At 55.9% G+C, this 111,627-nt stretch carries 117 protein-coding genes and 1 pseudogene (2 of these 118 only partly in view); 74 read left to right on the top strand and 44 right to left on the bottom strand.

The window, feature by feature from the left end:
• From ABD735_RS09990 to ABD735_RS09945, 10 genes are all read left to right on the top strand, one after another.
• Positions 1–1,179: the 3' portion of a glycosyl hydrolase family 18 protein gene (locus tag ABD735_RS09990; protein WP_344805890.1), read on the top strand. The gene continues 159 nt to the left of window position 1, outside the view; the window shows 1,179 of its 1,338 coding nt (coding positions 160–1,338); the start codon falls outside the window, past its left edge; it ends in the stop codon at positions 1,177–1,179.
• Between the two features lie 225 nt (positions 1,180–1,404).
• Complete coding sequence (locus ABD735_RS09985) at positions 1,405–2,382, top strand: hydrogen peroxide-inducible genes activator (RefSeq protein ID WP_344805888.1); 978 nt, start codon at positions 1,405–1,407, stop codon at positions 2,380–2,382.
• Complete coding sequence (recG, locus tag ABD735_RS09980; protein WP_344805886.1) at positions 2,364–4,562, top strand: ATP-dependent DNA helicase RecG; 2,199 nt, start codon at positions 2,364–2,366, stop codon at positions 4,560–4,562. Before ABD735_RS09985 ends, recG begins: the two co-directional genes overlap by 19 nt.
• Positions 4,563–4,639: 77 nt before the next feature.
• Positions 4,640–6,079, top strand: a complete 1,440-nt coding sequence (locus tag ABD735_RS09975) for an aminoacyl-tRNA deacylase and HDOD domain-containing protein (protein WP_344805884.1) — start codon at positions 4,640–4,642, stop codon at positions 6,077–6,079.
• 477 nt (positions 6,080–6,556) lie between these two features.
• Entirely contained in the window at positions 6,557–7,621 is a 1,065-nt protein-coding gene (locus ABD735_RS09970; protein ID WP_344805882.1) for an SDR family oxidoreductase, read from the top strand.
• Positions 7,622–7,672: 51 nt separating this feature from the next.
• Positions 7,673–8,134 (top strand): CBS domain-containing protein, encoded by a 462-nt coding sequence (locus tag ABD735_RS09965; protein WP_344805880.1) that lies wholly within the window; start codon positions 7,673–7,675, stop codon positions 8,132–8,134.
• A gap of 203 nt (positions 8,135–8,337) precedes the next feature.
• On the top strand, positions 8,338–8,856 hold the full coding sequence (locus ABD735_RS09960; protein WP_344805878.1) for an Imm44 family immunity protein: 519 nt from the start codon (positions 8,338–8,340) through the stop codon (positions 8,854–8,856).
• A gap of 471 nt (positions 8,857–9,327) precedes the next feature.
• Complete coding sequence (locus ABD735_RS09955; RefSeq protein ID WP_344805876.1) at positions 9,328–9,645, top strand: DUF4258 domain-containing protein; 318 nt, start codon at positions 9,328–9,330, stop codon at positions 9,643–9,645.
• Positions 9,642–9,866, top strand: a complete 225-nt coding sequence (locus tag ABD735_RS09950; protein ID WP_344805874.1) for a hypothetical protein — start codon at positions 9,642–9,644, stop codon at positions 9,864–9,866. The genes ABD735_RS09955 and ABD735_RS09950 overlap by 4 nt, the downstream gene beginning before the upstream one ends.
• Before the next feature lie 157 nt (positions 9,867–10,023).
• Complete coding sequence (locus tag ABD735_RS09945; RefSeq protein ID WP_344805872.1) at positions 10,024–10,410, top strand: DUF4279 domain-containing protein; 387 nt, start codon at positions 10,024–10,026, stop codon at positions 10,408–10,410.
• Between the two features lie 101 nt (positions 10,411–10,511).
• On the opposite strand, the gene ABD735_RS09940 is transcribed toward ABD735_RS09945, so the two are convergent.
• Positions 10,512–10,766 (bottom strand): Txe/YoeB family addiction module toxin, encoded by a 255-nt coding sequence (locus tag ABD735_RS09940; RefSeq protein ID WP_344805870.1) that lies wholly within the window; start codon positions 10,764–10,766, stop codon positions 10,512–10,514.
• On the bottom strand, positions 10,763–11,014 hold the full coding sequence (locus ABD735_RS09935) for a type II toxin-antitoxin system Phd/YefM family antitoxin (RefSeq protein WP_344805868.1): 252 nt from the start codon (positions 11,012–11,014) through the stop codon (positions 10,763–10,765). Before ABD735_RS09935 ends, ABD735_RS09940 begins: the two co-directional genes overlap by 4 nt.
• A 415-nt stretch (positions 11,015–11,429) precedes the next feature.
• Here ABD735_RS09935 and ABD735_RS09930 point away from each other — a divergent pair.
• The 4 genes and pseudogenes from ABD735_RS09930 to ABD735_RS09915 all read left to right on the top strand — a co-directional run.
• A pseudogene (locus tag ABD735_RS09930) lies at positions 11,430–12,000 on the top strand (IS3 family transposase); the annotation flags it as partial.
• Positions 12,001–12,259: 259 nt separating this feature from the next.
• On the top strand, positions 12,260–12,778 hold the full coding sequence (locus ABD735_RS09925; RefSeq protein ID WP_344805866.1) for a lipocalin family protein: 519 nt from the start codon (positions 12,260–12,262) through the stop codon (positions 12,776–12,778).
• Between the two features lie 210 nt (positions 12,779–12,988).
• Positions 12,989–13,582 carry a HupE/UreJ family protein gene (locus ABD735_RS09920; RefSeq protein WP_344805864.1) on the top strand — a complete coding sequence of 198 codons (594 nt, stop codon included), beginning with the start codon at positions 12,989–12,991 and terminating at the stop codon, positions 13,580–13,582.
• On the top strand, positions 13,579–14,184 hold the full coding sequence (locus ABD735_RS09915) for a HupE/UreJ family protein (RefSeq protein ID WP_344805862.1): 606 nt from the start codon (positions 13,579–13,581) through the stop codon (positions 14,182–14,184). Before ABD735_RS09920 ends, ABD735_RS09915 begins: the two co-directional genes overlap by 4 nt.
• 83 nt (positions 14,185–14,267) lie before the next feature.
• On the opposite strand, the gene ABD735_RS09910 is transcribed toward ABD735_RS09915, so the two are convergent.
• Positions 14,268–15,530: a S8 family serine peptidase gene (locus ABD735_RS09910; protein WP_344805860.1), complete on the bottom strand. Its 1,263-nt coding sequence runs from the start codon at positions 15,528–15,530 to the stop codon at positions 14,268–14,270.
• A gap of 94 nt (positions 15,531–15,624) precedes the next feature.
• Between ABD735_RS09910 and ABD735_RS20170 the strand changes: the two genes are divergently transcribed.
• The 9 genes from ABD735_RS20170 (at position 15,625) to ABD735_RS09870 (ending at position 21,013) form a co-directional block, all read left to right on the top strand.
• A complete protein-coding gene (locus ABD735_RS20170; protein WP_425548601.1) occupies positions 15,625–15,897 on the top strand; it encodes a DUF167 domain-containing protein in 273 nt (90 codons plus the stop codon).
• Positions 15,898–15,925: 28 nt separating this feature from the next.
• Entirely contained in the window at positions 15,926–16,861 is a 936-nt protein-coding gene (locus ABD735_RS09905) for a M14 family metallopeptidase (RefSeq protein WP_344805858.1), read from the top strand.
• A 92-nt stretch (positions 16,862–16,953) separates the two neighbouring features.
• Entirely contained in the window at positions 16,954–17,403 is a 450-nt protein-coding gene (locus ABD735_RS09900) for a DUF899 family protein (RefSeq protein ID WP_344805856.1), read from the top strand.
• 66 nt (positions 17,404–17,469) lie between these two features.
• On the top strand, positions 17,470–18,324 hold the full coding sequence (locus tag ABD735_RS09895; protein ID WP_344805854.1) for a DMT family transporter: 855 nt from the start codon (positions 17,470–17,472) through the stop codon (positions 18,322–18,324).
• 203 nt (positions 18,325–18,527) lie between these two features.
• Complete coding sequence (locus ABD735_RS09890; protein ID WP_344805852.1) at positions 18,528–18,893, top strand: MmcQ/YjbR family DNA-binding protein; 366 nt, start codon at positions 18,528–18,530, stop codon at positions 18,891–18,893.
• A gap of 35 nt (positions 18,894–18,928) precedes the next feature.
• Positions 18,929–19,486 carry a YdeI/OmpD-associated family protein gene (locus ABD735_RS09885; protein WP_344805850.1) on the top strand — a complete coding sequence of 186 codons (558 nt, stop codon included), beginning with the start codon at positions 18,929–18,931 and terminating at the stop codon, positions 19,484–19,486.
• Positions 19,487–19,599: 113 nt separating this feature from the next.
• Positions 19,600–20,022, top strand: a complete 423-nt coding sequence (locus ABD735_RS09880; RefSeq protein WP_344805849.1) for an MAPEG family protein — start codon at positions 19,600–19,602, stop codon at positions 20,020–20,022.
• Positions 20,023–20,089: 67 nt separating this feature from the next.
• Positions 20,090–20,509, top strand: coding sequence for a GNAT family N-acetyltransferase (locus tag ABD735_RS09875; RefSeq protein ID WP_344805847.1), 420 nt, complete (start codon positions 20,090–20,092; stop codon positions 20,507–20,509).
• A 51-nt stretch (positions 20,510–20,560) separates the two neighbouring features.
• Positions 20,561–21,013, top strand: coding sequence for a hypothetical protein (locus ABD735_RS09870; protein WP_344805845.1), 453 nt, complete (start codon positions 20,561–20,563; stop codon positions 21,011–21,013).
• An 84-nt stretch (positions 21,014–21,097) separates the two neighbouring features.
• Here the strand turns inward: ABD735_RS09870 and ABD735_RS09865 are convergent, their stop codons facing one another.
• The 4 genes from ABD735_RS09865 to ABD735_RS09850 form a co-directional block, all read right to left on the bottom strand.
• A complete protein-coding gene (locus ABD735_RS09865) occupies positions 21,098–21,685 on the bottom strand; it encodes a DUF924 family protein (RefSeq protein ID WP_344805843.1) in 588 nt (195 codons plus the stop codon).
• Positions 21,686–21,758: 73 nt separating this feature from the next.
• A complete protein-coding gene (locus tag ABD735_RS09860; RefSeq protein WP_344805841.1) occupies positions 21,759–23,174 on the bottom strand; it encodes an efflux transporter outer membrane subunit in 1,416 nt (471 codons plus the stop codon).
• Entirely contained in the window at positions 23,171–26,338 is a 3,168-nt protein-coding gene (locus ABD735_RS09855; RefSeq protein WP_344805839.1) for an efflux RND transporter permease subunit, read from the bottom strand. The genes ABD735_RS09860 and ABD735_RS09855 overlap by 4 nt, the downstream gene beginning before the upstream one ends.
• Before the next feature lie 4 nt (positions 26,339–26,342).
• On the bottom strand, positions 26,343–27,545 hold the full coding sequence (locus ABD735_RS09850; protein WP_344805837.1) for an efflux RND transporter periplasmic adaptor subunit: 1,203 nt from the start codon (positions 27,543–27,545) through the stop codon (positions 26,343–26,345).
• A gap of 158 nt (positions 27,546–27,703) precedes the next feature.
• Here ABD735_RS09850 and ABD735_RS09845 point away from each other — a divergent pair, with 158 nt between their 5' ends.
• Positions 27,704–28,330 (top strand): TetR family transcriptional regulator, encoded by a 627-nt coding sequence (locus tag ABD735_RS09845; protein ID WP_344805835.1) that lies wholly within the window; start codon positions 27,704–27,706, stop codon positions 28,328–28,330.
• 44 nt (positions 28,331–28,374) lie between these two features.
• Here the strand turns inward: ABD735_RS09845 and ABD735_RS09840 are convergent, their stop codons facing one another.
• Both ABD735_RS09840 and ABD735_RS09835 read right to left on the bottom strand, forming a co-directional pair.
• Positions 28,375–28,983 (bottom strand): LysE family translocator, encoded by a 609-nt coding sequence (locus tag ABD735_RS09840; protein WP_344805833.1) that lies wholly within the window; start codon positions 28,981–28,983, stop codon positions 28,375–28,377.
• A 4-nt stretch (positions 28,984–28,987) separates the two neighbouring features.
• Entirely contained in the window at positions 28,988–29,158 is a 171-nt protein-coding gene (locus ABD735_RS09835) for a DUF1127 domain-containing protein (protein WP_344805831.1), read from the bottom strand.
• 194 nt (positions 29,159–29,352) lie between these two features.
• On the opposite strand from ABD735_RS09835, the gene ABD735_RS09830 reads away from it, so the two are divergent.
• Positions 29,353–30,795: an aminotransferase-like domain-containing protein gene (locus ABD735_RS09830; RefSeq protein ID WP_344805829.1), complete on the top strand. Its 1,443-nt coding sequence runs from the start codon at positions 29,353–29,355 to the stop codon at positions 30,793–30,795.
• Here ABD735_RS09830 and ABD735_RS09825 read toward each other — a convergent pair.
• Positions 30,755–31,297, bottom strand: a complete 543-nt coding sequence (locus ABD735_RS09825) for a hypothetical protein (protein WP_344805827.1) — start codon at positions 31,295–31,297, stop codon at positions 30,755–30,757. The two genes, ABD735_RS09830 and ABD735_RS09825, sit on opposite strands and share 41 nt — an antisense overlap.
• Before the next feature lie 6 nt (positions 31,298–31,303).
• A complete protein-coding gene (locus tag ABD735_RS09820) occupies positions 31,304–31,855 on the bottom strand; it encodes a YceB family lipoprotein (protein WP_344805825.1) in 552 nt (183 codons plus the stop codon).
• 120 nt (positions 31,856–31,975) lie between these two features.
• Between ABD735_RS09820 and ABD735_RS09815 the strand changes: the two genes are divergently transcribed.
• On the top strand, positions 31,976–32,530 hold the full coding sequence (locus ABD735_RS09815; protein ID WP_344805823.1) for an HNH endonuclease: 555 nt from the start codon (positions 31,976–31,978) through the stop codon (positions 32,528–32,530).
• A gap of 56 nt (positions 32,531–32,586) precedes the next feature.
• Complete coding sequence (locus ABD735_RS09810; protein ID WP_344805821.1) at positions 32,587–33,657, top strand: alpha/beta fold hydrolase; 1,071 nt, start codon at positions 32,587–32,589, stop codon at positions 33,655–33,657.
• Here the strand turns inward: ABD735_RS09810 and ABD735_RS09805 are convergent.
• Positions 33,620–34,780, bottom strand: a complete 1,161-nt coding sequence (locus ABD735_RS09805; protein ID WP_344805819.1) for a GNAT family N-acetyltransferase — start codon at positions 34,778–34,780, stop codon at positions 33,620–33,622. The two genes, ABD735_RS09810 and ABD735_RS09805, sit on opposite strands and share 38 nt — an antisense overlap.
• A 152-nt stretch (positions 34,781–34,932) precedes the next feature.
• On the opposite strand from ABD735_RS09805, the gene ABD735_RS09800 reads away from it, so the two are divergent.
• Positions 34,933–35,388: a low molecular weight protein-tyrosine-phosphatase gene (locus ABD735_RS09800; protein ID WP_344805817.1), complete on the top strand. Its 456-nt coding sequence runs from the start codon at positions 34,933–34,935 to the stop codon at positions 35,386–35,388.
• A gap of 12 nt (positions 35,389–35,400) precedes the next feature.
• On the opposite strand, the gene ABD735_RS09795 is transcribed toward ABD735_RS09800, so the two are convergent.
• The 3 genes from ABD735_RS09795 to ABD735_RS09785 form a co-directional block, all read right to left on the bottom strand.
• A complete protein-coding gene (locus ABD735_RS09795) occupies positions 35,401–36,225 on the bottom strand; it encodes a CpsD/CapB family tyrosine-protein kinase (protein WP_344805815.1) in 825 nt (274 codons plus the stop codon).
• A gap of 3 nt (positions 36,226–36,228) precedes the next feature.
• Positions 36,229–37,782: a GumC family protein gene (locus tag ABD735_RS09790; protein WP_344805813.1), complete on the bottom strand. Its 1,554-nt coding sequence runs from the start codon at positions 37,780–37,782 to the stop codon at positions 36,229–36,231.
• Positions 37,783–37,904: 122 nt separating this feature from the next.
• Complete coding sequence (locus ABD735_RS09785) at positions 37,905–38,432, bottom strand: VPLPA-CTERM sorting domain-containing protein (protein WP_344805810.1); 528 nt, start codon at positions 38,430–38,432, stop codon at positions 37,905–37,907.
• 422 nt (positions 38,433–38,854) lie between these two features.
• Here ABD735_RS09785 and ABD735_RS09780 point away from each other — a divergent pair, with 422 nt between their 5' ends.
• The 7 genes from ABD735_RS09780 to ABD735_RS09750 all read left to right on the top strand — a co-directional run bounded on the left by ABD735_RS09780 (position 38,855) and on the right by ABD735_RS09750 (position 48,061).
• Entirely contained in the window at positions 38,855–40,243 is a 1,389-nt protein-coding gene (locus tag ABD735_RS09780) for a glycosyltransferase (RefSeq protein ID WP_344805808.1), read from the top strand.
• Entirely contained in the window at positions 40,240–40,755 is a 516-nt protein-coding gene (locus ABD735_RS09775) for a glycosyltransferase (RefSeq protein ID WP_344805806.1), read from the top strand. Before ABD735_RS09780 ends, ABD735_RS09775 begins: the two co-directional genes overlap by 4 nt.
• The gene (gene xrtD, locus ABD735_RS09770) at positions 40,752–42,413 is read left to right on the top strand and encodes a VPLPA-CTERM-specific exosortase XrtD (RefSeq protein ID WP_344805804.1); all 1,662 of its coding nucleotides are present in this window, start codon (positions 40,752–40,754) and stop codon (positions 42,411–42,413) included. Before ABD735_RS09775 ends, xrtD begins: the two co-directional genes overlap by 4 nt.
• Positions 42,414–42,527: 114 nt before the next feature.
• Positions 42,528–44,924, top strand: a complete 2,397-nt coding sequence (locus ABD735_RS09765; protein WP_344805802.1) for a tetratricopeptide repeat protein — start codon at positions 42,528–42,530, stop codon at positions 44,922–44,924.
• A gap of 73 nt (positions 44,925–44,997) precedes the next feature.
• A complete protein-coding gene (locus ABD735_RS09760; RefSeq protein WP_344805800.1) occupies positions 44,998–46,449 on the top strand; it encodes an undecaprenyl-phosphate glucose phosphotransferase in 1,452 nt (483 codons plus the stop codon).
• 84 nt (positions 46,450–46,533) lie between these two features.
• Positions 46,534–47,601, top strand: coding sequence for a helix-turn-helix domain-containing protein (locus ABD735_RS09755; protein ID WP_344805798.1), 1,068 nt, complete (start codon positions 46,534–46,536; stop codon positions 47,599–47,601).
• Between the two features lie 43 nt (positions 47,602–47,644).
• A complete protein-coding gene (locus tag ABD735_RS09750) occupies positions 47,645–48,061 on the top strand; it encodes a PIN domain-containing protein (RefSeq protein WP_344805796.1) in 417 nt (138 codons plus the stop codon).
• A 10-nt stretch (positions 48,062–48,071) separates the two neighbouring features.
• Here the strand turns inward: ABD735_RS09750 and ABD735_RS09745 are convergent, their stop codons facing one another.
• The 3 genes from ABD735_RS09745 to ABD735_RS09735 form a co-directional block, all read right to left on the bottom strand.
• Positions 48,072–49,085: a GGDEF domain-containing protein gene (locus tag ABD735_RS09745; protein ID WP_344806349.1), complete on the bottom strand. Its 1,014-nt coding sequence runs from the start codon at positions 49,083–49,085 to the stop codon at positions 48,072–48,074.
• 193 nt (positions 49,086–49,278) lie between these two features.
• A complete protein-coding gene (locus tag ABD735_RS09740; protein WP_344805794.1) occupies positions 49,279–49,932 on the bottom strand; it encodes a hypothetical protein in 654 nt (217 codons plus the stop codon).
• A gap of 134 nt (positions 49,933–50,066) precedes the next feature.
• Positions 50,067–51,044, bottom strand: coding sequence for a VanZ family protein (locus ABD735_RS09735; RefSeq protein WP_344805792.1), 978 nt, complete (start codon positions 51,042–51,044; stop codon positions 50,067–50,069).
• A 97-nt stretch (positions 51,045–51,141) separates the two neighbouring features.
• Here ABD735_RS09735 and rfbB point away from each other — a divergent pair, with 97 nt between their 5' ends.
• The 9 genes from rfbB (at position 51,142) to ABD735_RS09690 (ending at position 61,063) form a co-directional block, all read left to right on the top strand.
• Entirely contained in the window at positions 51,142–52,224 is a 1,083-nt protein-coding gene (rfbB, locus tag ABD735_RS09730; protein WP_344805790.1) for a dTDP-glucose 4,6-dehydratase, read from the top strand.
• A gap of 9 nt (positions 52,225–52,233) precedes the next feature.
• Entirely contained in the window at positions 52,234–53,148 is a 915-nt protein-coding gene (rfbA, locus tag ABD735_RS09725; RefSeq protein ID WP_344805788.1) for a glucose-1-phosphate thymidylyltransferase RfbA, read from the top strand.
• A 13-nt stretch (positions 53,149–53,161) separates the two neighbouring features.
• The gene (rfbC, locus tag ABD735_RS09720; RefSeq protein ID WP_344805786.1) at positions 53,162–53,713 is read left to right on the top strand and encodes a dTDP-4-dehydrorhamnose 3,5-epimerase; all 552 of its coding nucleotides are present in this window, start codon (positions 53,162–53,164) and stop codon (positions 53,711–53,713) included.
• Positions 53,710–54,585, top strand: a complete 876-nt coding sequence (rfbD, locus tag ABD735_RS09715) for a dTDP-4-dehydrorhamnose reductase (RefSeq protein ID WP_344805784.1) — start codon at positions 53,710–53,712, stop codon at positions 54,583–54,585. The genes rfbC and rfbD overlap by 4 nt, the downstream gene beginning before the upstream one ends.
• Before the next feature lie 37 nt (positions 54,586–54,622).
• Positions 54,623–55,453 carry a glycosyltransferase gene (locus ABD735_RS09710; RefSeq protein ID WP_344805782.1) on the top strand — a complete coding sequence of 277 codons (831 nt, stop codon included), beginning with the start codon at positions 54,623–54,625 and terminating at the stop codon, positions 55,451–55,453.
• 304 nt (positions 55,454–55,757) lie between these two features.
• Entirely contained in the window at positions 55,758–56,354 is a 597-nt protein-coding gene (locus ABD735_RS09705; protein WP_344805780.1) for an acyltransferase, read from the top strand.
• A 20-nt stretch (positions 56,355–56,374) separates the two neighbouring features.
• Complete coding sequence (locus tag ABD735_RS09700) at positions 56,375–57,667, top strand: oligosaccharide flippase family protein (protein WP_344805778.1); 1,293 nt, start codon at positions 56,375–56,377, stop codon at positions 57,665–57,667.
• Positions 57,668–57,785: 118 nt separating this feature from the next.
• Positions 57,786–58,952, top strand: coding sequence for an O-antigen ligase family protein (locus tag ABD735_RS09695; protein WP_344805776.1), 1,167 nt, complete (start codon positions 57,786–57,788; stop codon positions 58,950–58,952).
• The gene (locus ABD735_RS09690; protein WP_344805774.1) at positions 58,949–61,063 is read left to right on the top strand and encodes a right-handed parallel beta-helix repeat-containing protein; all 2,115 of its coding nucleotides are present in this window, start codon (positions 58,949–58,951) and stop codon (positions 61,061–61,063) included. Before ABD735_RS09695 ends, ABD735_RS09690 begins: the two co-directional genes overlap by 4 nt.
• Before the next feature lie 169 nt (positions 61,064–61,232).
• Here ABD735_RS09690 and ABD735_RS20165 read toward each other — a convergent pair whose 3' ends face one another.
• Complete coding sequence (locus tag ABD735_RS20165) at positions 61,233–62,147, bottom strand: glycosyltransferase family 2 protein (protein ID WP_425548604.1); 915 nt, start codon at positions 62,145–62,147, stop codon at positions 61,233–61,235.
• Between the two features lie 266 nt (positions 62,148–62,413).
• Complete coding sequence (locus ABD735_RS09685) at positions 62,414–62,689, bottom strand: hypothetical protein (protein WP_344805772.1); 276 nt, start codon at positions 62,687–62,689, stop codon at positions 62,414–62,416.
• A gap of 215 nt (positions 62,690–62,904) precedes the next feature.
• Between ABD735_RS09685 and ABD735_RS09680 the strand changes: the two genes are divergently transcribed.
• Positions 62,905–63,522 (top strand): PEP-CTERM sorting domain-containing protein, encoded by a 618-nt coding sequence (locus tag ABD735_RS09680; RefSeq protein WP_344805770.1) that lies wholly within the window; start codon positions 62,905–62,907, stop codon positions 63,520–63,522.
• Positions 63,523–63,551: 29 nt separating this feature from the next.
• Here the strand turns inward: ABD735_RS09680 and ABD735_RS09675 are convergent, their stop codons facing one another.
• Positions 63,552–64,343 (bottom strand): hypothetical protein, encoded by a 792-nt coding sequence (locus ABD735_RS09675; RefSeq protein WP_344805768.1) that lies wholly within the window; start codon positions 64,341–64,343, stop codon positions 63,552–63,554.
• 182 nt (positions 64,344–64,525) lie between these two features.
• Positions 64,526–64,783, bottom strand: a complete 258-nt coding sequence (locus ABD735_RS09670) for a hypothetical protein (protein ID WP_344805766.1) — start codon at positions 64,781–64,783, stop codon at positions 64,526–64,528.
• Between the two features lie 460 nt (positions 64,784–65,243).
• On the opposite strand from ABD735_RS09670, the gene ABD735_RS09665 reads away from it, so the two are divergent.
• Positions 65,244–65,867, top strand: coding sequence for a DUF6160 family protein (locus tag ABD735_RS09665; protein ID WP_344805764.1), 624 nt, complete (start codon positions 65,244–65,246; stop codon positions 65,865–65,867).
• On the opposite strand, the gene ABD735_RS09660 is transcribed toward ABD735_RS09665, so the two are convergent.
• On the bottom strand, positions 65,864–66,847 hold the full coding sequence (locus tag ABD735_RS09660; RefSeq protein ID WP_344805762.1) for an alpha/beta fold hydrolase: 984 nt from the start codon (positions 66,845–66,847) through the stop codon (positions 65,864–65,866). The genes ABD735_RS09665 and ABD735_RS09660 overlap by 4 nt on opposite strands.
• A 234-nt stretch (positions 66,848–67,081) precedes the next feature.
• On the opposite strand from ABD735_RS09660, the gene ABD735_RS09655 reads away from it, so the two are divergent.
• The 5 genes from ABD735_RS09655 to ABD735_RS09635 are packed head-to-tail and all read left to right on the top strand — an operon-like array spanning position 67,082 to position 71,536.
• Positions 67,082–67,741 carry a sigma-70 family RNA polymerase sigma factor gene (locus ABD735_RS09655; RefSeq protein ID WP_344805760.1) on the top strand — a complete coding sequence of 220 codons (660 nt, stop codon included), beginning with the start codon at positions 67,082–67,084 and terminating at the stop codon, positions 67,739–67,741.
• A 33-nt stretch (positions 67,742–67,774) separates the two neighbouring features.
• A complete protein-coding gene (locus ABD735_RS09650; RefSeq protein ID WP_344805758.1) occupies positions 67,775–68,524 on the top strand; it encodes a cupin domain-containing protein in 750 nt (249 codons plus the stop codon).
• 18 nt (positions 68,525–68,542) lie between these two features.
• Complete coding sequence (locus ABD735_RS09645; RefSeq protein ID WP_344805756.1) at positions 68,543–69,844, top strand: NAD(P)/FAD-dependent oxidoreductase; 1,302 nt, start codon at positions 68,543–68,545, stop codon at positions 69,842–69,844.
• Positions 69,845–69,853: 9 nt separating this feature from the next.
• Positions 69,854–70,492, top strand: a complete 639-nt coding sequence (locus tag ABD735_RS09640; RefSeq protein WP_344805754.1) for a glutathione S-transferase N-terminal domain-containing protein — start codon at positions 69,854–69,856, stop codon at positions 70,490–70,492.
• A 6-nt stretch (positions 70,493–70,498) separates the two neighbouring features.
• Complete coding sequence (locus ABD735_RS09635) at positions 70,499–71,536, top strand: Rpn family recombination-promoting nuclease/putative transposase (protein WP_344806347.1); 1,038 nt, start codon at positions 70,499–70,501, stop codon at positions 71,534–71,536.
• Here ABD735_RS09635 and ABD735_RS09630 read toward each other — a convergent pair whose 3' ends face one another.
• The 5 genes from ABD735_RS09630 to ABD735_RS09610 form a co-directional block, all read right to left on the bottom strand.
• Complete coding sequence (locus tag ABD735_RS09630) at positions 71,537–72,322, bottom strand: SDR family oxidoreductase (RefSeq protein WP_344805752.1); 786 nt, start codon at positions 72,320–72,322, stop codon at positions 71,537–71,539. It lies immediately after the preceding gene.
• Positions 72,323–72,337: 15 nt separating this feature from the next.
• Positions 72,338–73,138: a histidine phosphatase family protein gene (locus tag ABD735_RS09625; RefSeq protein ID WP_344805750.1), complete on the bottom strand. Its 801-nt coding sequence runs from the start codon at positions 73,136–73,138 to the stop codon at positions 72,338–72,340.
• A 1-nt stretch (position 73,139) separates the two neighbouring features.
• Complete coding sequence (locus ABD735_RS09620; RefSeq protein WP_344805748.1) at positions 73,140–74,246, bottom strand: phosphotransferase family protein; 1,107 nt, start codon at positions 74,244–74,246, stop codon at positions 73,140–73,142.
• Between the two features lie 63 nt (positions 74,247–74,309).
• Positions 74,310–75,170: an SDR family oxidoreductase gene (locus ABD735_RS09615; protein ID WP_344805746.1), complete on the bottom strand. Its 861-nt coding sequence runs from the start codon at positions 75,168–75,170 to the stop codon at positions 74,310–74,312.
• A gap of 4 nt (positions 75,171–75,174) precedes the next feature.
• Positions 75,175–76,410 (bottom strand): acyl-CoA dehydrogenase family protein, encoded by a 1,236-nt coding sequence (locus ABD735_RS09610; RefSeq protein WP_344805744.1) that lies wholly within the window; start codon positions 76,408–76,410, stop codon positions 75,175–75,177.
• Positions 76,411–76,501: 91 nt separating this feature from the next.
• On the opposite strand from ABD735_RS09610, the gene ABD735_RS09605 reads away from it, so the two are divergent.
• A complete protein-coding gene (locus ABD735_RS09605; RefSeq protein WP_344805742.1) occupies positions 76,502–77,434 on the top strand; it encodes a LysR family transcriptional regulator in 933 nt (310 codons plus the stop codon).
• A gap of 7 nt (positions 77,435–77,441) precedes the next feature.
• Here the strand turns inward: ABD735_RS09605 and ABD735_RS09600 are convergent, their stop codons facing one another.
• Entirely contained in the window at positions 77,442–77,954 is a 513-nt protein-coding gene (locus ABD735_RS09600; RefSeq protein ID WP_344805740.1) for a 3'-5' exonuclease, read from the bottom strand.
• A 96-nt stretch (positions 77,955–78,050) separates the two neighbouring features.
• Between ABD735_RS09600 and queC the strand changes: the two genes are divergently transcribed.
• Genes queC through ABD735_RS09585 form a run of 3 tightly spaced genes read left to right on the top strand, consistent with a single transcriptional unit; the run spans position 78,051 to position 80,477 of the window.
• On the top strand, positions 78,051–78,842 hold the full coding sequence (gene queC / locus ABD735_RS09595; protein WP_344805738.1) for a 7-cyano-7-deazaguanine synthase QueC: 792 nt from the start codon (positions 78,051–78,053) through the stop codon (positions 78,840–78,842).
• 1 nt (position 78,843) lies between these two features.
• On the top strand, positions 78,844–79,551 hold the full coding sequence (gene queE, locus ABD735_RS09590; protein WP_425548600.1) for a 7-carboxy-7-deazaguanine synthase: 708 nt from the start codon (positions 78,844–78,846) through the stop codon (positions 79,549–79,551).
• The gene (locus ABD735_RS09585; RefSeq protein WP_344805734.1) at positions 79,551–80,477 is read left to right on the top strand and encodes an AEC family transporter; all 927 of its coding nucleotides are present in this window, start codon (positions 79,551–79,553) and stop codon (positions 80,475–80,477) included. The genes queE and ABD735_RS09585 overlap by 1 nt, the downstream gene beginning before the upstream one ends.
• 36 nt (positions 80,478–80,513) lie before the next feature.
• Here ABD735_RS09585 and ABD735_RS09580 read toward each other — a convergent pair whose 3' ends face one another.
• A complete protein-coding gene (locus ABD735_RS09580; RefSeq protein ID WP_344805732.1) occupies positions 80,514–82,415 on the bottom strand; it encodes a sensor domain-containing diguanylate cyclase in 1,902 nt (633 codons plus the stop codon).
• 119 nt (positions 82,416–82,534) lie between these two features.
• Here ABD735_RS09580 and ABD735_RS09575 point away from each other — a divergent pair, with 119 nt between their 5' ends.
• The 7 genes from ABD735_RS09575 (at position 82,535) to ABD735_RS09545 (ending at position 88,912) form a co-directional block, all read left to right on the top strand.
• Positions 82,535–83,461, top strand: a complete 927-nt coding sequence (locus ABD735_RS09575; protein WP_344805730.1) for a DUF2157 domain-containing protein — start codon at positions 82,535–82,537, stop codon at positions 83,459–83,461.
• On the top strand, positions 83,458–84,498 hold the full coding sequence (locus ABD735_RS09570) for a DUF4401 domain-containing protein (protein ID WP_344805728.1): 1,041 nt from the start codon (positions 83,458–83,460) through the stop codon (positions 84,496–84,498). Before ABD735_RS09575 ends, ABD735_RS09570 begins: the two co-directional genes overlap by 4 nt.
• Complete coding sequence (locus ABD735_RS09565) at positions 84,491–85,024, top strand: GDYXXLXY domain-containing protein (protein WP_344805726.1); 534 nt, start codon at positions 84,491–84,493, stop codon at positions 85,022–85,024. The genes ABD735_RS09570 and ABD735_RS09565 overlap by 8 nt, the downstream gene beginning before the upstream one ends.
• Positions 85,025–85,152: 128 nt before the next feature.
• Positions 85,153–86,817: a vanadium-dependent haloperoxidase gene (locus ABD735_RS09560; protein ID WP_344805724.1), complete on the top strand. Its 1,665-nt coding sequence runs from the start codon at positions 85,153–85,155 to the stop codon at positions 86,815–86,817.
• Positions 86,818–86,844: 27 nt separating this feature from the next.
• Positions 86,845–87,924: a hypothetical protein gene (locus ABD735_RS09555; RefSeq protein WP_344805722.1), complete on the top strand. Its 1,080-nt coding sequence runs from the start codon at positions 86,845–86,847 to the stop codon at positions 87,922–87,924.
• Between the two features lie 78 nt (positions 87,925–88,002).
• Positions 88,003–88,287, top strand: coding sequence for a DUF4404 family protein (locus ABD735_RS09550; protein ID WP_344805720.1), 285 nt, complete (start codon positions 88,003–88,005; stop codon positions 88,285–88,287).
• 10 nt (positions 88,288–88,297) lie between these two features.
• Positions 88,298–88,912 (top strand): MarC family protein, encoded by a 615-nt coding sequence (locus tag ABD735_RS09545; protein WP_344805718.1) that lies wholly within the window; start codon positions 88,298–88,300, stop codon positions 88,910–88,912.
• A 49-nt stretch (positions 88,913–88,961) separates the two neighbouring features.
• Here ABD735_RS09545 and ABD735_RS09540 read toward each other — a convergent pair whose 3' ends face one another.
• On the bottom strand, positions 88,962–89,537 hold the full coding sequence (locus tag ABD735_RS09540) for a hypothetical protein (protein WP_344805716.1): 576 nt from the start codon (positions 89,535–89,537) through the stop codon (positions 88,962–88,964).
• Between the two features lie 208 nt (positions 89,538–89,745).
• Between ABD735_RS09540 and ABD735_RS09535 the strand changes: the two genes are divergently transcribed.
• Positions 89,746–90,258 carry a DUF2199 domain-containing protein gene (locus ABD735_RS09535; RefSeq protein ID WP_344805714.1) on the top strand — a complete coding sequence of 171 codons (513 nt, stop codon included), beginning with the start codon at positions 89,746–89,748 and terminating at the stop codon, positions 90,256–90,258.
• 22 nt (positions 90,259–90,280) lie between these two features.
• Positions 90,281–90,820 (top strand): hydrolase, encoded by a 540-nt coding sequence (locus ABD735_RS09530; RefSeq protein WP_344805712.1) that lies wholly within the window; start codon positions 90,281–90,283, stop codon positions 90,818–90,820.
• 3 nt (positions 90,821–90,823) lie between these two features.
• Here the strand turns inward: ABD735_RS09530 and ABD735_RS09525 are convergent, their stop codons facing one another.
• Entirely contained in the window at positions 90,824–91,327 is a 504-nt protein-coding gene (locus ABD735_RS09525; RefSeq protein WP_344805710.1) for a CreA family protein, read from the bottom strand.
• Complete coding sequence (locus ABD735_RS09520; RefSeq protein WP_344805708.1) at positions 91,327–92,334, bottom strand: branched-chain amino acid aminotransferase; 1,008 nt, start codon at positions 92,332–92,334, stop codon at positions 91,327–91,329. The genes ABD735_RS09525 and ABD735_RS09520 overlap by 1 nt, the downstream gene beginning before the upstream one ends.
• A gap of 252 nt (positions 92,335–92,586) precedes the next feature.
• On the opposite strand from ABD735_RS09520, the gene wrbA reads away from it, so the two are divergent.
• Positions 92,587–93,198: an NAD(P)H:quinone oxidoreductase gene (gene wrbA / locus ABD735_RS09515; RefSeq protein WP_344805706.1), complete on the top strand. Its 612-nt coding sequence runs from the start codon at positions 92,587–92,589 to the stop codon at positions 93,196–93,198.
• 28 nt (positions 93,199–93,226) lie between these two features.
• Positions 93,227–93,631 (top strand): YgiW/YdeI family stress tolerance OB fold protein, encoded by a 405-nt coding sequence (locus ABD735_RS09510; protein ID WP_344805704.1) that lies wholly within the window; start codon positions 93,227–93,229, stop codon positions 93,629–93,631.
• A gap of 18 nt (positions 93,632–93,649) precedes the next feature.
• Here ABD735_RS09510 and ABD735_RS09505 read toward each other — a convergent pair whose 3' ends face one another.
• From ABD735_RS09505 to ABD735_RS09490, 4 genes are read right to left on the bottom strand one after another with little or no spacing between them, the layout of a single operon-like run.
• Positions 93,650–93,979: a chaperone modulator CbpM gene (locus tag ABD735_RS09505; RefSeq protein ID WP_344805702.1), complete on the bottom strand. Its 330-nt coding sequence runs from the start codon at positions 93,977–93,979 to the stop codon at positions 93,650–93,652.
• Positions 93,979–94,944: a curved DNA-binding protein gene (gene cbpA / locus ABD735_RS09500; RefSeq protein WP_344805700.1), complete on the bottom strand. Its 966-nt coding sequence runs from the start codon at positions 94,942–94,944 to the stop codon at positions 93,979–93,981. The genes ABD735_RS09505 and cbpA overlap by 1 nt, the downstream gene beginning before the upstream one ends.
• A 60-nt stretch (positions 94,945–95,004) precedes the next feature.
• The gene (locus ABD735_RS09495) at positions 95,005–95,649 is read right to left on the bottom strand and encodes a glutathione S-transferase family protein (RefSeq protein WP_344805698.1); all 645 of its coding nucleotides are present in this window, start codon (positions 95,647–95,649) and stop codon (positions 95,005–95,007) included.
• A gap of 56 nt (positions 95,650–95,705) precedes the next feature.
• A complete protein-coding gene (locus ABD735_RS09490) occupies positions 95,706–96,719 on the bottom strand; it encodes a DMT family transporter (RefSeq protein ID WP_344805696.1) in 1,014 nt (337 codons plus the stop codon).
• 11 nt (positions 96,720–96,730) lie between these two features.
• On the opposite strand from ABD735_RS09490, the gene ABD735_RS09485 reads away from it, so the two are divergent.
• Positions 96,731–97,549, top strand: coding sequence for a glycerophosphodiester phosphodiesterase (locus ABD735_RS09485; RefSeq protein WP_344805694.1), 819 nt, complete (start codon positions 96,731–96,733; stop codon positions 97,547–97,549).
• Here ABD735_RS09485 and ABD735_RS09480 read toward each other — a convergent pair.
• Positions 97,496–99,280, bottom strand: coding sequence for a sulfatase-like hydrolase/transferase (locus ABD735_RS09480; protein ID WP_344805692.1), 1,785 nt, complete (start codon positions 99,278–99,280; stop codon positions 97,496–97,498). The genes ABD735_RS09485 and ABD735_RS09480 overlap by 54 nt on opposite strands.
• A gap of 220 nt (positions 99,281–99,500) precedes the next feature.
• Between ABD735_RS09480 and ABD735_RS09475 the strand changes: the two genes are divergently transcribed.
• Positions 99,501–100,319 carry a DUF1206 domain-containing protein gene (locus tag ABD735_RS09475; protein ID WP_344805690.1) on the top strand — a complete coding sequence of 273 codons (819 nt, stop codon included), beginning with the start codon at positions 99,501–99,503 and terminating at the stop codon, positions 100,317–100,319.
• On the opposite strand, the gene ABD735_RS09470 is transcribed toward ABD735_RS09475, so the two are convergent.
• Positions 100,316–100,927, bottom strand: coding sequence for a TMEM165/GDT1 family protein (locus ABD735_RS09470; protein WP_344805688.1), 612 nt, complete (start codon positions 100,925–100,927; stop codon positions 100,316–100,318). The two genes, ABD735_RS09475 and ABD735_RS09470, sit on opposite strands and share 4 nt — an antisense overlap.
• 184 nt (positions 100,928–101,111) lie before the next feature.
• On the opposite strand from ABD735_RS09470, the gene ABD735_RS09465 reads away from it, so the two are divergent.
• Positions 101,112–102,749: a methyl-accepting chemotaxis protein gene (locus tag ABD735_RS09465; RefSeq protein WP_344805686.1), complete on the top strand. Its 1,638-nt coding sequence runs from the start codon at positions 101,112–101,114 to the stop codon at positions 102,747–102,749.
• Between the two features lie 38 nt (positions 102,750–102,787).
• Here the strand turns inward: ABD735_RS09465 and ABD735_RS09460 are convergent, their stop codons facing one another.
• On the bottom strand, positions 102,788–103,411 hold the full coding sequence (locus ABD735_RS09460; RefSeq protein ID WP_344805684.1) for a biliverdin-producing heme oxygenase: 624 nt from the start codon (positions 103,409–103,411) through the stop codon (positions 102,788–102,790).
• 39 nt (positions 103,412–103,450) lie between these two features.
• Positions 103,451–104,377: a helix-turn-helix domain-containing protein gene (locus ABD735_RS09455; protein WP_344805682.1), complete on the bottom strand. Its 927-nt coding sequence runs from the start codon at positions 104,375–104,377 to the stop codon at positions 103,451–103,453.
• A gap of 144 nt (positions 104,378–104,521) precedes the next feature.
• On the opposite strand from ABD735_RS09455, the gene ABD735_RS09450 reads away from it, so the two are divergent.
• Entirely contained in the window at positions 104,522–105,487 is a 966-nt protein-coding gene (locus ABD735_RS09450; protein WP_344805680.1) for an esterase/lipase family protein, read from the top strand.
• 52 nt (positions 105,488–105,539) lie between these two features.
• Positions 105,540–106,589 carry a lipase secretion chaperone gene (locus ABD735_RS09445; protein ID WP_344805678.1) on the top strand — a complete coding sequence of 350 codons (1,050 nt, stop codon included), beginning with the start codon at positions 105,540–105,542 and terminating at the stop codon, positions 106,587–106,589.
• Here the strand turns inward: ABD735_RS09445 and ABD735_RS09440 are convergent.
• Positions 106,586–106,960 carry a DUF1622 domain-containing protein gene (locus tag ABD735_RS09440; protein ID WP_344805676.1) on the bottom strand — a complete coding sequence of 125 codons (375 nt, stop codon included), beginning with the start codon at positions 106,958–106,960 and terminating at the stop codon, positions 106,586–106,588. The two genes, ABD735_RS09445 and ABD735_RS09440, sit on opposite strands and share 4 nt — an antisense overlap.
• Before the next feature lie 239 nt (positions 106,961–107,199).
• On the opposite strand from ABD735_RS09440, the gene ABD735_RS09435 reads away from it, so the two are divergent.
• From ABD735_RS09435 to ABD735_RS09425, 3 genes are all read left to right on the top strand, one after another.
• Positions 107,200–108,072 carry a hypothetical protein gene (locus tag ABD735_RS09435; protein ID WP_344805674.1) on the top strand — a complete coding sequence of 291 codons (873 nt, stop codon included), beginning with the start codon at positions 107,200–107,202 and terminating at the stop codon, positions 108,070–108,072.
• 28 nt (positions 108,073–108,100) lie between these two features.
• Positions 108,101–109,285, top strand: coding sequence for an RICIN domain-containing protein (locus ABD735_RS09430; protein WP_344805673.1), 1,185 nt, complete (start codon positions 108,101–108,103; stop codon positions 109,283–109,285).
• A gap of 219 nt (positions 109,286–109,504) precedes the next feature.
• Positions 109,505–110,353, top strand: a complete 849-nt coding sequence (locus tag ABD735_RS09425; RefSeq protein ID WP_344805671.1) for a class I SAM-dependent methyltransferase — start codon at positions 109,505–109,507, stop codon at positions 110,351–110,353.
• Between the two features lie 159 nt (positions 110,354–110,512).
• On the opposite strand, the gene ABD735_RS09420 is transcribed toward ABD735_RS09425, so the two are convergent.
• Both ABD735_RS09420 and ABD735_RS09415 read right to left on the bottom strand, forming a co-directional pair.
• Positions 110,513–111,250: a DUF1552 domain-containing protein gene (locus ABD735_RS09420; RefSeq protein WP_344805668.1), complete on the bottom strand. Its 738-nt coding sequence runs from the start codon at positions 111,248–111,250 to the stop codon at positions 110,513–110,515.
• A 45-nt stretch (positions 111,251–111,295) separates the two neighbouring features.
• On the bottom strand, positions 111,296–111,627 hold the final stretch of the coding sequence (locus ABD735_RS09415; protein WP_344805666.1) for a response regulator transcription factor. 355 nt of this gene lie beyond the right edge of the window; only the last 332 of its 687 coding nucleotides appear in the window; the start codon falls outside the window, past its right edge; it ends in the stop codon at positions 111,296–111,298.

The raw sequence follows: 111,627 nt of genomic DNA, 5'->3' as shown, positions 1-111,627 counted from the left end.
TCCTTTGTATTGCCAACCGCGAACGGCGGCTTGCAGGCCCTGCCTGGTGGCGGGGCACGACTGAACAACCTGGTCAATCAGGCGCACGCAAAAGGCGTCAAAGTGCTCATTGCGGTCGGCGGCTGGAATGATGGTGATGATTCGGCTTTCATCAGCCTGGCGGCCAATAGCAGCTCCAGAGCCAACTTCGTCAGCAATATCGTGAATTTCGTCAACCAGTACGGTCTCGATGGTGTGGATATCGACTGGGAATATCCCAACGCCGGTGCCGAGGCGAATAATTTCCGGATATTGATGCAGGATCTCAATCGCGCTCTCAAGCCACGCGGTAAGCTGCTGACGGCGGCGGTGACTCATAACGACTGGCCAGGCAGTGTAGGTTCGGCGGTCATCGAAGCCGTCGACTTCCTCAATCTCATGGTCTACGACCTCAACTATCCGCACTCGACTTATCAGGCGGCGCAAGCAGCGCTCACACACTGGAAGTTCAACGAGGGTCTACCCAAGAGCAAGGCGGTACTAGGCGTGCCGTTCTACTCACGCACAAATTATCTCGCCTATCGCGACATTATCGCGCGCCATGGCGCAAGCGCTGCCCAGGTTGATAACGCCGGTGGCCTGGACTACAACGGACAGCCGACTATCAAGGCCAAAGCCGAACTCGCGCTGGATGAAGCCGGGGGCATCATGTTCTGGGAGATCTCGCAGGATACCCGTGACAACCTCTCGCTGATGAAGACCATCTGGGATACCGTTGGCCACGCAGCCGGTGGTAACGGCGACAACGGTGGCGGTGATGACAATGGCGGCGGCGGTGGCAACCCGACCGACAGCTATCCTGACTGGAACAGCAACACCTATTACGCCGTAGGCGCCATCGTGCGCTACGAGGGCAGACTGTACATCGCGGAACATGCAAATCCCGGTTATAGCCCAACCATCAGCACCTGGTTCTGGGACCCCTATACCGATACCGGGGGCGGCAACAATGGCGGTGACAACGGTGGCACCCAGACCTACCCGGACTGGCGGGCAGGAACGCAGTATGCGAAAGGCGCTGTGGTCAGATTCAATGGCAAGTTATATGTCGCCGAGCACGCCAACCCTGGCTACGATCCCACGATCAGCACCTGGTATTGGGATCCGTACACACCAGCCTCCGGCGTCGACCCAGGGTGAAATAATGGTGGCGGCGATGATGGGCTGCTCTGGTAGCAGCATCGTGGAATGGAGCTGCCTCGACTGTAACTAGTATCCCCTCTGGCCCGGAAGCGCTGCTGTTTCCGGGCACCCTGCTAAAAAGTCTTTAACTATTGAAACAATTGAAATACATTGGCTGAGGCTATATATCTTGAGGTAGGCCACGCGTCCGCGGTGGACCAAGGTTTCAGGAGTGCCCGACCAATGACCCTTACAGAACTGCGCTATATCGTCACGCTCGCAGAGGAGCGTCATTTCGGCCGGGCCGCCGAGCGCTGTCATGTCAGCCAACCCACCCTGAGTGTGGCCGTGAAGAAGCTGGAAGACGAACTGGCTATCACCCTGTTCGAGCGCAGCAAGAGCAGCATCGCCATTACCGATATCGGCATACGCATCATCGAGCAATCACGTCATGTGCTTGATGAAATCGGCGTGCTGAAGAATATCGCGCAGTCGGGCAAGGATCAGCTGGGCTCGTCATTGCGGCTTGGCGCCATCCTCACCGTTGGGCCCTATCTGTTTCCCCATCTCACCCCACAGGTCAGGCAGGCGGCACCGAACATGCCGCTGTATATCGAAGAAAATTATACCTCTGCCCTGCGGGAGCGGCTGCGTCATAACGAACTCGATGCCATCATCGTCGCACTCCCGTTCTCCGAACCCGAGGTGCTGACCAAGCCCCTCTACGATGAGCCTTTCGTGGTGCTCATGCCAGCCGACCATCCGCTGACCAAGTTCAAGGCGATACCGACCGATGCCTTGCCCGTTGATGAGCTGCTCCTGCTCGGCCCCGGCCACTGCTTTCGTGACCAGGTCATCGAGTCATGTCCGCAGTTGACCGAGCGCCTGCGTGACCTTGACCGCGGCCAGAGTATGTCCCAGCAGCGTAGCGGGCAGCGCGGCGACCCGCGGCAGGTGCAAAGTGGCAACGGCCGCCTGATGACCGAAGGCACCAGTCTGGAAACCATACGCCACATGGTGGCCTCCGGGCTCGGCATCACCGTTCTGCCGGCCTCGGCCGCGCTGACCGATCGCTACAGCCCCGGCGTCCTCACGGTACGACCGTTCGAGGCACCTTCACCGTTCAGAACGGTCGGCCTGGCCTGGCGGGTCAGTTTTCCCCGGCCCAAGGCCATCGACGTGCTCACCAGAGCGGCGGGGCAGTGTCGGATACTGGATTGAGCCAGGGCGCGAGCAGGGTCGCGCATCCCAGTGAACAAGCCATCGAGCAGCCGGTCGACTGCCTGAAGGGTATTGGGCCCGCCCTCAGTGAGAAGCTGGCGCTGGCCGGCATCGTGACCGTCAGAGACCTGCTGCTTCATCTGCCTCTTCGGTATGAGGACCGCACCCGCGTAGTGCCGATCGCCAGTCTCAAAATCGGCCGCGGCTGCCGAATCTGCTGCACGGTGGTCAGTGCCCAGAGTGAACAGGGTCGGCGCCCCAGTCTTTTCGTACGGGTGCAGGATGCGACCGGTACCTGTGGGTTGCGCTTCTACTACCCCTCGGCTGCCTTGCGAAACCTGTATCTGCCAGGTGTGCTCCTGGATCTTTTTGGCGAGCCGCGGCCGGGCCGCAACGGGGTGGAGTTCTATCATCCCGAAGTCATGCCGGAAGGTACCCCTGATGCCGGGGAAGACGACGGAGCTGAGGAGGCAGGAGGAAGCCGCGCGCTGATGGCTGGACTCAACACGCCGCGTCTGACGGCCGTGTACCCGGCCCTGGCAGGCCTCGCACAGACACAGCTGCGTCAGCTCATCGTCCAGTCGCTCGGACTGCTTCGCTCCGCCACGCTCATCGAACATTTGCCAAGGCCGCAAGGAGCGCTCACCGCGCCCGAGAAAACCGTGCTCCACTGCGGGCTGAGCCAGGCGCTGCACATCGTTCACCAGCCCGAACGCCTGGCGATGGCAGAAGACGACGCGCCCGAGGCGGTGCGTGCCGACCGCTCACCCATCGAGCTCGCCCAGGATCGGCTTTCGCTAGAGGAACTGCTCGCCCATCACCTCAGCCTGCTGCGCCTGAGGAAGCAGATGAAATCGCGCCAGGGGTTCGTCGTCGATGGTAAGCCCAGGCTCAGTCAGCAGCTCCAGGCCACACTGCCGTTTCGGCTGACTGGCGCGCAGCAGCGGGTGATGCAGGAGATTCGCGCCGATCTCGCTACCGGCCAGCCGATGCAACGTCTGCTTCAGGGCGATGTCGGGTCCGGCAAGACCCTCGTTGCCGCGTTGTCGGCGCTCGACTGCATCGATAGCGGCTTACAGGTGGCGTTGATGGCCCCAACCGAAGTACTTGCCGAGCAACATATCGACAGCTTTCGCAGCTGGTGCCAGCCACTTGGCGTCAGCGTCCAGCTGCTCACCGGCTCCATGCGGGGCGCTGAGAAAAAAGCGGTCAAGGCGCTTATCGCCAGTGGCAGCGCGCAAATCGTCATCGGTACCCATGCGCTGTTCCAGAAGGACGTCCTGTTTCGGCAGCTCGGGCTGATCATCATCGACGAACAGCATCGCTTCGGCGTCGGCCAGCGCCTGGCCCTGAAAGACAAAGGCCGTCAGCCCCACCAGCTGGTGATGACCGCCACACCGATTCCGCGCACGCTGGCGATGAGTATCTACGCCGACCTGGACACTTCTGTTATCGATGAACTCCCACCGGGTCGGCAGATCATTCAGACCAGTGTGGTGCCCTCGAAGCGCCGCGAGGATCTCATCGAGCGGATAGCGCATGCCCTGTCTGAGGGCGCCCAGGTCTACTGGGTCTGCACGCTCGTGGCCGAGTCAGAAGCCATCGAGAGTCAGGCTGCCGAATCGACCGCCACCATGCTGGCTGCGGCGCTGCCCGGCTTCAGTGTCGGCCTGGTGCACGGCCAGATGAAGTCGGATGCCAAGCGCATGGTCATGCAGCATTTCAAGTCAGGCGAAATACAGCTGCTGGTGGCGACCACGGTGATCGAAGTGGGCGTGAACGTGCCCAACGCCAGCCTCATGGTGATCGAGAACTCGGAAAGGCTGGGTCTGGCTCAACTGCATCAGCTCAGAGGTCGCGTCGGCCGAGGCGCCAAGCAGAGCTACTGTCTGCTGGTCTACGATGCGCCACTGTCGCAACTGGCAAAACAGCGCCTGCAGACCATGCGCGAAAGCCACGATGGCTTCTATATCGCCGAAAAGGATCTTGAAATCAGAGGCCCTGGCGAAGTGCTCGGTGTCCGACAGGCAGGGTCGCTCAACTTCAGGATCGCTGATCTGCAGCGAGACCAGCATCTGCTGCCGCTGGTCAAGAAGCTGGCTGCAGCCGCCACGCCAGCCCTCGAATCCGAGTTGAGTACACGTTGGCTTCAGCACCGGATGCAGTTCGTCGAGGTGTGACCGGCTGCTGAAGATGGCGCTCGAATGCGGCCTGGCAAACGTGTGATTTTGGGATCTACTGCTAGAATTTCCTGTATATGACTCAACATGACGGCGACAGTCGCACAGGTACCAGCATGGCTATTCCCAATGCAGTAGAGCAGGTGTATTCCTCACTTCTCGACGAAGTCGAATCCACGGCCAATCCACTTGCCCGCCCTGTCAGTGTCAACCCAGAGAGCGTTCAGCCCGAGCAGCGGGTACGCAGCCAGATCTTGCACGATGCCATGGGGCGTGTGCAGGTGCTCATGCCGGTCAATGCCCTGCTCGATCTTGAAGACCTGAACCAGCAACTTGGCCGCGATCTCCGGGCTGTATCAATCATTGAAACTGAAGTGCTGTGCTCACGCTTCGGCTGGAGCAGTATTCCAGCCATTCCGGCGATCACCCAGATGCCCTGCATTGTGGAGCAGTCGCTGATGGCTCAGGACAGGGTGGTGATCGATGGCGAATATGACAATAGCTGCATCGCGCTCGATAAGGCCTTGTTTGCCAGTCTGCATCAGAAGTCGCGAGTCCTCCACTTCAGTCAGCCGCTGGAATTGCTGCGCGTCAATCGTAATGCGCCCGAGAAGGACCACGAACAGATCGTCAAGGCCATTCAGAGTCTGACCAGCCTCAGAATCGAGAAACGCCTGCAGGACACGCTCGAGCTACCGCCATTGCCGCAGACGGCACAGCGCATCATCCAGCTCAGGGTCGACCCCAACGCAGGTGTGTACGATCTCTCCGATATCGTCGAAACAGATCCGGCTTTGGCCGCTCAGGTCGTCAGCTGGGCCCGTTCTTCGTTCTACGCCGCCCCAGGCAAGATCAGTTCCGTGCACGATGCCATCATGCGAGTGCTGGGCTACGACCTGGTCATGAACCTCTCGATAGGCCTTTCGCTCGGCAGCATGCTGAGAATTCCAAGGAACGTACCTGAAGGGTTTACGCCTTATTGGGAGCAGGCCGTCTGGACTGCGACGCTCAGTGGCGCGTTGGCGGACGCCATCCCCCGGGCGCTGCGACCCGATCGAGGGCTCTGTTATCTGGCAGGGCTGCTGCACAACCTCGGCTACCTCGTGCTGGCCCATGTATTTCCGCCGCATTTCGAACAGGTCAACCGTATCTGTGAAGTAAACCCGCACCTGGACTCGGAATTGTGTGAGCAGCATGTTCTCGGCGTCAACAGAGAGCAGATTGGTAGCCGTCTGATGTACATCTGGAACATGCCGGATGAGCTCGTCGACGCTATTCGACAGCAGAAAAATGTGCTGCCTGAAGACGCACCCTCGCAATACGCGAAGGTGCTGTTCCTGGCGACACAGCTGCTCAGACGGCAGGGCATTGGCCAAGGCCCAGTCATCGAGATGCCAGAAGAGTTGTTCGCTTCGCTCGGCCTGTCCCGGGACACCGCCGACACCGTTGCCGAGACGCTGTTCGACATGTCAGATGAAATCAGGAGTCTGGCCAGCCAACTCTCGCCTGACGTCTAATTTTTTTACAACCTTCAGAATCAATGCCTTCAGCGCCAGACGAATCCTGGCCTGCAGGCCTCCCCGTGGCTGCTCAACCCACCATATCCCATGACTTCTGTAAGCAAATGCAGCCTCAGGTATCCGCAAGTAGAACTGCGGTTGCGGGATGTTTGCGGGGCGGCTAACGCTGTTATACGATTGTCGAATGACTTTACAGTCTTGGTGCGTTTCAGGCTGATCAGTCCAGTCCGGCCAGACTAGATATCAATTTGTTATTTTTAAGCTATTGATATTAAGATGAATGTTGAATTATGGCCCAGGAATAGCTATGTTACAGGTATATATCAAGGTTATTGGTATATTAACTCTCTGTTCGTTGCGAGGGCGAAACTCGCAAAGGATAAGCGTTAGTGCTATGGCGGTGATTGTTAGCTCTCCCACTGATTCAGTGAGGAGAGCTTTTTTATGTCCGCCGTTTAGTGGCGCGGCCCTGTCGTGCAGCTAGGGCCCTTCAATCAAGCGGCTGAAGACACTGGTGTTGCCGGTTTCGGCGAGCCAAGCGCTGGCGCCAGGCAAAAATTGCTCGTCACCGGGGCCAGTGGCTTTCTGGGTAGCGAAATCTGCTATCAGGCCGCCTCTGCTTATGAAGTCTACGCACTCAGTCACGAGCGCGCTGTACCTGATACGCTCGCCGCCTGGCGCTCGCGCATCGATCTTTGTGATGCCGACATGCTGTCCGCACTGTTTCATCAATTCAAGCCTCAACTCGTCGTTCACTGCGCGGCCATGAGCTCGCCAGAGGCCTGTGAGGAGGACCCGGTAGCGTCCGAGCTGATCAATATACAGAGCACACGCCTGCTCGCAGCACTCTGCGCCGAAACCGGCTGCCGGCTGATCTTCACGTCAACCGATCTCGTCTACGATGGTCTGCTGGGGCATTACGACGAAACAGCGCAGCCGCGGCCGGTCAACACATACGGCCGGCACAAGGTGGAAGCAGAGCAGGCCGTCAAGGCTTCTGGCTGTCATGGCATCATCTGCCGTCTTCCGCTGTTATTCGGTCACGGGCGCCTGCAACCGTCGCCGATGGAGCGCACGCTTGAGCGCTGGGCTGCTGGCGAAACCGTTACCGGCTTCAGTGACGAATACCGCTCCACCATCAGTTATGCCGCAGCGGCCAGAGGCCTGCTGCAGCTGGCCGAGTCAGTGCCAAGGCATCAGATGCAACTGCTGCATCTGGGTGGCCTGCAAACCGTTTCAAGATTCGAGTTCCTGCAAGCGCTGGCCGAGCGCTTGCAGCATTATTGCGAGCAACGGGTCGATGCCACGGACAATCATCGCCGTCCGGCACATCCCACGTTGGTCAGCGCTGCCGCGAGTGCGATGGCCTACACGAAGAGCGGTTTGCGTGAGCAGGCGAGATTACTCGCAGCCAGACCAGCCGATGTCAGCCTGGACAGCCGCGCCGCGCGCGAGTTCGATTTGCGCATGCCCTTTCTCGACAATCAGCTCGACGCTGCACTGAACTGTTATGATGAAGCGTACCACCAGAAACGATAGCGGCTCCTGAACTGGAGCGGCGCAAGTACAGGTGTAATGGAGGACTCGGCTATGGTAACGATGCAGGAAATGATGAGCACGCCAGTGCGAACACTGTCACCGGATGATTCTGTACTGGATGCGCGCCGGGCTATGGCCGAATGGCGCGTTCGGCATATTCCCATACTCTCGGTGCATGAGATTCCGGAAAAACGCCGGCTCGTCGGCATCGTGAGTCGCGGCGATCTGCTCGCGGCGATGGATTCTGATATCTATGCGATGACGGAGGACGAACGGGCGGAACATGAAGCCAGTATCAGCCTCGAACGCATCATGACGAAAAATGTCGCCACTGCGTCTCCAGAAACGGGCATGGCCGATGGCGCCAATTTCCTGCTCAATCGCAAGGTCGGCTGCCTCCCCATCGTTCGTGAAAAGCAGGTCATCGGCATCGTGACAGACCATGATTTCGTGCGGGCTACGCTGAAATTACTGGAGCGTCTGGAAACAGAATCGCCGGTCGAAAACGATTAACACGGTCTGCACTCCTGTCCTTCACGGTCCTGGTGCTTCGTAAGCCCGGACACCGGCGCTTCAATTCATCAGCCTCATCGCTGCAAGTGGCTGTTGTGGAGTGAGTTTTTTTCGAGGCGTCCGGGTTTAGTGAGCGCGGTTGTGCTCTGTTTGCACGGGTGCGTTGTTTTACTCATGCTGGTGTCAATTAGGCGCGATATTGATTGGCTTTGTTGGTCGGTATGGCGCTGAATACAAGGGCTTTTTTGGTGGAGGCAGTACAGTCGGTTGAGGAAGGAGGCGCGGGCTTACTGAGCGCGCATTATAATAAGCTGTTAGCGGTACAAAATATGCGCTTCTTCATTAGCGGTGAGCTAGACTCAGAAATTGCAGAGGTGTTCCGGGCGATACGTCAGCAGGTTGAGAAACAGCTAAATGAGCACTTGGCCGGGCAAATGTATGGTTCAGCAATAGAGAAGATTGCACTCGCACCCATCATCCGTGGGCCGCGATTCAGTCCTGCTTCAGAACGAAGGTTGGTCCAGCACAAGAGTAAGACTGCTGATTACCGGCTTGTCATCGAGTACGATCGGTTTCTAAATGGATCAGAGCAAGTTCGTAGGCAGCTTCTAGTGGAAAATCTGCTCCTAGCCGTAGATGATCTTGGCCGAAAACTTGGTAATAAATTTGAAGGCCAGCGCCTCGCCCAGGATATTTCAACTCTTTTTAGGCTGCCAAGTTAAGCCGCTAACAAGGCGCTGCAACCGACCGTCGGCAACTGTCACCTTTTGTGCAGAGCACAAAAAGCGCCAGTTACCTCCGGCGGCTGAGCGCAGCGTTATTTGTCGGCAGTGTCGCGGTAGGCCTCGGCGGGAGTAGTCCCTGGAGGCACCAGCTTTGGTTCGGTAGTCCGCCTTAGCTGCAGAATTCAGCTAATCTTTTGGCAAGCTCCGCCGATCGGGATTATGAGGCCGGTTGTAGTCTCGATCAGCGAGTCTGGACCGGCTTTCGAAGACGACATAGTCTCAATAGTGCAGGTTTTACGGCATGGGTAATTTGATCGAGACAGCCGGGTTTCAAGAGTGCAGCGTCTTCAAGCCCACGCCAAATAACAAGTGGTTGCTGCAGTCGCCAAGGCGCGGTGCGCCTTGGTACCTTCGCTGCGCTCAGCGCAGCAGAACCAAGCGTTACGCATACAAGGATAGAGGTTCTTTTTGATTCTGAATCGAATAGCAAAGTTGGTAGCTTCCGACGAAGTACGTATCTCTGCTCATGGCTATGATGAGCTCGCAGAGGACGATCTATCGGTTCGTGATATTCTAGATGGTGTGAAGTCTGCTGTTGCAGTTGAAGAGTACCCGGAATTCCCAAAAGGGCAGTCGGTACTAGCTTTGCAACAAGATGGTTCCGGTAACCCGGTTCATGTGGTGTGGGGCATCCCCAAAGGACGTGACACTCCAGCCGTTTTAATCACTGCTTATCGTCCTAGCACGACTCGCTGGGATTCGACTTTTCTGAGGAGACTGAAATGAGCGGTACCACTAGAACAAAGTACATTCATTACGGGCAACTCGTTGCAGAAGTAGAAGTTGAGTTGCTGGATGACGATGAGAGTTGGGGGCCGCATCTTTCGAAGGAGGATGCGCTGAAGCTAGACGACGTCCGAAGCGCGTTGCGTAGTGGAAACATTGAAGAAGCTGCTCGATTCGGTACTGTGTACGAGCTGCACCAAGTGGCCTCACAACGTGCGTAACAAGGCCATGCAAGGGACAATTTTCCGCTCCGTGTTCTGTGCTTTCGCTTCGCTCAATGTTTGCACAGAACACTCCGCTCCAAATTGCCCATGATGGCAGCGTTATACGTAAGGAACTATGGCGATAATCTCTAGAACAGTGGCTTCATTAAGAGTCATGGGTGACGAACTAATTCCATCTGATATCACCGCAAAGCTTGGTTGTGAGCCTACGCGCGAGATGATCAAGGGCGAGCCCTTTTGTTGGAGTAAAAATAGCAAGCCTCGTATTGCTCGGTCTGGGATGTGGCGACTAGAAGCTGCGGAAAGAGAACCGGGCGACCTAGATTCTCAGGTATCAGAGCTGCTCGCTCAGCTAACAAGCGATCTTGATATATGGGCGGCGTTATCTCGTCAATATAGCATGGACATATTTTGTGGTGTGTTCATGGAGACTTCGATGGAAGGTATTGGTTTAACTGCAGATACAATGTTGGCACTTGGCCAACGAGGGTTAGAGATTGACTTTGATATCTACGGCCCTGACGACGATGAAAACGTATAACAAGTTGCTGCTACGGTCATCGCACAGTTGGCATCTTTTCTGCTGCGCTTCGCTGGCAAAAAAGCCGCCAACTGTACGCTGCCGCAGAGCAAGGCGTTAAATCAGTAGTGGTATCGAAGCTGGGCGATAAGTAAAGCGTCATCCGTGACCTTGTAAACCATTCGGTGGTCTTCATTGACCCGCCGGGACCAATAATCGGCGAGGCTGTGTTTGAGAGGCTCCGGTTTACCAATGCCTTCGAACGGTTCTCGCTTGGTCTCTTTGATCAGCTTATTGATTCGGTTAAGGATCTTTTTGTCAGTTTTCTGCCAGTACAAATAGTCTTCCCAGGCGTTCTTGGAGAAGATGAGTTTCATTCAAGAAGTCCCTTTTCTTGACCACCACCTTGCTCGAGCTCGGCGACGGACTCCAACAAACGACGGGCGTTTTTTGGTGCGCGCAGGAGGTATGCGGTCTCTTGCAATGCCTCGTAGTCCTCAAGCGAGATCATCACCACGGACTGCGACTTGCTCCGGGTAATGATCACAGGGGAATGGTCTTCACAGACCTGCTCCATGGTTTTCGCTAGATTGGTTCTAGCGGCTGTATAGCTAATGGCATCCATAAGGTTTCTCCTGTACAGGATGTTGACCATGTTCAGAATACCGTACGCTAAAGGATTTAACAATCGGCTCCACAGCGACCGATTTTCCGCCGCTTCGCGGCTCCATACCGGCGAGTGAGAAAGGCGTTAGTCATAATTTATGAACCGACGATTTTGGGAAACGGACCATTTTGGTGCGACAAAATCTGAGGCTTTGCCTATTCGTCTCAGAGTTGGATGAAGTAGGCAATGAACAAGCTCCCGAGCAGAACAGCTCGGCGGGCTATGTAGACTGTCCTTCGATCATAAACATTTCTTGCCTAAACTTTTTGGTTAGGAGGAACTCTATGAGCAAACAACGATACGCCCCCGAATTTAAAGACGAAGCGGTGAGACAGGTGGTCGAACGTGGCTGATACGCGAATCCTATTAAGCAAGTGATGGCGTTTATGGTGCGCGTCGAGTCTTTTTGGATCTGCGCGAGACCGGCGAACGGTGTGGGAAAAATCGTGTTGCCCGGATTATGCAGGTGAAACGGATCAAGGCCTTGCGTGGCTACAAAGCTCCTCGACAGATTGTTGACGACCGTCGCTGGTGACGCCGAACAATCTTGATAAAGCGTTTACGGTCGAGAGCCCAGCCTGAATCGAGAAATTGTACTGGACGCGCTACTCATGGCTGTCTGGCGACGGCGGCCGAAAGAACGTGTACTGGTGCATTCGGATCAGGGCTCTCAGTACAGCAGCGATGACTGGATACGATTTTGTAGCCAGCACAACCTGAAGCCCAGGACGAGCCGGCGGGGAAACTGCTGGGACCATGCCGTGGCCGAGTCATTTTTCAGCAGCCTGAAAAAAGAGCGGATCAAACGGCGCATCTACATGACACGCGAACTCGCCAAGGCGGATATATTTGATTATATCAAAGTGGTCTACAACCGCCGAAGACGGCATAGCCATCTGAACGGGCTCAGTCCCGATCAGTTCGAAGTAGTAGCCTCAAAATGAGCGCGAGACCTGTCAGAGATAGTGGGGGCAGTCCACCATGGTGACTCCGCTTCACCAGCAGAGCCTTGATATGCCACCGCGCATTGCAACGCTGAACCGGCTGTACGTTGAGTGTAGTGATCGATAAGTCCCCGTCTCACCACCTCGCTTCTGATCCTCACAGCGCTTGGGCGCGTAGCCAGAGCAAGCACGCTCATAGTCAGCAAAAGCGTTCAGTTGGCTACCGGAGACAAAACCTGAGATCAAAGAGGTGGACCGATTGAAACATTCAAGACGATTTCTGGCTGGCTTGTTGCTCCCACTTGTAGGCTGCTCGAGCCATCCGCCTCTGGAAACGGTGCCAAGTATCGACGTGCCTCGATTCATGGGGGAGTGGTATGTCATCGCCCATATACCGACTTTTATAGAGGATGAGTCTCACAACGCCATTGAAGCTTACACGCTGAATGAAGATGGCAGTGTCGCCGTAGATTTCACCTTCAATGACAAGAGTCTCGATGGGCCCTTGAAAGAATATGAATTGACGGCCTTCATCAACGAAGAATTGAATAGCAAATGGCAGGTGCAACCCTTCTGGCCTATTAAGGCCGATTACCGGATCGTCTATCTCGATGAGGCGTATGAGCAGACCGTGATTGCTCGCCCAAGCAGAGACTACGTCTGGATCATGGCTCGCTCCCCAGCCATTCCGGAGGCTGATTACGACAAGATGGTGAAGTACATCGACTCCATAGGGTACGACACCAGGGACATCAGGCGCGTGCCGCACGGCAAATGATAGTGGGCCAGGCGCTGCCGTGCAGAGCGCCCCCCAAGTCGACTCGTGCCAGTCTTGCGAACCAGCTCTGTGCAGGCCCCGGAACTGAATCTGGTAAGATTGCTGAAAGGCGAGCTACCTGAAACTTAACATAATCGATATCCGTACCTGGTTAGGTGATCTGCGGCCGGTCTCACGCCAGCGGAGAATTAAACTCACCAGGGAAGCTACATGAAAACTCGTCATCTATCGTCGCTAGCACTCACAGCATTGCTCTTAACCTTTGCTTCGGCAGCAAGCGCTCATGAAAGCGCCGGCGTTGCCGGAGGATTTATCAGCGGTGTCCTCCATCCAGTTCTCGGTTGGGATCATGTTGTTGCCATGGTCGCAGTCGGCTTGTGGGGCGCCTTTCTAGGCAAGCCTGCAGTCTGGATCCTGCCAGTGGTTTTCCCCCTGGTTATGGCTATTGGCGGCGCGATGGGCGTTCTTGGCATCCCGATTCCAGCGGTTGAAACCGGTATTGCGACATCGGCTGTCGTGCTCGGCGCAATGGTGGCTTTTGCAGTCCGACCGCCTCTCTGGATTGCAGCTGTCATAGTCGGTGCGTTCGCAATTTTTCACGGCCATGCGCACGGGACTGAGCTGCCCAACGCTGCTAGCCCACTGGCCTACAGTATTGGCTTCGTTCTCTCGACTGGTTTGTTGCATCTCTCGGGTATCGCCTTTGGACTGCTTGTGCGCTGGCCAGCGGGCAATGTGGCGGTGCGAGCTGGTGGAGGGCTGATCGCTCTGGCGGGTGTCGGTAATCTGACCGGTATGCTATGAGGTCCGGACGCGTCGGCTTTGGATGCTCATCGCTGCTGATGGTCTCTGAAACAGCGCTGGCGCATAGCCCTATCGAGGGTATCGGCAACTTCTACAACGGCCTGCTTCATCCGGTGTTCGTGCCAGCCCATCTTCTGCTGCTGTTGGCGCTGGGGCTCTTTTTGGGGCAGCGAGGTCTGAGTGCTGTGAAATCGGCTATCGGCCTGTTTGCTCTCGCGGCGATTGCCGGGCTTACTGCTGCATGGTTCTATACCCCTCCCAACGCGGAAATCATGTTGCTGGGTTTATCGGCGATTGTCGGCCTGGCCGTCGCCATCGCCCCAAACGTCACGCGGCTTCCCTGCACTGTACTCGCACTATTGGCTGGCGGTCTGCTAGGCCTTGACTCTGCGCAGGAGGGATTGAGCGGTCAGGATAAACTCATAGCCCTGATCGGCAGTGGCGTTGCCATGTGCTTGTTGTTGTTCTACCCGATGGCGCTTGCTGGTTTCGTCAGGAGTAAGCCGTGGCAGAAAATTGGTGTACGGATCGTGGGGTCCTGGATTGCAGCAAGCTCGCTTCTGGTTCTGGCCCTGTCTCTGTCCACTCAAGCCCAGACGTGAGCTATAACGGAGAGGCTTGAATAAATAGGTTGTTCAAGTTGCGAGTGTTCGTCGCTGCATGAGTATCGAGACAACAGCGCTGGCTACAGGTTTGTCATGGATTCCACAAACTTTTCGACATCAAGGGAGCCCAGGCCGGTCGCAATGTCGTAGCCGGGGCCGGCCGGGTAAGATCCGCCGCCGGCGTACCCAACCTCCACGTCATTGAGAACGGCAGAACTGCTGGGTCCTCCGTTTGCTGGCATAAGCCCGTAGAGGCCGCGTTGTATCGAGTAGGGCGAGGTATGGATGGAGTTCAACATTGGCTTGTTCACGGCCTTCCTGGCCTGATCGGCAATCGCCACCGTGCTTGTAAAGAACGCCGTCGATACCGATGTGCCGCCGATTAAGATCCACCCGCCGATTATAGAGTTATAGACTTGCACGCCCTGCTGAGGATCGGCATTGAAGGCCAGATCGGGGATGGACCGATGCGTCGTGGTGTTGGCTTTCTGAACGGCTGGGATCATCTGGTAACTGGGCATGCTTTCATATAGTGACATCCCAGCACCTGTGGAGGGCCATGCCGTCTCGACGAGAGGATTGACAGCGCTTGGCGTCGTGCCGCCCACCGCGATGACGTCCGGATGCGAGGCCGGAAATTGTACGGTATCGTTGTTGCCCGTTGCCGCGATAAACGCAATGTTACTATTCAAAAATAGGTGAGCCAGTTCGCCATCCCGAGAGGTCTCCTGGGCGCCGAATGGCATTGAGACGATATTCACCCCTAAATTTACAGCAGTTTTTATTGCCGTACTTATATCAGTTCGAGTTGCGGATTTGGCCTCGATGACGTAGACAGTCGCCCCTGGACTCACGGCATTTACCATCTGAACTGCGAGGCAGGTTGCCAAGGCGAAGTTGCTATTCGTGACCTTTCCGGCCTGATTGATGATGTTCAGGGTGATCGGGCGCGCGCTGAAATATGACGCCCATTTGTTGAGATCGTACTGCAGATTCGAATAGTGGTAGGCCGTAATGATGGCTATTTTGATCCCATAGCCTGGCGGCTTGCCATTCGCTCCAGTAGTCGGCACGTTGTAAGCCTCCAGAAACTGCTGAGGCGTCCACCCGCTGGACAGATTCGGACTGGTTGAGCTCAGTGCGAAGATTTCGGAATCCGCAGGCTGGTCCAGCACGTCACCGGCTTGTTGATACTCATCGGCCAGCACGTGAGCATGTTTGAAGTCGTCAGGGGATGAAACCTCCTGCCTGGCGTCCGAGTCACCGCATCCGTGAAGCCCCGCTGTTGCGACCCAAACAGCCAGGTACACACTGCGGCGCGCCAAAGTGGTAAAGTTTTTCATCGTTGTCCTTTTTCGAACCGAGTGGCCTCAACTATAAAAAGCATAGATCTCTTTCAGCGAATAGATACCTGATGGCTTTGCGGTCTCCAGCGCCATGACGGGCCGTCTGAGCGTCAAGGTCGTGCCAGGGGCTTCGCAGAGCAAAATCGCGGGCTTACTGGGTGATGCGATTAAAATTCGGGTCCAGGCGCCGCCGGAAAATGGCCAGGCCAATAAGGCTGTTCTTTCGCTCCTCGCGAAATTCCTGGGGGTGTCCACGAAACAGCTGAGCATTTGCGCAGGCCATACCTCTCAGAATAAGGTCGTCGAAGTGGAAGGACTATCTAAGGCCGAACTTGCCGAAAAGCTTTCTCGACTAGCGAGTTAAACAAGCTCTGAACGGAGAAAAGAGCAACATGAATACGGTGCCCACACCCTATCCAATCGGTACGCCGGGCGTTCCCTGGGGCGAGGTAGAGCGGGCCGATTGGTTGTCGCGACAAAACCGCCGACGCAGCTACGAGTCCGAGGTAATGAGCGTGATCGATAGCCTGCGTTTCCGCTTCGACATCGAAGAATACGGCCGACTCGACTATGGGCTCGACAGGTATCCGATGATGGCGATCCGCAGCGGCGACTGGGACGATAATCTGCCGATCATCCTGGTCACGGGAGGCGTACACGGCTATGAGACCAGCGGTGTATATGGTGCGCTGCAATTCGTCGATCAGCATGCTGCGGCTTACTCGGGCCGTGTGAACCTGCTGGTCGCGCCATGCGTCAGCCCTTGGGCTTACGAGCGCATTCATCGCTGGAATCCGAATGCGGCCGACCCGAACCGCTCGTTCCACGATAGCCTTTCTCCGGAAGAGTCGGCTGAAGAGTCCGCAGCACTTATGCGACTGGTCGCGCCCATCCGCGACCGTGTCTTGATGCATATCGACCTGCACGAAACCACCGATACTGATGAAACAGAATTTCGCCCCGCACTGGCTGCCCGTGACGGCAAGGCCTTCGAGCCGGGTATGATTCCCGACGGTTTCTACCTCGTCGATGACAGCGAGAACCCTCAGCCTGACTTCCAGCAGGCAGTGATCGAGGCGGTGGAACAGGTGACTCATATCGCTCCGGCCGATTCTAAGGGTGAAATTATCGGCTCTCCGATAGCCGCTCGCGGCGTCATCCTGTATCCGCTCAAGCAACTGGGCCTGTGCGCCAGTATCACCAGCGCCCCCTACAGGACCACGACCGAAGTTTATCCAGATAGCCCCTCGGCGACGCCAGAACAATGCAACCGCGCGCAGGTTGTCGCGGTTTGTGCAGCGATCGATTATGCCTTGGCGCACCGGTAGGCGGTGCAGCTGGGAGGAGGCGAAGCTGTCGATTTAGACCTACGCTGTTCGACAAATGAGTACGACATCCACATTCAAGTAGGAGAAGTGCCATGAAAGAATCAGCAACACCCCGAATCGCCAGTCGTGATGAGTGGGAACAGGCTCGCGCTGAACTGCTCGTGCGTGAAAAGGCGCACACAAAAGCGGGCGATGAGTTAGTCGCAGCTCGCCGACGTCTCCCGATGATGCGGTTGGAACCAGTCACGGTTGTGGGGCCGGAGGGTTCGGGAGATGGGGGCGACCTCCGCTGCTATCTTCGGGTCGGTGACGATGTATTTCAGACCTACGAAACGAAGTGGCGGGGAGTTGAGGCAATGATGCCGAGGCTTCAATTGCTCGACCTGACAGTCTACGGTCGACAGGAGACCTGGGAGGATTCGCCTGCCGGCTGGCCGCAGCAGGATGAGGCTGGTTCGTGGTGGCAGCGTAACGGCCGACCAGTTGCTCAGCTGACGCGTACTAGCAAACAGGAAGAGCAGAGCTGCTGCTCAAACTCATAGCGCCGCTCGCACAATGTTGATCGATACGTCCCCATGGCGGCGGTTGAGTCTGGGCACTCAAAACACATGAAAATGTCCTCACTTCGGCTGGCGGTCACCACACTTGTTGCCATGTTGGCTTTTGCCGGCAATTCCTTGCTGTGTCGGCTGGCGCTGTCCGATGGCTTGATCGACGCTGCGACGTTCACGCTCGTGCGCCTGATGTCGGGCGCACTCATGCTGGTCGCTCTTGTGAGCTGGCAGCGACGGCCGGTCGTCGTAGATGGGAGCTGGCAGTCAGCAACAGCGCTTTTCATCTATGCGGCGGGCTTTTCCTTCGCCTATGTCAGCCTTTCAGCGGCAACCGGAGCATTGCTTTTATTCGGAGCGGTGCAAGCGACCATGATCGGGTACGGGCTCTGGTTGGGTGAAAAGCTGACATTGCGGCAGATTCTGGGAGCGCTACTGGCTATTGCAGGCCTGGTAATTTTGTTGCTCCCAGGGCTTCAGGCGCCGCCCTTGTTTGGTTCCATGCTTATGCTCATGGCCGGTGTTGCCTGGGGCATGTACTCCTTGCGTGGTCGGGGAATGGGGGATCCTACCTTCATCACCATGGGTAACTTTGTTCGTGCGGTGCCAATGGCGGCTGTTTTGAGCGCGCTGTTCATTCAGGATATCGAAGCCGAATGGTCAGGTTTGATTTACGCCGTCGTGTCAGGCGCATTGGCATCTGGTGCCGGATACGCACTCTGGTACGCAGTCTTGCCCCACCTGAAGTCGGTTACAGCAGCGACAGTTCAGTTATCGGTTCCGGTATTGGCTGCTATTGGTGGCGTGGTTTTCCTGGCCGAGCCAATCACACTGAGACTCGGGGTCGCGTCGATGGCTACACTGGGCGGAGTGGCCATGGTCATCTTGAGCAAGCGCAGCGTTGGCAAATAGAAAACGGTAAAAATCAGAGTAGGCCGCCACGCTCTCTGGCGGCGCTGCACCTACCAAAAGGGGCGAACAGTGAGTGACTTATTCAAACTTGGTAAAGGGATATTGGAGAGCTGCGTTGGAGATGGTGAGACGCGTATAGTGGCTGCTGCCCAAGGTCCTATCATCAAGGTCGGCTCGAAGGCATAGCTGGAGAAGAGTTCAGCATGAACTACGAAGAATTCAATGCGCTTTGCCGTGCTTTACCAGCCTCTACTCACGTTGTGCAATGGGGAGGCTCTCACGTCTGGAAAATCGGTAAGAAAGTATTTGCGATCGGCGGCCTGGGAATAGCTGACCAACCCGCCTTCACGTTTAAAACCTCCGATCTCGATTTTCATTTCTTAAGCAGCAAGCCCGGTTTCAGACCGGCCCCATATCTCGCCTCCCGAGGCCTGAAGTGGATACAACAGTATGACGAGTCTTGTCTGGAAGAGGGGGAACTCGAGTACTATCTGAAGGAATCTCACCTCATCGTATCCCTGGGCTTGAGCAAGAAGCTGCAAAAAGAGCTTGGCCTCAATCAGAGCTGACGGCTCGAGTTGCGGCATATTTGGGCAACATCGAAATGAATAAAAATGCAGCCTTTACGGCGCCCCTCCAGCGTCCAAAGGAGACTGGTGTAGAAGAAAACTGGGCGTTTCTGGTCCTGCCCAAGAGTGCCAGCGAATGTCTGCCTCGACGAGGCCGAATTACAGTGGACGGCACACTCAACGGCGCCGCCTTTCGCGAGATGCTCGAACCCGACGGGCAGTTGAGTCATTGGCTCAAGGTGAGTGTTCCGCTGCGTGAAGCCGCAGGCGTGAGCTTCGGTGATCTGGTAAAGGTGGAGATAGTGCCTCTGCAGGAGGAGCCAGACCCTGCTGTGCCAGAGGATTTCGGCAAAGCCCTCGAAGCCAACCCGGAAGCGCACTTGGGCTGGAACAGCACGACGACTCTGGCACGCCTGGACTGGATCCACTGGATGACAAGCGCGAAGCAGAAGAAGACACGTGCAAAGCGTGTCGCTGAAGGATGCGATAAGCTCGCCTCGGGTAAGCGCAGAGTCTGTTGCTTCGATCCGTCCGGCTTCTATAGCAAGGCATTCACCTCACCCCAGCCGGCAGATTCGAAGCCCATAGATTGAGGTGACGGCGCTCTGATAAACCGGGACGCTTGTTATCGAAATCATGGTGTAATACAAAACAAGGTACAAAACTCACGACGTTTTCGACAAAACAACAGGGGCTGAGGAACATCATGGAACATGCACAATACTGGTACGCTGTAGCCACAGTGCTGCTGTTCTTCAAGATGTTCGCCATCTCTGCCTACCAGGGGTTTCATCGGATCACGAAGTTGACCTTCAAGACGCCCGAAGATGCAGCCCTTGTTGGTAGAAAGCCAGCTGAAGACGAATTGCCTCAAGTTCAGAGAGCGGCAAAAGCCTGGATGAATGACCTTGAGAACATCCCTGTCTTTCTGGCGCTCGGGGTAGCTTATGTCTGGGTTGACGCCTCGCCAGAGCTGGCCGTCTGGCTCTTCATGGTATTCATCGGAGCGCGCTACCTGCATACCGTGTGCTATCTCAGCGGCTTGCAGCCATGGCGAACGCTGACCTATACAGTCGGCTTATTGTGTATGTTCGTTATGAGCATTCAGATTCTCGTGGCACTTCTCTAGTCAACGACGGAAACGACTGAAAAGGCCATTATCAAGGCGTTATTCGCTATACGAATGGGTACGAGTGATGAATTATAGACCTGCTACTACCTCTGATGCTTCAGCGCTGATTGGTCTCATGAGTGAGCTCGGTTATGCGCATACCAAAGAGTCAATTGCCGCAAATCTGCAGCGTGTTGAGGATCGTGGCGGTTCTGTATTCGTGGCGATGCAGGAAGGTCTGATAGTGGGCTGCGTTTGCGCGATTATAGATGTTCGCCTGGCTGCTGGTGAGTGCGGCGAAATCGTCAGCTTGGTCGTGTCTGGCGAACACCGAAAGAAAGGCGTAGGCAAGGGACTAATTAAACATGCCGAAGACTGGCTGGGCCACCATACCCACAGTATCAGGGTCCGTGCCGATGTAAAACGAGGTGATGCTCATGAGTTCTACAAAGGGCTGGGCTACGAGGAAGAGAAAAGTCAGAAACTCTTCAGGAAAGTTGTATAACCATGCAACAAACGAGACGAGCGTGTTAGTCCGACCCCAGGCATCATTGATATGGCTCATACTGGTTCCTTTTCCTTAACTACGGCTAAATTGTTTTCATCGGTCATTTATTCGGCCGCTGTTCCAGTCGTTATTGTTCTGGTGGGTGCCATGGTTGCCGGCGTGGAATCGACTACCGGGTTACATATCTGGTTCCGACGCGGAGATCTTGATATCGGCCTGTCATTATTGACTGGAGGAACACTGGTTTTCTTCTATACAACCGGTCTCGTAGTGCGTCTGGAACAACTTATTCGCCCAGGGCTAATTGATCACGTAAGGCAAACATTCATTTTGTACATGGCGGGTATCGTTTTGGGAAGTTGGCTTGTGGTCTGGTATCGGGAGCTAGGTGGAGGGCTCCAATACGGCTATGGGGGCGTCCTCTTCCTCACCATTCTGCAAGGCATCGTTGTGAACGCGCTCACCCTCGCCCACATCAATCGCCGGGCTAAAGGCGCGTAGGCTCCGGGCAGTTTTCGAGTTTCCTGCTGCTTGCCCAGCGGGACCAAAAGTTTAAGACCTTCGGCTGCACAGCATATAGCTGTGCTAGAACGAAGACCCAGGTTCTTTCAGAAAGGTCTGTTCATCAGCCGTAGATGCTCGACCAAGTAAATCGTTGCGATGAGGATAGCGTCCGAATCGATCTATGATGTCCTTATGGCGCTTCTCAAATTTGAGATTGTATTCAAGGCCAGTCTGGTCAAATAGCTGAATAGCTTCTTCATGAATCAAGGCTGATTCGCTGTGCATGTACGGCATGTAGAAGAAGCTTCGTAGCCGCGGCTCGACTCGCTGGTCTGCTTGCATTTGCACCGCTTGTTGCGCAAGGGCGAGCGCTAGCGCATCTGCTTCGAAAGCCCGTGCCGAATCCCGATAAAGGTTCCTCGCAAACTGGTCGAGCAGAATGATTTCTGCCAGCCGGCCCAGCGCGCTCGTATCGGCATCCTCTGCTTCCCGCCATCGCCAGCACTCACAGCGTCGAGCCTGCTCATGCAGATCACCAAAGCGTTTGCGGATGTCATCATCGAGCCGCTTGCTCTTCTTGAACCAGTCCTTTTCGTCCAGTTCGTCGAACCAATATGTCAGCACTGAAACGGCTTCGGCTGGCAGCCCGGCCGCGCGCTCTTCAATCATCCTGTTACCTGTCCGGTGGCCTCGTCATGCTTCGTACAATAATAACAACGGGGGTCGCGAGCAAGACTGCTGTTCAGGTACCTCGGTTCAAGGCCACCCGCGTTTCGTCACTGCTACCGCCGCCAAGGGCACGATATAAGGTGATTCGGTTGATGAGTTTGCCGTAGGTGACATCTACCAGGTTCTGCCGCGCTGCTAGCAGTTCTCGCCGAGCGTCCAGCACGGCCAGATAATCGTCCGCACCATTCTCGTAACGCGCTTCCGCCAGCTCGAGGGTCCGTTGAAGCGCAGTTACCAGGTCGGTCTGCGCTTGTTCCTGTTCGCTCAGGAACTCCCGTGCCGACAGTGCATCCGCTACGTCCTGAAAGGCCAATTCAATCGCTTGCTCATAGCGAATCACTGACTGTTCTTTGCGAATTTCTGCCACATTCAGGTTGGCCTGTAGTCGACCGGCCGTGAAGATGGGCAGGTTGACGCTGGGCATGAAAGACCATGTGCCCGACCCACTCCCGAACAGACCGGACAGATCAGCGCTGGCAGTGCCTGCTGAGCCCGTCAGGTTGATGCTGGGGTAGAAGGCGGCGCGCGCCGCGCCGATATTGGCATTGGCGGCTCTCAAGGCATATTCGGCTTGCCGGATGTCCGGGCGTTGCAAAAGCACCGACGAATGCAGACCATCAGGCACCTCGGGCAACAGGACCACGGCGGAGTCAACCAGATCACCCTCCGGCAAGGTCGGAATGGCTCCGCTCACGAGTATCCTCAATGCATTTCGGTCCTCGGCCACCCTGCGGCGGAATTGCGCGCGATTGACGCGGGCAGTGTCCAGCACGATTTGCGCCTGGTGGACTTCCAGCTCGGAACTCAGCCCGGCATCGTAACGCTGGGAAATCAGCTGTGCGAATTCCTGCTGGCCGGTCACCGTTTCCTCATTGATGCGCAGCTTCTGCTGATCCGCGAGCAGGTTCAGATAGGCATTCGCCACTTCCGATACCAGGGTAATCTGCGCGCTGTAGCGAGCTTCCTCGGTCGCCAGGTAAGACTGCAGCGCAGCTTCTTCCAGGCTGCCCACGCGGCCAAACAGGTCCAGTTCGTACGAAGCAACACCGAGGCCAACGCTGTACTGGCTCGAAACGGTACTGTCGCCGGTGCTGCTCAGGTTTGCAGGCAAACGCTGGCGGATACCGTCAGCAGAGGCGCTGATGTCGGGAAACAGCGCTGATTCAGCGATGCCATATCTGGCTCGCGCTTCGGCGACATCCAGCATGACCAGACGCAGATCCCGGTTGTTAGTCAATGCAGTGCGGATCAGTGACCGCAGCTGCGGGTCCTGAAACAGGGACTCCCAGTCTGGCAGTGTCAGCTGATCCGAACGAGCGTTGCCACTGCCCACGACCTGCGGCACTGGAGATTCCGGGGTCTGATACTCAGGGATCATGCTGCAGCCGCCCAGCAGCGCCACTGCAAACGTGCTGACGATCAACTTCATGAGCGAGCCTCCTGTTGTCCCAGTGCCAGGTTGTCTTCGGAATTTTCGTCTGCTGTCTTGTTGGCCAAGGGAACCCCCGACACACGCCGTACCAGCACGTAGAACAGCGGAATGAAGAAGATGGCCAGCACCGTGGCCGCCACAACACCGCCGAACACGCCAGTACCGATAGCGTTACGCGCGCCGGAGCCAGCGCCTGTGCTGAGCATCAGTGGTGTAACACCCATTCCGAAGGCAAGGGAGGTCATCAATATCGGGCGCAGCCGCATCCGTGTAGCTTCGAGCGTGGCCTTGAGCAGACCGCGGCCCTGCTTTTCCAGCTCCAGTGCGAATTCAGCGATCAGGATGGCGTTCTTGGCCGACAGGCCGACTGTCGTCAGCAAGCCCACCTGGAAGAACACATCGTTGGACAGACCTCGGAACTGGGCGGCCAATACGGCACCGATAATGCCCAAGGGCACCACGAGCATGACCGCAAACGGAATCGACCAGCTTTCATACAGCGCTGCAAGGCAAAGAAAAACGATTAATAACGACAGGGCATACAACAGTGGCGCCTGGCTACCGGCCTCCTTTTCCTGATATGAAAGACCAGTCCATTCAAAGCCGAACCCACCGGGTAGCTCAGCGGCCAGTTGCTCCATCACCGCCATGGCGTCACCGGTACTGAAACCTGGCGCCGCGTTGCCCTGGATGTTCATGGACGAGACGCCGCTGTACCTTTGCAACTGCTGCGGACCTTCGATCCACTCCCCTTCAGCGAAACTGGAGAATGGCACCATCTCGCCATCGCCGTTGCGCACGTACCAATTGTCGATGTCCTCGGGCAGCATGCGGTAAGCCGCGTCAGCCTGGATATAGACCCGCTTGATACGGCCCCGATCAGTGAAGTCGTTGACGTAGCTCGAGCCCCAGGCGACTGAGAGCGTGGTGTTGATGTCAGCCAGAGAGACACCCATGGCACTGGCTTTCTGGCGGTCTACGTCCAGGCGGTACTGGGGCGAGTCGGGCAGCCCGCTGTAGCGGACCTGGGTGAGCGCCGGGTTCTGGTTGGCCTCCATCAGTAGCGTGTTGGTTGCCTCCACCAGGGCGTGATGACCCTTGCCACCCCGGTCCTGCAGCTGAAAATTGAAGCCGCTGGCCACACCCAGCGCAGGGATGGCCGGTGGATTGAGCGCGAAAATGACCGCCTCACGCACCTGGGAGAACGCGCCCATGGCACGTTTGATTATGGCCGGCGCGTCATCCTGCTCAAGATCCCGCTCACCCCAGTCTTTAAGGCGGATAAATGCCAGACCTGAATTCTGGCCCCGGCCGGCGAAGCTGAAGCCGGCAACGGTAAATACTGAACTGACCACTTCCGACTCGTTCACCAGAAAGTGCTGCTCCAACTTCTTCAGCACCTCGATGGTCTGCGCCTGAGTCGATCCAACGGGCAGTTGAACCTGGGCCAGCAGGATGCCTTGGTCTTCCTCAGGCAGAAACGCCGAAGGCAGCCGCATGAAACTGAACGCCAGTACCCCGACAATCGCAACGTACATCAGTATGTAACGACCCCAGCCGGCAATCATCCTGCCGACGCGACTCTCATAGCGACTGGTGGCTTTCTCGAAACTGCGGTTGAACCAGCCGAAGAAGCCGCCCTTGGTCTGGTGATCACCCTTGTGTGGCTTGAGCATGGTGGCGCAAAGTGCCGGCGTCAGCACCAGGGCCACGATGACCGACAGAACCATGGCCGAGACGATGGTGATTGAAAACTGTCGGTAGATCGCGCCGGTAGACCCGGGGAAGAAAGCCATAGGCACGAAGACCGCGGAGAGCACAAGCGCGATGCCTACCAACGCGCCGGTGATCTGCCTCATCGATTTACGAGTGGCCTCGACCGCCCCAAGCCCTTTTTCTGCCATGACCCGCTCGACGTTTTCCACCACCACGATGGCGTCGTCGACCAGCAAACCAATGGCCAGCACCATGCCGAACATGGTCAGGGTGTTGACCGTGAAACCGAAGGCGTACAGCACCGCGAACGTGCCTAGCAATACAACCGGGACGGCAATGGTCGGAATCAGGGTGGCGCGAAAGTTTTGTAGAAACAGGTACATCACCAGGAATACCAGAGCGATGCCTTCGAACAGTGTCTTCACCACCTCCACGATAGACACCTGAACGAATGGTGTGGTGTCGTAGGGGTAGGCGACCTCCAGGCTATCAGGGAAATAGGCACTCAGTTCTTCAATGCGTGAACGAACGCTGCTGGCCGTATCAAGGGCATTTGCGCCTGAAGCGAGATTGATACCGAGGCCTGACGCTGGCTTGCCGTTGAACCGACCCTGGGTTGAGTAATCCTCTGAACCAAGCTCTATGCGCGCAACATCGTTGAGGCGCACCCTCGATCCGTCGGGCGTCACCTTGAGCAGGATCTCTCCGAACTGTTCAGGTGTTTCCAGCAAGGTCTGCACCACGATGGACGCGTTCAACTGCTGCTCTTCCACCGATGGCGTACCGCCAATCTGGCCGCCAGCGACCTGATTATTCTGTACCGAAATGGCCGACGCGACCTCTGCCGGCGTCAGCTTGTACTGATTCAGCTGGTCCGGATTCAGCCAGACACGCAAGGCGTATTGCGAGCCGAACAGTCTGGTTTGGCCTACACCCTGAACACGGGCAAGCGGATCCTGAATATTTGCACCAACATAATCGGCGATATCTGCCCGGCTCATGCTGCCATCAGTGGATGTGAACGCAGCCACCATGAGGAAGGTGTCGGATGATTTGCTCACCCGCACACCCTGCTGCTGAACGACCTGAGGAAGGCGCGGCGTTGCGAGCTGCAGCTTGTTCTGCACCTGGACTTGCGCGATATCGGGATCGGTACCGGCGTCGAAAGTCAGCGTGATTTGCGCATTGCCCGCAGAGTCACTGGTCGAAGACATGTATAGCAGATTGTCGATGCCGTTCATCTGTTGCTCAATCACCTGTGTGACCGAGTTTTCAACGGCTTCTGAAGACGCACCGGGGTAGGTCGCCGCAATGGTGACAGCCGGCGGCGCTACTGTGGGGTACTGCTCAACGGGTAGATTGACGATCGAAAGTGCCCCTGCCAACATCATGACGATGGCAATAACCCAGGCGAAAATAGGTCTGTCGATAAAGAACTGTGCCATCTGATTAGCCCCGCTTTGCGTCAGAAGTCGGAGTGGTGGTATTAGCTGGCGGCGTGGAGGCCTGCTCGGCTGCGATGTCGACCGGCGAGACCGGACCGCCAGCCCGAATCTTCTGCAGACCGTCTACGATCAGACGATCACCGGCCTTCAGGCCGTCGCTGACGAGCCACTGGTTGCCAACCGCTTTCCGCGTTGTCACGTTGCGCTTCTCGACAGTGTCGTTCTCGCCTATGACCAGCGCAGTGGCCTGACCATTCGGCTCTCTGGCAATGCTTTTCTGCGGTACCAATATGGCGTTGGCACGCTGCCCTTGCGGCAAACGGGCGCGCACGAAAAGGCCGGGCAACAAAGTACCGTCCGGGTTAGGAAAAAGTGCTCGCAGGGTCACGGAGCCGGTAGCTTCGTCAACCGAATACTCCGAGAACTGCAATGTGCCTTTGTGTGCATAGACCTCGCCATTCTGCATGGCCAAGGTGACTGCGGCACGATCCTCTCCAAGCGTTTCAAGCTCACCGCTAGCCATCGCCGCCCTCAGCGCCTGTAGGTCGTCATATGACTGGGTGAGGTCGACATAGATGGGGTCGAGTTGGCGAATGGTGACCAGAGAAGTGGTCTGATTGGCTGTGACCAGTGCGCCGGCAGTCACTGCCGAGCGGCCGATACGACCACTGATCGGGGCGTCGATGGTGGTGTAATCGAGATTGATTTGTACGGTCGCGACTGCAGCCTCGGCGGCAGCCAGCTGCGCATTGCCAGCATTTCGGGTGGCGCGGGCTTCATCCAGCATCTGCCGGCTGACCGCGCCAGTGTTGATCAGCTTTTCATAGCGTTTGGCGGTAAGCTCGGCAGATTCCAGGTTTGCTCGGGCATTGGCCACATCCGCCTTGGCACTATCCAACGCTGCCCGATAAAGCTTGTCGTCCAGCTGATACAAAGCCTGGCCAGCTTCCACTGTCTGGCCTTCGTCGAACAGACGCTTCGTGATGATTCCGGTGACCTGAGGGCGCACTTCGGCGACCTGGTATGGCGTGGTCCGCCCAGACAGCTCGTTCACCAGCGTGAACGGACGTTCATCTACAGTGATAAAACCAGCCTGCGGCGCTGGCTGCTTGCCAGCGACTGGCGTCGCCTCCTCTTGACCACCACAGGCGGCTACCAGCGTGGATATGGTCAGCAATAACATCAGGGATCGCATAGAATGGCGCATCTGAAAAACCTCAATCGAACAAGAAAACGCGCCGGGTCTCGTGGCCGCCGGACGCGTGTGAGCAAAGATCATTAAATCGTGGACGACAATATACATACATTCGTGTATGTATGTATAGTAGATTATTGTAGCCTCGGCGTTCATTCACAGGAGTTCGTATGGTTCGACGCACCAAAGAAGATGCACAGAAAACACGGGAGTTGCTGATAGAGGCTGCTGAACGGGTGTTCTATGAGAAAGGCGTGTCGCGAACGTCGCTCAATGATATCGCCCAGGCGGCAGACGTCACGCGGGGGGCTATATATTGGCATTTCAAGAACAAGCACGACGTGTTCGAAGCCATCATGGAGCGCCTGCAAACGCCACTGGAACTATTGCACGAAGCAATCGAGAACTCGAATGAGCCCGACCCTCTTGGCCGCTTACGCGAGTTTCTAATCTACCTGACCCGCGAAATGATGCGTGATCCACGCCGCCGTCGGGTGTACGAGATTATATTCATGAAGTGCGAAATGACTGAGGAAAACGAGCCACTGGCTGCCCGTCACAGACAGAACTTCCTCGACAGCTCGATTCGTATCCAGACGGTTCTCGTGAATGCCAGAAGCCACGGCCAGTTGCCGGCAGATATAGATATTGGCCAGGCAATCATCCACCTGCACGTCCAGCTCACTGGACTCATTTACCTGTGGCTGCTGCTGCCAGACGTATTTGATTTTGAAACGGAGTCCGAGCGGGTCATAAATGCGTACTTTTATTCGCTTCAGCACTCATTCAGTGCTTGATCTGGACGGCCTCGTTGGGCCAAGCCAATCCACTCGCCACGGCGCTAGACGATAGTGACAACCGATGCCACGAGCAAGATCGCCATGGTCCAGTTGAACAGGCGGCGCTTTACCGGATCGGCCAGCAGCTTGCGAAGCGAATAGCCGAACACCAGCCAGATCGCGACACAGGGGTGCGCGCAAACGAGCAGCACCGTAGCGATAACGGCCACCTGAAGAAATAACGATTGATCACCTGTAGTAAAAGCGGCAATGGCCCCGATGGAAATGATCCAGGCTTTTGGGTTGACCCACTGGAAGAGCATGGCCTGAAAGAAAGTCAGTGGCGTTCCGGCCGAAACAGCCTCGCCATCGATGTCGTTGCGGGCCGGTGGTGCAGCATTGGCTATCTTCCAGGCCAGAAACAGCAGATAGCCGACACCAAGCACTTTCACACCGGTGTGCAGCCAGTCATATTCGGAGAACAGCGCGCCGAGGCCCATGCCCACTGAAAACACAAGCACTGCCGTGCCAATACAGATTCCGAAGAAGTGCGGCAGTGAGCGGCGAATACCAAAATTCAGCCCTGAGGTCATGATCATGATGTTGTTCGGGCCGGGCGTACCGGTCATCGTTATGGCAAACAGCACGATCGCCAGGAGCGTTTCGGTCATGGGATCAATCTACCCAGAATGGCTTTGACAGCTCGTGTCTCCGCGCGAGGGCATCGATACCGATATCCTGCAGCAGATGTTCAGGCAGTCTGGCCAGCTCCCTTCGGCTTCGTTGAGTCTGGACCCAGTGGCGAAGCGTCGTGAAGTGGGGAATCAATCGGCGTATACGTGGCATGTCTGGATCTCCTCTGTCAAATGAACTTGAGATACCAGAATAGACTTGTCCGTTGTTTCGTAACAGATGTAGAGTAACGATATTGTGACCGGTACAGATTGAGAACTGATGAATCTGTACCGGTCGTATTTTGATCATCTGTATCGGTCTAACGCCAATCTGTACCGGTAGCCATGTGTCACGGTGAATCTGTTATGGAATCCAACCTCTATTCAAAGATCGCCGAGCATGTGCGTGACCAGATCCGTCACGGTCTGTTCGATGCCGGTGACAAGCTGCCTTCAGTGCGCACACTCGCCAAACAGCAGCAGGTGAGTATTGCCACCGTCAACAGCGCCTATACCCTGCTCGAAAGCCGTGGACTCATCGAGTCGCGGCCGAAGTCGGGCTATTACGTGCTGCGCACGACTGAGGATAAACTCAAGCAGCCAACGCAGATCCGCAGCCTGCCCAAGCCTCGTCCCGCCAATATCTCCCAGCTCATCATGCAGGTGCAGCGCGATGCTGCAGCGAGAAATGGTCTGACCATGAGCTCGGCCATCCCCAACCTGGACTTTCCCATCGTCGGCTTGATGAAAAAGACTTTCACACGGATTGCCCGTCAACGCGGTTATCTCGGAAACGGTTACGACTCACCGGAAGGTCTGCCGGCCTTCAGGCAGCAGATCGCCCGCCGCGCTATCGATGCCGGGGTGTATGTGTCGCCGGATGAAATCATCACCACGGCCGGCTGCCAGAACGCGATGGCCCTGTGCCTGCAGGTCCTGACCAAACCTGGCGATATCGTGGCGGTAGAATCACCGGCGTACTATGGGCTGTTGCAGCTGATACAGGCCTACGGCCTTCGGGCCATGGAAATTCCCTCTAACCCGCAGACGGGTATGAGTCTGGAGGCGCTGAAGCTCGCCCTGCACGAGTGGCCGGTGAAGGCCGTCATGACCGTGGGCACCTTTTCCAACCCCATGGGTACGCTCATGCCGGACGAGCACAAGCGCGAGCTGGTGGCACTGCTGGAGCGGCATGATGTCGCACTGGTGGAAGACGATATTTATGGTGAACTACAGTTCGGTGAAGTTCGGCCTAAAGCCATCAAGGCTTATGATACCGGCGGCCGCGTGCTGCTGTGCTCTTCATTGTCGAAGACGGTAGATCCGCAGCTACGACTGGGCTGGGTCATGCCTGGCCGCTATCTGGATCAGATTACCCATCAGAAGTTCGTCAACTCGATTGCCAGCCCGACGCTACCACAACTGGTCATGACCGAGATCCTGTCGATGGGCGCCTTCGACAAGCATCTCAGGCTGGCGCGCGAGACCTATCGACAGCGCTTTGAGCGGCTGACCGAGCTGGTGAATGAACACTTCCCGCCGGAGACGAGAATGTCGAAGCCGCAGGGCGGGCTGGTGGCCTGGCTGGAGCTACCGAAGATCGTCGATGCCACGGCGCTGTACCACAAGGCCCACGACCACGGCATCCTGTTTGCCCCTGGCGAAATGTTTTCGGTGTCCGGCCACTATCGAAACTGCCTGCGCCTGAGCTATGCCCAGGGCTGGAGCCGTGAGCGTGAGCAGGCCATCGCGCTGCTCGGACACTGGGTCAGCGAACTGGCTCGTAGTCCCAGTCACTCTGCTGCATGAGTTCGAGCGACGCTTCGATGTCGTCGAGGCGATACGGAGGCAGGGGGCGGAATTCGAACTGGGCGTAAATCACCGCGCTCTTCTGCGACTGGCTGATAACCAGCTCCTGTGCAAGCACGGTGACCTCGCCCTTGCGCAGTACGAAGGGCGTACTGGTCACAAATGAAGACTGCCGCTCGCCAGTGGAGCGCAGGTGTGGGTCGACCTGCCGGGTGATGCCGGTAATGATGTAACGGCCTGGAGGAATCGATGTGATGAGCTGATAGCTGTCGGCATTCAGATCGACCACGATGGGTTCAGGCAGCTTCTGCCAGTCGTTCATCGACAGTGAATACTCGGTGAGTTCCAGCTCGTAGCGACCGCCCCAGCCACTGAAGGATTCGTTGGTACTGAGCAAGGGCAATACAAATACACTGCTGGTACTCTCCCTGTCCGGCAGACTGCTGCAGCCGCCCATGAGCAGCGCTGCTGTTACCAGCAGCGTGCGAATGAAGGTCGACATGGCGCGCTAGTCCGATTCTGGCACGAGGGTCAGCTTACCCTCGAGAACCTTGATCTGCATGGCCTTGAGGCTGCTGATCCGGCTGGCCATCGAGTCCGCCTCAAGCCGATACACCGGCACCTGCTCCAGGTACTGTGTCACCACAGCCATGATCTGCCGGGTGACTGGTTTGAGATCCTGCTTGATGAAGGGCAGCTGGAGGTTTGCGTCGTTCAGTGCAAAGCGACGGACGTACACCGCCTTTTCTTCGTTATCGAATACAGGCGTGCCTTCGATATCCAGCGAAAAATCCGCCGGTATGCTGGCCAGCAGCGCATTCACCGATGCCGTGCCACCAAGCTTCAGCCGAATCACCTCCCGGCCATCAGGCCCGATATCGACATCGGCATCGTCGATCCTGAGCCCAAGTGGAGAGCCGGATTTCAATTGCTGGCGGTCGAACTCCTGCAGCGTCTCGAGCAGGTAGCCCTTGAGTTCGGCTTCGCCGATGGAGTAAGGGCTGAGCGAGGCGCAACTCGCGAGCAAAAGCAGCGTGGAGAGCATAAATGTGCGAAACATGGCAGGAATCATAAAATAAACTGGCCTTTTTGGCAGACGGTAATATTGTCTTAACATGATTTCTTTTTAGTGTGATCTAAGTTAGTGTTTCCTGGCAAAACTTCGATGGAGTAGCTGCGTATGTCGCCGATGTTACCATTGGTACTGAAGATCACCCCTTCAGGCATGCCTCAATGCTGGATAGACGTGTACGCGGCAGTCAACGAGATCACGACTGACAGGGTACTCTACAGCTTTGGGGATATCTGCTCTACCCTGCATGGCGGTATCAACCGTATCGGCGTTCAGTCAGTCCTCGAGATTCCGCAGATTCTGGTTGGCCGCAGCAATCCCAAGGTCATGCCGACTACACCATCACTGCACAATAAACATCTGTTCGCTCGCGATGGCTATCGTTGCATGTACTGCGGCGACGCCTTTCCCCAGCATCTCCTGAGTCGGGATCATATCATTCCCATCAGCAGAGGCGGTCGCGATATCTGGACGAATGTTGTAGCGGCCTGCAAGCGCTGCAACAACTACAAGGGCAACAAGATGCTGGAGGAGTGCAGTCTCGAGCTGCTCGCAGTCCCTTACCGCCCGAACCGACATGAGTATCTGTATCTGTCCAATCGCCGGGTATTGGCGGATCAGATGGAGTTTCTCAAAAAGGGCTTTCGCAACCTGGTCGCCTGATATGCGGTGACTGGGCAGGCGAAAGCAGGATTTGCTTCACCAGAACCGAGGTCACGTTGTTCGCTACCACCGTTTCATCCCGTTGCCGTCCCTGCCGCCAGCCGCTTGCCGCGCTGTTGATATTCCTGTCGCTGTTCATGGCCGGCTGTGACGAGACGAAGAACGACCTGTTCGACTATGTGCTCGATTACGAGCGAGGTCTGGGGCAGCTGGTAGTCGACGAGATCAATGTTGCCGGGCTAAACATCACCTTCCTCAGATCGGAGCGCTTCAACCCGCCTCGGCGTTCGATCGATGTCGATGAGCAGTCGGCGGCGCTCGACCGTGAGAACGAAGCACTCAAGGACACTACCCCGCGCGAGGTGCTCGTGCTCCTGCATGGCTTTGGCGGCGATAAAGACAACTGGGTGCGCCTGGCAGCAGAGCTTGGGCAGCAGTATACGCTCATCATTCCGGATCTCCCCGGTCATGGGGAATCCAGCAAGGACCTGGCGCTGAGCTACGACCTGCCGCAGCAGGTCACCCGGCTGCGAAATTTCCTGCGCAGCCTCGGTCTGACCAACTTCCACCTCGCTGGCAATTCAATGGGCGGCGCCATTGCCTCGCTATATGCTGCGCAGTATCCGGATCAGGTCGAGACGCTCACTCTGTTCAATCCTGCTGGCATCTACGAAGTCGAAAGTGATTTCATCAAAGGGCTCGGCGAAGGCAACAATGCGCTGATCATTGGTTCACCGGAGGAGTTCGACGAACTGATCGGCTATGCCATGGCCGATCCGCCATTCATACCCTGGCCACTGAAATCCGTCATGGCCGAGCGCGCGGCGGCTCAGCAGGAAGTGCTGGAAAAGATTTATGCCGACCTGACGCCGGAAGAGCCGAACTATGAGTTCAGGGATATCATCAGGAACATCAGGTCACCTACGCTGGTGTTGTGGGGCGCACTGGACCGTGTGATCGCTCAGGGCAATGCGGAGGCCTTCACGCTGCTGATACCGAACGCGCGAAAGTTCATTTTCGAGGATGCTGGCCATATGCCGATGCTCGAGCGTCCCGAAAAATCGGCGGAGCTCATGACATCCTTTATCGTCAATCAGGCGCGCGTGGCGCCGGCTCCGGCGCCCTGAACGGCAGATAGCTGCAGGCTTCCTCAAAATAGGCCTCGACCTGCGGCTTTTCACGCTCGAGAAAATCTGCGATCGCTGCTTCGAAGGCGGGCTCTGCAATGATGTGGTTTGAGAAGGTATAGGTTGGGCGAAAGCCGCGCTGTAATTTGTGCTCGCCCTGTACGCCAGGGTCAAAGCGCTGCAGACCTTCCCGGATACAATAAGCAATACCCTGGTAGTAGCAGGTTTCGAAGTGCAGGAAGTCGAAATCGGCCTTGCACCCCCAGTAGCGCCCGTACAGCGTATCCTTGCCTCTGAAGTTCAGCGCCCCCGCTATATAGTCGCCGTGACGTTTCGCCATCACCAGCACCAGGTGTTCCGGCATGATGGCCGAGAGGGCGCTGAAAAAAGCCCGATCGAGATAGCCACCGTGACCGCTACGCCGCGCGTAGGTGATCTGGTAGAACAGGTAGTAGTCGTCCCACATGGCCTCGCTGATCTCGTGTCCACTGAGGACCTCGAATTCGATGTCCGCGGCACGAACCTTCTCCCGCTCCTTCCGCAGATTCTTGCGCTTGCGAGAACTGAACTCGGCGAGAAAATCCTCGAAGCTGGTGTAGCCCTCGTTGCGCCATTGAAAATGCACCGCACTTCGCTGCATGGCTTCGTCCTTCAGGGCATCAGAGACGGCCTTCGTAGGGAACAGCAAGTGCCACGATGAAAACTCGTGCGCGGCCGTAGCCGCTCTCACTGCCTGAATGATCGAGCTGTGAATGTCGGCTTCGTGCTCGCCCTCCGCAATACAGATGCGAGGCCCAGTGATTGGGGTAAACGGAATGGCAGTAATCAGTTTGGGATAGTATTCACGGCCGTAGCGATGGAAGGCATCCGCCCAGGCCCAATCGAAGACATACTCGCCGTAGCTGTGCGTCTTGAGATACGAGGGGGCGACTGCGACGAGCTTGTCGCCGTGGTAGACGAGAATGTGCTGCGCCAACCACCCGCTGTCATCGCCGACGGCGCCGGTGTCTTCGAGGGCCTTCAGGAAGGCATGACGCACAAAGGGGTAATCATTTCCGACGATAGCCTGCCAGGCAGCTTCGTCGACATCGGAAATGCTCGGGGCAAAAACTGTTCGGTACATGATACAGAAGGCTCGGGTGATAGAGGAAAGGGCGGATTGCGGCCATAGTCGGGGAACGGTACCCTAAACCGTCTTGCCAGCCTGGTCGGCTCGGCTATTCTTGTTCTTACGTCGCGTAGTCATAGGCGGCATCACTCTCGGGTTTACCAGTCATGCAAAACACGCTAGTCATCAAGCTGTTGGTCGTGTGCGTCGGCAACATCTGCAGAAGTCCCATGGCGGCTGCGCTGTTCGAAAAAACGAGCGATGCGGAAGTGAAGTTTGAAGTTCGATCCTCTGGTATCGCGGCGTTGGTGGGTAACTCTGCTGATCCGCACTCGGTCACGCTGTGCCGGGAGCTTGGTCTCGACATCGACAGTCATGTTTCACGCCAGATCAGCGATGAAGATGTCGCCTGGGCAGATGTGATATTCGTCATGGATACGGAACAGCAGTTCTATATCGAAAAGAACTATCCTGAGGCGGCAGACAAGACCTTCCGCCTGGGTGAATTGGATGACGTGGAAATTGAAGACCCCTATACCGAAGAGATAGAGGCTTTCAGGACAGCGCTCGAAGCTATCCGGCGAGGGGTCAAGGGCTGGCGGCGGAAGATCATGAACGGCTAGCGAAGCCCCGGATTACGACTCTTTCTGGCCGTAATAATAACCGTAGGTGTTACGGGTCTGCTCGCACTTGTTGAGTACGGTGCCGAGCAGAGGATTGCTACCGATGCACTCGATGGCATCCTCTATTTCTTCCCGAGTGTTCCGGCCGTCCTCGATCACCATGAGTGAACAGTCGATATAGGGCAGGAAAACCAGCACATCATCCGAAACCAGGATAGGCGGTAGATCAAAGATCACATAGCGGGCCTGATAGCGATATTTCAGTTCCTGCACCAGATCGGCAACCCGCGCACTCGAAATCTCTTCAGACGAATTGAGAATGGGTTTGGTGCCAGGCAAGAGTACCAGGCGCTCCAGATTCGGGTGAATCAGAATATCTTCTATTTCGGCATTGCCACTAATGTAGTCGTGGATGCCAACCTCAGGGGCGAGCCCGAAGTATTTTGCTACTGTCGGTTTTCGCAGGTCCATATCCACCAGCAGTACAGTCTGGCTCGACTGCATGGCGATGCTTACCGCGAGGTTGCAGGCAGTCAGGGACTTGCCAGCCTCCGGGGTAGGCGCGGTAATGCCTAAGGTCGTCCACTTGTTCCTGCGCATCTGCTGGAGCACTTTGGCGCGAAGGATGTGATAGGGCGATGACATTGGATCGCTCTTGTTGTGAGCGACCAGACGGTTTTTCCCAAGCGTCGACTCATCGAGGTCGACACAGCGGGTGCGCGTGTATTCGATGACGCCCGGCTCGTAGCGTTCGTCAGTGTTTGCCGGCACTTGCTGGCGTTTGGGCGCGTTCTGCTGTTCACGCAAACGCGCGATGATGTTGTCGAATTTTTCCATAACTCAGAACCGGCTGGCGACTTTCAGGAGCAGAAGATCGATTGGCATGTACAGCAGGTGCACCGCGAGCAGGGTAACGCCCACCAGTGCGGCAGTAGCCATCAGACTGTACCCAATGGCTCGTCGGCCTGCACTGAGCTCGGCCTCTGTCCTGATGTAGGGGATTTCGATGAGAGGTTTGGCCTTGGTGATCTCCTTGATGGCTTCAGAGCCACGAATGCTGCGATCACGGAAGCCAATGAGCAGAACGATGCCGATGGGCAGACCGAAGGCCAGTACACTGCCCATGGCGAAGACTTTGGGCCGGTTGGGCTTTTCCGCTGAAGTAGGCAGCAGCGGTGGCTCAAGAATCGAGAAACGTTCAGCCTTGCGACCCTGTTCCAGGCTTTCCGACATGCCGGCTTCCATGGTCTTGCCGCGAATCAGGTTGTACTGCTCAACCTTGGCGACGTAATCGCGATTCAAGGCCGCCAAGCCCCGCTCGACCTGAGGAATGGCGATGATACGCTCTTCCAGGTCGGCAATCTTATCATCTTCGGCAATCTTATCTCGTCGCAGCGCCTTTACCTGCGCATCGATTTCCGCGAGTTGTCCTCTGATCGTCAGCTCTTCGGGCGATAGTCTGCGCTGTTCATCGCTCGGCGCCTGCGATTCGAGAGACTCAATCTGAGAGCGTAGTTCGATCAGATCCGGATGCTGCTCCTTATACTTCAGCGACAGTCGTCGGTAGTCGTTGCGAAGTTCGTCGAGATTGTTCTGGGCTACCGAGCTTCCGCCAGCCAGCTGGCTGCGCAACAGGGTCAGCTGGGTCGTCAGCAATTCGCCCTGACTTACGGCGGAAGTAATACTGCGGTCGATGGCATCGGCCTTGCGGCGCGACTGGTCCAGCATATCCACATACAGGTCGAGGTGCTCGGGCAGCGTATCCTTGTTTTCGAGCTTGAACTCGGCCACTGCCAGCTCCGTCGCATCAAGCTGCCGTTTCACCTTCTGCGCCTCGCCTTCCAGAAACTCGGTGGTTTCGGAAGCGCGTTCGGTTCGAGCCTTCACGTTCTCGCTCAGGAACAGCGTGACGAGGTCGTTGGCGACACTCTGGGCGATGGCTGGATTCTTCGAATCGAAGGCGACGGAAAATGCGATCGCCGTTTCATTGGCGCGTCGGCTACCGGTCTGCGACTCGATGACGGTGATGGTGATATTTTCACGCACGTCGTCGAGCAGCTCATTGAGTTCAGCGGGGGTGCCTGACTTATCGAAGTAGGCGTAACGATCGATGATGTCGAGCAGCTTCTCGCGCGTCATCACGCGTTGCTTGATCACGTCGATGCGTTCGCTGGCGAGACTGGTGATCGTGGACTTTACCAGATCAGTGGGAATCTGCTGAGTTTCGACGAGCACGGTGCCGGTGGAGCGGTATACAGGTGGCAAGGCGATCGTGATGATACTGGCCAGAGCCAGGAGGACGAGTATGCCCAGCGCCAGAGCGATTCGGTGGCGTCTGAAGGCAGGCACAAAATTGGACGGTCCGCTACGGGATTCCTCATCAAGGTCGTACAAATCAAACAGCCTCAGAGATACATTTCGACGAGCCTCTGGCTCAGCCTTGAATCGGAGGCGAGTATACAGAAAAAAAGGGCCGAAGCCCTTTCATTTTGTTACCAGATTACTCAGATTGAGAATCAGGCGGCTTTTTTCTTCTTCTTCTTCAGGGAGACACCAGCGTAGCCGGCGATGCCTGAGAGGAAGAGCCAGGCTGCTGCGGGCAGTGGCACAGGGTTAACGTCGCCAGCGAGTGTCGTGACATTGATATCGCCGGAGAAGCCGTAAGTCGCGTTGGTGCCGTCGACCACGGTCATGAGCATGAGGTAGTTACCCTCGCTCAGGTTGCCAGTCGAAAATGCCGCCCGGCCAGTGTCGGAGAACAATGACTCAGCAACTGTCGATCCGCCCTGCTGGAGCGTGTACTGAACGGCCTGGGCATTTGCGCCGGTGCCAGGGTTCCAGCTGAACTCCCAGGTGGACTCGATGATGTCAGACAGAATGTTGACGTCGAATGAGCCTGGAATGTTGTTATCACCGGTGATGATGTACTGGCCTGAGTAGAAGATATCAAGCGATGAGACATCTGTGTCGACAGACACCGCAGACGCTTGCGCGCTTGCAATGCCAATAGACGCAGCAAGTGCGACTTTTGCAAAACTATGCATGATTATTCCCTTTTAATTGAGGTTTATAGCCCGTCTCCTCGACGCTGCGCGCTGTCCAGCGGTTAACGCCATGAAACGACGGCAAGCGCCCGCGCGAGCGGATTTACTCACCATCTCGGAACGCTAGCATAGCGAGGGACTGAATTCAGTACGTATGTAACTATAGTGTTAAGTTTCGTTAAGTTTATTTGCGTCATCTCTCATCCTGCAAATTCTTATCATCCATTTGGCCCATATGAGACCTGTCTGCATACCCATTCACTGCCGCAATTGATATTATGCGCCCCGTGGGGTTGTCACCAGACGACACACTGTAACCTCAGGCCACATCCGCCTTCATATTCGTCAGTCGTCGTTCAATCAGGGGAGTCAGTTGTCTTATGACGCTGCAGAATAGTACTGGTAGAGCTGTCCAGGAAAACATGTCTGCACCTGAACGTCTTTCTATTATCATTCCGGCGCATAATGAAGCGGCGGTCATAAGTCGTTGTCTTTCATCGCTTCTTGAAGGCTGTCAGGTCAATGCGGCGATGGACGATGCTTCGCTTCAGGTCGTTGTGGTGTGTAACGGATGCACCGATGACACGGCAGCCATCGCCCGAAGCTTTGAGAGCCGTTTCCACCAGCTCCTCGTGATCGAAACCAGTACCGCTTCAAAATCATTCTCGCTGAATTTGGGCGACGAACATGCTGAGCACTTTCCCCGTGTTTATCTGGACGCTGATATCGTGACGACTATTAGCGATCTCAGATTTGCAGCGAGTGCGCTTGAGGCTGATGAAAGGCTGAAATGTGTGGCCCCGGAGATGCGGGTCGACACCAGGCGCTCTTCGCTTGGCGTGCGCGCTTTCTATGCGGTGTGGCTCAGGCTGCCTTATTTCACCGATGGGAGAATGGTCGGGTCTGGTGTCTATATTCTGAGCCAGGCAGGCCGCGAGCGCTTTGACCGCTTCCCCAGCATCATCTCTGACGATGGTTTCGTCAGGTCCCGATTTGAACCACACGAGCGCCTCACGATCAGGGGTTCGTGCTTCACCGTTCAGGCTCCAACTAAACTATCGAGCCTCATAAAGATCAAGACACGGGTCAGAACCGGGAATCTGGAGCTTGAATGTCGTTATCCGGGCTCCCTGATAGGTGGCGAAAATACTGGCGGCGCACTGGTGTCTCTTCTGCGCGCGCGCGCATACCTGCTGCCTGCTGTGCTGCTTTACGTGATTGTGCAGAAGCTAACGCTGCATCGTGCCCGAGCCAGAGTGGCAATGGGCGAGTTCTCTTATTGGGAACGAGACGATAGTTCGCGGCAACAGGCTTCCGAGCGTCCGTTGCGGGTGCTTATGATTGCCTCATCCGGTGGTCACTGGAAGCAGATGCTACGGCTTCAACCCGCCTTCGAAAATGAGCGACTCTACTTCGCCTGCACTGATTCCAGTTACGAGGAGACTATAGGAGACCGGCCATTTTACAGCGTTCCAGAGGGTTCCCTTGCCGGCAAGACTCAGCTCATTCTGCAAGCGCTGTCAGTACTTCGTGTATTGCTCGTGGTACGCCCACAGCTTGTGGTCACGACAGGCGCGGCGCCAGGATTCTTCGCCCTGTTTTTCGCCCGTGTGCTGCTGCGCCCGCTGTCCCGGTTATTTGGCGGTCGCCCAGTGAAGACAGTGTGGGTGGATAGCATCGCAAACGTGGATGAATTGTCGGTCAGTGGTCGCCAGGCAGCTCGTTTCGCTGATGTTCATCTCACTCAGTGGCCGCATCTCGTAGATAGCGTGGCGCCAGGCAAACCTGTTTTTAGTGGAGCCGTCCTGTGAAGGGCGACGAAGTGTTTGTCACCGTGGGCTCGCAGCTCCCTTTCGAGCGTCTGATAAAAGCTGTCGATGAATGGGCAGCAGAGCATCCGGAACAGAGTGTGTTCGCGCAGATTGGTGACACGGTCTACCAGCCGAAGCATATGTCCTTCGTTCGTAGTCTCAAGCCTCGCGAATACAGCCAGCGCTTTTCTCAGGCGCGGGTCGTGGTGAGCCATGTCGGGATGGGTACCATTATTTCAGCGCTGGAACTGGGCAAGCGTTTGGTACTGCTGCCGCGACTTGCCAGCCTTGGCGAGCACCGCTCGGACCACCAACTGGGCAGCGCCAGAAAATTTAGCGACCGCGAAAACATTACAGTGGTAAACGATATCTCCGCTTTGAAAACAGCGCTGACTACCGCCCTGAATTCCGACGTTTCCAACATTCGCAGTGACGCCTCACCTTATGCGTCGGTTCAATTGCTCACGACCATGCAACAGCTGGTCGCTCAGACAAAGGCGGGACATCCGTGACAGACCAGACCTCTTCAGCCGACCTGAGCAGTGCTTCGGCGCCAACCGCTTCAGGTTTTTCCGTCGACCGAATGCTGGCCCTGTGCATGGTGCTTGTGCTGGGCGCTTTCGCCGCGTCACTGTTGAATCTGCTGCAGGTCTGGATGGATTCGGAAGAATATGGCCACGGTCTCATCGTGCCGATCATTGCGCTGTACATCTATTGGCTGAATCGCGAAAAGCTGTCCGGACAGACCATCCAGCCGTCCTGGCTCGGTCTGCCACTTGCGCTGGCAGGTAGCCTGCTGCATCTGCTCGGGGTGATGGCCGATGTGGACGTCGCTGCCTACTACGGGCTACTGATTTCGCTGGCGGCATTACCCATGGCCGCTGGTGGCTGGCGTCTGCTCAGCCAGGCCTGGTATCCGCTGCTGCTGATTCTGTTCGTGATTCCGCTCCCTTACCTCTTGAGCACGCTACTGACTGCCCGGATGCAGCTGATCAGCTCCGACATTGGCGTATCCTTCATTCGATTATTCGGCTTGCCGGTCATGCAAGACGGTAACGTGCTGCACATGGGCAGTTTCAGCATGCTGGTCGAGGAAGCCTGTAGCGGGCTGCGCTACATGTATCCGCTCGTCAGCATCGGTCTCATCGTTGCCTATTTCTATCGTGGGCCTGTGTGGCAGAAGGTGCTGATCGTACTGTCCACGGTGCCCATCACCATTGGCATGAACAGTCTGCGTATCGCGGTGACTGGTCTCATTATCCGATACTGGGGTTCTCAGGCGGCCGAAGGCTTTCTGCACAGCTTTGAGGGCTGGATTGTGTTCATGCTGGCCTTCGCTCTGCTCATGCTCGAGATCTGGGTGCTCACCCGGCTGTTCTCGAACGGTCAGAGCTTTACGCAGCGCCTGGAAATCGTCACGCCGCAACAGCTCGGTCCGGTGCAGCCCACGCGCAGCCCCGTGGCGCGCCTGATGCTGACCACTGCCGTCATCGTGGCCGCTGGGGTCGTGGCACATCTCTACAGCTTCTTAGCCACCGACACCATTCCTGAACGCGAGCGTTTTTCGCAGCTGCCGTTCGTGATCGATGATCGTGAGGTCTTTCCAGATCGGCTCTCCTCTGATGTGCTCAGCGTGCTGCGCCCGGACGATTACTTCATCGGTGACTACAAGCGGATGGCCCGTCAGAGCCTGGGCGAAGCCGGCGCCGCCGAACACACCTTGCTGGCCTCGGCGGTGCCGATCAGCCTCTATCTCGTCTACTACGAAGCGCAGAAGGAAGGCAGTGTGCTGCATTCGCCGCGGGCCTGCCTGCCAGGCGGCGGCTGGGAGCAGCGTGATGGCGGCACTGTGGCGCTCGAGGCGCTTGGCGGGCAGGGCAACGCCAATCGCGTCATCATCAGCCGCGATGGCCGTCGCATGCTGGTGTACTACTGGATTCACCAACAGGGCGTGAACTATGCCGACGAATTCGTCGCGCGCGCTTCACTGTTATGGCAGTCGCTTACCGAAGGCCGGACTGATGGCGGCCTGGTGCGAATCATCGTGCCGCTACCTGACGAAACTGTGCCGGAGGCAGAGCGCAAGGCTGGGGAGGACACCGCGGAAGAAGCGCTTCGTGGCTTTGTGAAAGAGCTTATCCCTTCGCTGCCGCGCTTTATGCCTGGGTGATCAGCACGCCTGAATACTCAGGCTGTGAGCCAATTGCAATTTTTTGTAACGCGACACTCTATAATCGCTGTCGTTGTATGTATCACCGAGTTGGTCGTTAGTATGTGGTCAGTCATGAATTCCAGAGTATTGCTCAGATCCACCCTGTTCGCTTGCGTCTACACAAGTCTCGTCGCCTGTAGTTCGCCAGAAGAGAAGTCCAGGGCGTTCTATGAGAAGGGCGAGTCGCATCTGGCCAGTGGTGATCTCTCTGCGGCCAATGTCGAGTTTCGCAACGCGCTGGAATACGACAAGGGCAATACCGATGCCCTGTTCGGTATCGCCAAGGTGTATGAAGCCGAAGCCAAGTGGCCGGAGCTCTACCGCATCTTGAAGCGGGTGGTTGCGGAGGATCCTGACAATACTGAGGCTCGCGCCCGCTATGCTCGCCTGCTGCTCGCAGCCGGACAGCTCGACGAAGCCCTGAAGCAGACAGCAATACTTGCCAAGGCCCTGCCGGAAGATCCGGACACCTTCGTCATGAGGGCCGGAGCACTGTTCCAGGTCGGGGATGAAGCCGGCGGCCAGGCGGCACTCGACAAGGCCGTTCAGCTTGACCCTGATAACAGCGATGCCTTGCTGTTGATGGCGACACGCAAGATGGCAGAAGGCGATGCGAAGGCAGCGTTGGCGCTGCTCGACCGTGGTGTGAAGCAGACGCCGAAGTCGATGAGCATGCAGCTGATGAAGGTTCAGGCCCTGAATGAGCTCGAAGACTATACCGCGGCGATCGGCGTGTTCCAGCAGCTCGTGGACTACTATCCCGACAATACCGAACTGGTGAAAACGCTGGCGCGACAGTTCATGATCGCTGGCCGCAAGGATGAAGCCGCTACCGCACTGAAGGCGCATGCCGACCGAGAACTGACTCCCGTGTCAGTATTGGCCTATGTGGAGTTCGTACTTGGTGTCGAGTCTGCTGCGGCAGCGGCGAAGGTAATGGAAGGCTACCTGCTGAAGGTCGAGGACCGCCACACACTGATCTTTGCGCTGGCCGATCTGCATATCCGAAATGGGCAACCGGAGCTGGCCGAGAAGCTGATGGCTGACCTGGCGAAAGAAGAAGGCGACAGCGCCATCGGACTGCAAGCGAAGAACCAGCTGGTCTCACTGGCCTATATGGGCAAGGACGTGGAGACGGCAAAGAAACTCGTTGAAGAAGTGCTGGTAGCGGATCCGAAGAATGCCGCGGCCTTGACCCACCGCGCTCGCAATCTGCTCATCGAAGGCGACGCAGAAAGCGCGATTCGGGAGCTTCGGGCTGCCCAGCGTATCGATCCAGGATCAAGCGAAATTCTGCTGCTGCTGGCAAAGGCACACAGACAGCAAGGTGACACGGCGCTGGCCGCTGACTACTACGGCGAAGCAGTTGATGCCGGGAAAGCTGGCACCAATGCCGAGAGCCAGGCTGATCTCGTGGGGGAGTACGCCTCTTTCCTCATGTCGCAAAAGGACTATCAACAGGCCGATACGCTGGTCACGCCTTATGTTGGTGACAACGCCACTTCGGTCAAATTGCTGCAGCTGGCGGCGCAGATCAAGCTCTCGACCGGTCAGTGGACTGAAGCCCAGCGTCTGGCCGAGAGGCTGCACCAGCTTGGTGAAGGCGATGCTACCGTTGAACAGATTCGGGGCACGGCACTCATGCAACAGGCGCAGTTCGACGCCGGCATCAACAGCTTCAAGCAGGCACAGGCTGCTGCACCACAGGGCATCAGACCGATGGCAGCGCTCGTCGGTGCCTACGTGAAAGCTGACAAGCGGGCGGACGCAGAAGCCTTCCTCAAGGATGTTCTGAAAACAGATCCGAAGAATATCTATGCCTACATACTTCAGGGCTCGCTTTTTGCACACTATGGTGAGGCGGATGCTGCCTTGCAGAGCTACGCAAAGGCTCGCGAAGTGGCGCCTGAAAAGGCCGAAGGCTATCTCGAAGGTGTCAATCTGCTCGTGCGGTTGCAGCGTTACAAGGATGCCGAAACCCTGGCCCGCTCGGGTATGCCCAAGGTGGACGACAAGCTGGCGTTGACGCTTGCGCTGGGTCAGTTGCTGGAATCCCAGCGCCGGCCTGAGGAAGCTGCTGAAGTCTACAGCGGCCTGCTGGAGACGAATCCCGAGATGGATGTAGTGGCCAATAACCTGGCATCCATTCTCTCGGCGAGCGAGCAACCGGGCGATCTTGAGCGCGCAGCCAAACTGGCAGAGCGTTTCAGGACCTCGAAGATTCCACATTTTCAGGACACGCTCGGCTGGATCTATTACAAGCAGAACAAACTCTCTGATGCGAAGTACCTGCTGGAGCAGGCCGCCGAAGCCTTTGGTGATCACCCTGAGGTGAATTATCACCTTGGCATGGTACTGGTGGCACAGAATCGCTTCAGCCGTGCGCGTGAATTACTGCAGATGGCTGCAGCCTCAGAAGTTGATTTCGTTGGTCGTCAGGAAGCACGGGACGCATTGGCAAAGCTTTGAACACAAAGGTCCAGAAGGACTGAAAAGACGTCGGATTACCGACGCGTTGATATCGAAACAGGTGCAGGGAGATATGGAACTCGCGAAACAGTACACAGGAGGCTTGATAAAGCCCTACTCGTCCGGATTCGCCTTATTATCGAGATCGCTGGACTCAGCGATCATTTTTGCCGCAGCGCTATTCAGCGGCTATTTGCTTGAAGGACATGTCAGCAGCGAATTCATCATCGTCGGTCTGATCGGTGGACTGTTTCACCAGATCCTTGCTGAATTCACCGATATCTATCGGTCATGGCGCTCAGAGTCATTATGGGCTGAAGCACGGCGAATACTGGCCTGCTGGACGCTTGGTTTCAGCATCATTTTCACCGCTGGCCATATGTTTGATGAAACTGCCAGCATCCTGACCTGGCCGTCGAGCGCTCGCTGGTTCTGTCTCACCTTGTTCCTCATGCTCGGCTGGCGGGCGGTGGTGCGTACCGGACTTCGTCAACTGCGAACACGCGGTTTCAATACCCGAACCGTCGCCGTGGTCGGCAGCGGCTCGCTGGCTTCGCAGGTTGCCAGCAACATACAGTCTGCAACATGGTTTGGTTACCGCAATCTCGGCTTTTTCGACGACAGGGCCGACGGAAGAACCGCTGAAGATGGCGAATGGCCAACGAATACGGCCTTTCACCAGCACGCCAAGGATCTCAGTGGCTCGTTTGAAGATGTCGTTGCGATGGCTGAACAGCGTCTCGTGGATACGATTTTCATCGCCCTGCCAATGCGGGCCGAAGAGCGAATCAAGACACTGCTGCAGCGGCTCGAAAATTCCACCGCGACTGTATATGTGGTGCCGGATCTCTTCGTTTTTCAGCTGCTGCACGCCAAAAGTATCAACCTCAACGGCATCCCAGCCGTCGGGCTTATCGGCGAACCGCATGGGGGCGTCGATGGGGTGGTCAAGCGTATCGAGGATATCGTGCTCGGCTCGTTGATGCTGGCCGTAGCCGCTATTCCGATGCTGCTCATCGCGCTGTTGGTCAAGCTCACATCGCGTGGGCCGGTCATCTTCAAACAGACGCGCTATGGCCTCGACGGTGAGCTGATCAAGGTCCGCAAGTTCAGGACCATGAAAGTCTGCGAAGATGGCGATATCGTGCAGCAGGCCAGTCGGCATGACGAACGCGTTACAGCGCTTGGGCGCATCTTGCGCAGAACCTCACTCGATGAACTGCCGCAATTATTTAATGTACTGGGTGGTTCAATGTCGATCGTGGGACCAAGACCGCATGCCGTTGCTCACAACGAATCATATCGTGCGCTCATTCCGCGCTACATGCTGCGCCACAAGATCAAGCCTGGCATCACTGGTTGGGCACAGGTCAACGGCTGGCGGGGCGAAACTGATACCCTGGACAAAATGCAGAAGCGCATCGAATACGACCTGCAGTACCTGAACCACTGGACCATCTGGTGGGACGTTCAGATCATCCTCAAGACCTTGGTCCACGGTTTCATCGCGAAGAACGCGTACTAGTCTTCGGTCTGGCTGAGTCTTTCCGGTTTATGTTTGTGCTATAATTATGGCATGTTATAAACCGGAGAGATCTGAGAGGTTGAGATGATAGGAGAGCGACTCAAGCGGGCCCGGGCCGCTAGCGGACTTTCCATGAGTTCGTTGGGCGATCTAGCGGGCGTCAGCGCCAACATGATAAAAAAGTATGAACACAACCTGAGCATGCCTAGTTCGGGTGTCCTCATCAAGCTGAGTTCAGCCCTCGGCGTCAAGAGCGAATATTTCTTCCGACAAGAGCATGTTCAACTCCTCGAAGTAGAGTACCGCAAGCGCGCGAGTGCCTCGCGATCCTTGCTAAAAAAAGTTGAAGCAGATGTCCTGGATCAAGCTGAACGATGGCAGGAACTTGCTAACCTCTGGCCAAACTTTCCTATCAAACCTTTTAAGGGGGTCGATGGCCTTACAACATCTGTTGAAACACTCGAGGAAGCAGAGGAGGTCGCAGATCGGATTCGAGAGTCGTGGGGCTTGGGAAAGCTGCCCCTTTCCGATCTTATTGACGTGCTGGAAACCCATGGAATTCTGGTTATCGTTACAGATGTGGATAGTGGCGCCAAATTCGATGGTCTCCAGGCAAGCGTCGCGGGGCAGCCGGTAGTAGTTGTTTCTTCCACCTGGCCGGGGGATCGGCAGCGCTTTACGCTGGCGCATGAGCTTGGTCATCTGCTATTAAGCGACCGTTTGGCGTCCGAAATAGATGAAGAAAAGGCCTGTAACCGCTTCGCTTCTGCTTTATTGCTCCCGGCCGCGAGTGTTCGCCAGCACTTGGGCGAGAAACGCTCTAGCCTTGAGCCGCGTGAGCTCGCTTTGCTGAAACAGGAATTCGGCGTCAGTATGGCTGCCTGTTTATATCGCGCAGCCGACCTCGGGATTATTGATCGGTCGACTTGCCAGAAGATGTACATCGTGTTTTCGCAACGCGGATGGCGCAAACAAGAGCCAGGTCCCGCTTTGCCACAGGAGCAGACCTTGCTGTTTCAGCAGCTGGTATATCGTGCACTTGGAGAGGACATCATTGGGGAGGCGAAAGCTGCCGAGCTGCTGAAGCTACCGCTGATGAGCTTCCATCAGATTCGCAAGATGGAGTCCTCCCATTCAGCTGCTCATCAGTGACACGAATATTCTGATCGATGTCGAAGAAGGCCGTCTTCAACATTTGGTTTTCGAGCTTCCCTACCGCTTTCGTATCCCGGATATTCTCTTCTATGAAGAAGTGGCTGAAAGTCATGGCCACCTGCTTTCTCTTGGTCTTGAAATAGGCGAGCTCAGCTCAGTCACGATGATGCAAGCTTCTGAACTCATTAATCGCTATCGGCGTCCGAGTAGGAATGACTGCTTCGCGCTGGCCTTGGCAATGCAAGAGGCTTGTCCTTTGTTGACTGGCGACGCAGCACTTAGAACGGCCGCTTTTACTGAGGGTGTGGAGGTAAAAGGGACAATCTGGCTCGTCGAACAGATGGTAAATTTTAATTTAATCGACAAGCAGCAGGCGGTTTCCGCTTATCAGTTGATGAAAACTGCAGGTCGCCGCTTACCCTGGACCGACGCGTTCAAGCGACTGGAAGAGAAATAGGATGGCAGCATCAGGCTGTTTCAATTCTGTTTCTACCGGAAGCCTTGGCCTGGTAAAGGGCGGCGTCCGCACGCTCCAGCGTTGAGGCGATGGGCTCGCCAGGCTGATGGTGGGTGAGTCCGCCGGACATGGTGATCCTGAAGTCTTCGGGCAGGCCGTCGAACACCGTGTGTGCCAGGGTTTCCCGGATTCGCTGGACGCAGTGCTCTGCCGCGGCCACTGTGTCACTGGGAATGAAGAGCAGAAATTCCTCGCCGCCATGCCTGGCCATGATGTCTGTGCCCCGCAGCTTCTTCAGGCTGATTCGCGCAAAAGCCTGTAGTACCGCGTCGCCGGCCGCGTGGCCATGCACATCGTTCACCTGCTTGAAATGGTCGAGATCGACGATGCACAGGCAGAATCCTGAATCGCGGCGTTGGGCCAGCGCACGCTCGCGTTCGAGGGTCTCCATCATCCACCGACGGTTGGACAGCCCTGTGAGCTCGTCATGGCTAGCCAGATGGGTCACTTCCTCCAGGGCTGCCTGCAGCTGACTCCGGTTAGCCGCCAGGTCGTGCCGCATGCGGCTGACGACACCCGCCACCACGGAAACCATTGGCATGATCGTGGTATAGATGAACCAGAGGATGAGCGACTGCACCCAGTTGAACGCAGGCCCTTCGACGATGGCAGCGAGGGGAATCGTGGCCGCGTAGATGAAACTCGACGATAGGGAAACCCAGAGCATTTGCTTCGTCCGCAACTTGAAGCAGCCAAATATGAACATGAGGATCAATGCCAGCAGGTATCCGCCTCGTAGTGGACCCGCATAAATCTGTGCGTAAAAGGTGACAATGATGGCGAGCCACATCTGTGGAATAGTCAGACTGTGGTCAGTGAAGCGTTTGTTGTAACCAAGGCTGAGCATCGCATAGAACACAGCGTTGCCGCCAAATCCGATCAGCATCCAGATGACGGCGACGTGTACAGGCGAATTTCCAGACCAGGTGGCGAGTCCAAGTGGGATCAGGAACCAGACATACATGGCCACGCTGAGCCGGAATCGTGCAATGCGGATTTTTTGACGCGACGCTTCGTCGTTGGGGTCGCCGTTGGATGCGGCGTTAGGAACAACCTGAGTTTTCAGAGGCCTGCACCGTTCACGTGGACTGTCGACCCAGTATAGTCGACAGCGTCAGTGTTTTCGTTGGAGGCCCCGAGGGCTTTCTAGACGCGCTTCAGCTAGTGCGGCGCTGCCGGAATGACCAGCCGTAGGCGGCCAGGCCACTGAGCATCAGCCAGGCTGCGGCTGGAAGTGGCACAGCAGTGACATCGTCGCCATCGCTGCCAGTCTGGTTGCCGTCAGTGATATCGATGACTGGCGCGTTGCCAACAGTACCAGGCAGGTTGTCGAGCACGGAGGATACTGCGCCATTGCTGGCGAGCACGGCCGTCGTCAGGCCGCCGGGTAACCAGCCCGCGAGGCCGCTGCTACGAAAACCCGAGCCCAGACCAAAGCTGCGGCCATAGGCACTGGCACCGGCACCCCATGTGGCAGCGTTCCACGAGCCAGCCTGAATCGCAGCGCCACCGAGAGCAGCACCACCAATCGACACGCTACCGGCGCCAGGCGCAGAGGTCAGCTTATAGAGCAACATGAGTTCGTCGAACAAATTGAGGCTGAGGCCGCTGGCGTCTGCCTGTGGCAGAAGTTCAGGTGCTTCGGCAGCATAGCTCGCATAGCCCTTGCCAAAGGTTTCGCCAGCGGTGTGCTGGGCTTTGCCCGAGGCCGCAAAATCAAAATTCATCTGGAGCGCAGAGGCTTCTGCAGCGAAAAACAGTCCAGCGCCGAGCGCTAGTCCTTTAGCAAAAAGGGGGGCTTGAGTATTCATCCTTAGCTCCTGACATCATTCCGGGCGCCAACTGCAGGCATTTTTGTGCAGCTTATCGGCTAATCTTACAGACTATTACAAAGAATCCATACGACTTTTGATTTGATGTGGTTCCCAGCTTCAGGATCTTCCGACTATCGAAGGTATATTTCCGCCACAGAGACTGTGATTTCCGTGCTCACTGCGCGGGCATAGAGAATGAAGCGCTCTATTTCAGTCTTGTCGAGCTTGCGTCTCGATGGGGTCTGCGTCCAGAGCTGCTCAGGCAGCACCAGTTCGTGAAAGCCTGCCGGTAGCTCGTAGGATTTATTCATGCGATTGATGTAAGCCTCGCCGCCCTCTCGGATATACCAGAGGTCGTCCAGACGCACACCGATCTGCGCAGGTGCCGACAGGTGAAGTCTTATCGTCAGCGTCTGGTAGTCACTCCAGTCGGCCGGCATGGTCAACATGATGGCATTGCGCCAGCCCTTGCCCTGCGGGCTGGATTTCAGGGGCAGCTGTAGCCAGCCCTTCTGATCAGCCCATGCCGGAATGTCGTAGTCGGCCTCGTCGTCGAGAAGCAGCTCGTCTGTCAGGCGGAGATTGCTGCCGCGCCAGCGCGTCAGCGTCGTCCAGTCGTCGAAGTCGTCTATGAGTGGGAACTGCTGCCAGCTGCGTACGAAAATCCAGGTTTCCGTCAGGAGAGGCTTGAGGCCGGTCAGCAGAACCCCTAGCAAGGCCAACACCAGTAGGCCCTGCTGCACACGATTGTGTGCTCGCACGATCAGGACGACGAAACTGCCAGCGATGACGCCGTATAGCGTCAGTAGAATGTCATCGAGTGTGGCCGAGCGACCAAGGCCCAGCTGAGCCAGCTCGATGGCTACTGCAAGCGTCATGACGACTGCCGCGCACAGGAGCAGCCGCCTGGGCAGCGAGAGAATTCGTGTCCGCAGTGAGCCGATAAAAGCCGGAATGATCATGAGCGGCCAGAAGAAGTGCCCCGAGTTCCATGCGGCCTTGAAGATTTCAGGATCGTGCGCAGACAACCTGATACCAGGTATCAACATGAGCACGATGAGAAAAAACAGCAGCCAGTGGCGCGGTTTGAGCTCGGCGAACAGGGCCAAAAGGGCTTGCGGTTTAAGCATCAGCTGGGATAATGAGCGGTCTTTTTAGTTGTGGCGCAGGAATGAGTCCTGCAGCTTAGCGTCAGGGAGCAGTCGAATGAAAATCCTGGTAACAGGGGGCGCTGGATTCATCGGTTCCGCAGTCGTCCGTCACTATATCGAGAACACTGCGCACAGCATAGTCAATATAGACAAGCTGACATACGCTGCCAACCTCGAATCCATCAAGTCAGTCAGCGATAGCGACCGATACAGTTTCCACCAGATCGACATCTGCGACCAGGCCGCCGTCACCGCTGTGCTCGCCGCCGAAGAGCCCGATGCCATCATGCATCTCGCTGCCGAGTCTCACGTCGATCGCTCCATCGACGGCGCGGCCGAGTTCATACAGACCAATATCGTTGGCACCTTCGTGTTACTCGAAGCCGCTCGTGCCTATTGGATGACCATGGGCGAACAGCAGCGCGCCAGTTTCCGTTTTCATCATGTCTCTACCGATGAGGTGTACGGCGATCTGGAGGGCACAGATGATCTATTCACTGAAACAACGCCCTACGAGCCAAGCTCACCCTATTCGGCGTCCAAGGCGAGCTCCGATCATCTGGTCAGGGCCTGGCAGCGCACCTACGGTTTGCCAGTCGTCATCACCAACTGCTCGAACAACTACGGCCCCTACCATTTTCCCGAAAAACTGATTCCGCTCACGATTCTCAATGCCCTGCACGGGCAGCCGCTGCCGGTCTATGGCAAGGGTGAGCAGATTCGTGACTGGCTCTACGTCGAGGATCATGCCCGCGCGCTCGCTACCGTATTGAGCGAAGGCAAGACCGGCGAAACCTACAATATTGGCGGGCATAACGAACAGAAGAACATCGATGTCGTGAAACGCATCTGTTCACTGCTCGAAGAGCTGTCACCAGCGGCCGATAACCCGGCCTTGGCTGAAGCAGGCAAGAGCAGTTACGAAGCGCTGATCACCTACGTCACCGACCGTCCGGGTCACGACGCCCGTTACGCCATCGATGCGAGCAAGATCGATCGTGAGCTCGGCTGGCATCCGGCGGAAACATTCGACTCAGGTCTGCGCAAGACCGTGCAGTGGTATCTCGACAACCGCTGGTGGTGGTCACCCATTCGTGCCGCCAAATACGCTGGCGAGCGCATCGGTCTCAAGCTTTAGGGAAAAAATATGAAAGGTATTGTGTTAGCCGGTGGTTCGGGCACGCGTCTGCATCCCATCACCAAAGGCGTATCCAAGCAGTTGTTGCCAATCTATGACAAGCCAATGGTGTATTATCCCATTTCCGTACTCATGCTGGCAGGCATCAGGGAAATACTCATCATTTCCACCCCGACCGACCTGCCATTCTTCAAGCGCCTGCTGGGTGATGGCTCCGACATCGGTGTCGAGTTCTCCTACACCGAGCAGCCCTCGCCAGACGGTCTGGCTCAGGCTTTCATTCTCGGTGAAGACTTTATAGGTGACGACAGCGTCTGCCTGGTACTCGGCGACAACATCTATTACGGCGAGCATTTCTCCCGCAAGCTGCAACGCGCTGTGGAAAACGCCGACAAAGGCGAGTGCGCTACTGTATTCGGCTACTGGGTCAAGGACCCTGAGCGCTTCGGTGTTGTAGAATTCGATGAAAATGGCAAGGCCCTCAGCATTGAGGAAAAGCCAGTTGAACCAAAGTCGGATTACGCGGTCACCGGGTTGTACTTCTACGACAACTCGGTCGTTGAAATCGCGAAAAACGTGAAGCCCTCAGAGCGCGGTGAGCTGGAAATCACTTCAGTCAACAATGCCTATCTGCAGAAAGGTCGGCTGTCGGTCGAGAAACTTGGCCGTGGCTTCGCCTGGCTCGACACAGGCACCCACGACAGTTTGCTGGAAGCCAGCCAGTTTGTGCAGACGATCGAGCATCGGCAGGGTCTGAAGATCGCCTGTCTGGAAGAGATTGCCTTCCACAATGGCTGGATTAATGTCGAACAGTTGAGTGTGCTGGCCGAAGCGCAGAAGAAGACTGGCTACGGACAGTATCTCGAGCGACTCGTTCGCTCTGCCAACCGCAAGGCCGGCCACGGAACGCCTTCTCCAATTTGATCACGGACTGTTTATGAAAGTACTGGATACCCGCCTGCCCGGCGTACTCATCATCGAACCCAAAGTGTTTGGTGATGAGCGTGGCTTCTTCGTGGAAACCTATCAGCAGGAACGCTACTCGGACATGCTCGGCACCGATCTCAGTTTCGTGCAGGACAATTTTTCCCGTTCGCAGCGCGGTGTGCTGCGTGGTCTGCATTTCCAGATCAGCAAGCCACAGGGCAAGCTCGTCAGCTGTTCCCGCGGTCAGGTCTTCGACGTTGCGGCGGATATCGATCCCGACTCGGAAACCTTCGGCCAGTATGTCGGCGTCATGCTCGACGACAAGGACCACCGTCAGCTCTGGGTGCCACCAGGCTACGCCCATGGCTTCTGCGTGGTCAGCGACACCGCCGACTTCAAATACAAGTGCACCGACTACTACGACCCCACCGACGAAGGCGGCATCATCTGGAACGATGAGACCCTAAGCATAGACTGGCCAGAAATTGGCGAGCGCAGGCTCTCAGGCAAGGACCTGAAGTTGCCGACGCTGATCGAGTACGCCGAGGGCCGACAGTCGTGACCATTCTTCTAGCCGGTGCCATGGGGCAGGTAGGTCGTGAAATCACGGAGCGGGCTACAAACTTCGGGCTCGACGTTGTGGGCTTCGACGCCCAGGACATGGACATCACCGATCTGGAGGCGATCCGCCGCCAGGCCGAGGCTTGCCAGCCAAGGGTCATTATCAACGCAGCCGCCTACACCGCGGTCGACAAGGCCGAGTCCGAGCGTGACCTGGCCTTCGCCATCAACCGAGATGGTGCCTCGAACCTCGCTCGCGTCGCCGCCGAACGTAATATTCCGCTGCTGCATATCTCCACAGACTATGTGTTCGACGGCGACAAGGACGGCGACTACATCGAAAGCGATATGCCTAACCCAGTGAGCGTGTATGGCGAGAGCAAATACGCTGGCGAGCTCGCCGTTGCGGGCCACTGCGAGCAGTCCGTCGTCCTTCGGGTGAGCTGGGTTTTTGGCCAGTATGGTCACAATTTCGTGAAGACGATGCTGCGCCTGGGTGCCGAGCGTGACGAGCTGAATGTGGTGAACGATCAGTATGGTGCGCCCACGCCTGCGACCAGCATCGCCGACACGCTGCTTGGCATGGCCGAGAAGATCGTGAAGCGCCCTGACGAGCTCACGATTGACGACTGGGGCCTGTTTCACCTGCCATCCGACCCCGGGGTGACCTGGTATGAGTTTGCGGTGGAGATTTTCGAGCAGGCCCACGCTGCCGGCGTTCTTGAGAAGAAGCCGAAGGTGAATCCGGTTGGGTCTGAGGCTTATCCTACGCCGGTTAAGCGGCCTAAGAACAGTAAGTTGGCGGGGATCAGAATTTACGAGGCTAGCAACTGGCAAGCTGAGCTAAGGACAATGTTGAAGTCTAAAATTTAAAAAGCTTAAACGTAGACTCAACCGAGGTGCTGCAGGAATGGAAACGGCGAGTAAAGGGCAGATTTGCCATCTGATTTTGACAAGATTTAACGTTAGAAGTGGCGGCAAAGAGGCGCAGATAAGACAAGATCCTACATGGCTAAAAACCAGGTTCGACCTGTTTGAAAAGTATTGCCTACCAAGCGTAAAGAAACAAAGCGATAAAAGCTTTAAGTGGCTAATTTTTTTCGATTTAGATACGCCAGACTATTTTAAACAGAAAGTAATACAGTATGTAGAAAACTGCGATCAGATTGTGCCCACGTACGTGGGAGAGTGGAATTCTGAGGCGGTTAAGTCTGCTATTGCAAGTCAAATACTTCCTGAACATCGCTTTGTTCTTAGTACACGATTGGACAACGACGATGCAATTCATATTGATTTTATTAAAACTTTGCAGCTAGCGTCCCGAGCCTGTGGCCATGATGTGTATTTAAATTTCCCAAAGGGTATGACCTATGCCTCAGGTGTAGCGTATTCGCATTTAGATAGAAGCAATGCGTTTATATCTAGAATGGAAAGCGTTAGCGATTTTCATGGTGTGTGGGAACTTAAACACGTGGATATAGCGTCTACTCGTCCGATAGTCCAGTTGGATCTGAAATTTGCATGGCTTCAAGTTGTTCACGGACGCAACGTCTCAAATAAAATTCGCGGGCGCATTCTCAAAAATATTAAATGGATTGATTACTACCCATATTCAGTCGGGCGTGAATCTAAAATGGTTAATGCTAAAGATATTCTAGGAGGATATATCAGAACTACATTGCAAGGGGCTCTAGATATCTTGATTAGGGCTGGAAGAACTATCTATAAAAAGTTAATTTAAATTAGAATTATCAAGATAAATGTGTGTGCGCTAATTACACCTAGTCTGGTTAAATAAGAGGCTAACTTGTAGTTGTAAGGTGGAGGTGGGAGGCAGCTAGTCTGTGACTGAAGTTCTGTATTCTGATGTGCTCTATCCACTTATTATATTAAATGTCACATTCATGCGAGTAGTATTATGGTGATACATATTATGTCAGCTTTTTTTGCATCGTAGTGCCAGCTTACGCCTATTGGCGGAGTGTGTTTATCTTTGACGAGATCTCCAGCAAAATAATGCGAAGCTATGTTGGCAGTCGAGAAATATGAAAATTATAACGAATATATTGTTAGTAGCCCGCGATGTATTGAAGGATGTCAGCCGATGTGTAGAGCAGGTGTTGGCAAGAATCTATTTTATTAGCAGGGGGCCGGGAACGTCCGTTGCGCTATCAGTAAGGTTGGATATCGGGAAGAAAATCTCCTTTAGAAAACAGCCTGAATTATACCCTTTTTTATTAGGAGCTGGAGGGCGTATAGAGTCAGGTGCTGTCATAAACTCGTGGCAAGGTGCTGTAACAATTGGGGAAAACTCGAGGGTTGGGATTGGAAGTATTTTAATAGGACCGATAACGATTGGGGAAAACACTGGAATCTCACAGTATTGCTTTGTTTCGGGAGAAAATAGGAATCATTCAGGGGGGACGACTGGATTGATCTCTGCGCGCGATAGCGTAAATTCAAGAGAGGTGGTAATAGGAAGCGGCGTGTGGGTGGGGGCTGGAGTAATAATTCTTCCTGGGGTCAAAGTAGGCGATCGGTCAGTTATCGGCGCAGGAAGTGTGGTTGTAAGTGATGTTCCTAGCGACGTGGTTGTTGCGGGGGTGCCGGCTCGGCCAATAATTCGCCGCGCTAAGCAATAATCTAACATGGTATTGAAGATATGGTTTTGAAAAGCAGAGTCGTATCTGGGGGAGCAGCGCTTGCAATTGGTCAAATTTTATCCGCAGGATGTTCTTTCCTGAGGAACTTGATTATCGCTAGAGCTTTGTCGGTAGAAGATTTTGGGATCATATCCACTTTTGCTATCACACTAGCGATGATTGAAATGATCGGGCAAATAGGCGTAGATAGTTTGATCGTACAATACCGGGGCACTAGTCTCAACAAGGTCATCGCAAACGCCCACGCCGCGATGATTGTCAGGGGCCTAGCCTTATCCATCATTCTGTATATGCTCGCCGGACCAATTTCTAATGCGTTCGGGTTGATGCATCTACAATGGGCATTTGAGCTATTAGCCATCTGCCCGCTGTTTCGTGGCTCTGTAAATCTTGACTTCGCTTTCCAACGGCGATCGATGAGATTCGGCTCCTCAATCGTAAATGAGCTAGTACCGCAATTACTAGGTACAGTAGTTCTTATTATTATTGTGTTATTTAAGCAGGATTTTTCCGCGGTCCTCTTCGTTCTATTGTTCATACCTTTAGCTACAGCAGTTGTTTCACATACTAATTCGTCTCTAAACTATGCGCTTTCATTTGATTTTAAATTTCAGGTCCTAATCTATCGATTTGGTTGGCCAATTATGATTGGCGGCGCGCTCCTTTTTCTAGTGTTCCAAGGTGATCGACTGATTATCGGAACATATTTCGGTATGAAGGACTTAGGGTATTTTAGTGCTGTCTTTACTTTACTGATGTTACCTACCTTAGTGGTTCAACGAGTGCTTAGTATGGTGTCATTACCAATTTTATCAGAAGCCTTTTCGGGAGAAGAAAGCAAGAAACGGGTTGTGCGTCTCGTTATTCTGGCTAGCGTATGCGCTAGTTTAGGTATAACAGTAGGAGTTGGTCTGCTCGGGGATTATCTGTTCATTGTCGTTTTTGGCGAGAAATTTTTACCCGCCTTGGCCTTCATGCCTTACATCCTTCTTGCTTTTTCGATACGAGTCCTTCGATGTGCCCCATCGTCGATTGCTATCGCTAACGGCGATACGAAGACCCAGATGCATACGAACTTCATTAGAGTGTGTGCTGTATTAATCTCGCTTAGTGTCGCAGCGATCGGGGGTGATATATATTCAATCCTTATTTGCGCAATCGCTGGTGAGTTAGCAGCTACCATATATGCTTATTATACAACCAAGGAAAGCTGGACCGAATTTTTCACAATAACCCAGGTGGCTATGGGCGCAGCGACCTTTTCTACCATCACCGCACTTGGAGTTCTGTGATGCTTAGATGGAATTGCGTGTCGGACGAGGTCGGCGAGTTTTGAGATCCACGTATCTAACGTGCTTTGTTGTTGCTGTCGTGCTTCCATACAGTGTGGCTGTATCTATAGGACCAATTGTGATAACACCAATGCGTGTGTTCGCAATATTTACTCTATTTATATCCTTCGGTCTGCTAAAGGAAGCTAAAAAATCGACTCGCCCTGCCAGCTTTGCAGACTTCTCCGCTGCTTTTCACTGTATTTGGGTGGCTACTGCGATATTTTACCATGATGGCTTCGCCAAAGCGCTTGAAAGCGGGGGTGTATATTTTGTCGAATTTTGGCCGATGTATGTGTTCGGAAGATATATCGGCTCCTCCCCAGTTCGATTGCGTAAAGTCGCCAAGTCGTTGCTCCTTACTGTAATTATCTTGACGCCGTTTGCATATATCGAGGCCTTTACCGGCTTTAGTTTATCTAAACTGATTAATAATGTTATGGGCGGCGGAGGCGAAACTTTAGTAACAGAGCCTCGCTTGGGGCTAAATCGTGCTGCCGCAACATTTCCGCACCCAATCCTTTACGGGTTATTTTGCTCAACAATGCTAGGTATTTTTGCCTTTACATTTCGAGGCCCTCGCTTTAAATGGCTGCTGCTTGGTTTAATCACTGTTTTTCCATCGCTATCTAGTGCCCCTCTGCTTTCAGTAGTTTTGCAGGGTGGGATCATAATGTGGAGTATATTTTTTAAAGGCGTTAGAGATAAGTGGCCTATTCTTGTTGGTTTAATTTTGTTGATGGCGACATTAGTGCATCTTCTATCTAATCGCGATGTTATCACTGTCATTATGTACTACTTATCGTTCAATCCAGGTACCGGATATTGGCGCATGCTTATCTGGGAGTATGGATTGATTGAGGTGCTAGATTCCCCTGTTTTCGGTATAGGGTTTGCTGACTGGCGGCGGCCGGCCTTTATGGTTTCGCCAAGTGTAGATTCTTTTTGGCTCCTAACCGCTATGAGGTTTGGCCTTCCCTCTATCGTCTCAGTTCTAGCAATTCTAATCTATACCTCGTACCGTATGTATAACGGCAGATTTGGGATCTTATCGGATCACGTAGTAGGATGGGCCACCGCTATGCTCGGTATATTTTTCGTAGGGGTCACTGTGCACTTCTGGGCGAGCTCATTTGTGTTACTAGCTGTAATGATTGGAGTCGGTGTGTCGCTCTCTTCATTCAAAGCGTCTTATATTCACAACCTAAAAGTGGAGCGCACGATGAAAACAGTTGAAGTCGTATGAAAGCGTTGTTAGGGGAAAATCTTAATGGCATTCCTAGCAGGGTGGCTTCTGTTTTATTACTGTTATCGATGTCGCTTTTCTGCCACGGTAAGGCGTTCTACGTTGACCCGGTAGAGGGTGTTGATGACGCTGGCAGTGGGTCGTCCCGTATGAAACCTTTTAGATCGCTAGTTTTCGCTATCGAGAACGTGACGAGCGGGGATGAAATCATTTTGGGTCCTGGCGACTACGGCTCTTTTGACCTCCAAGAAAACGGGGCCCTCTTCGATAGCAATGTAACTATTAAGGGTGCATCAGGTGGAGCTACTACAATTGGTGCTACATCAATTTCGTCAGCCAGCAAATTAGTTGCCAATATCACATTCGATGGTATAAATTTTTCGGATTCTATTTCCGTTTCCAATGCTTCAAATGTGCATATTAAGAATTCGTTGATTGAGACGAGCCCCCCTTGGCTTGGATCTGAAGAAGCAATCAGCAGAAGTGCTGTATATATAAGAGGCTCGAACAATATAAGTATAAGCAATGTTGAAATTACTCGTGCGCCAATTGGAGTTTCATTTGTTCAGTCTGACAACGTTTCAATTACAGGGTCTGATATACATGATCTTACTCATGATGGCATACGAATTGTAAGCTCAGAGAATGTTCGGGTGGTTCGCAATAAAATATCTGGTCTATGGGACGGAGTAGAGGATTCAGAAGCATCATGGAGCAAGCACTGTGATGGCATTCATATATACATTTCTGGTGCGGCGACAGAAGAGAAAATAGTCCCGAATAAAAATGTTTTAATATCAGGGAATGCTCTCTTCAATATATCTGGGCAGGCGGTGCAGTTCAATATATACAGTAAGTTTGATGAACCTAAGTATTGGAATCAGTCGGTAGTGGTCGAGAATAATATATTCGGTACCGTCAAGGTGCCGATGGTTTTTAATAATGCTACACCAGTCAGTGGCTTGGTCTTTCGTCATAACTTGTTTTTACCACACACAAGTGAATACCATTCACCTTATGCAGATTCGTTAGGGAAGTCGTTCACAACACAGAACAGCGGATTTCGTACAAGTGCCGAGACTACAGGTCTGGAAATATATAATAACATTTTTGTGAATCCTCCCAGTATTGCGGGCGGAACTGATTATTACGACTATAATATAATTCAAAACTTTATTCCGGGTAGTGCGTTTCCGAGGTTTACATTTTTCGCCGATTTTGACGCTCTTTACGCTACATCCGATCCTAATAACCTGAAGCTGCGGTCTGGCTCCGTGGCTATCGCGTCTGGCATCTTGCGCGATCCAGGTGTCAAGGACCGTCTCGGGAACAGCCGAGGTGATTATCCGGATATAGGTCCGGTGCAGACTTCCGTGCCTTCCTATTCAGATCCCTCCCAGGAGCGCCCTGAGAATGCCTATTCGCGAAACATTCCTGTCGCGTATGTCGACGACTTTGAAGATGGTAATTTATTGGCTGATGCTTATCTAAATAGTTCAGAAGATTCAGGGATAGAGTGGCGGCAGACCCCGTTAAGTCAAGCGGCCTTTACAATACAGAGACTGGAAGAAACTGGTAGTAATTGGTTGTCCACCCCTTTGAAGGCCTCACAGGGCCGATCCTACTTGGCCTTTAGTTTGGATCAACCTTGGAAATATCTTAAGTACTCTTTCGATGTGATTAATAAGTATGTCCCTCAGCAATCCGGCGCTGCTTTATATCTGAATGGCGTTCAACGGTACATTCTTATTGATCTTGGCAGTCAATCAATCGGACTACAGTATTATGAAAGCGGAAAGCTTGTTAAGGCGGTTCCCGCGCCTGCGATAGCTATTCCGCCGAACAGTAAGTATCGAGTTGAAATAACTGCTGAAGTTGAGGATAATTCCTCCCTGAAAGTTTTCGTTGCTGTTAGGTCTATCGAAAGTGACGAGCTGGTTCGGACGGCTTCTGCTCTTTTCAAACAAGTAGCAGGAAACGATACAACCTTCTCGGGAGTCGGATTTTTCCATAAGAATCTTGTCGATGATTATCGGTTGTTTTTTGATAACGTTGCTGTTTCTTCTAGTCCTCGGCCGGAGCCACCATCTTCGTTTAGGTTAATGGATTAAAATAATTGCTGGAAATCAGTGGATTTCGTAACTCCACTTTTTTGGCCCAGAGATGGGGTAGGGTCTCGTGAGCAATGAGGAGACTAGCCGCTTTGTCGCCAGGCGCCGTTTTATGTAGGTTAATTGAGCTTTCGCGGACAGAGGGTTCTTTCGCTGCAGTTGCATTTAATCAAAAGTCGTTATACCCATTCTTCCACTGCGATATCTGCATTAAGATAACGAAATAAGGATTGGGGGTTTCTGGCTTTTTTCTCTTCGCCAGCCTAACCAGTTCTTGGAGCATTCCCCGGCTGGCAGCCTGTAAAATGAGTATGTTTAATAATACAATTCGAAAAGCTCGGGACTTGCGTTTCCACGCGAAATGCATCTTTCCCCTATTGATATACACTCCTCGCATGGAGGATGGGGAGCTCGAACCAACGTAGTGAACTAGTCGAGCATCGGGGCTCCGCAGACATACAGCGCCCCGTCGGTCACATAAGCGTGCACAGAGGTCTACTTCTTCGCTATAAAGGAAGAATGACTCATCAAAGCCCTCTACTTCATTCCAGAGATTTCGCTCCACCATCATGAACGCGCCAGATAGCACTCGACGTTCCGCAAGCTGGGTCGTTATGGGCGGACTAATCAAGCTCGAGAGCTTCGACCAGCCTGTAAGGATGTTGAGTTCGTGTAGAAGTGAAGGCGCTACTTGCAGGCAACTCGGATCTACCGATTCATTCGGCAGGACCGTGACTCCGCCCCATGCAGCAGCGCTTGGGTACTCTCGTGCAAGTTTCAGCAACGGAGACAGTGCGTCGTCCTGCAACTCAGTATCGGGATTTAAAAGCAGTAGATAATCGCCCGTCGCGTGTTTGGCACATACATTATTCGCAGGGCCGAAGCCGATATTCCCCTGGCTGGGTAAGACTCTGACAGCAGGGAAGCGCGCACGAACGATAGCTTCAGTGTCGTCGGGCGAGTTATTGATCAGGACAACTTCAAAAAGCTCCGGATCTACATACCTGTATAAACTCGCCAAGCACCGAACAACATCGGTCTCTGAATTGTAACACACTGTTAGAACGCTGATCGGAGGATTCAAACTTGCTCGTGCTGCTACCAATCCCAGCGCTCCTGTACTGCCTGTAAAAGGCGCACATTACAATCTATCGAGTCTCTTTGAAAGTGACTGATTGTAATTGGCCTCTTCCTAGCCTAGTGAAGCTTTCCCTAATTCACTTGGGGCCATAACATAGCAAAGGCTATCCTCGGAAAAATTGTACCCCCCCGAAACCCCAACCAACCCCTACCAAAACAACAACCAACGAAACATTCCCGGCGCCGGCAGCTCTACGACCTGCTGCTCATTCAGAAACCAATCCAATACGGTACCAGTGTTACACCGTCCGGAATGACCAGCTCAATACCGGAATGGTAGCTTCCCAACAGAACATTCCCTTCGCCGGAAAAGTCAAACAGAGAGAGGGCTGCTGCGAAATACAGCGGGTTGAACTCAGACTGCCAGTTGAAGCGCATGTCGACTGCCGTCCGCATCTCGCCGGTCATTCTGGATATTTCAGTGACGTCACTGCCGGGCACTATGCAGCCGGTTGCCCAATCGGCTGCGACGCCAACCAAAGCCAACTCGCCTTCCAGTGTGGGAGCACTGGAAGGCTGGCTGCCACCCTTGGGCCTCAGATATCTATGGAGACACGGTGTCGATTATTTATCCACTAGCCTAGTCCCCGCCGATATCAATAACGATTCGATCCATGAAATACATAGGTAATTAGAAGTTGGCTCACATATTGCGATTAGCTGGATAATCTTTAAGCAGTTTATCCTAAAGGAAGTACCCTATGTCATTCTTCAGCCGTTTTACCGCCATCAGCCTGTTAGGCGCCTCAATTGCAATGGCCGCCACGGCCTCTGCCAATCTGATCCAGAATGGAGGCTTCGAGCAGCCTGACGTCAAGGCAGGCACCTGGAAATATTTTTCTGCCAGTACAGTAGATGGCTGGAATGGCAGCAACATTGAAGTCTGGGATGCCTTTAATGGTGTGACCGCCTATGAAGGCGCCCAGCATGCCGAGCTCAATGCTCACCCGTCGCATGGCGGCGCGTTCAGTATCTTCCAGGGTTTCGATACCACGGTCGGTGCCTCGTATGACCTGAGCTTCGCCTATCGCGCTCGTCAGTCGAACAACGAAAGCTTCTCTGCTGAGGTAGCTGGCATAAACTGGATTCTTGACGACCACACCACAAGCGGATGGAGTCTGTTCAGCGGCAGCTTCCTGGCAACGTCAGCATTCACCACGCTCACCTTCACCTCGATCTTTCCGGAAACCGGCACCGTCGGAAACTTCCTCGATGATGTTCAGGTCACGCCTTCAGTCGCAGCCTCAGTGCCTGCACCTGCGAGTTTGGCTTTGGTAGCATTCGGACTTCTGGGGCTTGCTCTGCGCAGCCGCAAGTAAGCTACGCAGTCCTTCCTCATGGGCCTGTATCAGGCAGGTCCATATTTTCGGTACAGCATGCCCAAAAGGCCCGCCACGCCTAGCAGAAAGGTAGCGGGCGCCGGAACCTCCGGAACCACTTGTCCAATCAGGAACTGCCCGGAGCTGGTTACCAGCGTCACACCCTCTGGAACGATCAGCTCGATCCCTGAGTTATAGCTTTCCGCCAGTACCTGGCCTTCGCCCGAAAAATCCCATAGAGAAAGGCCCGCCGCGAAATGCAGTGGCTTGAACTCAGGCTGCCAGTCGAAGTACATGGCGACCTCGGTCAGCATGCCGTCCGGTGTCACGGATATCTGTTCAATGCCGCCGTCAAGTACGGTCCAGCCAGGTGCCCATTCGGCCGCGATTGGAATCAGCACGTGCTCGCCATCCAGTCGCGCGACCACGCCCGCAGCGAAGCCGCCAACGCTCGATCCATCAGTCGACTCAATATTCATGCTCAGGAAGGCGTCCATTTCGGCAAGCTCGCCTGTCAGGCTGGTGTAGACCTGCATCCTCATCTCGACAGGGGATCCGGCCGGATCGCCCCCGGTGAAGAAGATGGTATCGCTCACATCGGATTGAACTCGCTGCAAGGGGGTGGAGCCATTTCCGCGCTTGGAGCGCACGGCGAGCCGGCCGTCGTTGAGTCTCGCTTCAGCCCCTGATTCCACGAGCGAGCCGTTGGCGGAAAAAGTATAGGCGCAGCGCTCCTCGGGCGTACTGCTGTGGGTATCGTCATCGACACTACAAAACGCTAATGCACCAATGGGCGCTGCGACGACGGCAGAGGTGTTCATGAGGAGAGCTGTTGAAAGGAGAAGGGCAGTCGATAAAGCGGGGGCGGCCGTGCGATGTCTCATAACTCTGTTCCTTCAGGGTGATATGGGCATGGACTAACCCATTCATTATCACCTGAAGACACCGATTCGGTCATATCCTTTCGTGGATATGCCTGGTGTATATTCAGTCGCTCTGAAGTTTAAGCCAACAACACCCGCCCATGCTGCCCAATCGCCACCACGCGTCGGCCTTTCGACATGGCACGGCTGCGCCATTTGCCGATGGCTGTGGCAGATTTATTGAACAGGGATAGGGTTAAGGCAGAACTTGGCTGAACAACCAAAAGCAGGAACTGGCGCTGAAAGAGAAAGGACTGCGTGGTGGTGCAGGATCGCGAAAAGCGCTTTTGCAAAGGGCAGTTGGGCTTCTTGAAACCGGCTTGGCTCTTTCTCTTCATACTCGACATCTCTCGCTGGCCTGGTGCGTACTACCATATCGCAGGCATGTTACGAACATGTGACTAATCGTGATCAGCTGTATCTATAGTCTAGCTTACGCTGTCCTGTACGTAAAATCCCTGACTGGTTCACCATTTGTCTAAAAAGGCACGAGCGGATAGTACAGACCAACCGTCTTGCCAGCATCCGCCGAAAGTTACATTCAGTGGGTACTCGCGATGGTGGAGGGAAAACCGGACCTGCGTCCGGTTCGTTTAACAAAAGTTAACAATCTTCGCGTCTGCTGTTGATCAGCGCTAAACGCCCCGTTAAAGTAGGCCAAAAGTTCTAAGCTGTTTGTTGGCACTTCCATGTTGTTGCAGTTTTCGTCTGCGATGTGCTGAAAGTCCCTGATAACCATAGGCAGTAATGGCCTTGAAAGGCCGGGTTATATAATAACGATCATACAGGGATATGCGCATGGGAAAGTTCAATAGGCTCTTGTTGGCCGCCTCACTCCTGGCTGCGACTGCAGTACAGGCAGAAATCACCGCGCTGGGCGATGCTGGCCTCGGTCAGGTTAGTGGCCAGAGTGGCATTGTTATCGAAGCCGGATTCGGTACCACTTTTGGCGTCGACCCCACCACCACTTACGACAACGGTACGATCGGCGACTTTTACGGTGTCGACTGGAGTCAGGCTGGCATCACCATCGATGCCTTTAAATGGATGGTAGATATAGAAGGTGGCTGGGACCAGGCCACGAACACCGGCGCTAACACCCGCAACGAACTCTATCCGGGTGCGATTGGCGGCTTTATCGCCAAGGGCATCGCTATTGCTGGCAACGTGGATATCACCCTGGACGCCACGGCTGACCTTGCCAATGTGGTGGCTAACGGTGGCGCCGTGTCGGACACCGACGGCGGTATCGGCATCACCTTCGCCGATTCCTTCGTCGATTTCCGCGTGGCCGACATGGGCTTCTTCATTGAAGACTACGACGGCTCAGGCGGCGGGCAGCTCTCTAGCTTCGGCGGCATGGAGCTCTTGGGCGTGCAGTTCGACGGCCTCGAGCTCGTCGTACGCGGTAACGGCCTCTAGGACACGAAGTTATCGATGTGGTTCAGGATTTCGGGCACCAGCCCGACTGGCACATCGTGTCCCCAGCCCTTGATCAGCTCCAGCTTGCTGCCCTTGATATTGCGGTGTAGCTGGCGGCCTGCCTTTGGATGAACCAGTTTGTCGGCCAGCCCGTGCATTATCAGCGTGGGTAGCGCAATCGATTCAGATTCCGGGCGAATGCTGCCGGTCGCCTGGATGGCAACCATCTGGCGGATGATGGACTTCGGCCGATAGCTGCGCTGGTAGTCGCGGGCAATCCGCGAGATGATCCGCCGCTTGGTCGAGGGATAGCCAGGGCTGCTCACGGTATTCCAGAACGCCAGTCCGCGATTGATAGCCGCTTCCTGATGATCCCCCTGAATGCCGCCACCGGTAATACGCCAGAGCGTTTTCACACTGGGCGCTGGCAGGCGAGGGTGGTTGTCTGAACTCATGAGCAAAATCAATTTCGATATCAGGTCCGAATGTTTGGCTGCCAGTATCTGCGCCACCATGCCACCCATGCTCACGCCGAGTACGATTGGCTTGTCGAGCTCGAGATATTTGATGAGCTGACGGGTATCTTCGGCAAGATCATGCAGGGTGTAGTCGCTGGTCACCTTGAGGCCGAGTTTATAGCGCAGGAATCCCGCTGGCGGTGAGTGCGATCGGCCGGGGTTGTCGGCGAGTGAAGACAGGCCCAGTTCCCGGTTGTCGAAACGAATGACCCGGTAGCCAAGCGCCAGCAGGCCGTTGACGAATTCCGGTGGCCAGGTGGTGAGCTGGCAGCCAAGACCCATGATGAGCAGGATGGGTGGTGCGTCCTTCGGCCCTGAATCCCGATAGCAGAGCCTGACGTGTTCGAGGTCTGCAAAATCTTCGGTGTAGTCGCTGTCGTTCGGTAGCGTGTTCAGGTCATAGTGCGGGTCGGACGGATGACCAGTGTGCGTGTCGGAAATCTGAGCTGAGGTAGATGGCAAGGCGATGTCTCCTGCTGGGCTGCTATCACTTGTATACAGCGACGTGTACACAGCTACGTAGAATACTACTGATTCTCTCATGGGAGTGGGCAAACTTCTCTTCACTGTTTTTCGCCCCTGCTGATCTACCTTGATAATCCCGCCGTAGTCTTCATATGTCTCACAGTAATCAGGGTTGATTCAGTTATGTCACACGCGCATAGTAATGTCGTTGCTCTCAAATCAAGGAATCTCTTGGAACCGACGGACCCAGCGAACGACGCGGGCATAAATGTCGACCACGATACCGATAATCGGGATCTCAGCAATAGCAGCCTGCCTTCAGACCACCAGGGTGAAGAGCTTGGCGAATTGCTCCGTCGTATCGCGACCGATCGAAACAAAGCGGCATTTCATATCTTCTTCAAGGAATTTGCTCCCAAGATCAAGTCTTACGCCATCAAGCAAGGCATGCTCGAGCATGGTGACGAGCTGGTGCAGGAAGTCATGGTCAATATCTGGCGTCGTGCGGCACAGTTCGATTCGAGCAAGGCCAGTGCCACGACCTGGGTTTACGCTATTACGCGTAACGCCAGAATCGATATGCTTCGCAAGTTCGGCCGTTCGAGTGTCGAGACCAGTGTCGATACCGAGCATTTGTGGTCTATTCCCGGCACAGACGAGCCTGTAGGCAATTGGCAAGATGGTGTGATCGCTGCGAAAGTGCGAAAATCACTGGATGTTTTGCCTAACGAGCAAAAGGACGTGATTGCCAAGGTCTACCTCGAAGACAAGTCGCATCAGCGAGTGGCCGATGAAATGGGCCTGCCGCTGGGTACGGTCAAGAGTCGGGTAAGACTTGCGCTGCAAAAGCTGAACGTCGCTCTGGATGGCAAAGTAGAAATCAATAACTAGGCTCTACTGTTTCATCTTTAGTCGTGGTTTTTCATGATCAGTCACCATCCTGACATTGACCTGTTGCTGGAATACAGCGCGGGCGGGAGTCCGTTTCCGCTCGCCATGTTGTTGCATATGCATCTTCAGTATTGCAGCGCCTGTCGACACAGTCTTCGCAAGCTCGAGATTATTGGCGGTGAGTTCTTTGGCGCGAGTCCAGAAGGTCAGGTAGATCCGGTCGATGAGCACGCCTTCGATCGCGTAATGGCCCTGATTGAAGCCGAAGAGTCCAACGACCTTGAGGTTGGCGCCGCCGGCGTTGAACATACCTATTTCCGCAAGAACTTCCCGCAGTCCTACGGTGCTGGCAATACTGTGTCCAGCCTCGCGCTCGAGCGCCTGCTACCCAAGCGTTTTTCGACCATAGACTGGAAGCGCAAGTGGCTTGGTGTGTTCGAGCACGTCATTGCCACTGGCGGCGACAAGCCTTCGAGTGAGCAGGGCGCTGATGAGCCGCCCCTGCGCTGGAAACTGGCGCTGCAGCGAACCAGAAGAGGCTGTAGTGCCCCCAAGCATGTGCACAGTAGCTCTGAATATACGGTTGTACTCCAGGGCGGCTATTCCGATGCCAGCGGCGTTTATCGCGAGGGTGACTTCGTGGTGCGCACACCGGATTCGTCGCATCGGCCTCGGGCCATGGAAGATCAGGACTGTATCTGTCTCTCCTACATTCAGGGTAAAATTGGCCTTTTCAACCCGTTGACCGGGCCACTGACCAGGTTCCGCCAACGCTTGTCCTGATTTCTCTGGAAGCGCTTAATGGATTGTCCTCAAATCGTCGTTGTCGGCGGTGGTGCCGGCGGACTGGAACTTGTCCGCAAATTGGCACGTAAGCTGGGTAGGAAAGGCAAGGCCGATATTCACCTTGTCGATGCTCAGCTCACGCATCTCTGGAAACCGCTGCTGCACGAAGTCGCCACTGGCCGGCTCGATGCCAATATCGACGAGCTGGACTACCGGGCTCATGCCTTCCTGAATAACTATCGTTTTCACCTTGGACGTGTGTGCGCTGTCGATACGGCGAATCGCCACGTGCATCTTGCCGCGATCAAGGATGCCAGCGGTGAAACTTTACAGCCTTCCCGCAGCCTGCCTTACGATTATCTCGTCCTGGCTGTCGGCAGTCGTACCAATGACTTCGGCACACCCGGGGTGATGCAGCACTGTTCGCAACTGGATTCGCGTGAGCAGGCTGACGCTTTCCACGAGCATCTCGTCAATACCTTCCTTCGACTTAACAGCCATGCTGACACCGGTGAACTGCCGATCCTGAAGGTAGGCATCGTCGGCGGTGGCGCGACCGGCGTCGAACTGGCGGCTGAGCTGCACAACACCACGGCGCTGCTTCGTGCCTATGGGCTCAATCTGGGCTCTGACAACCTTCAGGTGACGCTGATCGAGGCCGGGCCGCGCATACTGCCTGCCTTGCCTGAGCGCATCACCGAGGCGGTACTGCACGAGCTGGCGGAGCTGAAGATCGATGTTCGACACGATACCGCGGTGACTCGCGTGACGGCCGATGGTTTCGAGACGAGTGGCGGTGGCTTCATCGAGTCGGATATCAAGGTGTGGGCGGCCGGGGTCAAGGGTCCGGAATTTCTTTCTGATATCGAAGGGCTCGATACGAACCGGCTGAACCAGGTCATGGTGCACCAGACCCTGCAGTCGAAATCCGACCCACATGTGTTTGCCTTGGGCGACTGCGCAGAGTGCATTCAGGACAACGGGACCCGAGTGCCGCCGCGGGCGCAGTCAGCGCATCAGATGGCTGATACGCTCTACAGTAATCTTGTCCGGCTTATCGAAAACCGTCCCATGAAAAACTTTATCTACAAGGATCACGGCTCACTGATATCGCTCAGCCGTTATTCGACCGTCGGTAGTCTGATGGGCAATCTGAGCGGCAAGAGCATGATGATCGAGGGCTTCATCGCGCGTTTCGTCTACGTTTCGCTGTATCGCATGCATCAGGCCGCAGTCTATGGCTATCTGAAGACCTTCCTGATCGTGTTGTCGTCACAGATCGACCAGTTCATTCGTCCCAAGCTCAAACTGCACTGAGGTTTAGTCATGATGCAAGTCATTGGTTCATACACCAGTCCCTTCGTCCGTAAGGTGCGCGTGGCGCTCATCGAGCATGGGCTACCCTTCGACTTTCGCGAGGAAACGCCCTACACGGCAGATACCCCAGTGCGGGATTTCAATCCGCTGGTGAAGGTGCCGGCTTTTGTCGATGCCAACGGTGAGACCTGGTTCGACTCCGCATTGATTTTGGCAGTGCTCGAAACGCAGAAGGCTGAGGGTGGTGCTTCACTGCTGCCATCTGACGCCGTGCCGCAGCTGCAGGTGCGTCGGCTGGAAACCCTGGCTGATGGCATCGGCGATGCGGGCGTGCTGATGTTCATGGAGAAGAAGCGCGATGAGTCGGAGCAGAGCGCGAGCTGGATAGCCCGGCAGCAGGAAAAGGTCGATAACGGCTTTGCCTTCTTCGAGCGCTACCTGACCGAGCGCCTGGATAAGGACTTTCTGCACGACTTCGATGGTGGCCTGGGCCTGAGCGCCGCGGATATCGCGCTGGTCTGCGTGTTGGAGTGGTACACGCTGCGTTTCAACGCGGATTGGCGGAAGCAGTATCCGCGGCTGGCGGAGTACGCCAAGCAGATTGGTGGGCGGGAGAGCTTTGTGACGACCCGGCCGCCTGGGGGCTGATCAAGGATTGGGCAGTTCTTTAAGCTTCAACTAGTCTTATACCTTGAGCGCTGTGGTCATAGCGCTCGGCGGCTTTCCTGGAAATCCGTCTATTCCAGCCCGGAAATGGTTCGCGACTTGGTGCTGGGATTCATTCCCCTCGAATGGGTTCATGAGCTGGATTTCTCTTCACTGGAAAAGCTGAATAGCAGCTACATTTCCGATGATCTTCGCGAACGCAGCGATGATATCGTATGGAGGGTGAAGTTCAGGGGTCGCTGGTTATATCTCTACATTCTGCTCGAATTTCAATCTACGATTGATCGGTTCATGGCGGTGAGATTACTCACCTACGTAGGCTTGTTGTACCAGGACCTGATCAAGTCGAAGCAACTACCATCAGCGGGTCGACCTCCCCCGGTCCTACCTGTGGTCATGTACACGGGTGATGCGAAATGGACTGCAGCCCTACATCTAAATGATCTGACTGAAGCTGTTCCAGCTGAGTTGAATCAGTTCCAGCCGCAGTTACAGTATTGTCTCATTGATCAAAAACGATACGATGCCGCCGAACTGGAAAAGATGGAAAATCTGACGGCCGCACTCATTCGTGCTGAACTGGCTGAGGAGCCTCAAGCCCTTATCGAGGTTCTAAACCATCTCGCAATGTGGCTGGATCGAAGTTCGCAAACTGAACTGAGACGCGCGCTCAAAGAGTACTTTGGGCGTATACTCACCAAATATGATTTGCCCGGCGTGGACGTGGACGCCTTGGCTGACTTGACGGAGATGCAGACTATGTTGAGTGAACGCGTTAAAGAGTGGGGGCGGCCGTATCGCGAAGCCTTGGAGGCTGGTCGAAAGTTGGGCATCGAACAGGGTCGTGAAGAAGGAGCTGAGCTTGCTGAAGCCAAGATATTGAAGCGCCAGCTCACGAAACGATTTGGGCTCCTGGATGAGGAAACTATTGCTCAGATCGACAAGGCGTCAAGCGCCCAACTCGAACTCTGGCTCGACCAGGTCCTGGAAGCCGAATCCCTCCAGGACCTTCTCGGCGAAAGCTGATTAAGCCGTCAGATACCCGCCATCGACAGCGAGTATCGATCCCGTCGTATAGGACGAAGCCGGGCTCACCAGGTACAGCGCAGCACCAGCCATTTCAGATGGCTCCGCAATACGGTTCATCGGTACGTGCGTGAGCAGCTGCTTCAGTATCTGATCGTTGGTGGTAAGGGCTGAGGCAAACTTGGTATCAGTGCCGCCTGGCAGGATCGCATTCACCCTGATACCAGCACTTGCGCATTCCTTCGCGAAAGTCTTGGTCATCGAAATAACTGCAGCCTTCGTGATGGAGTAGATGCCCTGGAAGTGACCCGGGATCACGCCGTTCACTGAAGCGATATTCAATATCACACCCGATTTCTGCTTGCGCATGATCTTGCCGGCTTCGACTGACATGAAGAAGTAGCCGCGGATATTCACGTCTACGGTCTTCTGAAAAGCACCAAGGTCGGTATCCAGCACATGGCCGAAGTAAGGATTCGCTGCGGCGTTGTTCACGAGAATGTCGAGCTTGCCGTGCTTGCTCTTGATCTCTTCGAACAGGCTGCTGATCTGGTCCATTTCGCCGATGTGACAGGCAATGGCGTCGGCCTTGCCACCGGCTTCGCGGATGCTCGCGGCGACAGCTTCGCAGGTGTCGATCTTGCGGCTGCTGACGATCACGTGAGCGCCGTAGGCTGCCAGCGTGCGCGCGATTTGCTCACCGATGCCACGGCTGGCGCCAGTAACGAGGGCGACCTGACCGTCGAGTTTGAAGAGGTTTTCTGCTGTAGGAAGTGACTGTGACATAGGGAAGTATCCTCGTTAGCGAAAGCTGACTGCGTCGCCTTCTGCGGTGGTCTGTAGGTAATGGTAATGGTTGAAGTAGGCCAGCCTGAGCTCATTCGGCTCGGGCGGGCGCTCGGGATTGCTGCGGTAAATCAGTTTGGTGATGCTGGCGTTGGCGAGCACCCAGTTGGCATCGAGCGCACTGACATCGTCCATGTTCAACATGGCCTGCAGCATGAGCGAAATCGGGCCGCCAGAGCTGACGATGCAGACATCGCCTGAGCCTTTCTTGCCGCTCTGCCTGGCCTGTTCCCAGCCTGCGGTGACGGCCGACTCAAACGCATCCACGATCCGTTGTTTGAACTGCGTCCAGGTCTCGAAGGCCTCAGCCGCATCCTCCACAACATCACCATCGGCAATCCAGGCATCCACGACCTGAGCGAAGGCCGGCTGAAACAGCCGGGTGCGCTGGTCAATGGCGTTCAGAAACGCTTCGACTTCCGGTTTGTGTCTCAGCCGCTGCAGGTAATGCGCCAGCAGGGCTTCGTGATCGAATTCGTTGAAGCCTGCGTTGGTAACGGGTTCAGCCTGTTCCGACAGCCGCTGCTTCGGCATATCCGGAAAGCAGCCGGCGCGAACCCGCTGTTCGGTATCGATCTGCCGCGACAGCGTGCCGCAGAACCAGCTCACATCGCCAGGATCACGCCCTGGGCCGAGTTCTCGCGCCAGTTGTTCACCAGCGTAGCCGGCCTGGCGCTGGCCAAGGTCCGAGAGCTGATCGTAGTTGCTCGAGTGGAAGCTGGCCTGGCCGTGCCGGATGAGATAAATCGCCGCCATATCAGCCGAGCTCGCTGATCTGCTTCTGCAGATAGTCGTCGATGAACTTCACCACGAAACCGAAACCGGCGAAGCGCTTGTCCTTGGTCTGTCCGTGATAGAAGCGGTAGTAGATCTGCTGGATGATCACCGCCAGCCTGAACAGGCCATACACACGATAGAAGGTGAAGTTGTCGACGCTATGGCCTGACTGCTTGAGGTAATACTCGACCAGCTCGTCTCGCGTCATCATGCCGGGCGCGTGGCTCGGCTGACGGCGCATCATGTGAAACTGTTGCGGGTCATCGGCCTGCACCCAGTAGGCGAGACTGTTGCCGAGGTCCATCAGCGGATCGCCAATCGTCGCCATTTCCCAGTCGAGCACACCGTTGATCTGCATTGGGTTCTTTTCGTCGAGCACGATGTTGTCGAAGCGGTAGTCGTTGTGGATCAGACAGCTGGCAACCTGCTGTGGCTTGTTGTCGTCCAGCCACTTCATCACCTTGTCGCACTCTGGGACGTCTGGAGTTCTTGCCTTGACGAAGCGATCGTTCCAGCCGCTGATCTGCCGCTCGACATAATCGCCATCTTTTTTCAGGCTCGCCAGCGCGGTGTCCTGCCACTTGAATTTGTGCAGGTCTACCAGACCATCAATCATGTTCATGCACAGCTGACGAAGATCATCTGGCGACAGCTTCTGCTCGCCAGTGCTCAGTTCGGTCGGCAGCTCGTTGCGCAGGATGATGCCTTCGAGCTTCTCCATTACATAGAACTCACCGCCGATCAGCGACTCGTCGTCACAAAACAGATACATCTTCGGGACCAGCCGATATTGCCCGTTCAGGGCGCTCATGACCGTGTACTCGCGTTTCATGTCGTGCGCTGATTTGGCTTTCTTGCCTGTGGGCGGACGTCGAAGTACGAACTGCTTGCTCTGCCGGCCAGGCGCATCGTTTGCACTGTCGGTAAAGCTGAGCAGGTAGGTCAGGTTGGACGCGCCGCCCGGAAACTGGCGAACGCTCATGTGGGGTGGCAGATCGCCGATATTGGCTCGCAGATAGCGCTCTACGGCAGCATTGTCGAACTGCTCACCTTCACGAATCTCGATCGACTGGTCTTTCAGGCTCATGGTCTGTTCTCTTGTTCAAACGTCGTCAGTGTTGATCAGGGTTGTCTGCTCAGGCTCGAGTGTTCAGGGCTGTGTCAAGGTAGCCAGGCTCGCCTGCCAGTCGCGCTTCTTCTGCAGTATCTTGCGACCAGTCACATGCAGGCTGCGCATGTACATGGCAGGCAGGTAGCGCTTCAGCATCCAGATCAGGTGATAACTCTTGTGCGGCAGCACATAGAAGTCCTTGTCGTTGATACCGCTGTAGACACGCTTCGCCACGCCATCCGCATCGATCTTCGAGGTCTCGAACAAGCGCTGAACCATGTCCTTCGCTTTTGGATCTGGCGAGCGCAGGGTCTTGCCAAGGTCAGTCTGGAAGAAGCCAGGGCAGACGACGCTGACACCGATGCCGTAAGAGAACAGCTCGCCTTCGAGCGTTTCAGACAGCGCAACGACGCCAGCTTTTGCGGCATTATACGAGCCCATTTCCGGCGCATGAATCAAGCCTGCCATGGAGGCGATATTGACGATGTGACCTGAACGCTGTTTCTTGAACAGCGGGGTAAAAACACGGCAGCCGCGAACGACACCCATCAGGTTGATATCGAGCACCCACTCCCAGTCGCTCAGCGGCGCTTCATCGATGGCGCCATGTGTGGCGACACCTGCATTGTTGATGATGATATCGACGCCGCCCCAGCGCTTGACGATGTCGTCACGCCATTTCTTCAGCTGGGCTTCCTTGGTCACGTCAACCTTGGTGAAGAAGAGGCGCGATTCCGGCAGGCCCAGCAGTTCGATTTCGGCCTGACCCTTCTCATCCTGGATGTCAGCAATCGCGACACTCCAGCCTTCATGCAGGAACTGCTTGGCGAGCGCCAGGCCAAGACCGGTAGCGCCACCTGTGATGGCAACTCGTTGTTCCGGGAAACGTTGTATGGCCATGGGCTTACCTCTTCTCTGCGTTGGACTTGTCGTTCTGGGCATACTTCTTCAGCTCAAACTTGGCAATCATGCCGCGGTGCACTTCATCCGGGCCATCGGCCAGGCGCAGTACGCGGGCGTAACCAAACAGGGCAGTGAGCGGGAAGTCGTTGCTCAGGCCAGCGCCGCCGTGAATCTGCATGGCGGCATCGACGATGCGCTGCAGTACATTCGGGGCCACGACCTTGATCTGCGCAATATCGCTCATGGCGCCAAATACGGTCTGGGTATCGATCTTGTACGCGGCCTGCAGTGTGAGCAGACGGGCCATTTCGATATCGATGCGCGAATTCGCGATGATGTCGCGGTTACCGCCGAGGCTGGCCAGGGGCTTGCCGAAAGCAACACGCTTCGTCGCACGTTCGCACAGCAGCGTCAAAGCACGTTCGGAAGCACCGATGGCACGCATACAGTGGTGGATACGACCTGGGCCAAGGCGTCCCTGGGCAATTTCGAATCCACGGCCAAGGCCGGCGATGACGTTCTCTTTCGGTACGCGCACATTATTGAAATGCACTTCGCCGTGACCGTAGGGCTCATCCTGGTTGTTGAAGACATGTAGCATGCGGACGACATCCACACCCTTCGTATCGCGTGGCACGATGACCATGGAGTGCTGCTGATGGCGACCATTTTCAGGATTACTCAAACCCATGAAGATGAAGAACTGACAGTTCGGGTGACCTGCGTTTGAAGTCCACCATTTCTTGCCGTTGAGAATGACGTCATCGCCGTCTGCCTTGATGGTGCTTTCCATGTTGGTCGCATCCGAGGAGGCAACGTCAGGCTCGGTCATGGCGAAGGCCGAGCGGATCTCACCGGCCAGCAGCGGCTCGAGCCACTGCTTCTTCTGTTCCTCAGAGCCATAACGCACCAGCACTTCCATGTTGCCGGTATCGGGCGCGCTACAGTTGAAGACTTCAGGACCGATGAAGGAGTGACCCATGGCTTCAGCCAGCGGTGCATATTCGAGGTTGGTCAGACCCACGCCGTATTCCTTCTCAGGCAGAAACAGGTTCCACAAGCCGGCCGCTTTGGCTTCCGCCTTCAGCTCTTCCATGATCGGTGGCTGTGTCCACTTCTGACCTGGCTGCTCCAGGTGCTCGAAATAGGCCTTCTCTGCAGGAATAACCTTTTCCTTCATGAATTGGCGAACGCGCTTGAGATAGTCGGTAGTCGTCTCGTTGTGAGAAAAGTTCATGTGCTGAGCCTCACGCTGGTGCATCTGGAAACATGAACCAAAACTAAGCGACTATTGATGATGAAGCAAATGAATAGTTATAATAGGTGGTATGAACAAAACGAATATTGATCGATTCGATCTCAATCTACTCACGGTCTTCGTGGCGATTTATTCCGAGGGCAGTATCACTGCGGCCGCGAATACCTTGCATCTGTCGCAGTCGGCGATCAGTCACGCGCTGAACAGGCTGCGCGAGCAACTCGGCGATGAACTGTTCCAGCGCAGTGGTCGCAGCATGTCACCGACGCCGGCCGCTGAGCAGCTGATAGGTCCTATCAGGCAGTCGCTGGTGCAGATCCAGCAGGGGATCGTCGCCTGTACGCAGCAGGAGGGCCTGGATCTCAAGGGATTGACCACGCGTTTTCGCCTCTGTGTACGCGACAGTTTCGAAGGGCTGGTGCTACCGGAGCTCATTGCCATCTGCAGCCGGCTGGCACCGAAAGCCAGCTTCGCCAGCATGCGAACGCCGCGCGAACAGGTACTGCACGATTTACGCAGTGGTCGGATCGACCTTGCAGCCGACATCCTGCTGCCGCACGACGACCAGATCCAGCACGTCGAGCTGCTTACCGACGACTGGGTGTGTGTGCTCAGCGCAACACATCCTTTATTGGAAGAGGACTGGGAGTTGTCAGGGGTGTTGAAATACAGGCACGTCATGGTGTCATCGCGCGAGCATGGTGCCGGCTTCGAAGACACCCAGCTGGCGCGGCATGGGCTGCGGCGCGAAATCGCGCTGCGGACGTCGAACTATCTGGCGGCTATCCAGACGGTGGCCATTACCAGCTTCATCGTTTGTGCGCCACGTCGGTTGGCCGACGCATTGGTGGCGCCGATGGGGGGGCGCGTCGTGGTACGGCCTTTTCCGATGCAGTTTCCCCCGCTGGAGCTGTACCTTTACTGGCATCGCCGAGTGGAGCACGACAGGGCGCATGTGTGGTTGAGGGAGCAGATTCTGAAACTGACGGCAGGACTGGCCTAGCGGCGGGCTACAGCTCTTGGCGGTGGCCGTTTGGCCCGCCGGTCAGGCGAAGCCAGGTCAGGTAGAGTACGCGGGCGTCCGAAGCAGCGCGATGGCGAGCCAGCCCCTGTTCGATAAACACCGAGTCACGGGTTTCTGACCATCGGTCGAGCAGGTCGGGCGGCAGCAGGCTGCCAATCGATTCCAGTGTAAAATTCGCGCGCACGTGAGCGGCGCGAAACAGGCGATGTAGCCAGAACGAATCGAAGCTGAGCGCATCGCAGTACACTCGGGATGGCAGTACTTCGTTGAGGTAACCAGCCACCGTCTTTGCCTCCACGCCCTCATCCATCAGCCGCTCGCGGGTGATACCATGAATATCGGCGGCTTCTTCGGACCAGTCGCTCCACAGGGCCGCAGGCTGGATCAGCCAGCCATGGGACTCGCCAGTCTGCAGGCAATAGCCCACTTCGACCGGATAGCTCGAGATAAGATCCTTGCTCGACGCTTCGAAGTCGATGAAAGCCAGTTCGGATGTCACAGCGTCTCCGCGCCTGTTGTCAGCGCCATAAAGCGGTCGCCTCTCGTTTTCAGATCCAGTAAAGTGCCGTCTCAGCCATGGAGATCCCGCACCGTCATGTCTACAAGTTCAGTTACCAATGCACCGTCCGGTGATTCCCCAAGTGTAGTCATCTTTTCCGGTGGCATGGATTCCTACACGCTTCTGCACAGTCTTCTGCAGCAGGTCGCCGAGACCGCGGAAAGTCAGGCAGGCGGAGCGTCGCAGCGGAATCTGGTGCATGCCTTGTCCTTCGATTATGGACAAAGGCACAAGAAAGAGCTCGTCTACGCAGCTGAAGTCTGCCAGGCCCTGGGCATCCCGCACAGGATCATCGATATCACTGCGGTAAACAGTCTGCTGGCGGGATCTTCACTGACCGACGCGATAGATGTACCAGAAGGTCATTACGAATCTGAGTCAATGAAGTCGACCGTGGTACCGAATCGCAACATGATTCTGCTGTCACTGGCGATCGGCTATGCTGTCTCCATCAAGGCCGAGGCCGTATATTTCGGGGCTCATGGAGGAGATCATGCCATCTATCCCGACTGCAGGCCAGAGTTTCTGGACCGTATGAACGCCGTGAGCATGGTCGCGAACTACGAGCCGGTGCGGGTGGAAGCGCCCTTCGTGGATGTCGACAAGATCGGCATTCTCGCCAGAGGCCTCGCCATGGGACTGGATTACAGCAAGACCTGGACCTGCTACAACGGACGTGAAAAGGCTTGTGGAAAATGTGGCTCATGCGTCGAGCGCCTCGAAGCCTTTGCAGAAAATGGCGTGGTTGACCCCTTGCCCTATGAACCGGGTATCGAGCGACCTGATATTCCACCTGATGCAGGAACAGATAAGGAGGCAAGCACTTAAGTTGTCGGCCTATCGAGTCAAGGAAGCGTTCTATACGCTCCAGGGGGAGGGTGCCAACCAGGGCCGCCCTGCCGTGTTCTGTCGCTTCAGCAAATGCAATCTGTGGAACGGCCGCGAGGCTGACAGGGCGTCAGCTGTCTGCAATTTCTGCGACACGGATTTCGTCGGTGTCGATGGGCAGAACGGTGGCACTTTCGCGGACGCTGGTGCATTGGCCGATCATCTCATTGCACTCTGGCCCTCCGATTTTCGGCCTGCTTTCATCGTCTGCACCGGCGGCGAGCCATTCCTGCAGCTCGACGACGCCCTGGTGGCCGCACTACACGATTGCGGCTTCGAGATTGCCGTCGAAACCAACGGTACGCTGCTGGCACCAGCTGGCATCGACTGGCTCTGTGTGAGCCCCAAAGGGCGGTCCACAGTCGTGATCGACAGTTGCGATGAGCTCAAGTTCGTCTATCCGCAGGCCGATCTCTCCCCGGAAGATTGCGTCCACATCCAGGCGGACCACTATTACCTCTCGCCCCGGGATGATCGGTATCTGACGCAGCCCGGTACTCAGGAGGAGCTCGCTGCGTTGCGCAATGCAAGCCTGATCGCGACTAGTCAACGCATCACCAATCACACGGCCGAGTGCGTTGAATACTGTATGTCGAATCCGCCTTGGAAACTCTCCCTGCAGACGCACAAATACCTCGGCATCGACTGATGGCAGCTTCCGCTGGTCTGCTGCCGGTCTTCCTGCTGATTCTCGTGGGCTACGGCCTGCGTCGTTATCAATTTCCCGGCGACAGTTTCTGGGATCCGGCAGAGCGCTTTCTCTACTATTTCCTGTTCCCGCTCATGCTCATCGACAAGCTGATGCATGCGGACCCTCAGGGTGTCAGCCTGCTCAAGCTCGTTCCGCCGGTCCTCGTCGGGCTCGCAGTGGCCACCTTTTTGCTCTGGCTGCTCAATCGCATCTTCAAGTGGTCAGGCCCGATGTTCACTTCGGTGTACCAGGGCGGCATCCGATTCAATTCCTATATCGGCCTCGCGGCCGTGCAGGTGCTCTACGGCGATAGTGCAGTAGCAATTGCCGCGCTCGCCATGGCGATCATGATTCCACTGCTGAACATCCTGTGTATTCTCTGCTTTTCGTTTTACGCCAACGCCAGTTCGGTGAATCCGAAAGCAGTTTTCAAGGCTATCGCCTCAAATCCGCTAATTATCGGTAGTGTACTGGGTGTGGTCTTCAATGGTCTGGAAGTGAACCTGACGCAGCCGATCGAATCGGCCATGAGACTGATCGGTGATATGGCGCTGCCGTTCGGACTGTTGTGTGTCGGTGCCGCGTTGAAGCTGACCGGTCTGCGAGCTGACAGCAGCCCCATCCTGATCAGCAGTGCCTTCAAGCTTCTGGTATTTCCGATGGTATTCGTAGCCTCCGCTGCCATCTTTATCGACGATCAGCAGACCTTGCTGGTGTTCCTGATTCTCGGCGCGCTGCCCACCGCCACCTCGTCTTACATACTCTCCCGCCAGCTCGGCGGCGCATCTGGCACCATGGCGCAAATCATCAGTGTGCAAACGCTGCTGGGTATGGTGACAATTCCCCTGGCCCAGTGGCTATTTACCTTCGTCGGCTTCGCTTAAAGTCAGTTAACTCCAGTTTTGAGTGTCCGATACCCCTCAGGCGACCTCGACGAGGTTTCGACCGGCGTCCTTGGCGGCATACAGCGCCTTGTCAGCATTTTCGATCAGGGAATGAACCTCGACGTCAGCGCGAGGAACGACGCTGCAACAGCCAATGCTGGCAGTGAGTTTGAGTGAATGCTCGTTGAAGCGAATATCGAGGTTTTCGATACTGCGGCGGATGCGGTTGGCGGTATCTATCGCGCCCTGCGCATCGGTTTCGGGCAGGATGACCACGAATTCCTCGCCGCCGAAGCGCGCGCAGAAGTCGGGAGGACGGCGAATATTACCCTTGATGCAGTCGGCGACTTGACGCAGACATTCGTCACCGGCCAGATGGCCCGCACTGTCGTTGAGCCGCTTGAAATGATCAAGGTCGATCAGCAGAAGGGACAGCAGCGTCTCGTTGCGTAGCGCCCGCCGCCATTCCAGGTCGAGGCGTTCATCGAAGGCGCGTCGGTTATGCACGCCGGTCAGGCCGTCGAGGGAGCTCAGATTCCGCAACAGGGTATTTGCTTCCGACAATTGCAGCATCGCGGATTGAAGTTCTGCAGTGCGTTCGGTCACTCGATGTTCGAGCCGTTCGGCGGCAGCCCGCTGAGTGCGGGCGATCTCCTGCTGAGCCTCGCGTGCCATGCGTTCGCTGGTGAGTGCCTGGTCCTGGGCTTCAAGACGCTTGCTGCGCTCTTCAGAGAAGCGCTGGGCGAGCGCGATGGACAGTAGAAGGACTTCCATGGCAGAGCCGATCTGCTGCGCGTTTTCGGTATACGGGCTACTCGGAATGTATCCGAACTTGCTCAACACGAGTACCACTGTCGCCGCCATGAATACCGACCAGGCAATGGTGAAATAGCGGGCTGAGAGACTCCCGGTGCGCCACTGGGATATACCAGCGGCCATGACCAGGATTGGTATAATGGCGCCCAGCGAAGCGGAGAGGCGAATGGCATGCTGGTAGGGCAGTATGAGGCTGAGAATGACGACCGCCACGCTAATGATGGCGAGCCATTTCAGGCCAACCGCGCCAAAACTTCTTGAGCCGGTATAGCCGAGAAAGCTTCTGGCGAACAGCACGGTGAATGCTGAGGAGCAGGCGGCCATGACGGCCACCGACTGATCCTGCATCCACAGCCAGTCTGGCCATAGGTACTGGAATCCGAAACCATGCAGGCTGGCCTGGAACAGCATGATCGATGCGGTAACGCCGAGGTACCAGAAGTAGCTCCGATCGCGCAGCACAAGAAAAATGAAGAGGTTGTACAGCAGCATGCCGATCATCAGACCGAAATACATGGACTGCAACGCCAGCACGGTGCCTTCGGCTTCGAGAAACGCATTTTTCTGCCAGAGGTATAGCGGTAGCTCCATCGCCCCGTCGGTCTGCACCTGCAAATAGAGCGTCAGGTCACCTGGTTCGTCGAGCGCTAGCGGGAAGAGGAAGTTACGGTGGTTCAATGGTCGCTCATCAAAGGCCACACCATCACCAGTCCGACCAGAGCGGATAATTGTTCCGTCCCGCACAATAAAAAGTTCGACCTGGTCGATAAGCGGGTAGGCCAGCTCGAGCAACCAGCCCTCATTGCCTGGCTGTTCTATGCGCAGATCAAGCTTGAACCAGTGCACTGCGGTATTGAAGCCCAGCGAGAGCCGGTCTTCGGTCGATTGACGCCAGACCGAGGGCGGTAGTGCCTGAACCTCCTCGAGTGACAGGTGACCAGCGTCGTCGACATAGACATCAACGAGCGGTTGCAGATCGATGAATGACTGATCGGTATCGACAGGCGTGCGAGCCCCTGCGTAGGTCGCGACCACGAATAGCAGGCAGCAGACAGCGAGCCCGAGGCTCCTAAAAATCCTGGTGATGATCTTGCCCCCTACTGCGGCGTTACTATCTGCCATTAAGTGTAGATGGGTCCTGTGCAAGTTCAATGTATTCTATCTGTTCAATTATCAAATATGCGGGTATCGTCTTAATCTCAATCGGAAAATTATCTGGCTTGTTATCTGGGGCGGTGCCCATGACGGATTACACTCTGCAAGACCCAGCCGGCACATCGGCCGAGCCAGCCATGCCTTCGCCGCGAGACTGGCACGTCTTCATCGACCGACTTCTGCTGGCATTCGGTAGCCTCGCTCTGGCTTTTTCGCTGCTGTTCTTCATTGCCTATAACTGGAACGGGTTCGGACGACTCGCGCATTTTGCGCTGGTTGAAGCTGCGCTTGTAGTGACGGTGGGCCTGTATTGGTGGCTGGCCGGCCGGCATGGCGCGCTGCACACGGCCCCTCGTCTGATGCTTTTGCTGGCGAGTCTTCTGCTCGGCGTGCTGCTGGCCTTATATGGCCAGACCTACCAGACCGGTGCCGATAGCTGGCAGCTCTTCGCGACCTGGGCAGGACTGATGCTGCCGTGGACGCTCCTGGGCCGGTCAAACGTGCTATGGCTGGCCTGGTTCGCCTTGTTCAATCTCACACTGGTGCTGTACTTCCAGGCTTTTGACGGCGTGTTCTGGGTGCTGGCCGATGCCGAATACGGACTGCTCTGGGTGTTGTTCGAATTCAACCTGGGGGCGCTGGTGCTCTGGGAGGGGCTGAGAGGGGAGTTGCGCTGGCTGACTGGCCGGTGGGGGCCCCGGATTCTGGCCGTAGCCGCAGGCGGCTCGATCACCGCGCTGGCCCTGCTCAACCTCGAGTCGCTGCTACTGTTGCTTATCTGGTCGGGTTGGCTGGGATTGACCTTCGGCGTCTATTACTGGTGTATCCGGGATCTGTTCATGCTGACGGGCTGCTGTCTTGCCGCCATCATGGTGATCATTGCCAATATTGCCCGCCTTGTCTTGAGTGATGGTGATCCCTCAGCGCTGGTTCTGCTGGCCGTAGCCACGATCGGACTGGGTGCCGTTTCCGGTCGGATGCTCAGACGCATTCACAGGCAGTGGCAGTCATGACCGCATCCCTGGCCACCAGCCGCTCCGACGACTCGCCCTGGTACATCAAGCTCATGCTCGGCATATCGGGCTGGTTCGCTTCGCTCTTTCTCTTCGGCTTTCTCGGCCTGGGCTTCCTGGAGTTGCTGCAGAATATCCTGGCGTCCCTGGTGACGGGCCTGGTGCTGGTCGGGATAGCCTGGGCCATTCTGCGCAGTCATCCAAACGACTTTCTTGAACATCTTGCACTGGCGATCAGCCTCGCAGGCCAGGCGCTGGTCATCTGGAGTATCTTTCGGGCCAGCAACGCTCCGCACACTGTGGTGCCCTGGCTGGTGACCGCCGTCTTCCAGCTCGTGCTCATCCGCATCATGCCAGATTTTCTGCATCGGGTTTTTTCCACGCTGGTAGCATCGTACGCGCTGGGCCTGACCTTGATGCTCGGCGGGTTGGTCTCAGTGAGTCAGGGGCTATTCATTCTCCTCACTGGCTGGGTGTGGCTGAAGCAGTCGGCCTACCCTCAGCATGGTCAGTTGATGCGAGCTGCGGGTTTCGGCCTGGCGCTGAACCTGATCAGCATGAGTAGCGTAACGGTCGGGCTGCAGGAACTTGGGACTGTGATGGCCGATGCGATACCTGCGTCTGCAGCGGCTGGCTTCTCATGGTTCACCCCGTGGCTGAGCAAGAGTCTGGCTGCCCTGGCAAGCCTCGCCGTGGTCGCGATGATGCTGATTCACTATCAGCAGCCCCTCACGCACAAGCCTGCTTTGCTCGCTCTGGGCGGAGCTCTGTTTGTCGCTGCAGTGGCCTTCGTGGCGCCCGGACTCAATGCAGGTCTGATTGTTCTGCTCATGGGCGTTCACGCTCGCAGTCGGGTGATGGCAGGCCTCGGCCTCATCGCCTTGCTGTATTTCATGTCCCGCTACTATTACTTCCTGGGGGAAACGTTGCTCTTCAAGTCAGCATCCCTGTTGGTGCTGGGCCTGCTCATGCTGCTGGGTCGGTGGCTATTTTTGCGATGGCTGCCGCGGACTGGCGAAGGCGGCGCCCATGGCTAGACATCTGGTCGTGCTCGTTCTGGTCGGTATTCTGGCCGGCTTCAATTGGGCGGTGGTCGAAAAGGAACGCATTCTGAACGAAGGAAAAGTCCTGTATCTCGAGCTGGCGCCGGTAGACCCCCGCTCGCTGATGCAAGGCGATTACATGGCGCTGCGCTTCGCCATCGAAAATGATATCCGTCAGGCCCTGGCTCAGACCGATGAGATGCCGCAGGCGGCCGACGGTAGTCTGATCGTCAGGCTCGACGATCGGCAGGTCGCCAGCTTCCATCGCCTGCAGGACTTCGTGCCAGACGTGGTTGGAGACAGTGCGGTCACTACCCGCGCAGATGAAGTGCAGCTTCAATACCGGATTCGCAGGGGGCAGGTGGAATTTGCCACTGACGCATTTTTCTTCCAGGAAGGCCAGGATACACCGTACGAAGCAGCCAGGTACGGGCAGTTCAGACTTGGAGAGGACGGGACGCTTATATTGACTGGCCTGCACGGTACCGAGCTGGAACATCTACAGCCGCCACAGCCCTGATGAACGAGCGCTGATACCCAACTTTACATACCTGCGCAAAACCACCATATACATATTAATGAATGTCAATGTAGACTTTCGCCACTTTTTACATCCGGTTCGAAGGTCTGTCATTTGGAGTTGTCTGTATGTCCTTTTCGTTGAAAAAGCACTGTCTTGCCCTGGCTATTGGTCTGGCGATTCTGCCAATGCTGTCAGCCTGCTCTGATGACGATAAGGAGAAGACGACCCTTCGTGCAGAGCGCGAGCCGTTCAACGAAGGCTTGAGCCTTGTGTCCCAGTGGAATGAGCTGGGCCTGGCTGGCATACGCGAAAGCGGTGCACGGCCAACAGTAACCACCCGCCAACTCTTCATACTGTCTTCCGCCATGTATGATGCGTGGTCTGCATTTGATGACGTCGCTGTGCCTTACGCTCTGGATCCAACGCTGAAGGCAGAACAGGCCTTCACGGAAGACAACAGGGCTAGAGCGGTGAGCCAGGCGGCCTATCAGGTCCTGGTCAGGCAGTTCCCCAACTACGAAGCGTCCACTGGCAACTTCAGCGAGTATATGCAACGCCTCGGCTATCCTGTCCTGACGGCAGGCACTGCGGACACCCCTGATGGTATTGGATTCCTGGCCGCTGAAGCCGCACTGGCCAAGCGTGCTGCCGACGGCTCCAACGCGGCAGCGAATTACGCGGATACGCCCGTGTCTGGCTATGCCACACCGACCTATGTCGCCCGCAACAGTGCCAACCCTGATGCGGTCAACGGTATCAATGGCGTCAATTACGATCCAAATATCTGGCAACCACTGAGAGTGCCAACGGGTACTACCAAGGACGCCGAAGGGCATCCTGTCGTTGATGTCAACGATCCTGCGAGCTTCAACGAACAGAAGTTCCTGACCCCGCACTGGGGCGCAGTCACGCCATTCGCGATGGCCAGCGGCGACGAATTCAGACCAGGCCCGCCGCCAGTACTCAATGATTTCTCCCCTTATACCGATGGCCAGGGCGACCTGACCACCAACGATGCGGCCTTCAGAGAACAATTTCAGGAAGTGCTGACCATCAACGGCACGCTCACCGACTATGAACGGGCTTCAGCGGAGTTCTGGGCCGACGGCCCACGCACCGAGGCCCCTCCGGGCCACTGGAACCAGCTCGCTCATGGCGTGTCTGGACGTGATAACAATAGCGTCGAAGAAGATGTGAAGATGTTCTTCGCGCTTAACGCAGCCCTGCTCGACGCAGGCATTGCAGCCTGGGACGCCAAGCGCGAATACGACTCTCCGCGTCCGGCGGCTGCCATCCCTTATCTTTATAAGGATCAGATAGTGACCGCGTACGTCATTGGTGAGGGCGTGCAACAGATTCCTGGTCAGGACTGGCGCCCTTATCAGAATCCGACTTTCGTGACGCCGCCTTTCCCTGAGTATGTCTCTGGTCACAGTACATTCAGCGCCTCGGCAGCTGAAGTGCTGACGCGCTTTACCGGATCGCCAACCTTTTATGATGGCACCACCGTGACCGTTCAGGATATCAATGGTGACGACAAACCTGACATGCTGGGACAGTTTGTTGTCGGCGTGAATACGCTCGTTTACGACTCCGGTCCGTCAGAAGAATTAGTACTGCGCTGGCCGACCTTCAAGGATGCTGCCAATGAAGCTTCCCGTTCACGCATCTACGGCGGCATCCATATTCAGGATGGCGACCTGCGAGCGAGAGTGATGGGTGAGCAGATTGGCACCAAGGCCTATGAACTGGCTGAGCGTTTCTGGACTGGTGACACGTCTGTCCGCTAGTAACATTTGACTGAAAAGGAATTCGATATGAAATTGGCGCCATTGAAGCTCGCAACCGTCCTGGGTGGCTACGCCATCCTGGCTGCTTGTGCCGGAAAGACTGTAGACACCACGCCTACCAATCCGACGGCGGTCGTGGAAGCGAAGTTTACCGTCAATGGTCGCTTCGTTCCCGATTTTAGTGGCGTGCAGACTGTCTACACTCGTGACGATATGCGCAGTATCAAGCAGAAGACTGAGTTCGACAGCTTCGTGATGCGCTGGTTGAACTCCGATGTGCAGGACATTTTCAGGCTCGACAAGAATCTTGTGTGGCAGGTCGACTTCGACAATGAGACTTACCAGGAATGCAGCCTGACTGGCTGTACCTCCGGCCTCGAAGCCTGGAACGAGAAAACGGACTCGGATGAAGAGGAAGACACCGAGGATTACGAGAGTTACGAGGAACTCGGCTGTCAGGTCGAGCTGGTTCGCAACGATACTGAAGTGAAATCGACGGGCAAACAGCGGGTCATTTCAGGCATGGATGCCAGAGAGTACACGATGGACTGGGTGGTTGAGTTCCAGGATTCCGCGAAGCGCAAGGACAAGAGCACTGTCAGCTTCGTGTTCTGGACCACTGATCCTGACGAATCGATGCAGGCTGTGTGGCGTACCCACAATCAGTTCACTGAAGGCTATCTGAAGGCGACCAAGGACAGCGATCCCATGATCCGGCTGCTCGGCAGGGAAGGCGTCCGGGCATTGAGTGCCTTCACTGGCGACATCGAGAAAACCGATGCCGAGGAGTTCAACGACTTCACCCGGTCGCTGGCAAAAATAGAAGGCTATCCGCTATCCATCAAGGTGGAATGGTATTCCGATACCAAGGCCTGTCAGGAAGCGCGGGCACCAAAAGCTTCGACTGCCAGCGGCGGTTCGCTTGAAGACCAGGCCATGGATGTCGTCGGTGGTTTCTTCAGCAAACAGGCAGAGAAAATGGTCACAGGTGACAAGACCGATCCTAACGTCCGTTATATCTACGAAGTCACATCCGCATCAGAACAGCCCATTCGTGACAGCCAGTTCGCAGTACCCGCTGACTTTACTTTACAGAACCGTCAGTAGATTGCGTCTGACCTTCGGGGCAACTCGTAGTATGCTGTATTCTGTAATAGCTATCTGCATACCAGGAGCATTCGAACGATGAGCATTCAAAATATCAGGCTGCTGCTGAATCAACTTCAGGACGAGATCAGAACGACCGATCTCGATCCTGAGACTCGCAGGATGATCGAGGATCTTGAAGCTGAAGTGCAGTCTGTCCATGATATCGATTCTGATGACTCGGATCGGGATATGGACGGCGCAGACACCACGCAGATCGCCGAACAGGCCACATTACTGGAAACCCGCTTTGCGGCAGAACATCCTACCGCCGAGCGCGTGATGCGCGAAATAATCAACACCCTGGCTCGTATCGGTATCTGATGCGGCTCAGGTGACTCCCGACAGCTTTTTCCCACTTTACCTCAATGCCCTGACTGCACTGTTCGTGATCATCGATCCGATCGGTGCTGCCCTCATTTTCCATTCACTGTTGCCGGCGGACGAGCGCCGGCACCGGCTGGTGATGGCCATCAAGTCGGTCCTCATCAGCGGCACCCTGCTGATCGTGTTCGGCTTGTACGGCGAGGCGCTGTTCCATCAGCTTGGCATCAATATCAACGCCTTGCGTATCTCTGGCGGTGTCCTGCTCTTCTTTACCGCATTCAGGATGATTACCGGCGAGATCCGCTTTAGCGTACATACCAGCAAAGAGGACATTTCGGTCTATCCGATGTCTATTCCTTTGCTGGCAGGGCCGGGTTCGCTTACCCTGGCCATACTGTTGTTCTCTCGCGCCGCAGATGCCGAAGGCCAGCTGGCCATTACGGCTTCCATTGTCAGCATACTCCTGCTGACCTTGTTGCTGATGCTGGCAGCGCGTTATCTGAAGCGGGTGATTGGCAAGACGGGCGATGAAATTCTGCGGCGCTTTCTTGGGGTCATACTGGCTGCATTGGCGGTGCAGTTTATCTATGACGGTGTGCGAAATCTTTGGCTGGCGGCCTGAGTGGGTTGCAGAGCCGATCGGGTGACCGGCTCTGCTGCTGAGCGGGTGATTACTTCAGTTTGTCGAGCTTGATCGCGTTGGCGTAGGCTTTGACTTCATCGGTTTTCACGCCGTTGCCGGTGAGTGTGAACAGCGCGGAGTTGTTGGCCACGAAGACAATTTTGGTACGATCATCTTTCTCTTCGAGCATCGCGTTGTTGCCAGCGATCTTGATGAGCTTGCCACCCTGCATGGCGATCATGGATGGATTATTGAACATGCCCATCATCGATTGCAGCATCGGCGAGTCCATGACCAGTTCGATGGTCAGATCCGCATCACCTTTCCGATAGCTTCTGTTAGCCGAAATACCGCCGCCGAACATCGCTGCGCCTGAAGACTCACTTTCCGCATCTTCGGCTTCCCATCCGCTCATGGGGTCTGGAAATACTGCAGTGATCTGCTCGGCTTTTTTCTGTCTGATCAGTGTGGAGGCATAGTCGAGCTGGCTCGCCGCGGTCGACATGTCACCATCCTTATAAGCGCTGAGGCCGGTATCGATGGCTTCAGTGATTTCGTCTGCAGTAGCGGCCGCAGGCGTTAGCGCCAGTCCGACAGCAATAAAAAGGGCACGTTTACAGATCATGAGAGCGTCTCCTTGTGACGGAAAAGTAACACCAGTTTAATCTTAAGTTAAGCGCTTCGGCTACTCCAGTATTCAGCAGATGGCCAAAGCAGACGGCGCGAACGTACCCGAGATTCTCGGTGGCCATCTAGCGCTGCCGCGCAGGCCCGACGATGTGCTATAACAGGTCGGAAAGGCGCATATATTATTGGACGGACGGAGCCACGAGATGAACTGCAGCTGCTGCGGCAAGGATATCAACACATTTATTCTGGACCGGGCTTATCAGATGCCGGATGCCATCTGGCGAATCAGTCCGGCTGAACGTATGGCAAGAGCGCAGATCGATGCCGATTTGTGCAAGCTCGACGACAGATACTTCCTGAGGGGAGTGCTTCGGATCGCGATCGAAGGCAGTGACCGCTTTTTCGAGTGGGGTGTCTGGGTCGAGGTGCCCGGAGAGGATTTCTTTGCTTACGTGCGTGCTTACGAGCGCGACAATTCAAGGAAGCAGCCATTTCTCGGTATTCTCGCCAATGAGATGGCTGGTTATACCGGCACACGCGGCTTAGCCGTGACGGTGCAACTCGGCACGGCCACACAGCGTCCGGCCATTACGGTAGCTGATACCGAGCATTCGCTCGGGCAGGATCAGCGACAGGGCTATGCGCTCGAACGGGTCCACGAATTTCATCCAAGGCCAACGCTGGCGGCGGCGCTGCCGCGTTCAGCCTTACACTAAAGTTATTGAAAGGACGCAACTTATGTTGAACTCAGTTGATGCGGTATTGGTCATCGTCGATGTGCAGGGGCGCCTGGCCTCGTTGATGCACGAACGCGACAGCCTTATCGCCAATATCAGCATCATGATTCAGGCCTGTCACCGGCTCGACATACCGATACTCTGGAACGAACAGGTGCCCGACAAGCTGGGCGAGACCGTGCCTGAGTTGGCCGAGCTGATGGGCACACTGAAGCCAATGGCGAAAACCACTTTCAGCTGTCTCGGCAACGACGCCTTTAACGAGGCGCTCGCAGACACCAGACGACGACAGGTGCTGCTTGTCGGTATCGAAACGCATGTCTGCGTATATCAGACCGCTATAGACCTGCTCGAAAATCTTCTGGAGGTTCATGTGATCGCAGATGCCGTCAGCGCTCGCAAGGTGGAGAACAAGAAGCTCGCGTTACACAAGATGCGTCTGGCGGGCGCTGACGTGACGACGACGGAGATGTGTCTGTTCGAGATGCTGCGAACGGCTGAAGCGGAAGCATTCCGCGATATCAGCCGTCTGGTGAGATAGGCGTCAGCTGCCTGCCGGCGTCGAAAACGCACCGTAGGCCTTGGTGCCCCAGAGCGGCACGGTAGACAGACTGTGTTTGTAGCTGCCGCTGGTTTCCTTGGTGCTGTAGGCGATATACATCAGCGACTGCGACTGCTGATCGAGCACACGTCGAATTTTCAGGGTCTTGAAAAAGACTGATTTTGACTTGCGAAAGACGATATTGCCGCTCTTCGACTTGTCGATGGCCGCCAGCATTTCTGCCGTTATTTCACCGGTCTGGCGGCAGGCAATACTCATGTCTGAAGGATCGCTGAACTGCAGGTTGGCTTCGATGCTGGATATGTGACAGGTAACGCCGGGCACTTCAGGATCCTGCAGAATTTCGATCTTGATATCCTTGGTCGTGAACAAGCCGAGGGAAACATCGCCAACTTCGTCGTCGTTGCAGGCTGAAAGGCCAAGCGCTGCGAGCAGGACAACGAAGCCCACGGTCGGCAAGCGCCTGAACTTCAGCCTACGGGCCATCAGGCCTTCACCTCGACAGCCGTGAGCCAGCCATGGGTATCTTCTGCGCGACCCCATTGGATATCATTCAGGGCCTGACGAAATCTCTTCGTGGTTTTACCCGCCAGGCCATCGCCAACCGAATATTCATGCCCGTTGTAAAGCAGCGTGCCGACTGGTGCCAGCACAGCAGCAGTGCCTGAGAGGGCGGCTTCGCAGCCTGGCTTCGTGGCTCGCTCGAGTAGCTCGTCAACCGACAGTTCGCGCTCCTGCACATCGAAACCCATATCCCTGGCCAGCGTCAGAATAGAGTCACGGGTCACGCCATGCAGAAAGCTCTGGTCGAGCGCCTTGGTGATGACTTCATTGCCGTCGATGAGCAGGAAGTTGGCCGCACCGGTTTCCTGAACGTCGCCACCGGGACAGAACAGTACCTGGTCGGCCTGAACCGTAGCCTTGGCGCGCTGTATGGCGAGCAGGGCGCTGGCATAGTTGCCACCACACTTCACCGTGCCCATGTGCGGCGCACATCGCATACCCTCATCATCCAGTAGCAGCCTGAGCGTCTTGTCGTTGCCGGCGAAATAGTCACCCACCGGGGAGAGCATGACATACAGCAATGAAGTAGCCGTGGAGGCAGCAGCCTTGCCGATCGCAGCCTCGGTACCGATATGGCTCGGCCGGATATACATGGAGCCTGGCGGCTCTGGCACCTGCGAAGCGAAGCGGCCGACGATGTCCAGAATCATCTGGGTCACTGCAGGCTTGTCGATGGCAGGCATGCCGAGCAGCTCGGTGCTCTGTGCAAGCCGCGCCACATTTCGGTCCATTCTGAAAATCTTCACGCTGCCATCGGCATGTTTGAAGGCCTTGAGACCCTCAAAACAGGTGCTGGCATATTGCAGCACGTGCGCACCCGGGTGCAGTTCGATTCGCTCACCGGAAACGATTTCGGCCGGAGACCAGGAGGTGCCGTTGAAACGGGCGGCTGCCATTTCAGGCATGAAGACACTGCCAAACGCTGTCATTGAAATGTTCCTGAGAGTACGACGGCACCTGAGACAAGCTCGGGGCCAGCGAGAAAAGAGATCCTGCTAATTTACTGTAAACACGTGTGGAGTAACAGTGCCTGGCCAGCAGATATGCCCGGTGGGTGTTGTCGACATACAAAACGACGCTGGCGGTGGTGCTGGCAGGCGGGACGCCGAAGGTGGCGTAAAGCAGGCTGCCTTGCGTATGACTTCAGACAATGAAGGAAAATTTCCGGGAGGGCATACGCCATGGCCAAGGTTCTGATTCTGTATTACTCGTCTTATGGTCACATTGAAAAGATGGCCCAGGCTGTCAAGAAAGGCTGTGATGCCGTAGCGGGCACTGAGTGTGTCATCAAGCGGGTGCCGGAACTGGTGCCTGAGGATGTGGCGAAAAAAAGCCATTTCAAGCTGGACCAGGCGGCACCGATCGCGAAGGTGGACGAGCTGCCGGACTACGATGCCATCATTCTGGGCGTGCCCACCCGGTACGGTCGCATGAGCTCGCAAATGGCGAACTTCCTCGACCAGACCGGTGGCCTCTGGGCCCAGGACAAACTGGTGGGCAAGGTCGGGTCGGTGTTCAGCTCGACGGCCTCCCAGCACGGCGGGCAGGAGACCACCATAATATCCACCATAGTCAACCTGCTCCACCTGGGCATGACCATCGTCGGTATGCCATACACGGAAAAGCGACTGGTCACGCTTGATGAGGTCTCGGGTGGCACGCCCTACGGCGCAACGACAATTGCCGGCGGCGATGGGTCACGTATGCCCAGCGAAAATGAGCTCGCTATTGCGACCAGCCAGGGCAAACATGTTGCGGAAGTCACTTCTGCGCTCGTGGCCGGGCGTCAATAGCCGGGCCTCGCAAATCAGGAGACAGCGTATGAACAGGACAATACCCTTGTCGCTGATGCTGATATTAGCACCGGCCCATGCCTTGGCAGAGTTTGTCGGGGCCGGCGCAGTGGAGGCAGGCACCACCGTCGAGAAAGTCATTGAAGAAAGAGGTGAGGACAGGGATGTCTCGCTGACCGGTTTTCTCGTGAAGCAGATCGATGATGAACACTACTGGTTCAAGGATCATACCGGCGACATGAAGGTCGAGATCGACGAGGCAGTGTTCAGTGGCACCGAAGTCACGCCAGAGATGAAAGTTCGCATCACTGGCGAGGTCGAGCTTGATTTCGAAGAGGTCAGGATCGATGTCGGCAGTCTGCAGGTCATCGATGAAGGTCTGCCCACCAGGCAGCAGCCAGTACTCGGGCGTGACCGCGAGTTGGATATCTGACCCCGTATCAGAGCCCTGTTACTGGATGACGGTGAGTAGCCGATTGAGCTGCTGTTTCAGCTGATCGTTCTCGGTTCTCAGGCGGTCGATGTCTTCCAGTAGGTCCAGCACCAGTGCAACATCTGCCCAGTCCATGTCGAGATCGCGATGTAGACGGGCGGCCTTGTTCACGCGGGTCACGGCGGCGATGCTGAATAGCCACTCCCGAGGCTCGGCGCCGGCGATTGGTAGCACAATATTATACTGCACCAGCTCAACCAGGTAGTCGGTAGGCAGATGCGCCGACTGACACAACTCGTCGAGGCTCATCTCCAGGCTGGGTGAATGCACATTTGTGGCTTGTGTCATCACTGCTTACTCCACTCTTCACGTGGGTTGAAACTTGCCGTGTCGGCCAGTTGGCTCCAGAGTTTTTTCACTTCTTCGCTGTCCGTTCTGGGCAGCACGATCTTGAGCACAGCGAACAGATCACCAGTTCCACGCTTGCCTACCAGCCCCTTCCCCTTGATCCGGAGCCGTTGCCCGGACTGACTATTGGGCGGAATGCTCATGCTGACCTTGCCGGTCAGGGTCGGTACGGTGACCTTCGTGCCCAGTGCTGCTTCCCAGGGGGCCAGCGGCAGCGTGAGGACGAGGTTGTCGCCCTCGACGTCAAACAGCGGATGCGGCACCAGACGGATATGCAGGTAGAGGTCGCCACTCGGGCCGTTCGCCATGCCAGGCCCACCTTGGCCTTTCAGACGGATCCGTTCACCGTCGCGAACCCCTGCCGGAATTTTCACCTTGAGCGACTTGCGCGTTTCCTCGACCTGCCCTCGCGCATCTGGTTGCGGCACCGTGAAATCGATGGGAACGGTCTGTTCCGCCAGGCTTTCTTCTAGCAGAACAGGCCATTCCATCTCGAGATCACGCCCCTTCTGCTGGAACGGATCACGCCTCGACTGCTGGCGGCTGAAGCCTCTGTCGGCACCCGCCCCACCGAAGACGGAGTTGAAAAAGTCGGTGAAGTCAGCGTCTGAGGCGAACTGCTCGCCGCCGCCACTGAAGCCGCCTCCAGCCTGGCCCTGTCGTCCCGTACCGCCAGCAGGACCGCGGCGGCGCGCCTCCCGCAGCGCATCGTACTCTGCGCGCTTATCGTGGTTCTTCAGCACCTCGTAGGCTTCAGCGACTTCCTTGAATCTGGCCTCGGCGTCGGTCACCTTGCTCACGTCAGGATGGTACTGCCGCGCCAGCTTTCGATACGCTGTCTTGATCGCCTTGTCGTCAGCGCCTGGGTCGACCCCCAGTACCGCGTAAAAGTCCTTGAACTCCATATCTGATCACTCCTGACACTAGTCGTTGATCTGCGTTCTCAGCTTGACCGGCGGTACCATTCAGCGGCCAACTTCGGATCGATCTATGGTGGCCGCTTCGGCTCGTGCCTGGGAAAGCCAGTCCAGCATCGCTGGGTGAGCCAGTGCTGTGTCCATATACGTGCGCGACAGCGAGGATATATCGACGGCGTACGTCGAAAAACGGAAGACCACCGGTGCGAACATGCAGTCGGCAATCGAAAACTCGCCGAACAACCATGGGCCCCCGTGCCGCTGCAGCATTTGAGACCATAGTGCATCGATTCGCTCGATATCCCGCGCCAGAGCATCGCTGATGAGGACGCGCCGTCCACTGGCCCGACAGTTCATCGGCATGGCTTCGCGAAGGCTGGCGAAACCGGCGTGCATCTCGGCGCTGCAGGCTCTGGCTTCAGCCCTCCGAGCGGGATCCGCTGGCCAGCCCTTGCCTGCCAGATAGTGTTCAGAGACATATTCGCAGATGGCCAGCGAATCCCAGACCGTCAGGCCTTGATCGAGCAATACCGGGACCTTACCCGCGCTGTTGTACTGATCAATCTCGCTTGCTGTAGCAGCGGTAGCGAGTTGAATCATGATCTCTTCGAAGTCGATATCATGCGCGCGCAGCAGGAGCCACGGTCTGAGTGACCACGATGAGTAATTCTTGTTGCCGATGACGAGTTTCATGCACACAGATCCTGGGTAGCTTGGCCGAGATACGGAAAATATACGCTGTCGGTGACTCAGGGAACAGCAGCAGGATGGATAGGTCTCCGACGGGTTGTGAGTTGCAGGCCGGCCAGTATCAAAGCGCCACCGGCGATATAGAAAATGCTCATGCGCTCGCCAAGGAAAAGCCCTGCCAGTATGGCGGTGAATATGGGGCTCAGGTACATGAAGATCGCCGCCCTCGACGGACCGATGGTGTGCACGCCGTTGTTCCAGAAAGCATAAGCCAGCAGACCCGGAAAGATGGCTACGTAAGCCAGAGGTGGCACCACAGTGGCGTCGACGATGAAGCCGCCGGAGATGAACAGAAGATCGACGAGGTAGAATGGCAGGATGACCAGTACGCCGAGTGCCACCTGTACCGTGAGGAAGGCGATGGGTTCGAGTGGTACTGCCTGTCGTCGCAGTAACACCGAGAACAGGCCCCAGCAGCTCACGGCTGCAATCATGATGACATCACCCAGGTGAAAGTTGAGCTCGGTCAGGGTTGCCCAGTCGCCGCGGCTGATCACCACGAGAATACCCAGCATGGCGAGCACGATCCCCAAGGTCTGGGGCAGCCTGAGACGATCGCCCAGGATCAGCCATGCCAGAAAGGCGATCATGATAGGAATGGTTGAGGCGACCAGGGAGATGTTGAGGGCTGTGGTGCTCAACGCAGACAGGTACAGCAGCGTATTGAACGCGCCGACACTCAATGCCGACAACAGTAGCAGCGACCACTTGTGCGCCAGCACGACATGACGTTGGCGCCAGACACCTGGCAGGCCGAGTGGTAGCAGTATGCACAGCGCTATGGTCCAGCGATAGAATGACAGTGACAGTGGCGGAATCGTATCGACGACGCTGCGGCCAACTACGGCGTTGCCAGCCCAGAACAGGGCCGTCAGCGTGAGACCGAGATAGGCCAGCCATGGGGTCTGTCGTGCCCGCTTCAAAATGACTGACTCACCAATTGTCTGCTTCTCCTTTTCTTGGATGGACCCTATGATGGCCACTTCAAATCCGCCTTCGAGGCCAGCATACATGAGAACTACCGATGACCGGCGCTAAGCCTTGGCGCAAACGCATGATCGCTGCCCTGATGTTCATCATATTTATCGTCGCGGCCAAGGTACTGATAGATTGGCGCTACGAAGTGGCAGTCTCGCAGGCTCGATCACTGTTCGATGGATGCCGCAAGGCCTGGGCGCACCGTGGCTTCGTTGGCGAGCACGAGGAAAACACCCTCGGTAGCGTGAGAGCAGCGGCTGCTATGGGCGCCACAGGGGTCGAGGTCGATATTCTATACGACGAGCCTACGGAGCAGTTCATCGTCTCTCATGACGAACCCTACCAGCGAACCGACGGTGAGCTGCTGACACTGGATCAACTGCTCGCCGAATTCCCACAAGACACTTATCTCTGGCTGGATGCGAAAAACCTGGGTGAACTGTGGCCGCAGGACGCGCTAGCAGCAGTGGCAAAGCTGGCCATGGCGATAAAATCTTACGGCCTGCAGGATCGTGCACTGGTTGAGTCACGCAACCCGCTGTATCTGGGGAGACTGAGCGATGAGTCGATTCATACCAGTTACATGATCAGTCCGAATGCGAAATACGCGGCCCCCTTATTCTGGCTGAACGTGTATTTCATGAAGATGACGTATACCTGGGGGCCGTTCAGCGCGCTGTCGATGAATGACTATCGCTACGGGGAGAAGGTGGCCGAAGCCTTTGGCGACGAAGTGGCGATTCTGGTCAGTACCGTCAATGATGAGTCGGAATTTGAGCGCTATGCGCTGCATCCGAATATTCGCGTGGTACTAACGGATAAGGACTTTTTTGCCTTCGATAGCTGTTCGGTCGCTGTCGACTAGCCTGATATCTCCCCACGGTAGGGCCTGCATGGTGAAATCGGGTCGACAGGCTTCATTTCGGGCGTGTCGACTCACCAGCGTGGGGCGGCAGAACACCAGGCTGTTTTCGTTCTCGACTACCCGCATGTAGAGGTTGTCTTCATGCAGCTTCTCACCCTGGAAATAGTGCACGCTCTGCTGCTGGTTGGGATTGTCGAGTTCGTAGCCCATGGTGCCGAGCAGCCATTGACCGATCTCGTAGTGACTGATGAACTGTGCGTCTGGCAGGCGATATCTGATAGCGCTATCATCATCATGCTTCTGGTGCATGACAATCGGGACGCCGGCAACGTTCGCGGTCAGGCGATTGTGTCCCCAGAGCTTGTCTTCACCAAGCTCCTGCCCGTGGTCTGAGGTAAAGAGCCACAAATGATCACCATCGAAATTATCGCTGAGGAACTCTATTGAGGAGGCGAGAATTTCGTCGAGGTAGACCACGGCGTTGTCATAGGCGTTCGACATGCGTGTGTCATAGTCGACTTCCGCGCCATCGGGCCAGCGTGCAAAGTCTTCATCTTCGGCAGCGTAGGCCTCCTCATAAGGGGAGTGGGTGCTGCGCAGATTGATGACCACAAAGTTGCGCTCACCCCAGGTCTGGGTTTTCAGCCAATCCAGTACAGCCTTGTCACCCTTCATGTTCAAATCGATAGGGTTGTCTTCTTCGGTAATATGCACGTCGATGTAGCGGCTACCGATACCATTCATCATTTTGGACTCCTGGGTGGATATCCAGAACGTCTTGTATCCAGCTTCCTGGGCCAGCCTGAACATATTGGCCGTGCGATCTTCGAGTGCCTGGAAATTGCCTGGCTCTGCAATGACATTCATGAATAGCGGTAGAGATGAGCCGGTGGCGACCGAAGCGGCGATGCCCTGCGCAGCCTGCAGCTCGCCCCGTGCCCAGAGCGCTGACAGGTGAGGGGTAGTATCGCGGTGATATCCACCAATTCCCAGGCGATCCGAGCGAACGGAGTCCGGCATCAGGATCCAGATATTTTCTGGCGGATCGACAGGCTCAGTTCGGCTGATGGTATAGGGCGCATAATCGGGCCCCTCCACTGTCTTGTCCCGACCCATCATGCGTACGGCATAGTAACTGAACACATTGATCGAGTTATGCAGCGAGCTGCGCGCGGCGCCCGGCATGAAGGCGAGCATGTCGCGTGTGATGGCGCGGTTTGGTTTGCTGCCGAGTATCAGCACCACGATGATCAGTGGAATCCATGAGCGCTGGATCCGGAAATGTCGGATTCCCCAGTTGTACACGCCGAATAGAAAGGCATAAGGGATGCCCCAGGCCAGCAAAGCAGGCCAGTGATCCTTGAAGGTGCTGTTGATGGCCACCCCAATCTCATGTCGTTCCGAGAAGAGTTTGCTGATATCGATGGCAGTGAGCGGATCTCCGATATACGAGATATGGGAGATCTGCAGCAGCTGCATGAAGGCGAACAGCGCGAGGATGAGGTTCACGAACCATGGGCGGCCGCAAAGCCAGAGACAGAGACTGATGACCCAGAGGACGAATACGTAGGATAGTTCGAGCTCGGCGCGGTTGTTGGCCGTGTACAGCTGTTGGAGGAAATCGTCCGCGAGCAGCAATATGGTCGTCAGAATCGCGAGGCCGACCATGAGCCCTGTTCGGCGCAAGGATGGACCGCTCAGGCCGAAATTGGCTGTAAACGCCGGAAACATACGTAGTCGCCTCTCAGGAACCGCCAGCCAGATTTGACATCAATCAAGCCGGATTGGCCTGCAGGGCGGAATGATATGCCTGTTTATGGCAGGCTTAGCAGCGCGCGCATTTAACATCAGGCCTTCTGTCAAGTCAACCGATCGGCGCTGGTTCTGAGTGCTACTGACCGAAACGCTTCGTTGGCCCGTAAATGCAGAGGTAACTGCAGGAGGTTAAGCAATGAAGCCAGGATCTAACGACAAGAAAGACTGGATAGAATATGCCGCGCGAGCGGGCTATAGCGCTAAAATGGTGGTGTATGTGCTGCTGGGAGCGCTCGCCATCCTGGCGGCCTTCGGTTCGCAGAGCAGTGAACAGCTGTCGCAGAAGGGCGTATTTCAGGAAATACTGCAACAACCTTTCGGCAGGATTCTGCTTGGCCTGGTGGCGCTGGGGCTAGTGTGCTACGCCTTCTGGCGATTGGTGCAGGCCATCAAGAACACCGAGAACGTCAGCGACGACGCCAAAGGTTATATCAAGCGTTTCTTCTTTGTCGTCACTGGACTCATCTACGGCACCGGCGCTCTTCTGGCAGCGAAAATGGCCAGTGGCACCAGCTCCGGCGGTTCCAGTGGTAACCAGACCGAGAGTATGACGGCTCAGCTGATGAGCATGGAGTGGGGCCTGTGGCTAGTGGGCCTGCTCGGAGCGATCGTGATTGCACTGGCGCTCGTCCAGTTCAAACATGCCTGGAAAGCCGATTTTATCAGCAAGTTTCGCCAGGGTGAGATGAGTCGGAATGAAATCGATGCCAGTTGCAAGGCCGGAAGAGGTGGCTGTGCGGCCAGGGGCATCGTCTATCTTCTGGTTGGCATCTTCTTCGTACAGGCTGCCTGGACTACCAATCCTCAGGAAGCGGGCGGAATGAAGGAGGTCTTGCAAACCTTGCTTCAACAACCGTACGGCCCATGGCTACTGGCAGCTGTTGGCGCAGGCCTCGTGGCCTACGGGGTGTTCTGCGGCTTCGAAGCGAAGTATCGGCGTACCCGCCTAAATTAGCCTTCCAGGCCGAGGGATGCGCCCACACCGGCCAGAATCGCGATACCAAGGAGTGCAAAGATAAGCGCTGCAATGCTGTGAACCAGGCGCACCGGCATGCGGTGCGCCAGTTTCTCACCAACATACACTGCGGGCACGTTGGCTATCATCATGCCGAGCGTCGTGCCCATGACTACTGCGAACAGTGCCTCGTATTGGGCGGCCAGGGCCACTGTCGCGATCTGTGTCTTGTCGCCCATTTCAGCCAGGAAAAACGCGACAAGCGTAGCCGTGAAGGCGCCATAGCGCGTGCGGCCGAGATCGTCCTCATCTATTTTATCCGGGACCAGTATCCAGACCGCCATGGCCAGAAAGGATGCGCCAAGAATCCAGCGCAGATGCTCGGCCGAGATCAATGAGGTGAGCCAGGCGCCCAATGCACCCGCCAGACCATGGTTGAGCAGGGTGGCTACGAGGATACCAAGCACGATTGGCAGGGGTTTCCGATAACGCGCGGCCAGGATGAAAGCCAGTAGCTGCGTCTTGTCGCCTATCTCGGCCAGCGCCACTATGCCTGTGGAAATCAGAAAGGCTTCCAAGACCGTTAACTCCTTGACTGTGGTGGACATCCCGGCTCGTTCACGTCGGGCACGGCATCATAGACTCGATCGCCCGTGCTGTCGACTGAGGGCTGCTTGCACCCGGATTACAGGTCGTCACAGTTCTTGCTGGTCATTTGCTACTCAAATCACACTTTGTAGCCTATCTTTTCAGCAGAAAAACTTATCTTTGTTTACTTGAGGTCACGGTTCTATGCCTGCACAGCTTTCTATCGCCCAGCGTCTGGGGTTCGGCTTCGGCCTCGTTTTCCTCCTCATGGTGGCGATCAGTCTGATCGGTATCAATCGCGTAGGCTACATCGACACCACACTGACTGAAGTCAGCGAAGGCGCATCAGACAAGCAGCGTCAGGCTATCAATTTCCGGGGTAGCGTTCACGACCGGGCCATCGCCATTCGTGATGCCGTACTTGTGCAGGACGATCAGGCGCTGAAACAGCATCTGCTCGAGGTCGAGCGTCTCAACGATTTCTACCAGAAGTCTGCCGGCACCATGGCCCGACTTTTCTCGGAGAAAGGCAAGACCAGCGAGGAAACCAGCCTGCTGAATCGTATACAGGAGATCGAAAAAACAACGCTGGCACTGACTGCCCGACTCATCAGTCAGCGACAGAGCGGTGATATCGACGGTGCGCGTGACTTCCTGCTGTCCGAAGTGTCACCCGCCTATTCGGAGTGGCTCAAGCGCATCAATGCCTTCATTGACTACGAAGAGTCCCTGATCAGAGCCGAGTTGACCAGCGTCCGCGAAGTAGCCGGTGCATTCGGTACGACAATACTGCTCATGACTGGTCTGGCGCTGCTCGTCAGCATCGTTGTCTCGATACTGATCATCCGAAATCTGAAGCGGACACTGGGTGCAGAGCCGTATGAGGTAGCCGAAGCCATTCATCGTCTTGCCGATGGCCAGCTGAAACAGGATATTCACACGCAGTATGACAACAGCGTGATGGGGGCGTTGCGAACAACGCTGGTACGCTTGATGGACACCATGCGCGAAGCGCGCTCAAGCGCCGATGCACTGACGAGTTCATCTGCTGAGCTGCTGCGCACGTCTGACCAGAATAGTTCGCAGATTCAGGTGCAGTCCCGCGAGACCGAACAGATGGCGGCTGCCATCAATGAAATGGCTTCCTCGGTATCGGAAGTAGCCAGGTATGCCGCTCAGGCGGCCGAAGCCACGCAGACTGCGGATCAGGAAGTGAAAACCGGCAACCGGGTGGTTCAGGAATCTGCCACGGCTATCAACAAGCTGGCGCAGACACTGGAGCAGGCGGCTGAAACGGTACACGGCGTGTCGAAGGACAGTGGCAATATCGAAACCATCGTCGAAGTCATCAACGCCATTGCAGAACAGACCAACCTGCTGGCACTGAACGCGGCTATCGAGGCGGCCAGAGCGGGTACTCATGGTCGGGGCTTTGCGGTAGTGGCCGACGAGGTCCGTTCGTTGGCGACACGCACGCAGAATTCGACTCGGGAAATCCAGGACATGATCGGCAAGTTGCAGGAAGGTGCAGGCAAGGCTGCCGCTGTAATGGAAACCAGCCGTGACCTGGCGCGCAAGACGGTTGAGCAGACCAGAGAAGCCGAACAGGCGCTGGCCAGCATCGGTCGTGAAGTCGGGTCGATCAAGGATATGAACGTGCAGATCGCCAGCGCTGCTGATCAGCAGAGTGACGTCGCCGAGGAAGTGAACAAGAACATTACGCGAATCCACGATGCGACTATCGCCACATCGGCTGGTTCAGATCAGGTGGCGTCGTCCAGTCGGAAACTGTCAGCACTGGCAGATCAGCTGACAGGCAAGGTCAGCTTCTTCAAGACTTGAGCAGACGAGGCCGGACGTGAGAGCGTCCGGCCTTCGGCTTACTGTTTTCCCTTGATCTTCCCATTCAGAATGGCTTCGAGGCTCTCAAAAGCGCTGAGCGCTGATGCCTTCGCTGCGTCAATATCCAGTTCACCACTCAGGTCCACTTCGTTCAGAAAGCGCTGGAACACCTTCCAGTACAAGCCTGTGCGATCGCCAAAACCGTGAAAGAAAAACTGGGATTCTCCCGGCGTCAGTCCGAGTTGCCGCTGCACATGACGACTGATGTGCTGACCGCCGAGTGTTGAACCCTGTTTGACATACAAATACCCAATCATTTCGCTCAGACCACCTGGTGACCTGTCAGTGTCCTGCCGCCAGGCTGGCAGCGGGCATGGCCGATCGAGCACCGCAAAATCCTGCGCCAGCCACTTTAGTGGCATGGCCTGATAGCTGAACGCTGGTGTGGAGCTGCTATACCTCGGTTCCCAGAGGCTGTAGAACTCGTAAAATGCATTGAGTACCTGGCAATACCCACTTCGGGTCAAAGTCGTCTGATGAAGCTGAACGAGCAGAGGATGCTGATGCAGACGAAGATGAACTGTATCGGTCGCCCGCTTGAGTTCAGCCGCGAGCGAAAGGGAGCAGGTCTCTAATGCCAGGGCCTGGTGGGGGTCACTCATAGGTGTATGTCGATCCTGAATGCATGTTTACATGCTATATCAATGCATTCGAGCGAAAGACTTAACTGGATCAGTGTGTCTGATATTTGTTGCCGCTCGGGGTAACGAAGCGTCCAGCTCCGGACGCAGAGGTACGAAGACCTTCATCTGGCTCAGCTGTGCAAAAATAACTGAAGGCTGGATGCCAAACATCGTCCGAAATGTGTGGGAGAGGTGGGGTGAGTCGGTGAAGCCTGCGGCAATCGCAGCTTCAGTCAGCGACTGGCCCTGCGCCACGCCTACTGCCGTGATGTACATGCGATGCCATTGCCGGTAGCGACGGATAGGCACACCAATCTGCTGGCGGAAGAGTTCGACCAGACGCGAGACCGATAAGTTCACCTCTTGCGCCAGGGCTTCGACCGGACGGTTCTCGGTGACCGATTGCTTGATCAGTTCGATTACTCGTGCCACCCGGGGATCCGCCACGGTGCCCGCTGGCTTGCCCCGCAGGATAAGTCGGTCGAGCGTGGCGTAAGCCTCATCCGGTCGGGGCGTCTTCTCAGTCATGCGACGAAAGGCATGCTGAAACAGCTGTTCTTCACGAATCCCGATATGCAGTGTCGGACTCACCCGGGTCATGAGTGGTAACAGCGCGCTGTAGTCGTCGTTCAGCGGGTCGAGATAGCACACCGCTACCACGGCGTCGCCCAGCTCCACTGAAGCCGTCTGACCGGCCGCCAGCAGCAGGCTCTGGCATTTGACGGCGGCCTGCATGTCTCTGGTCTTCACCCGGAGCGGTTCGTCCAGGCTCACGATGAGTGCAGAGGCTGCCTGGGTGATGTCCAGCTGGTCTGCGAGGGAACCAATGAACAGCGTCCGCCGATCCCACAGATACAGCAGGTTGGAAATGTTTGGGGTAGACAGGGCACTGGCTCCTGGCGCGCGAGATTCGCTTAATGTCGGTGCCGACCATTCTAAGGCCAAACTCGATGAATTCCCCCAACTTCACATGCGTTCGTTGAACCAGTCGGCGTTTTCACGTATGCCAGCAGTTCTTACAAGCACCTGAATGACACTGATGTCAGCCTTGCGGTCGATTGACACATAAAAATAATGCAAGGATGACTTATGAAAAATCTGATGATCTCAATGGTCACTGTGGTGACTATGCTCATGGCCAGCCAATCTCAAGCTGGCTGGTTCGATTGGTGGAAAAGCAGTAACAGTAATTCGAAGACGCAGCACCCCATCGTTCTCGTGCCAGGTATATTTGCGTTCGACAATATTGCCGGTGTCGACCATTTCTACAAGATTCCGGCCGCTTTGAGCGCTCAGGGGGCTGAAGTCCATACCGCCAGAATCAATGCCTTCGACAGTTCTGCACGCAGAGGCGCCCGCCTCATCGAGCAATTGCTGCACATCCGGGTCACTAGTCAGCGGCCAAATCTCAAGTTCAACCTGATGGGACACAGCCAGGGCGGTATTACGGCTCGATATGTGATGAATGCTAGACCCGATCTCGTCGCGTCGGTGACCACCATGCATACGCCGCATCTCGGTTCACCGCTTGCAGATATCGTGACTGGTATAGCACCACAGAGCTCGCTACAGGGCATGGGTTTTGAAGCCTTTGCCAACGCAGTCGGCGACCTGCTTAACCTGTTGTCCAGGAACAGGATCGACGACGCGAATGTCTACTCCATGCTGTCAGAATTCAACAAGCCGGGTGCTGCGAAATTCAGCCAGGATTTCCCTGCAGGGATGCCGGCGAACTATTGTGGCCAGGGGCCTGGATCGGTCACGATTGCTGGACACACCATTCGTCTGTATTCCTGGAGCGGCACGTCGAAGTTCACCACCGGGATCGATCTTTCCGATGCGTTGTTCGGCATCACCGGTATTCCGTTTCCCGAGGCCAGCGATGGCGTGACCGGCCGCTGTTCCAGCCATTTCGGGCAGGTGCTGAAGGACAACTACAACATGAATCACCTGGATGTGACCAATCAGATCCTGGGCATGGTGTCGCTGTTTGAAATCAAGCCTGAGACCCTGTTTCAGAACCACGCCAATCGTCTGAAGAACGAAGGTCTGTAGTCACACCAGTCCGCCCCGCATCTTGCGGGAGCGGACATTTCAAGGTACAGCCATGAAGTCCCGATTGTCTTCGTCTACCAGCCGGTACCTTTTAGCCGGTGGTATTGCCGCCATCTGCTTCCTGCTGCTATTCCGACTGGCCAATAGCGTATCTTCCGAGCATGATCGGGTTGATCTGGATACCAGTGACCAGCCTGATGTGGCTGTCGATAACCCTCAACTGAAGAAAAGCGCTCTTACTGTCACAGCATCAGCGCATCGCGCCGATCCTGGGCCGCTGCCACCTTCTCTGGCAGGCGCAGAGCCTGACGTCACGCTCTCGACAGATGCAGCCGGTCATCTTGTTCCTGCCTATGATCTCATGGTGCTGTTCGACTTTTATTTGGCAGCCCTCGGGGAGGAGCCGCTTGAAACCGTACTGGCCCGTATTCATCTTGCGCTCGCTGCGCAGCTTGAAGGCAAAGCGCTCAGCGAAGCAAAAGACCTGCTTGGTCGATATGTCGACTACCGACTAGGCCTTGCGGAACTCGAGACGTCAGCGACGATGACCGCAGACGGCAGTTTCGATGTCACAACGCTGCAAGCCCGCATGCAGGCTTTGCAGGCGCTACGTGGCAGTCTGTTCGAGCCCGATGAGCTCCAGGCTTTTTTCGGGCTGGATGAAGTGCAGGATCAGTTTGCTGTTCAGCAACTGGCGCTCGCCTCCGACACGACGCTCAGTGAGGCCGAACGAAGTCAGGCCATTACGGCGTTGGAACAGCAGTTGCCAGTGGAGCTTCGTGAGCTGAGAGCCAAGGTCAATCAGAATGCTGAACTGTACACCAGGGCAGAATCCATGCGGAAGGCGGGTGCCAGTCGCGAGGCGATTTTTCAGGAAAGGGCAGCGGTTCATGGTGAAGCCGTGGCGGCGGATCTTGCAAAACTCGATGAAGAGCGTGCACGCTGGCGACAGCGCCTGCAAGCTTATGGGGCAGAGCGCAGGCGCCTGCTTGAATCCGGCCTCAGCCAGGTTGATCAGGAGGTGGCCATAGCAAGGCTTCGTAGCGAGCGTTTTTCCGAACTGGAGCAGCTGGAGGTGCGGGCCTTCGAATCCGAACTCTAGGACGACAGGTCCGGATCCTCACGCTTGCTTTCCTGCCATGGCCATCGGCCTGTCAGTTCCACATTCAGGGTGAAACTCAGAAATGTGCGGATAACGACAACAGCCGCGAGTACACCTATGGTGTCCCAGGTGAGCTCAACGGCCACCGTATGAATGATGTCAGCCGCTACCAGAAATTCAAGTCCCAGCAAGATGCCCTGGCCAAGTGACTGCCGGGATGTCTGAAAAGCCGCTCTCAGGTCGCTGCGCTTCACAAGACCGGCCACCATGACGAATAGCGCATAGGCCGACACAGCAACGATGATGGCAATGCCTGCAATTTCAATGGCTGCTGCGGCCCACCCGGCAACTGTCATAACATGTTCTGTCATTCGGCATTCCTCCATCGCCAGTGTGTCGGCTGGCGTTCAAAGTCGTCGCGCTCAGGCAGGTGTACGCGCTGGCGCCGGGAGGGGTTTGAATGTGGGGGGTATCAATAGTCTCTACAAGGGCGTGAGCTCTGTCACAGCGCTGACACCTTTCTGCCTCAACTCGTCGGTTCCGACGATGCCGAAGTGGCGCGAAAGCCATATTGTCCGGGTCAATATTCTTCGTGAAGTTGAGCCGGTCAATGAAATACTCATTCGTTGGATACATCGCAGGGGTCAATGCACTGGCGTTCGGTGGGCTGCTCTGGATGATTGCAGACAGCCAGTCCGAGCAGGCTGAAGCGTCGTCACCTTCATCGCTTACTCAAGCCAGACAAGCCAGCCAGACGGTTCCAGCGGCGCCGGTCCAACAGACAACTGCAGCACTTCCTCGATCCGTACCATCTGACCTTGGTAAAGCCGCAGATTCATTGCCGACGCCGGACCCTGTCGTCGACCTGCTCCAGCAGCCGGACAGCAATCCGGACTACCCAAGCTTTCAGGATCGGGTGACCGCAGTCAGTGTCCGCCGTAACAATCAGCACTTCGACCCTCGGGCGCTGTGGCTCGCAAGCCAGGAGCCAGAGGCCTGGCAGCCGCTGGAGACACCTTCTCAGTCCTTCGGCCTGAGTGCGGAGGAAATGCAGGACGGGCGCGAGTTTGTCCGCATCGACCCGCTCAAGATCGAGTCGCTAGTGCCCGGCGACACGCTCGAGATCCCCATAGCCCAACTGAACACGACCCTCGTGGCCTACATCGAGGACGTGCGCAGTGAAGACAACGGTCGCAACGTCACCTGGACCGGCCAGCTCGCGGGTCTCGATGCGCCAAACGAATTTACCCTCACCCGGGGCGGTGATCTGATCATGGGTGGGATATCCACGCCGGACGGCATCTTTGAACTTCAGGCCCATGGCAGCGAGGGCTGGATAGCCAGCGGCGCTACCCTCTTCAAAGGGCAGGATCAGCAAATAGTCGTGCCCCCGGAGCTGATTGAAAGTCCCCCGTCTCAGGTCGTGTATCTGGAGCCTGAAACCTTCGGCGAGCACGCTGGCCACTCACATGATCAACCATAAGAAAAACAGACAGACAGGAGAGCAATACATGGATTCATTCAGCAAACGGGTCAAGCGGTTCAGTAGCCGAATCGTCCGAACGACAGCGCTCGGAGCAGCAGCCCTTATGACAGTGGGTGCCTTACTGCCCGCACAGGCCGCAACGGTCGACCTGCTGGTGGTCTATGACGACGAGTCCAGAAACCGATTCAATGGTCAGGTTGATACCGCAATGCGGGGCTGGGTGTCCCAGGTCAACAATATTTTCAGCGCCAGTCAGATTGATATCCAGTTCCGCCTGGTGGGCACCATGCACCGGAACAGTCCTGGCAACAGCATGGGCGAAGTGCTCGGCAACATTCGGGTCGATGGCGCTATTGCGCAGAAGCGCAGGGAAGTCGGTGCCGACTATGTTACACAGTTACACCGCACGGGCGCCTGTGGAGTCGGGTATGTTGCGGTGTCCCGCGACTGGGCCTTCAACGTCGTAGGGCCAGGCTGTGGCGCACAGGTGCTGGCACATGAGCTGGGTCATACCATGGGTCTCTCACACTCTCGCCGCCAGGGCGACGGTGGCGGTTCACGCTTCCGTTATGCGCTTGGTCATGGTGTAGACGGCGTATTTGCCACGACGATGGCCTACCCGGGCGTCTTCAATACCCAGTGGGTGCCGATGATGTCCAACCCTCGTCTGAGTTGCAGGGGCTTGCCTTGTGGTGTCCCTGCTGGTCAACAGAACGAAGCTGACGCGGCCATGGCGCTTAACAACGTACGTAACGAGATTGCCGGCTTCCTGTCTGCGCCCCAGGGTCAGGCTGTCTACCAGCTCAGAGCAAGGCACAGTGGTCGTTGCCTTGATATAGCCAACTGGTCGACTGCAGACGGTGCCAACATTCTGCAATATGATTGCCACGGTGGAAATAATCAGCGTTTCCGTATGCTCGATGCCGGTGATGGCTATGTCTTCCTGCAGAACGTGCATAGTGGCAAGTGTGTCGATGTGCAGGGCGTCTCACGCGGTGCCGGTGCCAACGTTCATCAGTGGAGCTGTCACGGCGGCGACAACCAGAAGATCAGGATGGCCGATCTTGGTGGTAGTCTCAGGCACCTGGCTTTCAAACACAGTGGCATCTGCCTCGATATTTTCGGGGGCGATCGAAACAATCTGGCCAATGCCACGCAGTACAACTGCCACGCTGGCGACAATCAGCGTTTCTATCTGGAACAGCTCTAAACCCAGATATCGTGGGCGCTCGCCAGGGGCGCCCATGATGGGTGCCGTCGCTTAGCCTTATTCCATTCCATTGAGTCTTACCTCTCCACCACCATCCATTTCATCAAGTGCAAGAAATCGCGTCCTGGCGAGAACAGGGTGAGGTGGATTGCATGCTACGATTCTCCAGTGGCTTGTATAGTTGCATCCGCTTTTATGCCATCAACAGGAGGGTCTGCCATGGCGAAAACTGATAGTTCGCCCGTGAGTCTTACCGGCCACTTCACTGGACAGGTGTGGTGTCGTCATGATCTGTCGCCCCCACACCTGGGGTCTGGCCTGGGTCGGGTCCTGTATCGAGCGCAGCAGCCCTTTGGATGGATCAGCCAGCAGATTTATGGCAGTAACCTCGAATCCATGCTGTTGGTCAGGCACCAGCTCATGGACGACCTGGTTCGCGCGGACATTGAAAATGGCACCACTCAGATCCTGGAAATAGCCAGCGGGCTCTCAGGACGTGCGCTGCGAATGCTGGAGGCTTATCCGGACAGAGACCTTCGCTATATCGAAGCTGACCTGCCACAGATGATGGCCTGGAAACGCGAGCGGCTCACGCCTGCCCAGAAGCAGGATAAGCGTCTGACGCTCTGTGACATCAATATACTTCGTGAAAGTGGCGCCATGAGTCTGCCGTCAGTTCTGGCTGCCAATGTCGATCCGGCCAAGCCTTTGCTGATCATTACTGAAGGCCTGGTGAATTATTTCAGGCTGCCTGTGATACATGAGTTCTGGCAGAGGCTTCACGCCGAGTTGTCGACTTTTCCCAGCAGCAGCTACCTCTTCGAGATCTGGCCACGTCTACCAGTGTATGACGAGTCGAAGATGCTGAAGCTCGGCCTGGTCGCTATCGAAATGCTGACGCGTCAGCGGGTTCCTCTGCATTTCACTGGGGAACCAGAGATCGTCGAGGCGTTCGAGGCAATAGGGTTTCCGCAGGTGGACGTCATCAATCCCGACCATACCGAGATCGGTCGCCAGTTTGGGGCGCTGCAGAAGTGTCTGTTCAGAGTGGTGCGAGCCAGTACCTGAAAGTCATTGAACACTCTGTGCTGGCGGTTCGGACGGGTATAAAAAAGGCCGGCGATCATACGATCGTCGGCCAATGGGAGAACAGAGGCCGCCACTTGGGTCAACGGCCTCGGTCCAGCGCCTTTCGCTGTCAGTCCAGCGGGGGATAGGCGTTTTCGGTCAGACCAGGCCGCTCAGACCTCCTCGGCCATGCCCGGTGTAGCCAAAGCTGTCAATTGATACATCCATCATGTTGGCAATAGATACCAGCAGTTTGGTATGGGCATCGCCGTCGAAATCCAGGTAGCGACCGGTCTGCAATGCACCACCAGCATTGCCTGCCAGGATGAACGGCATGTCCTTGTGATCGTGGTCATTACTGTCGCCCAGCTCCGAACAAAGGAAAATGATGGAGTTGAACAGCAGGCTGTTGCCATCGCTATCCAATCGGCTGTCCAGGCTTTCGATCAGGTAGCGAAACTGCCGCATGAAGTACTGCTTGTACTGGACGAATTTCTGGGCAGTCGCACTATCACGATTACCGTAGTGCGAGGTGTCGTGATGTCCCTGGTCGATGTTTTCTACACGGGTAGGACTGACCGGGTGCGACCACATCAGGGTCGCGACACGGGTCATGTCACAGGCGAAAGACTGGGTTATCAGATCCATCTGCAACTTGCCGATCGTCTCGAAATGCTCGTCGAGGTGTATCTTGGGTGGGTACCCATGCCAGCCTTCAGGTACGGTAAACCCACCGCTGTTGAAGTTGCCAGTGGTGCAGACACCACCCTGGCTGCCGCCATCAAGAATGCGCTGCTCCACTTCACGAACACTGGCCGTATGTTTCTCCAGCTTTTCGCGTTCGTTCGTCCCCAGCCGGGCATTCAGCCGGGTCAGCATCGTCGGATTGGACGACAATCGATTGTTTTGCCGAGCTTATGTGGACCCGTTCACACTGATCGGCTAAACCCAGCCAAGCCGCATGGCTTTGACGACGCAAGCTGTTCTGTTGGTCACCTCAAGTTTCCTGAACATTCTTCGCAGGTGGGTGCGCAGGGTGGAGCCGGAGATACCACAGGCCTGGCAGATCTGGCTGTTATCGATGCCTTCTACCAGTTTCTCCAGCACATCGACTTCACGCGCGGTCAGCATTTCCACGTCTGCCATTGGTGCCGGGCGGGGCAAATCGAGAGTGGCCGCGTTGTCGGTGATGCGACGACAGATCGTGTCGATTTCATCTTCGGTACAGTTCTTCAGAAGCGCGCCACGGGCAAACGAGTTGCGCACGCGCTCCA

It is taken from the genome of Allohahella marinimesophila (assembly GCF_039538005.1).
GTDB classification, from domain to species: Bacteria; Pseudomonadota; Gammaproteobacteria; order Pseudomonadales; family Oleiphilaceae; genus Allohahella; species Allohahella marinimesophila.
Note: the sequence above shows the minus strand (reverse complement) of the source record. Positions and strands in the feature narration are given on the sequence as shown.

Excerpts from the sequence above, each read along its gene's own strand:
- ABD735_RS09950 (WP_344805874.1), top strand. The coding sequence starts at position 9,642 with ATGAGCGGTACCACTAGAACAAAGTACATTCATTACGGGCAACTCGTT.
- ABD735_RS09945 (WP_344805872.1), top strand. The coding sequence starts at position 10,024 with ATGGGTGACGAACTAATTCCATCTGATATCACCGCAAAGCTTGGTTGT.
- ABD735_RS09645 (WP_344805756.1), top strand. The coding sequence starts at position 68,543 with ATGGATTGTCCTCAAATCGTCGTTGTCGGCGGTGGTGCCGGCGGACTG.
- ABD735_RS09430 (WP_344805673.1), top strand. The coding sequence starts at position 108,101 with ATGGATTCATTCAGCAAACGGGTCAAGCGGTTCAGTAGCCGAATCGTC.
- ABD735_RS09885 (WP_344805850.1), top strand. The coding sequence starts at position 18,929 with ATGAATAAAAATGCAGCCTTTACGGCGCCCCTCCAGCGTCCAAAGGAG.
- ABD735_RS09605 (WP_344805742.1), top strand. The coding sequence starts at position 76,502 with ATGAACAAAACGAATATTGATCGATTCGATCTCAATCTACTCACGGTC.
- ABD735_RS09880 (WP_344805849.1), top strand. The coding sequence starts at position 19,600 with ATGGAACATGCACAATACTGGTACGCTGTAGCCACAGTGCTGCTGTTC.
- rfbA (WP_344805788.1), top strand. The coding sequence starts at position 52,234 with ATGAAAGGTATTGTGTTAGCCGGTGGTTCGGGCACGCGTCTGCATCCC.
- ABD735_RS09785 (WP_344805810.1), bottom strand. The coding sequence starts at position 38,432 with ATGCATAGTTTTGCAAAAGTCGCACTTGCTGCGTCTATTGGCATTGCA.
- ABD735_RS09875 (WP_344805847.1), top strand. The coding sequence starts at position 20,090 with ATGAATTATAGACCTGCTACTACCTCTGATGCTTCAGCGCTGATTGGT.
- ABD735_RS09625 (WP_344805750.1), bottom strand. The coding sequence starts at position 73,138 with ATGGCGGCGATTTATCTCATCCGGCACGGCCAGGCCAGCTTCCACTCG.
- ABD735_RS09900 (WP_344805856.1), top strand. The coding sequence starts at position 16,954 with ATGAAAGAATCAGCAACACCCCGAATCGCCAGTCGTGATGAGTGGGAA.
- ABD735_RS09535 (WP_344805714.1), top strand. The coding sequence starts at position 89,746 with ATGAACTGCAGCTGCTGCGGCAAGGATATCAACACATTTATTCTGGAC.
- ABD735_RS09850 (WP_344805837.1), bottom strand. The coding sequence starts at position 27,545 with ATGCGCCATTCTATGCGATCCCTGATGTTATTGCTGACCATATCCACG.
- ABD735_RS09910 (WP_344805860.1), bottom strand. The coding sequence starts at position 15,530 with ATGAAAAACTTTACCACTTTGGCGCGCCGCAGTGTGTACCTGGCTGTT.
- ABD735_RS09760 (WP_344805800.1), top strand. The coding sequence starts at position 44,998 with ATGGAACTCGCGAAACAGTACACAGGAGGCTTGATAAAGCCCTACTCG.
- ABD735_RS09640 (WP_344805754.1), top strand. The coding sequence starts at position 69,854 with ATGATGCAAGTCATTGGTTCATACACCAGTCCCTTCGTCCGTAAGGTG.
- ABD735_RS09520 (WP_344805708.1), bottom strand. The coding sequence starts at position 92,334 with ATGACAGCGTTTGGCAGTGTCTTCATGCCTGAAATGGCAGCCGCCCGT.
- ABD735_RS09630 (WP_344805752.1), bottom strand. The coding sequence starts at position 72,322 with ATGTCACAGTCACTTCCTACAGCAGAAAACCTCTTCAAACTCGACGGT.
- ABD735_RS09470 (WP_344805688.1), bottom strand. The coding sequence starts at position 100,927 with ATGTCCACCACAGTCAAGGAGTTAACGGTCTTGGAAGCCTTTCTGATT.
- ABD735_RS09540 (WP_344805716.1), bottom strand. The coding sequence starts at position 89,537 with ATGATCTGTAAACGTGCCCTTTTTATTGCTGTCGGACTGGCGCTAACG.
- ABD735_RS09575 (WP_344805730.1), top strand. The coding sequence starts at position 82,535 with ATGACGGATTACACTCTGCAAGACCCAGCCGGCACATCGGCCGAGCCA.
- ABD735_RS09615 (WP_344805746.1), bottom strand. The coding sequence starts at position 75,170 with ATGGCCATACAACGTTTCCCGGAACAACGAGTTGCCATCACAGGTGGC.
- rfbB (WP_344805790.1), top strand. The coding sequence starts at position 51,142 with ATGAAAATCCTGGTAACAGGGGGCGCTGGATTCATCGGTTCCGCAGTC.
- wrbA (WP_344805706.1), top strand. The coding sequence starts at position 92,587 with ATGGCCAAGGTTCTGATTCTGTATTACTCGTCTTATGGTCACATTGAA.
- ABD735_RS09670 (WP_344805766.1), bottom strand. The coding sequence starts at position 64,783 with ATGAAGAGAAAGAGCCAAGCCGGTTTCAAGAAGCCCAACTGCCCTTTG.
- ABD735_RS09435 (WP_344805674.1), top strand. The coding sequence starts at position 107,200 with ATGAAATACTCATTCGTTGGATACATCGCAGGGGTCAATGCACTGGCG.
- ABD735_RS09555 (WP_344805722.1), top strand. The coding sequence starts at position 86,845 with ATGAAATTGGCGCCATTGAAGCTCGCAACCGTCCTGGGTGGCTACGCC.
- ABD735_RS09650 (WP_344805758.1), top strand. The coding sequence starts at position 67,775 with ATGATCAGTCACCATCCTGACATTGACCTGTTGCTGGAATACAGCGCG.
- ABD735_RS09825 (WP_344805827.1), bottom strand. The coding sequence starts at position 31,297 with ATGTCGACCTTCATTCGCACGCTGCTGGTAACAGCAGCGCTGCTCATG.
- ABD735_RS09440 (WP_344805676.1), bottom strand. The coding sequence starts at position 106,960 with ATGACAGAACATGTTATGACAGTTGCCGGGTGGGCCGCAGCAGCCATT.
- ABD735_RS09560 (WP_344805724.1), top strand. The coding sequence starts at position 85,153 with ATGTCCTTTTCGTTGAAAAAGCACTGTCTTGCCCTGGCTATTGGTCTG.
- ABD735_RS09705 (WP_344805780.1), top strand. The coding sequence starts at position 55,758 with ATGAAAATTATAACGAATATATTGTTAGTAGCCCGCGATGTATTGAAG.
- ABD735_RS09830 (WP_344805829.1), top strand. The coding sequence starts at position 29,353 with ATGGAATCCAACCTCTATTCAAAGATCGCCGAGCATGTGCGTGACCAG.
- ABD735_RS09965 (WP_344805880.1), top strand. The coding sequence starts at position 7,673 with ATGGTAACGATGCAGGAAATGATGAGCACGCCAGTGCGAACACTGTCA.
- ABD735_RS09740 (WP_344805794.1), bottom strand. The coding sequence starts at position 49,932 with ATGAATACTCAAGCCCCCCTTTTTGCTAAAGGACTAGCGCTCGGCGCT.
- ABD735_RS09890 (WP_344805852.1), top strand. The coding sequence starts at position 18,528 with ATGAACTACGAAGAATTCAATGCGCTTTGCCGTGCTTTACCAGCCTCT.
- ABD735_RS09620 (WP_344805748.1), bottom strand. The coding sequence starts at position 74,246 with ATGAGCCTGAAAGACCAGTCGATCGAGATTCGTGAAGGTGAGCAGTTC.
- ABD735_RS09675 (WP_344805768.1), bottom strand. The coding sequence starts at position 64,343 with ATGAACACCTCTGCCGTCGTCGCAGCGCCCATTGGTGCATTAGCGTTT.
- ABD735_RS09530 (WP_344805712.1), top strand. The coding sequence starts at position 90,281 with ATGTTGAACTCAGTTGATGCGGTATTGGTCATCGTCGATGTGCAGGGG.
- ABD735_RS09550 (WP_344805720.1), top strand. The coding sequence starts at position 88,003 with ATGAGCATTCAAAATATCAGGCTGCTGCTGAATCAACTTCAGGACGAG.
- rfbC (WP_344805786.1), top strand. The coding sequence starts at position 53,162 with ATGAAAGTACTGGATACCCGCCTGCCCGGCGTACTCATCATCGAACCC.
- ABD735_RS09835 (WP_344805831.1), bottom strand. The coding sequence starts at position 29,158 with ATGCCACGTATACGCCGATTGATTCCCCACTTCACGACGCTTCGCCAC.
- ABD735_RS09845 (WP_344805835.1), top strand. The coding sequence starts at position 27,704 with ATGGTTCGACGCACCAAAGAAGATGCACAGAAAACACGGGAGTTGCTG.
- ABD735_RS09495 (WP_344805698.1), bottom strand. The coding sequence starts at position 95,649 with ATGAAACTCGTCATCGGCAACAAGAATTACTCATCGTGGTCACTCAGA.
- ABD735_RS09485 (WP_344805694.1), top strand. The coding sequence starts at position 96,731 with ATGACCGGCGCTAAGCCTTGGCGCAAACGCATGATCGCTGCCCTGATG.
- ABD735_RS09665 (WP_344805764.1), top strand. The coding sequence starts at position 65,244 with ATGGGAAAGTTCAATAGGCTCTTGTTGGCCGCCTCACTCCTGGCTGCG.
- ABD735_RS09680 (WP_344805770.1), top strand. The coding sequence starts at position 62,905 with ATGTCATTCTTCAGCCGTTTTACCGCCATCAGCCTGTTAGGCGCCTCA.
- ABD735_RS09940 (WP_344805870.1), bottom strand. The coding sequence starts at position 10,766 with ATGAAACTCATCTTCTCCAAGAACGCCTGGGAAGACTATTTGTACTGG.
- ABD735_RS09580 (WP_344805732.1), bottom strand. The coding sequence starts at position 82,415 with ATGGCAGATAGTAACGCCGCAGTAGGGGGCAAGATCATCACCAGGATT.
- ABD735_RS09805 (WP_344805819.1), bottom strand. The coding sequence starts at position 34,780 with ATGTACCGAACAGTTTTTGCCCCGAGCATTTCCGATGTCGACGAAGCT.
- ABD735_RS09450 (WP_344805680.1), top strand. The coding sequence starts at position 104,522 with ATGAAAAATCTGATGATCTCAATGGTCACTGTGGTGACTATGCTCATG.
- ABD735_RS09870 (WP_344805845.1), top strand. The coding sequence starts at position 20,561 with ATGGCTCATACTGGTTCCTTTTCCTTAACTACGGCTAAATTGTTTTCA.
- ABD735_RS09755 (WP_344805798.1), top strand. The coding sequence starts at position 46,534 with ATGATAGGAGAGCGACTCAAGCGGGCCCGGGCCGCTAGCGGACTTTCC.
- ABD735_RS09800 (WP_344805817.1), top strand. The coding sequence starts at position 34,933 with ATGCAAAACACGCTAGTCATCAAGCTGTTGGTCGTGTGCGTCGGCAAC.
- ABD735_RS09975 (WP_344805884.1), top strand. The coding sequence starts at position 4,640 with ATGACTCAACATGACGGCGACAGTCGCACAGGTACCAGCATGGCTATT.
- ABD735_RS09700 (WP_344805778.1), top strand. The coding sequence starts at position 56,375 with ATGGTTTTGAAAAGCAGAGTCGTATCTGGGGGAGCAGCGCTTGCAATT.
- ABD735_RS09855 (WP_344805839.1), bottom strand. The coding sequence starts at position 26,338 with ATGGCACAGTTCTTTATCGACAGACCTATTTTCGCCTGGGTTATTGCC.
- ABD735_RS09765 (WP_344805802.1), top strand. The coding sequence starts at position 42,528 with ATGAATTCCAGAGTATTGCTCAGATCCACCCTGTTCGCTTGCGTCTAC.
- ABD735_RS09905 (WP_344805858.1), top strand. The coding sequence starts at position 15,926 with ATGAATACGGTGCCCACACCCTATCCAATCGGTACGCCGGGCGTTCCC.
- ABD735_RS09780 (WP_344805808.1), top strand. The coding sequence starts at position 38,855 with ATGTCTGCACCTGAACGTCTTTCTATTATCATTCCGGCGCATAATGAA.
- ABD735_RS09475 (WP_344805690.1), top strand. The coding sequence starts at position 99,501 with ATGAAGCCAGGATCTAACGACAAGAAAGACTGGATAGAATATGCCGCG.
- ABD735_RS09935 (WP_344805868.1), bottom strand. The coding sequence starts at position 11,014 with ATGGATGCCATTAGCTATACAGCCGCTAGAACCAATCTAGCGAAAACC.
- ABD735_RS09425 (WP_344805671.1), top strand. The coding sequence starts at position 109,505 with ATGGCGAAAACTGATAGTTCGCCCGTGAGTCTTACCGGCCACTTCACT.
- ABD735_RS09985 (WP_344805888.1), top strand. The coding sequence starts at position 1,405 with ATGACCCTTACAGAACTGCGCTATATCGTCACGCTCGCAGAGGAGCGT.
- ABD735_RS09505 (WP_344805702.1), bottom strand. The coding sequence starts at position 93,979 with ATGACACAAGCCACAAATGTGCATTCACCCAGCCTGGAGATGAGCCTC.
- ABD735_RS09745 (WP_344806349.1), bottom strand. The coding sequence starts at position 49,085 with ATGTATGTCTGGTTCCTGATCCCACTTGGACTCGCCACCTGGTCTGGA.
- ABD735_RS09510 (WP_344805704.1), top strand. The coding sequence starts at position 93,227 with ATGAACAGGACAATACCCTTGTCGCTGATGCTGATATTAGCACCGGCC.
- ABD735_RS09915 (WP_344805862.1), top strand. The coding sequence starts at position 13,579 with ATGAGGTCCGGACGCGTCGGCTTTGGATGCTCATCGCTGCTGATGGTC.
- ABD735_RS09795 (WP_344805815.1), bottom strand. The coding sequence starts at position 36,225 with ATGGAAAAATTCGACAACATCATCGCGCGTTTGCGTGAACAGCAGAAC.
- queC (WP_344805738.1), top strand. The coding sequence starts at position 78,051 with ATGTCTACAAGTTCAGTTACCAATGCACCGTCCGGTGATTCCCCAAGT.
- ABD735_RS09460 (WP_344805684.1), bottom strand. The coding sequence starts at position 103,411 with ATGAGTGACCCCCACCAGGCCCTGGCATTAGAGACCTGCTCCCTTTCG.
- ABD735_RS09820 (WP_344805825.1), bottom strand. The coding sequence starts at position 31,855 with ATGTTTCGCACATTTATGCTCTCCACGCTGCTTTTGCTCGCGAGTTGC.
- ABD735_RS09815 (WP_344805823.1), top strand. The coding sequence starts at position 31,976 with ATGTCGCCGATGTTACCATTGGTACTGAAGATCACCCCTTCAGGCATG.
- ABD735_RS09690 (WP_344805774.1), top strand. The coding sequence starts at position 58,949 with ATGAAAGCGTTGTTAGGGGAAAATCTTAATGGCATTCCTAGCAGGGTG.
- ABD735_RS09710 (WP_344805782.1), top strand. The coding sequence starts at position 54,623 with ATGGAAACGGCGAGTAAAGGGCAGATTTGCCATCTGATTTTGACAAGA.
- cbpA (WP_344805700.1), bottom strand. The coding sequence starts at position 94,944 with ATGGAGTTCAAGGACTTTTACGCGGTACTGGGGGTCGACCCAGGCGCT.
- ABD735_RS09920 (WP_344805864.1), top strand. The coding sequence starts at position 12,989 with ATGAAAACTCGTCATCTATCGTCGCTAGCACTCACAGCATTGCTCTTA.
- ABD735_RS09465 (WP_344805686.1), top strand. The coding sequence starts at position 101,112 with ATGCCTGCACAGCTTTCTATCGCCCAGCGTCTGGGGTTCGGCTTCGGC.
- ABD735_RS09585 (WP_344805734.1), top strand. The coding sequence starts at position 79,551 with ATGGCAGCTTCCGCTGGTCTGCTGCCGGTCTTCCTGCTGATTCTCGTG.
- ABD735_RS20170 (WP_425548601.1), top strand. The coding sequence starts at position 15,625 with ATGACGGGCCGTCTGAGCGTCAAGGTCGTGCCAGGGGCTTCGCAGAGC.
- ABD735_RS09610 (WP_344805744.1), bottom strand. The coding sequence starts at position 76,410 with ATGAACTTTTCTCACAACGAGACGACTACCGACTATCTCAAGCGCGTT.
- ABD735_RS09445 (WP_344805678.1), top strand. The coding sequence starts at position 105,540 with ATGAAGTCCCGATTGTCTTCGTCTACCAGCCGGTACCTTTTAGCCGGT.
- ABD735_RS09480 (WP_344805692.1), bottom strand. The coding sequence starts at position 99,280 with ATGTTTCCGGCGTTTACAGCCAATTTCGGCCTGAGCGGTCCATCCTTG.
- ABD735_RS09525 (WP_344805710.1), bottom strand. The coding sequence starts at position 91,327 with ATGGCCCGTAGGCTGAAGTTCAGGCGCTTGCCGACCGTGGGCTTCGTT.
- ABD735_RS09490 (WP_344805696.1), bottom strand. The coding sequence starts at position 96,719 with ATGTATGCTGGCCTCGAAGGCGGATTTGAAGTGGCCATCATAGGGTCC.
- ABD735_RS09895 (WP_344805854.1), top strand. The coding sequence starts at position 17,470 with ATGAAAATGTCCTCACTTCGGCTGGCGGTCACCACACTTGTTGCCATG.
- ABD735_RS09865 (WP_344805843.1), bottom strand. The coding sequence starts at position 21,685 with ATGATTGAAGAGCGCGCGGCCGGGCTGCCAGCCGAAGCCGTTTCAGTG.
- ABD735_RS09840 (WP_344805833.1), bottom strand. The coding sequence starts at position 28,983 with ATGACCGAAACGCTCCTGGCGATCGTGCTGTTTGCCATAACGATGACC.
- ABD735_RS09860 (WP_344805841.1), bottom strand. The coding sequence starts at position 23,174 with ATGAAGTTGATCGTCAGCACGTTTGCAGTGGCGCTGCTGGGCGGCTGC.
- ABD735_RS09570 (WP_344805728.1), top strand. The coding sequence starts at position 83,458 with ATGACCGCATCCCTGGCCACCAGCCGCTCCGACGACTCGCCCTGGTAC.
- ABD735_RS09565 (WP_344805726.1), top strand. The coding sequence starts at position 84,491 with ATGGCTAGACATCTGGTCGTGCTCGTTCTGGTCGGTATTCTGGCCGGC.